Below are 91,679 nucleotides of genomic sequence, written 5' to 3' on the forward strand. Positions count from 1 at the left end.
CGTCGCTCTGGCTCCAGGTGGCGCGGCGCGCGGCCGTCACCGCCGTGGCGGTGAGCACCGTGGCCTCGGCACCGTCGGCACCGGGCTGGGTCATGGCCATGGTCCAGTGCTGGGTCGAGCGGTTGGTGCGGACTGGCACGGCAGCGAGCCGGTAGCCACCCGGCCCCAGCGCGGCAGCGTAGTTGACGGTCAGCGCGATGGGCGCGCCCAGCAGGTGGGGATGCGACAGCACGCCGTTCAGTGCGCTGGCCGCCGTGATGCCGCCGAACGGCCCGACCATGTTGGCCCAGGCCGGGTGCGCTGCACCGCTGAAGGCGTTGTCGCCGTCCGGCTGCAAGGCCACGGCCTGGTCGAAGAAGTGTTCGCTCATGTCCCTCAGATTCTCTCGAAGATGCCGGCAGCGCCCTGGCCCATGCCCACGCACATCGTGACCATGCCGTACTTCAGATTCTTGCGGCGCAGCGCATGCACGACTGTCGCAGACCGGATAGCGCCCGTGGCGCCCAGCGGGTGGCCCAGCGCGATGGCGCCGCCCATCGGGTTGACCTTGGCCGGGTCCAGGCCCAGCGTGCCGATCACGGCCAACGACTGCGCGGCAAACGCCTCGTTCAGCTCGATCCAGTCGATGTCGTCCAGCCGCAGGCCCGCGTTGCGCAGCGCGGCCGGGATGGCCTCGATCGGGCCGATGCCCATGAGGTGCGGCGGCACGCCCCGGCTCGCATAGCCGACAAAGCGCGCGAGCGGCTTGAGGTCGAACTGCTTGGCGGCGCGTTCGCTCACGAGGATCAGCGCGCCGGCGCCGTCCGAGGTCTGCGAGCTGTTGCCGGCCGTGACCGAACCGCGCGCGGCGAACACCGGGCGCAGCCTGGCCAGGCCTTCGGCGCTGGTGTCCGGGCGCGGGCCTTCGTCGAGCGACAGGGTCCTGCGCGTCTCGATGGTCTTGCCCCCTGCCAGGTCGGCCGTGCGGTCGGTGGCCTCGATGGGCGTGATCTCGGCCGCGAACTCGCCGGCCTGCTGGGCCTTCAGCGCGCGCTGGTGCGATTCCACCGCGAAGGCGTCCTGCGCGGCGCGCGAGACTTTCCACTGCTGCGCGACCTTCTCGGCCGTCAGGCCCATGCCGTAGGCAATGCCGTAGTCGTCCAGCTTGTCGGTGTCGGCGAAGATGACCGGCGAGAGCGAGGGCGAGTTCCCCATCATGGGCACCATGCTCATGCTCTCGGTGCCGGCCGCGATCATCACGTCGGCCTCGCCCACGCGGATGCGGTCGGCTGCCATCTGCACGGCCGACAGCCCGGAGGCGCAGAAGCGGTTGACCGTGATGCCGCCCACGCTGTGCGGCAGGCCGGCCAGCACGGCGCCGATGCGCGCCACGTTCAGGCCCTGCTGGGCTTCGGGGATGGCGCAGCCGCAGATCACGTCTTCCACGGCCTTGGGATCGAGCCCTGGCACCTGGGCCATGGCGGCGCGCAGCACGGCGGCCAGCATCTCGTCGGGCCGCAGGTTGCGCAGGGTGCCGCGGTGCGAGCGGCCGATGGGCGTGCGCGTGGCGGCGACGATGTAGGCGTCTTGAACCTGTTTGCTCATGTTCTTTTCCTTCAGTTGCCTCAATTGCGCAGGGGCTTGCCGGTGTTCAGCAGGCCCAGGATGCGCTCCTGCGTCTTGGGGTGCACGATCAGCGCGCAGAAGGCCTGGCGCTCCAGCGCCATCAGGTACTCCTCATCGACCAGCGTGCCGGCGTCGACATCGCCGCCCGTCACCACGCCGGCGATCAGGCCGGCAATGTGGAAGTCGTGCTGGCTGATGAAGCCGCCGTCGCGCATGTTCACGAGCTGCCCCAGGATGGTGGCCTTGCCATTGCGGCCGGCCACGGGGAACTGGCGCTTGAGCGGCGGGCGCCAGCCGGCGTTGGCCATGGCCTTGGCCTCGGCCAGCGCCACGTAGAGCAGCTCGTCCTTGTGCGGCACGACGATGTCCGCATCGAGCAGGTAGCCCAGCTTGCGGCTCTCCAGCGCGCTGGTGCCGACCTTGGCCATCGCCGCTGCCGTGAAGCCTTCGGAGACGAACTTGAGCAGGTCCTTGTCGGTCGAGGTGGCCGCGTTCTCGGCCGCGCGGCGCGCGATGTAGGTCAGGCCGCCGGCGCCCGGCACCAGGCCCACGCCGACTTCGACCAGGCCGATGTAGCTCTCCATGGCCACGACGCGGCGTGCGCTGTGGATGGCCAGCTCGCAGCCGCCGCCCAGCGCCAGGCCGCGGATGGCCGAGACCACGGGCACGCCGGCATAGCGCAGGCGCAGCATGGTCTGCTGCAGGAAGCCCTCGGCATCCTCGATGGCGGCCACGCCCACGGCCATGAAGGCCGGCAGCATCGCCTGCAGGTCGGCACCGGCCGAGAACGGCTCGTCGCCGGACCAGACCACCAGGCCCTGGTAGTCCTTCTCGGCCAGATCGACGGCCTGCATCAGGCCTTCGGCCACCTCGGGGCTGATGGCGTGCATCTTGGTCTTGATGCTGGCAATCAGCACCTCGCCGTCCAGCGTCCACAGGCGGACCGACGCATCCTCGTGCACCGTGGTGCCGGCCTTCGCGAAGCCCTGGGCTCCGTCGCCCAGCACGCCTTCGGGGAACAGCTGGCGCGCGTGCACGGGCAGCCGGCGCAGCGGCTCGAAGCGGCCCGTCGTCGGGTTGAACGATCCCGCAGGGGTGTGCACGCCGCCGGCCTCGGCCACCGGACCTTCGAACACCCACTTCGGCAGCGGCGCGGCCGACAGCGCGCGGCCGGCGTCGATGTCTTCCTGCACCCATCGGGCCACCTGCAGCCAGCCGGCCTCCTGCCAGAGCTCGAACGGGCCCTGGCGCATGCCGAAGCCCCAGCGCATGGCGAAGTCCACGTCGCGCGCGGTGTCGGCGATCGACGCGAGGTGCACGGCCGCGTAGTGGAAGCTGTTGCGCAGGATGGCCCACAGGAAGCGGCCCTCGGCGCCCTCGGCTTCGCGCAGCAGCTGCAGGCGCTGTGCGGCGGGCTTCTTCAGCATGCGCTCGTAGACGGCATCGGCCTTGCGGCCGGCCGGCACGTAGTCGCGGCTCTCGGGCTCGAAGCGCAGCACGTCGCGGCCGACCTTCTTGTAGAAGCCGGCCTTGGTCTTCTGGCCCAGGTTGCCGAGCTCCAGCAAGGCCTTGAGCGCGGGCGGCGTGGCGAAGCTGGCATAGAAGGGATCGGTCTCGGCGCTGAGCGTGTCCTGCAGCGTCTTCACCACATGGGCCATGGTGTCCAGGCCCACCACGTCGGCCGTGCGGAAGGTGCCCGAGGAGGCGCGGCCCAGCTTCTTGCCGGTGAGGTCGTCCACCACGTCGTAGGTCAGGCCGTGGTTCTCCACTTCCTTGACCGTGGCCAGCATGCCGGCCACGCCGATGCGGTTGGCGATGAAGTTGGGCGTGTCCTTGGCGCGCACCACGCCCTTGCCCAGCGTGCTCGTGACGAAGGTCTCCAGGTCGTCGAGCACCTGCGCGTCGGTGGCCGGCGTGGGGATCAGCTCGACCAGCTGCATGTAGCGCGGCGGGTTGAAGAAGTGGATGCCACAGAAGCGCGGCGCCACGGCGGCCGGCAGGGCCTCGCCCATCTTGGTGATCGACAGGCCGGAGGTGTTGGACGCCACGATGCTGTGCGCCGCCAGGTGCGGCGCGATCCTGGCGTACAGGTCCAGCTTCCAGTCCATGCGCTCGGCAATCGCCTCGATCACGAGGTCGCAGCCGGCCAGCAGGCCCAGGTGTTCCTCGTAGTTGGCCGGCTGGATCAGCGTGGCCTCGTCGGCCACGCCGAGCGGCGAGGGCTTGAGCTTCTTGAGGCCTTCGATGGCCTTGAGCGCGATGGCGCTCTTGGGGCCCGCGCCGCCGCCGGGCCGCCCCAAGGCGGCGCCGGCCCCCTCGGGGGGCAGCGAACCTCGCGAAGCGGGGAGCGTGGGGGCATCGTTTGCGGGCAGGTCGAAGAGGACGACCGGCACGCGCACGTTGACGAGGTGCGCGGCGATCTGCGCGCCCATGACGCCGGCGCCCAGCACAGCGACCTTCTTGATTCTGAATTTCGACATGTTCTTTCCTTGTTCAGGGCTGGCGCAGCCAGGTCTGGGTGCGCCAGAACGGGCCGATGGAGCCGCGCACCTCGAGCTTGGCACCGCCCTCGATGGGCGTGAGCCGCAGCGTGTAGACCTTGCCGGACTCGGGGTCGAGGATCCTGCCGCCTTCCCACACGTCCTTGCCCTCGGCCTTCTTCGCGCCGCGGATGATCTCCAGGCCGACCAGGGGCTGGTCCTTGCGGTCGTCGGTGCATTCGGTGCAGCGCGCCTGCGGATCGACCTCCTTGCGCAGCAGCTTCTCGATGCGGCCGCTGAGCTGGCCGCCCTGCTCGGCGATCTGCATCTGCGCCTTAGCCTCGCCGGTCTTGTCGTCCACGCTGTGCCAGCGGCCCACGGGCGTCATCTGCGCGTGCGCGGCCAGGCCGCACAGCAGCAATGCGAGCGGCAGCAGCCTCATGCCAGCGCCGCGTCGGTGTCCATGAGCACGCGGCTGCCGGCGCGCGCGGTGCGCATCAGCGTGGCGGTCTCGGGGAACAGCTTGGCGAAGTAGAAGCGCGCGGTCTGCAGCTTGGCGGTGTAGAACGGGTCGGCCGGCTTGCCGTCCTTCTCGGCGGCGGCGATGGCGCGCAGTGAAGCCTGCGCCATGCGCGCGAAGAAATAGCCGAACACCAGGTGGCCGGCCACGCGCAGGTAGTCCACCGCGGCGGCGCCGACCTCGTCCGGGTTCTGCAGGCCCTTGAAGCCGATCTCCATCGTGAACTTGGTGAGCTGCTCGCCCAGCACCGCGATCGGGTTGATGAACTCGGCCATCTTCTCGTTGACGCCCTCCTCCTCGACCAGCGCGCCCACCAGCTTGCCGAACTTCTTGAGCGCGGCGCCCTGGTCGCCCAGCACCTTGCGGCCCAGCAGGTCCAGCGACTGCACGGTGTTCGTGCCCTCGTAGATCATGTTGATGCGGTTGTCCCGCACGAACTGCTCCATGCCCCATTCCTTGATGAAGCCGTGGCCGCCGAAGACCTGCATGCAGGCGTTGGTGGCGGTGTGGCCGTTGTCGGTGATGAAGGCCTTGACGATGGGCGTGAGCAGTGCGACGAGCTCGTCGGCGTTCTTGCGCACCTTCTCGTCCGGATGGTGGTGGGCCTTGTCGAGCAGCACCGTGCAGTACATCTGCAGGGCGCGGCCGCCTTCGGCGTAGGCCTTGGCGGTCAGCAGCATCTTGCGCACGTCGGGGTGCACGATGATGGGATCGGCCTCCTTGTCCTTGGCCTTGGGGCCGGACAGCGAACGCATCTGGATGCGGTCCTTGGCATAGGCCAGCGCGTTCTGAAAGGCCACTTCGGTCAGGCCCAGCGACTGGTTGCCCACGCCCAGGCGGGCCGCATTCATCATCACGAACATGGCGGCCAGGCCCTTGTGGGGCGCGCCCACCAGGGTGCCAATGGCGCCGTCGATGGCGATCTGCGCCGTCGCGTTGCCGTGGATGCCCATCTTGTGCTCCAGGCCGGTGCAGAAGATGGGGTTGCGTTCACCCAGCGTGCCGTCGGCCAGCACATGGAACTTGGGCACCACGAACAGGCTGATGCCCTTGCTGCCCTTGGGCGCGTCGGGCAGGCGGGCCAGCACCAGGTGCACGATGTTCTCGGCCATGCCGTGCTCGCCGGCCGAGATGAAGATCTTGTTGCCGGTGAGCTTGTACGTGCCGTCGGGCAGCGGCTCGGCCTTGGTGCGCAGCAGGCCCAGGTCGGTGCCGCAGTGCGGCTCGGTCAGGCACATGGTGCCGGTCCATTCGCCGCTCGTGAGCTTGGGCAGGTAGGTCTTCTTCTGCTCTTCGGTGCCGTGTGCGACCAGCGCCTCGTAGGCGCCATGCGACAGGCCCGGGTACATGGTCCAGGCCTGGTTGGCGCTGTTGAGCATCTCGTACAGGCACTGGTTCAGCACGTACGGCAGGCCCTGGCCGCCGTAGGCCGGGTCGCACGACAGCGCCGGCCAGCCGCCCTGGACGAACTGGGCATAGGCCTCCTTGAAGCCCTTGGGCGTGGCGACCTCGTGCGTGGCCTGGTCCAGCGTGCAGCCCTCGGTGTCGCCGCCGATGTTGAGCGGGAAGGTCACCTCGGCGGCGAATTTTCCGGCCTCTTCGAGCACTGCGTTCATGGTGTCGGCATCCACCTCGGCGTGGCGCGGCATGGCCTTGAATTCGTCGCTGACGCGCAGCACTTCGTGCAGCAGGAACTGCATGTCGCGCAGAGGGGGTTGGTAGCTGGGCATGGTTCTTACTCCTTGGTGCGGGAAGGGCGGTTGGTGGTGGATGCGCGCTTGCGCGCGGCGGTCTTGGGTGCCGTGGCCTGGGGCGCCACGGCAGAGGGATTGCCGTAGCGCGCCAGGATGTGCTGGAAGCCGGCTTCGGCGCGGTGGATGGCGCCAGGGTTCTGCAGGAAGCGCTCTTCGTAGTGCAGGGCCAGGATCAGGCCGTGGATCTCGAAGGCGATCTGGCGCGCATCGGCATCGGCGCGCAGGTCGCCTTCGTGCTTGGCCAGGGCCACGGCCTTGTCCAGCGCGGCCAGCCATGACTTGACCGAGCCGACCAGCGCATCGCGCACCGGGCCGGGCCGGTCGTCGAACTCGGCCGCGCCGCTGATGAAGATGCAGCCCGACTGGATCTCCACGGCCACGCGCTGCATCCAGTTGGCGAACAGCGCGCGCAGCCGCGGCAGGCCGCGCTCGACCTGCAGCGCGGGATAGAAGACCTCGTCCTCGAAGCGCTGGTAGTACTCGCGGATGACGGAAATCTGCAGTTCCTCGCGCGATCCGAAGTGCGCGAACACGCCGGACTTGCTCATCTGCGTGAGCTCGGCCACAGCGCCGATGGACAGGCCTTCCAGCCCCATCTGCGAGGCCAGGCTCAGTGCGGCATCGACGATGGCGGCCTTGGTCTGGCGGCCTTTGGGCAGCAGGCGCACCTTGTCCGACGCGGGCGTGGCCTTCAGGGCAGCGGAAGATGGACGGGGCATGGCTCTGGCAATAAAACGAACGGTCGTGCGATTTTGCACGAAGAATGGCCTGGGGCAAACCCCTCTTGCCAAGGGCGTAGATCCCAAAGCCTCGCAAGGCCTTTGGAGGGATTGGCCGGCCATCACCAACAATGGGCCGCACGCTCGCCGTGCCGCCACGGCGAGAGTTCCAGAGGCACCAGGTTCGCGCGCCGAAGACTTCACGGGGCGCACGAAATTTGCTTGCTTTCGCCGCAACTCGATGGGAGCCACGATGTTCAAGCACGCCATGGGTCTTTGCGCACTCTTCCTGAGCATCGGCGCAGCGCAAGCTGCACCCGTGTTGAACGAAGGTTTCGACGACGTGAGCGCACTCGCGGCGCAAGGGTGGTCCCTGCAGAACAACAGCACGCCGGTCGGCGTCACAGGCTGGTTCCAGGGCAATCCCATCGTCTTTTCGGCCGCTGGCGGTGCACCGGACGCCTACATCGCGGCCAACTACAACAACACGGTCGAGGGCGGCCTGATCAGCAACTGGCTGCTGACGCCCGTGCTGCAGCTAGGTGCCGACGGCCTGCTGTCGTTCGCCTACCGCGGGCCCTCGGAGTTTCCGTTTTTCGACCTGCTGGAGATCTACGCGAGCACGCGGGGCGACAGCACCGATGTCGGCAATGGCGCAGGAACGACGGGCGACTTCGTGCTGCTGGCCAGCCTCACGACCGAACCACTCCCCACGAGCGCCTGGCGTACCCAGGAGGTGGATCTGTCGGTGCTGGGCAGCTTCACGGGCCGGCTGGGGTTCCGCTACACGGGCACCGACTTCCATGCAAACTACATCGGGCTGGACAACGTGGTCGTCACGGCCTCGCAGGGGACCGTGCCCGAACCGTCCAGCCTGGCACTGTGGGCCGGCGGCCTGCTCGGGCTGGCCGCCATGCGCAGGCGCGTCAGCGCGCGCGATGCCAGATTCGCACGCCCTTGATGTCCAGGTGCGCGCGCTGGAAATGCTCCGGCCGGAACGGGAAATTCAGGTTCGCGGCGAACCCCCGCTGGATGGACCCCATCGCCATGTTCATGCCGATCTGGATCGGCGCCTCGCTGGTCCAGCGGAACGCCTCGACGCGGATGAGCACGTCGTCGAGGTAGTGGTAGGTCTTCTGGGCCGTGTACACCACCGCCACCTTGTGCGCGCCAGCCATCGACGCCGGGACGAGGTTGCGGCCGTTGCCCGACAAGGAATAGCCGCCCGTGGTGCGGTTCCAGGCGGGCGTACCCCCGATATTCGCCGTGGAGAACAGCTTCATCCCGGAGTTCGGGCTCACCCATAGCTCCATGAAGTCCATTTCGGAGGTGTCGCGCAACTTGGTGCGGTCGCCATCGTCGGCGCTGTACGCCCACAGCGCCGGCCAGGCGCCGAACGGGGCATCCGGATGGCTGGCATCGGCCCGTGCGAAGCCTTCGGCGTTGCTGATGCCCATGGACTCGAACGCAGGACTCAGGCCCTCGAACAGCACGATGTCGAACTCGACCGCCAGAAACGCACTGGGCGCCGTGATGTCCCATTGCCGCTTGCTCCACACCTGGCCGGCCGTGATGCGCGGATAGAACACGAAGCGCCGCCCCGCGGCGATCGGATCCAGCGGCAACGCACGGTTCAGCTGGACGATGCCGGCCGCATGGTCGATGGCGGTCACGAACACATCGGCCGCGTTGCGCACCAAGGTGTCGGTCGTCGTCGCAGCCACGCGGTGTCCCACCCGGATCGTTGGCGACAGCGCGCCGGGCGAAAAGCGCAGCACCGTCGAACTGCGGTCGATGGGCGCAATGCTGGTGGCCGAGTCGACGGGCAGGAAGGCGATGAGGTTGTAGAGAAACTCACCCGTTGCCGGCGAGCCCTGCAAGGGCGCCAGCCGCACGCTGACGCCCGGCTGGATTTCGGCCACGTAGTAGATCCCGAAATTCTGCAACGCGACGAACTGGCCGACGCGCCATTCGGCGGCATAGGGCAGCAGCGCGGCCGGAATGCGGTTCCACGCGATCGGCGTGCCATTCAACGGCCAACCGAGCCGCGAATCGGGTTGCGATCCGACCCGGACGGTCCATGCACCACCGGGAAGATTCGCCCACAGACCCAGGCGGTCGGTGCCGAGCCGGTGGTCGGGTGCGTTGAAGGCAGCGGAGTAGACCTGCAGTTCCCCGTTGATGGTGATCGCCCCCGTGAAATCCTCCAACGGATTGAACGATGCCCGCAGATCCGCCAGGCTCCGGATCGCATACCCGTTCTCCGCCCAGGGCACGGAAGCCTGCGTGCCGAAGCTGTACGCGGTGTGCGGGATCCGCGAGCCGATGTACTGCGTGAACGTCTGGTCCATCGCCGCCGTGTAGCGCGAACGCTGGTCGATCTCGCGCGCCTGCGCCAACGCCAACTGGGCTGCGCCGGCCGTTGCCAGCAGCACGAGCGCAGTGCGCCCATGCCTGCGCACCACCCCCGCCAGAAAAGCCGATGACCGTGCCGCCGATGCGGCAATGGCCATGGCAAACGCAAATAACTGTTCCATCACGAAGCTCCCTGATTGATCCAAGAACAATGCGCGCACGGTGTTGCCGCGCGCGAGACAGACCTCCCCCGCATTGCTTCTTGTGTGGTGGCGTCGCGCGGCACCCGGGCACGTCGCGACGTCAAGCCGCAGGCTCTTTCGTCCCGCTTTCCGGCTCCGCGCGATGCCGGACATGCACCCCCCTGCCATCCATGCGCGCGCTGGAAGTTCTTGGTTTGCAGAGGAAAGCCCGGAGCGGGCGCCAGTACGTCGGCGGCGGTGGCGGTGGCCAGCAGCGCGGCGATGTCGAGGCCGGCAGGGATCGAGGCCCGGCCCCAGCCTTCGGCATCCCGACCGCCATGCAGAACCAACGCCACCGCTGCCCGATCGTCGCTTCCTGAATGTGCAGGCGAGATGCTGCATTGCCGGCGCGCAAAACGCCCGCATGCGGCGCCACTGTCCGATGAACGCGGCGCCTGGGTGGCCGAGCGGCTGCTAGGGCGGCGGCAGCGCGCGGCCGATGGCCGCCCCGACCTGCTCGAACAGCCGGCCTGCAGCGCGCTGCTCGTCCAGGCCGGCCGCACAGACCGCCAACACCACGGCATGCGCCCCCTTGTCCTGCGGCTCGACGACACCCATGTGGCAGGCCCGCTCGAACTGCGTTCCGGTCTTGTGGATGAGGCGCCGCTGCGCGGGCAGGCCGGCCTCGAGCCGGTAGTCGCCACGCTTGCCGTACTTCATGGCCTCGAACAGGCGCTCGGTGCTGGCCGGCGACAGCAGCTCGCCGCGCACCAGGCGTTCGAGCATGGCGCCATAACCGACCAGCGTGGCGCTGTTGTGGCCGTCGGCGTAGTAGCCGGCGTAGGCGGTGTCGATGTCGGCGCGCAATGCGCCGGCCGGCAAGTCCAATGCGCGGCGCACGGCCTCGGCGCGTTGCGGCATGGGGGCGGCGGCCACCTCGACCAACTGCCGGTGCGTGAGCCGGCTGGCGTCGGGGTGCAGGCGGGTGTAGACCTCACGGCGCACCTGCGTGAAGTCGGTGAGTTCGCCGACGCGGCCCGCACCGAAGGCGTCGGCCGCGCTGCGGTTGAGCACGTCCGCGCCGACCACGCGCACCAGCATGTTGGCGGCCGTGTTGTCGCTCTCGCCCAGCATGCGCGTGAGCAGCGTCTCGATGCGGTACGACGCGCCGACCTTGTTCCAGACCAGCGGCCCGGAGCCGTCGATCTTGTCGGTCTCCTGCAGGGCGACCTCGGTCTGCAGCTGGAGGCGGCCGGCGTCGACCTGCTGCAGCACGGCCACCGCGATCGGCACCTTGGCCGTGGAACCCAGGTACCAGGACTGCCCGGCGCCGTAGTCGAGCGTGCTGCCATCGCGCAGCCGCTTCACATAGACGCCCAGGCTGCCGGGGGAGTCGCGGTCCAGGCGTTCGATCTCGGCGCGCAGGCGCGCACGCCAGTCGTCGGCGCGTGCGCCGTCAAGGGGCGCCAGCGCGGCCAGCAGCAGGCAGGCGGACAGCACAGCTCGGCGCATCGGGCACTCCTTGTGTCAACACGCCGGAGCGGCACAGCGCCGCGCCGACCTCGCGCAGCGCGCGCTCGGCGCGCACCAGCGACAACTCGCCGCGCGTGCAGGCCACCACGAGCACCCGCGTGGCGCCGCCGGCCGGCTGCACGATGCCGGCGTCGCAGAAGCGGCCGCGCTGCGTGCCGGTCTTGTGGGCGAAGCGCATGCCGGCCGGCAGGCCGGCGCGGATGCGCTGCGGCCCCGTCACCACGCGCTCCATGAGTCCGAGCAGGTGCCGCGTCTGCGTGGGCGGCAACAGCCGGCCATCGGCCAGTTGCGCCAGCAGTTCGCCGTAGGCGTCGAGACGGCCGGCGTTCAGGCCGGTGGCGTAGTAGGCGTCGTAGGCCTCGCCCAGCGTGGCCAGCCGGAAATCGCTGACCGGCACCTGCACGATGCGCGCGAGGTATTGCAGCCGGGCACCGTCATCGCGCTGCTGGCGCAGGACCAGCAGTTCGCGGCCGGCCAGCCGCTGCGCCGCCGGCGCCAGCTGGCCATAGGTCGCGCGCCGCACTTCGGCCAGCCGCGTGATGGGGCCGAAGCCGGCCGGGGCCACCTCGGTCACGACGGCGTTGACCTGCTCCAGGCCGACCAGCCCAATCAGCATGTCGCTGGCCGTGTTGTCGCTGTGGATGATCATCTGCTCGAGCAGAGTGCGGATCGGCAGCGCAGTGCCCACCGCATGGCTGTTGGTGGAGCCGGCACCGTCCACGTAGTCGTCGGCGCGCAAGGTGACCGGGGTGTCCAGCGTGTAGGCGCCACGCGCGATGCCGCGCAGCACCGCGATGGCAACCGGCACCTTCACGGTCGAGGCCAGGTACCAGGATTGATCGGCCCGGAAGGACAGGCTCTCGCCGCTGGACAGCGCACGCACATACACGCCGATGCGCGGGCCGTCGGGCGCCGCGTCGATGCGCTCCAGTTCGGCGCTCAGGCGTTCGGGCCACGCCGGAGCGGCAACGGCGGCGGATACAGCTGATACGCAAAGACACAGCGCCAGCCACCACCTGCGGCCTCGGCGGACGGCGCAGGCGCGGCGCACCATCGCCTCAGTGCTGCTCAGGCTGGCGCGTCGACTGCCATTCCCGGTGCTGCTGCCACAGCAGAGCTTCGGCGGCGCGCCGCTCCCTGCGCCACCGCACGTACCAGATCAGCACCGCGGTCGCGATCCCCGACAAACCAAGCACCAACACCAGCAAAGACATCGATCCCAAATCTTTCTCGCAAAGACAGCCGGCCAGGCGCCGGCACGTTGCTCCATGATGACACCGGCTGTTGACGCATCCAAATGCCGCCGGCTTTCTCCCGTTACAAGAAAGCCTTTGTCGCAGCAAGGAAAACACCGCTGCCGCGGCGTGTCCATTCACACGGGATAGACGGCGCCGAGCACGCGCGCGCCGCGCGCGCCGGTCACGCTGGCCAGGCTGCCGGCCTGCCCGCGCACCGTGCGGCTGGCCAGCCAGGCGAACGCCGCGGCCTCGACCTGCTGCGGCGGCAGGCCCAGGGCCAGGGACGACACCACCTGCAGCTGCGGCAGGTCCGCCTGCAGGCGGCGCATGAGGTCGCCATTGAATGCACCGCCGCCACACACCGCGAGCCGCGCGGCCGTGGGCGCGCAGACGCGCACGGCATCCGCGCAGACGCCGGCCGTCAACGCTGCCAGCGTGGCCTGCACGTCGGCCGGCGCCAGGCCCGGGAACGGCGCCAGCCGCGCCGCCAGCCAGTCCGCGTGGAACAGGTCGCGCCCCGTGCTCTTGGGGGGCGGCAACGCGAAGTAGGGTTCGGCACGCAGCGCGGCGAGCAGGCCGGCGTGCACCTGGCCGCTCGCGGCCCAGGCGCCATCGGCGTCGTAGGCCTGGCCGCGGTGGCGCTGGCACCAGAGGTCGAGCAACGCATTGCCGGGCCCGCAGTCGAAGCCGAGCACCGCTGCATCGTGGCCCAGCGGCGGCAGCACGCTGAGGTTGGAAATGCCGCCCAGGTTCAGCACCGCGAGCACGGCATCCGGCTGGCCGAACTGCGCCTGGTGGAAGGCCGGCACCAGCGGCGCGCCCTGGCCGCCGGCGGCCAGGTCGCGGCTGCGCAGGTCGGCGACGACGGCGATGCCGCAGCGCTCGGCCAGCAAGGAGGGGTTGAGCAGCTGCACCGTGTAGCCCACGCCATCGAAGGCCTGGGGCTGGTGCCGCACGGTCTGTCCATGGGCGCCGATGGCGCGCACCTGGGCCGGTGCCAGGCCGGTCTGCTGCAGCAGCTGCCGGACGACGCCGGCATAGGCCAGGGCCACGCCATTGGCGGCCAAGGCCGCGCGGTGCAGTTCGTTGTCGCCAGGGGTGTTCAGGGCCAGCAGTTCGGCGCGCAGCGCGGCATCGAACGGCGCGGCCACATGGGCCAGCACGCGCAGGCCCTGGCCGGCGTCCTCGGTCAGCACGCCGTCCACGCCGTCCAGCGAGGTGCCGGACATCAGGCCGATGAAGCGCTCGGCCATGGCCATGGCGCCAGGCTTACTGCGCGCTGGCCTGCTGGACCGCGCCGGCCGTCGCCAGCTGCTGGCGCATGACGGAAGCCTGGCGTTCGAACGCAGCCTTGGCCGCGGCCGACACGGTGCCGGCTTCGGCCTGCTTGGCCATGACCATGGGGTCCTGGTGCTCGCCGTTGACGCGGAATTCGAAGTGCAGGTGCGGACCGGTGGTCCAGCCGGTCATGCCGACTGCGCCGATCTGCGCGCCCTGCTCCACCCGTTCGCCCTTCTTGACGAGGATGCGCGACAGGTGGGCGTAGACCGTCACCATGTCGTTGCGGTGCTTGACATAGATGACGTTGCCGAAGCCGTTCTGCACGCCGGCGAACTCGACCACGCCGTCGCCCACGGTGCGCACCGAGGTGCCGATCGGCGCGGCGTAGTCCACGCCCAGGTGGGCACGCCACTTCTGCAGGATGGGGTGGAAGCGGTTGGCAAAGCCACTGGTCACGCGCGAGAACTCCATCGGCGAGGCCAGGAAGGCGCGGCGCAGGCTCTGGCCGTCCAGGCCGTAGTAGCCGCCCTTCTGGCCGGGCTCCTGGAACCACATGGACTGGTAGACCTTGCCCTTGTTCTCGAACTCGGCGCTGAGCACGCGGCCGGCGCGCAGCACCTCGCCGTCGGCCTCCAGTGTCTCGTACACCACGGAGAAGCGGTCGCCCTTGCGCAGCGCGCTGCGGAAGTCGATGTCGCCGGAGAACATCTCGGCGATCTGCGAGGCCACCGATTCGGGCAGGCCGGCGTCGTCGGTCGCGGCGAACAGCGAGGAGGTGATCACGCCGCTGGCCAGCTGGCTGCCGGCCGCGAGCGGCGCACGCTCGGTGCGCGATGTGAAGCCCTGCGGCGTGCGCTCGACCACGAGGCGCTGGAACTCCGTGGCATCGGCGCTGGCGATCCAGCGCATGCTCAGGCGCTGCAGGCTGTGGTCGTCGGCCGCCTCGGCCGTGACCAGCCGGCCGGCGCGGCCCAGCAGGGTCTGGCGCACGCGCGCATCGCGGCTCAGGTAGGCCACGGCCGCCGTGTCGGCGATGCCCAGGCGGTCCAGCAGCGAGCGCGCGGTGTCGCTGGAACGCGTGGTCTCGGTGCGGTAGAGGTTGAAGCGGTGCAGGTCCAGCGCCTCGATCTGCGCATCCAGTGCCAGCGGCGTGACGCTCTGCGTGAGCTGGCGCACCGGCACGTCTGCCATGTCCGGGCCGAGCGAGGCCACGGCGAAGGCGCCGCCGCCGCCGCACAGCAGCACGGCAGCCAGCAAGGCGGTCAGGCGTTTGGGGTGGCGCTGCAGCAAAGGCACAACGGAGTCGAGAACGGTGGCCAGCCCGTTTTTCAAATGCATGTCCTCTGAACGAAGGAAGAATCGGATGCGAACCCGCCAAAGCGGATTGCAGGAAGTCGGGTTTTCGTCTTACAGCGCAACCTAGAATTGCGGCTAAAAACCGGGCGCAGTATAGCGACGTCACCCGCCCGCAACAAATGGATAACCCTAATGGACACGACTGTAGACAATTCGCGCGCGGGCTCAGAAAAGTTGAGTGATCGTGTACAACAAGCCCTGGCGGTGACCCTGCGCGGTTGCGATGAACTCATCCCCCAGGCCGACTGGGTGAAGAAACTGCAAAAGGCCGAGGCCAGCGGCCAGCCGTTGCGCATCAAGCTGGGCCTGGACCCGACCGCGCCGGACATCCACATCGGCCACACCGTGGTGCTGAACAAGATGCGCCAGCTGCAGGACCTGGGCCACACGGTGATCTTCCTGATCGGCGACTTCACCACCACCATCGGCGACCCCTCGGGCCGCAACAGCACGCGCCCGCCGCTCACGCGCGAGCAGATCGAAGCCAACGCCCAGACCTACTACCAGCAGGCCAGCCTGGTGCTGGACCCGAGCAAGACCGAGATCCGCTACAACAGCGAATGGAGCGACCCGCTGGGCACGCGCGGGCTGATCCAGCTGGCCGCCAAGTACACGGTGGCGCGCATGATGGAGCGCAACGACTTCCACGACCGCTTCCACGCCGGCACGCCGATCAGCGTGCACGAGTTCCTGTACCCGCTGATGCAGGGCTACGATTCCGTGGCGCTCAAGAGCGACCTGGAGCTCGGCGGCACCGACCAGAAGTTCAACCTGCTCATGGGCCGCCACCTGCAGCAGGAATATGGGCAGGAGCCGCAGTGCATCCTGACCATGCCGCTGCTCGAAGGGCTGGACGGCGTGGAGAAGATGTCCAAGAGCAAGAACAACTACATCGGCATCTCGGAAGCGCCCAACACCATGTTCGCCAAGGTGCTGTCGATCAGCGACGTGCTGATGTGGCGCTGGTACACGCTGCTGTCGTTCAAGAGCGAGGCCGAGATCGCCGCGCTCAAGGCCGAGGTGGAAGGCGGGCGCAACCCCAAGGACGCCAAGGTCGCGCTGGCCAAGGAGATCACGGCGCGCTTCCACAGCGCCCAGGCGGCGGATGCGGCCGAGCAGGATTTCGTCAACCGCAGCAAGGGCGGCGTGCCGGACGAGATCGCCGAGGTGCAGGTGGCCCTGGCCGAAGGCGGCGCCCCGCTGGGCATCGCCGCGCTGCTGAAGTCGGCCGGGCTGGCCGCCTCCAGCGGCGAAGGCAACCGCCTGATCGACGGCGGCGGCGTGCGGGTCGATTCCAGCGTGGTCAGCGACAAGGGCCTCAAGCTGCCTGCCGGCACCTACGTGGTGCAGGTCGGCAAGCGCAAGTTCGCGCGCGTGACCCTGGCCTGAAGCTCAACGCGCGCCGGCGCGCTCCAGCATCGACACCATCGTGGCGTAGCCGCGCGCCCGGGCCAGCGCGAGCGGGGTGAGCCCCTGGCGGTCGGCCCGCTGCAGGTCGGCCCCGGCCGCGATCAACGCGGCCAATGTGTCCTGGTGGCGCGGCCCGCCGTCGCCCAGCACCACGGCCTCGATGGCCGCCGTCCAGTGCAGGTTGTTGACGTGGTCCAGCGGCGCGCCAGCCGCGATGAGCTGGCGCACCACGCCGGCATGGCCCAGGTGCGCGGCCGCGATCAACGCCGTGCCGTCGTAGCGGCTCGTCACCTGTCTGGCACTGGCGCCCAGCGACAGCAGCAGGCGCAGCGTGTCCTCGTCATCGGCCACGGCGGCGATGGTGACCGCGTCGTAGCGGTCGTTCTCCAGCGCATCCAGGTCGGCACCCGCCGCGGCCAGGCGGCGGATCGCCGCATGCTGGCGCGCGAAGGTGGCCACGTGCAGGGCCGTGCGGCCATGGCCGTCGCGCGCCTGGAGATCGGCCGGCGCCAGCCGCTCGAGCGCGGCCAGGTCGCCGCGCTGGGCCGCGGCCAGCACACCCGTGTAGCGCGCCGCCTCGGCGGCGCTGGGCGCGGTCTGGGCCAGGGCACCGGCCGAGATGGCCAGCGCGCCAGCCGCCAGCCAGCGCCTCACTTCAACAGGTCCTGCACCTTGGCGATGGCGGCCATGGCGCATTGCTCGTCCAGATGCCCGCCCGGCGCGCCGCCGACGCCGACCGCGCCGATGGTCTCGTTGCCGACCTTGATCGGCACGCCGCCGCCCAGCAGCAGGAAGCCCGGCAGGTAGACCAGGTTGGCCGCGCCGGGGTTCTTCTGCGCGCCTTCCATCATGGCCTGGGTGGGGCTCTTGGCCGACGCCGAGGTAAAGGCCTTGCGCTCGCTGGAGGCCAGCGTGTGCGGGCCGGCGTTGTCGGCGCGCTGCACGGCGCGCACGCCGCCCGCATGGTCGACCACCGTGGCGGCCACGGCATGGCCGTTGGCGGCGCAGGCCGCCACGGCGGCCGCGGCGACCTGGTTGGCCAGCTCCAGCGAGATGTTGCGTTCGGCGCGCACGGCCTGGGCGAAGGCGCCCTGGGTGGCGAGGGCCAGCAGGCTGGCGGCGAAAAGTGTTCTGGTGGTGTGCATGCAGGAGGTCTCCAAGGAAGAGCCGCCACTGTAGGAATGCGGCCGCCGCGCCGCCATGCGCACGGCTACGCCCCCAGCCGGCCCGGACCTCCGTAGAACTACGCAGCGGCCTCGCCCTCGACCAGCGCCGCGTAGCGCCGGATCAGCAGCGCCAGCGACTCGGCCTCGAGCTTGTCGAACAGGTGGGCGCGGTGCGTCTCCACCGTGCGCGGCGACAGCGCGAGCGCGCGGCCGATCTCCTTGTTCGTGAGCCCTTCGACGATCAGGCCCAGCACCTCGCGCTCGCGCGGTGACAGCTGGGCATAGCGCTCGCGCGCCGCGCGGTCGGCCTGCAGGCGCTCGCGCGAGCGCACGTGCTGGCGCACGGCGTTCTGCAGCGCCTCGATCAGCAGGTCTTCGTCGACCGGCTTCTCCAGGAATTCGGCCGCGCCGGACTTGAACGCGCGCCGGCACAGCTCCACCGTGCCGTGGCCGGTCAGCATGATCACGGGCTGGTCCACGCCCTCGGCCACCAGGCGTTGCAGCACCGCCAGGCCGCTGGTGCCGGGCATGCGCATGTCGAGCACGATGGCGCCGATGGCCGCGCGCTCGAAGTGCGCGAGAAAGTCTTCGGGATCGGCCCAGGCCTGCACGCGCAGGCCGATGGTGCCGATCAGGAGCGACAGGGCCTCGCGCACAGCCGCGTCGTCGTCGATGAGATGGACCAGCGGCGTGCTGCGCACGGGCCGACCTTCGCCTGCGGAACGAGCGCCTTCGGGCGGCCGGGCGGCGCTCACGCCGCCGCCCCTTCGGCCAGCGGCAGGCGCAGCCGGAACACGCCGCCGCGCAAGCGCGCGTTGGCCGCGCTGAGGCTGCCGCCCATGGCCTGGGCCAGGCTCTCGCACAGACTCAGCCCCAGGCCCAGGCCACCCTGGCGCGTGCTGAAGAAAGGCTCGAACACATGCGGCAGCACCTCGGGCGCCAAGCCGGGCCCGCTGTCCTGCACGGCCAGCACGCCCTCGGCCTGCTCGCGCGCGAGCGACAGCGCCAGCCGGCGCTCCGCGAGCGGCACCTGCTCCAAGGCCTGCAGGGCGTTGAGCAGCAGGTTGTGCACGATCTGTTCCAGCGCGACCGGGTCGGCCTGCACCTGCAAGCCGCCGGCCTCACCGTCCAGCTGCAGCACCACGCCCTGCCGCTGCAGTTCGGGCTCCAGCAAATCCAGGGCCTTGCGCACGGCCGCGAGCAAGTCGACCGCCTGCACCGCCGCGCCCGGTTCGGGCCGCTCGACCGCACGCCGCAGCCGGCCCACGACCTCGGACGCGCGGCGGGCCTGTGCCACGGCCTGGTCCATGGCCGCGCGCGCCGTGTCCAGCTCGGGCGGGTCCTCGGCCACCAGGCGGCGCGCGGCCTGCGTGTTGGCCAGCAGCGCCGTGAGCGGCTGGTTCAGTTCGTGCGCCATGCCGGCCGCCAGCTCGCCCAACGCGTTGAGCCGGCCGACCTGCCCGAGCCGCAGCAGCGCCTCGGCCCGGCGCCGCGCGGCCGCCTGCCGGCGCAGCCAGCGCGCTGCGGCCAACGCGGCGCCCACGGCAGCCGACAGCGCCAGCATCCGGCCCCAGGGCAGTTCGGACCAGCCCACCGTGCGCGTGGCCACCAGCGCGAACGGCTGGCTGGGCGCGGCCAGCGGCTTGCTGAACGCATACGACCAGCCATGCGCGACCGCGCGACCGGCCTGCAAGGGCAGGCGCTGCTCGCCCAGCACCAATGCCACCGCCACCGGGCTGCTGTCGCGCGCCATCGGCCATTCGTCCCAGGGCACCATGCCGGCCACGCCGATCTGCAGCGCATAGGCGGCCGGCTCGGCCGCCAGCACCAGGCGGTAGCGGCCCTGTGCCACGTCCAGGTCGGCCAGCACGGGCTGGCGGGCCGTGCGCGAGCGCGCCTCGGCCTCGCGCAGCGCGGGCTCGGTCCAGGGCGCCTGCGCATCGCTGCGGCGAACGGCAAGGATCTGCGGGTACACGGACGGCAGTCGGGCGGGCGCCGCGTCGCCCGGCTGCAGGAGCGCCAGCATGGCCAGCACCGCGTCGTGCGCGACCACGCGCTGGCTCAGCAGCCGGTGGGCGATGCGCGCGTCGGTCTCGAACGCGGCCTGCTCGCGCTGCAGCGCCTGCTGCGCAAGCAGCAGGCCGCCGGCCAGGCTCAGCAGGGCCCAGGCCAGCCACCATCCCCAAGGGCGCAGGCGCGGCGTTCGCATGCGCCGATTGTGGAGGTTCAGCGCCGCTCGCTGACGACCTTGTCGGCCACCTCGCGCGGCGCCTGCGCGTAGTGCTTGAACTCCATGCTGTAGGTGGCACGGCCCTGGGTCAGCGAGCGCAGCGTGGTCGAGTAGCCGAACATCTCGGCCAGCGGCACCTCGGCGCGCACCAGCTTGCCGGTGCCGCCCGGGATGTCCTCCATGCCCTGCACCATGCCGCGGCGCGAGGACAGGTCGCCCATCACGTTGCCCATGAAGTCCTCGGGCGTCTCCACCTCCACGGCCATCGTGGGCTCCAGCAGCACCGGCGTGGCGCGGCGCATGCCCTCGCGGAAGGCCATGCTGCCGGCCATGCGGAACGCGTTCTCGTTCGAGTCCACGTCGTGGTAGGAGCCGAAGGTCAGCGTCACCTTGACGTCCACCACCGGGTAGCCCGCCAGCACGCCGGACTTGAGGGCTTCCTGCACGCCCTTGTTCACCGCGGGGATGAACTCGCGCGGCACCACGCCGCCCTTGATGGCGTCCACGAACTCGAAGCCCTTGCCCTCCGGCTGCGGTTCCAGCTTGAGCACCACGTGCCCGTACTGGCCCTTGCCGCCGGACTGCTTGACGAACTTGCCTTCCACGTCCTCGGCGGTCTTGCGGATCGCCTCGCGGTAGGCCACCTGCGGCTTGCCCACGTTGGCCGACACGCCGAACTCGCGCAGCATGCGGTCGACCAGGATCTCCAGGTGCAGCTCGCCCATGCCCGAGATGATGGTCTGGCCCGATTCCTCGTCGGTGCGCACGCGGAAGGACGGGTCCTCCTGCGCCAGGCGCGAGAGCGCCACGCCCATCTTCTCCTGGTCGGCCTGGGTCTTGGGCTCCACGGCCTGCGAGATCACGGGCTCGGGAAACACCATGCGTTCCAGCAGCACCACCTTGGCCGGGTCGCTCAGCGTGTCGCCCGTGGTCACGTCCTTCAGGCCCACGGCCGCGGCGATGTCGCCCGCATAGACGGACTCGATCTCCTGCCGCTCGTTGGCGTGCATCTGCACGATGCGGCCGATGCGCTCGCGCTTGCCCTTGACGGTGTTGTAGACAGAGTCGCCCGACTTCACCGTGCCCGAGTAGACGCGGAAGAACACCAACTGGCCCACGAAGGGGTCGGTCATGATCTTGAAGGCGAGCGCGGAGAACGGCTCGGCATCCGAGGGATGGCGTTCCACGGTCTTCTCATGGTCGTGCTCGTCGTGGCCCACGATCGCCGGGATGTCCAGCGGCGAAGGCAGGTAGTCGACGACCGCGTCCAGCATGGCCTGCACGCCCTTGTTCTTGAACGCGCTGCCAGCCAGCATGGGCACGATCTCGCCGGCGATGGTGCGCTGGCGCAGGGCGGCCTTGATCTCCTCCTCGGTCAGGGCCTGGCCGCCCAGGTACTTGTCGAGCAGCGTCTCGTTGGCCTCGGCCGCGGCCTCGACCATCTTCTCGCGCCAGGTGTTGGCCAGCTCGACCAGGTCGGCCGGGATGTCGGCGTAGGTGAAGCGCACGCCCTGGCTCGCATCGTCCCAGACGATGGCCTTCATCTTGACGAGGTCGACCACGCCCTGGAAGTGATCTTCCGCCCCCACGGGAATCTGGATCGGCACGGCGTTGCCCTTCAGGCGCTCGGCGATCTGCCGCTGCACGCGGAAGAAGTCCGCGCCCACGCGGTCCATCTTGTTCACGAAGGCCAGGCGCGGCACCTTGTACTTGTTGGCCTGGCGCCAGACGGTCTCGCTCTGCGGCTGCACGCCGCCCACGGCGTCGTAGACCATCACGGCGCCGTCGAGCACGCGCATGCTGCGCTCGACCTCGATCGTGAAGTCCACGTGGCCGGGCGTGTCGATGATGTTGATGCGGTGCTCGGCCTGCGTGCCGGCCATGCCCTTCCAGAAGGCGGTGGTGGCGGCCGAGGTGATGGTGATGCCGCGTTCCTGCTCCTGCTCCATCCAGTCCATGGTGGCGGCGCCGTCATGCACCTCGCCGAGCTTGTGGTTCACGCCTGTGTAGAACAGGATGCGCTCGGTGGTCGTGGTCTTGCCGGCATCGATGTGGGCACTGATGCCGATGTTGCGGACGTTCTGGATCGGTGTTTTGCGGGACATGGTGAAAGCTCACTGCTGGAGAGCCGGCCCGCATGAAAAGGAAAGCGGCCGGCCCTGAACACAAGGGCGAGCCGCGCGCGCACGGCTCAGGGGTGGGTGGATGCGAGGGTGCGGGCGATTTGGTACATCGGAATCTCCGAAAAGGAAGGCGCGACTTTAGACCAAACGAGGTGATGGCGCTTGGCGGCATTTCAAGGGCTGTGGCGTTCACGCATTCAGGCGCTGCGCGGCCTCCTGCAGCGCCTGGCGCAAGGCATCGGCGCGCGCCTGCAGGGTCTCCAGCCGCATGCCCAGCGTCACCGCCATCGGCGGCTGGCCCGGCAGCTCGGGCAGCAGCACAGCCAGCGTCGCGAAACCGGTGCGCGGATAGTCGCGCGTCTCGGCCCAGCCCTGGAGCCGGCTGCGGCGCACCTCGTCCAGCAGCGCCGGCACATCCACCCGGTGCGCGGGCTCGGCCTGCGCGTTGGCGGCGCGCGCGATGCGCTGCACGTCGCGGTCGGCCTCGCGCGTCAGCAGCATCTTGCCGACCGAGGACTGGCAGACCGGCCGCATGACGCCGACCGGAAACTTGAGCCCGTTGGCGCGCAGACTGGGCAGCGACAGGATGAAGCGCACGTGCACGCCCTGGCGCAGCCCGACCATCACGGTCTGCCCCGTGCGCAGCCGCAGCGTGTTCATGCTGGACAACAGGCTGCCCTGGCCGAACAGGTCGTCGTGCATCCAGGTGCCCAGCAGCATCACGCGCAGGGTCGGGCGGAACTCGCGCGTGGCCATGTCCTGCTGCAGGTAGCCCAGCCGCTCCAGGCTGCGCAGCAGCACCGAGGTGCTGGACAGCGGGTAGTCCAGCGCTTCCGCCACCGCGGAGACCGTTGCCGGGCCGCGGCGTTCGGCGAACAGCTCCAGCACCTCCAGCACGCGGCGGGCCGACTTGATCGTGGCAGGCGTCTTCTCGTCCATGGTGGTCAGTGTCCGTGCATGCGGGTGAACCCGGCCCCACTTTTCACATATGTGAAGCGCCGCAGCGGCTGCGAATCCTACAGTTTCCGGACCCCCACGACGGAGACGCCCGATGATTCCCCGCAACTGCTGGTACGTGGCCGCCATGGCGCACGAACTGCTGCCTGGCGCGCTGTTCCCGCGCACCCTGCTCGACACGCCGGTGCTGCTGTTCCGGCGCCAGGACGGCAGCGCCGCCGCCATCGAAGACCGCTGCAGCCACCGCCGCGTGGCGCTGCACCTGGGCCGCCTGGTCGGCGACCACGTGCAATGCGGCTACCACGGCCTGGAGTTCGACGGCAGCGGCGCCTGCGTGCGCATCCCGAACCAGGAGCGCATCCCGCCCAAGGCCTGCGTGCGTGCCTTCGCGCTGGTCGAGCGCGACGGCTTCCTGTGGATCTGGATGGGCGACCAGGCGCTGGCCGACGCGGCCCTGGTGCCCGACTACGCCGAGATCTGCAGCGACCCGGCCTACGTGGGCCGCCGCTCGGACGCCATGCACGTGGCCGCGCCCTACACCTACAACCTGGAGAACGTGCTGGACCTCTCGCACGTCTCCTACGTGCACCGCCAGACCGTGGGCACGCCGCTGGTGGCCGAGACCCGGCCCGAGACCACGGTGCGCGGCGACACCGTGGTGGTGCGGCGGGCCTGGGAGCGCATCGACGCGCCGCCGGTGTTCCGCCGCCTGTTCGGCTGGGACCAGGTCAAGCGCACCCAGACCATCCACTTCTGGCCCGGCGCCAACATCCGGCTGGACATCACCTCCGAGCCGGTCGGCAACACCGACCCGGCCCTGGTGCGCCGCATCCGCGTGGTCGGCCCCTGCACGCCGCAGACGCAAGGGTCGCACTTCAAGTTCTCCACCATGTACCGCGACTTCGCGCAGCAGGACGCGGCCATCACCGAGCAGCTGGCCGACGCCTTCGCCGTCACGCTGAACGAGGACAAGGTGCTCATGGAAGACCAGTGGCGCAACGCCTGCACCGACGGCCCGGACGCACCGATGTTCGACATCGCCGTCGACCAGGCGCCGCTGGCCACCCGCCGCATCCTCGCGCGCCTGGCCCAGGCCGAGGCGCACTGAACCACATCGCCCCACGACCACCATGACTTCCTATTCCAGACGCGGCCTGCTCAGCACCGTACTTTGTGCCGCACTCTGCGCGGCCGCCTGCGCGCACGCCGCTCCGGCCGCCACCTGGCCGACCAAGCCCGTCACCATCGTCGTGCCCTACCCGGCCGGCGGTTCGGCCGACGCCATGGTCCGCCCCATCGCCGAGAAGCTCTCCCGCCTGTGGGGCCAGCCCGTCGTGGTCGACAACCGCACCGGCGCCAACGGCATCATCGCCACCCAGCTCGTGATGCGCGCCGAGCCCGACGGCCACACCGTGCTGCTGCACCTGACGGGCTTCATCCAGAACGCAAGCCTGTACCGCAAGCTGCCCTACGACCCGTTCAGCGACCTGGCACCCGTGACCCAGCTCGGCACCCAGCCCATGGGCCTGGCCGTCGGCAACGGCAGCCCCTACACCTCGGTCAATGCGCTGCTCGCGGGCCTGAAGACCGGCACCACGCCACCGAGCTACGGCTCCTTCGGCACCGGCTCCACCGGCCACATCTTCGGCGAGCTGCTCAAGGCCAGCGCCGGCGTGGACCTGCCCCATGTGCCCTACCGCGGCGAAGGCCCGATGCTGATCGACCTGATCTCGGGCCGCGTGACCACGGGCTTCGTCTCGTCGGCCACGGCCGCCGCGCGGCACAAGGACCGCTCGCTGCGCATCCTCGCCGTGACCGGCCCGCACCGGCTGGCCTCGCTGCCCGAGGTGCCGACGCTGGCCGAAGCCGGCCTGGCCGGCTACGACCTGGTCGGCTGGTACGGACTGTTCCTGCCCAAGGGCACACCGGGCGCCATCGTGCAGAAGATCGCCACCGATGCGCGCAGCGTGCTCGGCCAACCGGACATCGCTGCCAAGCTGCGCGAGCTGGAGATCGAGCCGACCGGCACCACGCCGGCCGACTTCGCACGGCTGCTGCGCAACGACCACGCGCGCTGGGACGCGCTGATCAAGAAATTCCGCATTGAACTGGAGTGAACCGCATGCCCCCGTCCCTCGTCCTGAACGACCCGCAGCTGCTGCGCCAGCAGGCCCGCATCGGTGACACCTGGTGCGGTGCCGACGACGGCCAGCACTTCGCCGTGCACGACCCCGCCACCGGCGCACTGCTGGCCCGCGTGCCGCAGATGGGCGTGGCCGAAACAGAGCGCGCCATCACCGCCGCCGAGCAGGCCCTGCCGGCCTGGAAGCGGCTGGACGCCGGCGCGCGTGGTGCGCTGCTGCACCGCTGGCACGCACTGGTGCTGCAGCACACCGAGGACCTGGCCCGGCTGCTGACGGCAGAGCAGGGCAAGCCGCTGGCCGACGCGCGCGCCGAGGTCGGCTACGCCGCCTCCTTCATCGCCTGGTACGCCGAGGAGGCGCGCCGCACCTACGGCGACGTGATCCCGGGCCCGGCCGGCGACCGGCGCATCCTCGCGCTCAAGGAGCCGGTGGGCGTCTGCGCGGCCATCACGCCCTGGAACTTTCCCTACGCCATGGTCACGCGCAAGGCCGCGGCGGCGCTGGCGGCCGGCTGCACCCTGGTGCTCAAGCCGGCCGAGCAGACGCCGCTCTGCGCGCTGGCGCTCATGGAGCTGGCGCTGCGCGCGGGCATCCCGCCCGGCGTGCTCAACGTGGTGACCGGCGACCCGGTGGCCATCGGCGGCGCGCTGACCGCGAGCCCGCGCGTGCGCAAGATCAGCTTCACGGGCTCGACCGAGGTGGGCCGGCTGCTGATGCGCCAGTCGGCCCCCACGCTCAAGAAGCTCTCGCTGGAACTCGGCGGCAACGCGCCCTTCATCGTGTTCGAGGACGCCGACCTGGACGCCGCCGTCGAGGGCCTGCTGACCGCCAAGTTCCGCAACGCCGGCCAGGCCTGCATCGCGGCCAACCGCATCTACGTGCACGAGCGTGTCTACGACGACTTCGCGGCGCGGCTGGCGCGCGCGGCCTCTGCCCTGCAGGTCGGCCCCGGCACCGCACCGGGCGCGCAGATCGGCCCGCTGATCGACGCCGATGCGCTGGCCAAGGTCGAACGCCATGTGGCCGATGCGCGCGCCCACGGCGCCCGCGTGCTGGCCGGCGGCGAGCGCCACGCGCTGGGCGGCACCTACTACAGCCCCACCGTGCTGGCGGACGCCGACGCGCGCATGCTGCTCGCCCGCGAGGAGACCTTCGGCCCAGTTGCGCCGCTGTTCCGCTTCGCCCACGAGCACGAGGCCATCGCCGCCGCCAACAGCCTGGAGTTCGGCCTGGGCGCCTACGTCTACAGCCGCGACCACGCGCGCATCTGGCGCTGCATCGAGGCGCTGGAGGTGGGCATAGTGGGCGTCAACAGCGGGCTGATCTCCACGGCCGTGGCGCCGTTCGGCGGCATCAAGCAGTCGGGCTTTGGCCGCGAGGGTGCACGCCACGGCATCGACGAGTACCTGGTCGTGAAGTACGTGTGCCTGGGCGGGCTGGGCTGATGCAGACGATCGCGGTCCGCGTGGAGGCCGTGCGCCGCGAGGCGCAGCACGTGCACGCCTACGAGCTGCGCCGGCCCGACGGCGCGGCGCTGCCGCCGTTCGAGGCCGGCGCCCACATCGACCTGCACCTGCCAGGCGGGCTGGTACGCAGCTACTCGCTGACCAATGTGCAGACCGAGCGCCAGCGCTACGTGGTGGCCGTGGCACTGGATGCCGGCGGCCGCGGCGGCTCGCGCTGCGTGCACGAGCGCCTGCACGTGGGCGCGCTGCTGCGCATCGGCCCGCCGCGCAACCACTTCCCGCTGCACGAGGCCGCTGGCCACAGCGTGCTGATCGCGGGCGGCATCGGCATCACGCCGCTGCGCGCGATGCAGGCCCGGCTGGCGCAGCTGGGCCGGCCCTGGGAGCTGCACTACGGCAGCAGGACGCGCGCGGGCGCCGCGTTCGCCGACGAACTGCAGGCGCTGGGCGCGCAGGTGCATCTGTACTTCAGCGACGCCGCCAGCGGCCGCATGGACCTTGCGCGCACCGTGCAGGCCGCGCCGGCCGGCGCGCACTTCTACTGCTGCGGACCGCAGGCGATGCTGCAAGCCTTCGAGGCCGCCACGGCCGCGCTGCCGGCCGAGCGCGTGCACCTGGAACGCTTTGCCGCGCAGCAGGCGCCGGCATTGGACGGCGGCTTCGTGGTGGAACTCGCGCGTTCGGGCCGGCGGCTGCCGGTGGCGCCCGGCGCCACCATCCTGGACACGCTGCTGGCCCACGGCGTCGACGCCCCCTATTCCTGCATGCAGGGCATCTGCGGTGCCTGCGAGACCCGCGTGCTGGACGGCCTGCCCGAACACCGCGACAGCGTGCTCAGCGAGGCCGAGCGCGCCGGCAACCAGACCATGATGGTCTGCTGTTCGGGCGCGCGCAGCCCGGTGCTGCGGCTGGATCTGTGAGCGCAGCCATGCACCAACACAGGACGTTGGCCGACCAGCAAAGCACCAAATCCAGGCACGAATGGCATGGTCAATCCGGTATTGGTGCATTCGTGCACGAGAATGGCGCCCTTTTTTTGCCACTTTCTGCGCACCATCCATGCCGTACGCCGATTGCCACGCCTTCATGGCCCATGTCGCCCAGCGCAACCCGGGCCAGCCCGAGTACATCCAGGCCGTCACCGAGGTCATGGAAAGCCTGTGGCCCTTCATCGCCGAGCATCCGCGCTATGCCGAGCAGAGCCTGCTGGAGCGGCTGGTGGAGCCCGAGCGCACCGTGGTGTTCCGCGTGTCCTGGCAGGACGACCACGGCCAGATCCAGGTCAACCGCGGCTACCGCATCCAGCACAGCCTGGCCATCGGCCCCTACAAGGGCGGCCTGCGCTTCCACCCCTCGGTGAACCTGTCGATCCTGAAGTTCCTGGCCTTCGAGCAGACGCTCAAGAACGCGCTGACCACGCTGCCCATGGGGGGCGGCAAGGGCGGCTCGGACTTCGATCCCAAGGGCAAGAGCCCGGCCGAGGTCATGCGCTTCTGCCAGGCCTTCGCGAGCGAGCTGTTCCGCCACGTGGGCGCAGACACCGACGTGCCGGCCGGTGACATCGGCGTGGGCGGTCGCGAAGTCGGCTTCATCGCCGGCATGGTCAAGAAGCTCACCAACCGCGCCGACTGCGTGTTCACGGGCAAGGGCCTGGCCTTCGGCGGCTCGCTGATCCGGCCCGAGGCCACGGGCTACGGCACCGTGTACTTCGCGCAGGAGATGCTGGCGCACCAGGGCAAGTCGCTGGACGGCCTGCGCGTGTCGGTCTCGGGCGCGGGCAACGTGGCGCAGTACGCCATCGAGAAAGCCATGGCGCTGGGCGCCAAGGTGGTGACGGTGTCGGACTCCAGCGGCACCGTGGTCGACGAGGACGGTTTCACCACCGAGAAGTTGGCCGAGCTCATGGAAGTGAAGAACCATTTGTACGGCCGCGTGGCCGACTACGCCAAACGCACCGGTGGCCGCTTCACGGCCAGCGCCACGCCCTGGGGCGTGAAGGTCGACGTGGCCCTGCCCTGCGCCACGCAGAACGAGATCAGCGGCGACGACGCGCGCCGCCTGGCCGACAACGGCGTGCTGTGCGTGGCCGAGGGCGCCAACATGCCGTCCACGCTGGAGGCGGTCAAGGTGTTCGAGGAACGCGGCGTGCTGTTCGCGCCGGGCAAGGCCAGCAACGCGGGCGGCGTGGCCACCTCGGGCCTGGAGATGAGCCAGAACGCCATGCGCATCGGCTGGCCGCGCGAAGAGGTGGACGCGCGCCTGCTGGAGATCATGCGCAGCATCCACGCCGCCTGCGTGCGCCATGGCACGCGCAAGGACGGCAGCGTGAGCTACGTGGACGGCGCCAACATCGCCGGCTTCAAGAAGGTGGCGGACGCGATGATCGCGCAGGGCGTGCTGTAGGCCACAACAGGCTTCAGGCCGGCGACTTCGCCGTCACCGGCCTGTACTTGAACGCCGCGCGGATGATGCCGTGGTCGTTCGTGCCCAGCGCCTTGTGGTCCTCGAAGTTCAGGTGGTCGTTGTTGATCACCAGGCCGTCGAACATCCACAGCCGCTTCTTGCTGTTGTCGTAGAACTCCTGGCTCACGAGGATGTGGTCCAGCGATTCGCGGATGTCCTGGTGCACATGGGTGTAGTAGACGTCGCGCGTGTCGCGGTACTCCTGCAGCGTCTGCGCCGTGTAGAGCGCCAGGTCGCCGCCGCCCTCGGAGTCGCCGACCAGGTAGCGCGGCTGCTCGGTCAGGATGTTGGCGGTGTTGCTGTGCTGGCCGTCGTTGATGTCGCCCAGCACGATGACGGGCGTGTCGTTGCCCTGCATCGATTCGCTGAGCAGGAAGCGCAGCGCCGCCGCCTCGGCCGTGCGGCGGATGGTGGACAGCGCCGCGCCCAGCGCCTTGGCGTGGCGGCCGTAGAGGGCCTTGTCGTACCAGCCCTCCTTGAAGACCTGCGTCGGCGCCTTCGACTTGAAGTGGCAGACGTAGACGTGCACGGCCGGCTGCCCCTCGCGCGGCAGCATCGTGAAGTGCAGCACCGGGCGCGAGAAGCCCTGGATGTTCACGTCGATCTGCGGCGTTTGCGGGTCGTCGCCCTTGGAGCGCAGCACGAAGTGGTCGGGGAACGCGTCGATCCAGTCCGGCGCGCCCACCAGCAGCCCCTTGCGCACGAGGGCCGCGCAGACGATGCGTGTGCCGTCGGCATCCGCGGGCACCAGCATGTCGTACTGGTCGGCCAGCCCCGAGGCCTGCAGTGCCGCGGCCAGCGCGTCGGCATGCCAGAGCTCCTGCACGCCCAGCACATCGGGCGCGAGCAGCTTGAGCTGGTGCGCGGTCCAGGCGATCTTGCTGTCGTACTGCGCCTGGGTCCAGCCCTGGCCGGTGTAGATCCTGCGGCCTGGCAGGTTCAGGTTGTAGAGGTTGAAGGTGGCGATGGTCAGGCGGGACAGCTTCATGGGGATGCTCCGGCAACGGGGGCGCGACGCCCCGATCACACACCTTGGGGCGCATGCCCGCAAGATGCCGCGGGTCACGCGGGACGGGCTGGCGTGCCCCGGCCTGCGGCACCGGCCGGTCGATGCGCTGGTCGGGTTGCGTCCGGACCATTGTTCCGCCCGCCGTGACAGCGGCATGACAGCCCCGGTGCGCGGCGCGGCTTGGGGCGCGGCGACGTCACGCCGCCTGGCACGGCAGCGTGATCTCCACACGCAGCCCGCCACCGGCGCGGTTGGCCAGCCGGATCTCGCCCGCGTGGCGCCGCGCCACCAACTGCGCGATGGCCAGGCCGAGGCCGGCGCCGTTGTGGCCGCCGCTGCGCGCCGGGTCGGACTGGAAGAACGGTGCGAACACCTGGTCCAGGTGCTCGGGTGCGATGCCAGGGCCACGGTCGCGCACCGAGAGGCCGACCGTGCCGCCCCGCAGGTCCAGTGCCACGTCGACACACTCGCCGCGCGGCGTGAAGCGCAGCGCATTGCGCAGCACGTTCTCCAGCATGCTGGCCAGTTCGGCCGCGGCACCGTGCAGCAGCACGGGCGCGCGCGGCGCCTGCCAGGCGACGGACTTGCCGGCGGCCTCGGCCTCGTAGGCCACGTCGGCCACCGTGTCGCCCACCAGCGCCGCCAGGTCCAGCAGCGCCCTGGCCTGCGCGCGCGGCTCGCGCAGGCGCGCCAGCCGCAGCACCTGGCCCGTCAGCACGTCCAGCCGGCCGCACTCGCGTTCGATGCGGTCCAGCTGCGCCGGCATGGCCTGGCCGCCTCGGCGCGCCAGTTCCAGCGCCAGGCGCAGCCGCGTGAGCGGCGAGCGCAGCTCGTGCGAGACATCGCGCAGCAGCATCTCCTGGGCCGAGACGAGCTCCTGCAGGCGCTGCGCGGTGGCGTCGAAGTCGGCCGCCAGCGCGCCGAGTTCGTCCGTGCGGCCGGCCAGGCCGGGGCCCATGCGCGCGCCGAGTTCGCCACGCGCCAGGCTGCGCAGCCCCTGCTGCACGCCCAGCACCGGGCGCATGATGTGGCGCGCCACCACCCAGCAGGCCAGGCCGCTGACGAACACGGCGCACAGGAACAGCAGCACCAGCACATGGGGCACGCCCAGCACCTCGTAGGCCGAGGAGTCGAAGGGCAGGAACAGCGCGAAGTGCACGCCGCCGCCGGGGCTCTCGATGGCGGGCACGTTCCACCAGGAATCGGGCACCGGCACGTGGGCGCGGTGCACGGCTGGGCCGGCGCCGGCCGGCGTGCCTTCCCACAGCGCCACGGTCTGCGGCAGGTTCAGCTGGACCCAGTCATGCAGCCGGACGGGCAGCGGGCGGCCCAGCAGTTCGCGCCCGCTGCGGTCCACCAGGAACACGCGCAGCGTCGGGTTGTCGGCCTCGGTGCGGCGCACCCATCGTCCGAGCGCGGCGTCGCCCGTGCGGGCCGCATGGCGCGCGGCCTGCGTGAGCTGCGCAGAGCTCACGCCGTCCAGCGCGCGCAGCCGCGCCGAGGTCACGGCCAGCGTGAGGCCGATGCCGATCAGCAGGATCAGCACCAGCGCCGCCCAGAACGACAGGAAGATACGGCGGAACAGGCGCGTGTTCAGGCCGGCACCTCCGCCGTGCCGCCCGCCGGCGCTGCCGCGTTCAGCACATAGCCGACGCCACGCGCGCTGCGCAGCACCGGAACATCGGCGCGCGCGCCGTCCAGGCGCAGCTTGCGGCGCAGGTTGCTCACGTGCGTGTCCAGGCTGCGGTCGGATGGCAGCAGCGCGCGGCCCAGGCCCCAGCGCGTGAGCTGGGCGCGCGAGACCGGCCGGTCGGGCGCGCGCATGAGCGCCTCCAGGATCCGCGCCTCGGCCGAGGTCAGCGCCACCGTCATCTCGCCGATGGCCGCCAGCGCCTTGCGCGGCAGCAGCTTCAAGGCATCCAGCCGCAGTGCCGGCTCGGCCCCCACCGCCTCGGCCGCGGGCCGCCGGCCGCGCCGCAGCATGGCGAACAGGCGGGCGCGCAGCTCGCGCGGGTTGAAGGGCTTGGGCAGGTAGTCGTCGGCCCCGGCCTCCAGGCCCATGATGCGGTCGTCCTCGGCGCCACGCGCGCTCAGCATCAGCACAGGGGTCGGCCCGTGCTGCGCACGCAGGGCGCGCAGCACGGCGTAGCCGTCCAGCGTGGGCAGCATCACGTCGAGCAGCACCACGTCGAAGCGCTCGCGCGCCAGCCGCTCGGCGGCTTCGCCACCGTCGTGCACGCAGTCCAGCTGCACCGGCTCGGCCTCCAGGAACTCCTGCAGCATGCGGCACAGCTCCACGTCGTCGTCCACGAGCAGCACGCGCGCCACGGCAGCGCCCTCGTGCCCCGGGGTGACGCCCGGCAACGGCCGCCAGGAGGTTTGCAAAGAATTCATAAGAAAGGTCAAGGAGCGGTTACCGCTTTCTATTATCCCCGTTGCGAATATTTCTCATTTGCCGCGCAGCCGCGCTGGCAGGAAAACCATCCAACGAGGTCCCGTGAACGCACGCAACAGCACCCGCAGCCTGGCCTTCGCGCCGTGTCTGCTGACCCTTCTCCTGGCCCAGGCCCACGCGCAAGGCCAGCCGGCGGCGGCCGGCACCGCCCAGGCCCTGCAGACCGTGGTGGTCACCGCATCGGGCCAGGCGGTGGACATCAAGGAGGCGCCGGCCAGCATCAGCGTGATCACGCGCGAGGACATCGAGAAGAAACCCGTCACCAGCATCGGCGAGCTGCTGTCGTCCATTCCCGGCGTGACGGGCGGCACCGCTGCCACCGGCCCGCAGTCGAAGATCAAGCTGCGCGGCCTGCCCGACAAGTACACGCTGATCCTGATCGACGGCAAGCGCCAGGGCAGCTCGGCCGGCGTGAACTACCGCGACGACCTGGGCCAGCAGGACCTGGACTGGATCACGCCCGAGATGATCGAGCGCATCGAGGTGGTGCGCGGGCCGATGTCCTCGCTCTACGGCTCGGACGCCATGGGCGGCGTGATCAACATCATCACGCGCAAGATCGGCACGCGCTGGGGCGGCTCGGTCACGGCCAACTATTCCCGGCCGGATGATTCGGAGCGCGGCGACCGCAAGCAGACCGGCTTCAACATCAGCGGCCCGCTGTCCGACCGCATCGGCCTGCGCATCGGCGGCAACTACACCCAGCGCGACGCGGACGAGGCCACCGGCGGCTTCACGGGCGGCTACCAGTCCACGGGCGGCGCCCGCAACCAGAGCCTCCAGGCGCTGCTGAACTGGCAGCTCACGCCCGACCAGGTGCTGGGCTTCGAAGCCGGCCAGGGCACGCAGCGCGCGCTCGACTCCAAGACGGTCGATGCCGACGGCGACCCGCTGGTCTCCGGCTGGGGCCTGTCCAAGCTGGAGCACACCAACCTGGGCCTGAGCCACGACGGCCGGTGGGGTGACATGCGCTCCAGGCTCAACCTGGTGCACCACCAGTACGAGGACAAGGGAGACACCATCGGCAACAGCTCGCGCGAGACCACGCTGGACGGCCGCGTCGACATGCCGCTCAAGCTGCTGGGCTTCGACCAGGCGCTGACCGTGGGCATGCAGTGGCGCCGCGAGGAGCTGGACAACCGCGACACCATCGGCTTGGCGCCCATCGACTACGCCGGCCAGCCGGTGACGGGCTCGGCGCTGCGCAACAGCACCTGGGCGCTGTTCGGCGAAGACAGCATCTTCCTGCGCGAAGACCTGTCGCTGACGCTGGGCCTGCGCATGGACCGCCACAAGAAGTACGGCACCAACTGGAGCCCGCGCGCCTATGTGGTCTACCACCCGGCGCAGGCCTGGACGGTGCGCGGCGGGGTGTCGCGCGGCTTCCGTGCGCCGGGCCTCAAGGAGAACTCCGCGAGCGCGGCCACCCAGTCCGGCGGCAACGGCTGCCGCAGCCTGGCCGGCCTGGGCTGGACCAGCACCAGCGTGAATGCCGACGGCACGCGCGGCTGCTACATGGCCGGCAACCCGAACCTGCAACCGGAGACCAGCATCAACCACGAGCTGGGCCTGGGCTATGACGAGGCGGGCTGGTCGGCCGGCGCGACCTACTTCCACACCAACTTCCGCAACAAGATCGACTACCAGCCGCTGGGCCTGTTCAACGGCTTCTGGTGGACGCGCATGGAGAACGCCCAGCGCGCCCGCACGCGCGGCCTGGAGGCCTACCTCAACGTGCCGCTGGCCAGGGGCCTGGAGTGGAAGAACAACTTCACGCGCATGTTCGAGTCCAAGAACCTGACGACCGGCGCCGCGCTGCTGGCCGTGCCCAAGCTCGTCGCCTACTCGGCGCTGAGCTGGCAGATCCAGCCGGCCTGGACCGCCGACGTGAGTGCGCGCTACACCGGCAAGGAGGTGGTGGTGACGGGCACGGCCACGACCTTCGCCAAGGCCTACACCACGGTGGACCTGGCGACCAACTACCGCGTCAACGAGACGCTGACGCTGCGCGCCGGGGTGCTCAACGTGGCCGACAAGCAGACGCGCGAGACCGGCGCCAACTACGACAACGGCGGGCGCACCTGGTTCGTCGGCGCCACGGCGCGGTTCTAGTGCCGTGCCGCGGCCTGCTCCGCACGCGCCAGCAGTAGCTCCCGCTCGGCCTTGTTGCCGGCCAGTCCGGCAGCGCGCAGCCACTCGGTGCGCGCCTCGGCATGGCGGCCCAGCCTGGCGAGCAGGTCGGCGCGCACGCTGGGCAGCCACTGGTAGTTGCGCAGCGCCTTGTCGCCCTGCAGGCGGTCGACCAGCACCAGCGCCGCGGCCGGGCCTTCGGCCATCCCGACGGCCACCGCGCGGTTGAGCTCGACCACCGGTGACGGCGCCACCTGCGCCAGCCGGCCGTACAACGCGGCGATGCCGGCCCAGTCGGTCTGCCCGGCCGTGGCCGCGCGCGCGTGGCAGGCGGCAATGGCCGCCTGCAGCGCATAGAAACCGTCGGCACCGCCGAGCGCGGCCACGCGCTCCAGCGCCACCAGGCCGCGGCGGATCAGCAGCCGGTCCCAGCGGCTGCGGTCCTGCGCGGCCAGCAGCACGGGCTGGCCGCTGTCGTCCACGCGCGCAGCCGCACGCGAGGCCTGCAGCTCCATCAGCGCGGCCAGGCCCCAGGCCTCCGGTTCGTGCGGCGCCAGCCCGGTCAGCATGCGGCCCAGGCGCAGTGCCTCCTGCACCAGCTCGGGCCGCATCCAGTCGTCGCCGGCCGTGGCCGTGTAGCCCTCGTTGAAGACCAGGTAGACGACCTCCAGCACCGAGGCCAGCCGCTCGGCCAGCGCCTCGCCCTGCGGCAGTTCGAAGGCCACGCCGGCCTCGCCCAGCTGGCGCTTGGCGCGCACGATGCGCTGCGCAATCGTCGGCTCGGGCACCAGGAAGGCGCGGGCGATCTCCTGCGTCGACAGGCCGCCCAGCAGCTTGAGCGTGAGCGCCACCCGCGCGTCGGCAGACAGCACCGGGTGGCAGGCCGTGAACATGAGCCGCAGCAGGTCGTCGCCGATCTGGTCGGCGCGCGCGGCGTCCAGCGCATCCACGAAGTCGGGCACGATCAAGGCCTCCTGCGCCTGCAGGTCATGGCCGACCTGCTCGAACTTCTCGGCCTGCAGCTTGTCGCGCCGCAGGTGGTCCAGCGCACGGCGCTTGGCCACGGTGGTCAGCCAGGCGCCCGGGTTGTCGGGCACGCCGTCCTGCGGCCAGTGCTCCAGCGCGGCGATCAGCGCATCCTGCGCGAGTTCTTCGGCCACGCCGATGTCGCGCACCATGCGCGCGACCACGGCCACGATCTTCGCGGACTCGATGCGCCACACCGCGGCGATCGCCTGGTGGGTCGCGGCGTGCGTGGCCTGGTGCGTGCCCTCGTGCATCAGGCCTGTGGCGGTTGGCCCGACATGTGCACCAGTTCCCAGACATGCCCGTCCAGGTCGGTGAAGCCGTGGGAGTACATGAAGCCGTAGTCCTGCGGTTCGTTGGGCACGGTGGCGCCGGCCGCGCGGGCCTTGCGTACCAGTTCGTCGACCTCCTCGCGGCCGGTGCACGACAGGCAGACCAGCACCTCGACGCTCTGGTGCGCATCGACGATGGTTTTCTTGGTGAAGCTCTGGAAGAAGGGCTCGACCAGCAGCATGGCGAACAGGTTCTCGCCCAGCACCAGCGCGGCGCCCTGCTCGTTGGTGAACTGCGGGTTGAACTCGTAGCCCAGGCTGCGGAAGAAAGCCTGGCTGCGCGCCATGTCCTTGATGGGCAGGTTGATGAAGATCTGGGCGTGTTGCGGCATGGGAAGTCTCCTGTTCAGAATGTGCCGATGGTCTTGAGGCGTTCGGTGGTGGCGCCCGGGGGGAAGTCGTCCATCTCGTACAGCTGGCGCACCTCGATCTCGGCCGGCTGGCCGGCGCCGACCGGGTTGGGGAAACGGCGCGCCCACTCCAGCGCCTCCTCGCGCGAGCGCACCTGGATCAGCGTGTAGCCGGCCACCAGCTCCTTGGCTTCGGCAAAGGGGCCGTCGATGACGGTGCGCTTGTCTCCGGCGCCATAGCGGATGCGCCAGCCCGCGGACGTGGGCTTCAGGCCGGCGGCGTCCAGCAGCACGCCGGCGCGGGCCAGTTCCTCGTGGTAGGCGGCCATGCCCGCGAACATGTCGGCGTGCGTGGCAAGGTCGGGGACCGGCTGTGTCTCGGCCTCGAAGGCCGGCACGGACCGGACCAGAATCATGAATCGCATGGTGTTCTCCTGTGGACCATGCCTGCACGACGAAGCGGCAGGTGCAGATTCGACAAGCGCGGCGAAAAGATTCAGGCCGCCCGGCCGTCGTCCCAGCACGGCGCCAGGCCGCGCACCTCCACCGTGCACCACTCGGCGGCCGGGCATTGGGCGGCGATGTCCAGCGCCTGCTCGCGCGTCTGGCAGTCGAGCAGGAAGAAGCCGCCGACCATCTCCTTGGCCTCGGCGAAGGGGCCATCCAGCAACTGGGTCTTGCCGGCGCGGCGCTGCACGCGCGTGGCCGCATGTTCGGACGCCAGCGACTCGGCCGCCACCAGCAGGCCGCGTGCCTTCAGGTCGGCGCCGAAGCGCAGCATGGCGTCGTAGGCGGCGCGGCCTTCGGCTTCGCTGCGCGTGGCGCGCTGGCCGACGGGTTCATGGATCAACAGCATGTAGGGCATGGGCGATGACCTCAAAAAATCAATGGTCCGCTGTGCCGTCAACGTCCGGCACGGCGCGCAGAGTGCGACCGAAAGCCGCGCGCTGGCCTTGCGCTGCTCCGTCGCGCAGGTACTGCATGTCCTGCAACGTCACCAACGGGATCGTACGTATTCTCAGCGCAGCCCCTCCCACCACAGCTTGTTCTGCCGCGGCGCGCCCACCGTCAGCACCTCGCCGATCTCGGGCGTGGCCAACACGATGCCCCTGGCCTGGGCCAGCGCCGCCAGGTCGCGCATCGGCGCCTGCCAGCGGTGGAAGGCCAGGTCGAAGGTGCTGTTGTGCACGCTGTACAAGGCCTTGGCGCGCAGGTCCTCGAACGCGCGGACGGTCTCGGCGGGCGTCATGTGCACCGAGGGCCACCAGTCGTCGTAGGCGCCGTTCTCCATCAGCGCGATGTCGAAGCCGCCGAAGCGCTCGCCGATCTGTGCAAAGCCGCCGAAGTAACCCGAATCGCCGCTGTAGTAGATGCGCTGGCCGCCGGCTTCGAGCACCCAGGAGGCCCACAGCGTGCTGTTGCGGTCCCACAGGCCGCGGCCCGAGAAATGCTGGGCCGGCGTGGCCGTGAGCTGCACGCCGGCGTGCGTGCCCGCCTGCCACCAGTCGAACTCGGTGATGCGCTCGGCCGCCACGCCCATCCCGACGAGCCGCGCGCCCACGCCCAGCGGCACGAAGTAGCGCTGCACGCGGTCCTTGAGGTACTCGATGGTCGGCACGTCCAGGTGGTCGTAGTGGTCGTGCGAGAGGATGAGGCCCGCGATCGGCGGCAGCTCGGCCAGCGCCAGCGGCGGCGCGTGGAAGCGCTTGGGCCCCAGGAAGCTGAACGGCGAGACGCGCTCGCCGAAGACCGGGTCGATCAGCCAGTAGCGGCCCTGCAGCTTGAGCAGGTGCGAGGAATGGCCCAGGCGCACGATGTGGTTGGCGTCCGCGGGCAGTGCATCGAGCCCGGCCTGCGTGAGCGCGCGCACCGGGACCGGGTCCACCGGCACCGTGCCCTCCTTCTTGCCGAAGAAAAAGCGGCTCCAGATGCGCCAGCCGTCCTGCGTGGGCCTGGCATCGGCATTGGGCGGGTTGCGGAAGCTGCAGGTCTCGGCCTGGTACTGCGGCGAGGCCGCCAGGCCGCTCTCGCAGGCCCGGGTGCTGGCGCAGCCGGCCAACAGCAGCAGCACGGCGGCCAGGCCGGCGGCGCGGGCCAGGCAGCGCCCGGCGAATGGAAAGGCAGGCATGGCAGAAGCAAGGGCAGCGCGAAGCAGCGCGGGCGCCAGCTTACCCAAAGCAGGCGGCCGGGCCCGGACCAGGCCGCGCGCCATGCCCCGGCCCGACGGCCTCCTATGATCCGCGGATGACCTGGATCCGCCGCATGGCCGCACTGGCCGCCGTCTTCTTCCCGCTTGTGCTGGCCCTCGGCAACGTCCCGGCACACGGCCAGACCCAGCCAGCGGCGGCCACGCCCGCGCCCTCGCCCACATCCTCGCGGGCGCCCGCCGCGGCACCTGCGCCCGCGCCAGCCGCGTCTGCGCCGGTCGAGACCCTGCCCGATGTGGCCCAGCTGCGCAGCGAGTTCGACCGGCTGCCCGAAACCGCCGTCGGCGCCGATGCCGTGCGCGCGCTGCAGGGCCGCTACGGCGGCCTGATCGCCAGCGCCAACAAGGTCATCGCGGCCCGCACCGGCCAGCTCAACGACCTCAACGCGCGGCTGGGCGAACTCGGCCCGGCGCCGGCGGCCGGCGCCAGCGAAGACCCCGACATCACGCGCCAGCGCCAGACCCTCACGCGCGAGCGCAACGGCGTGGACGCCGACATCCGCCTGGCACGCCTGGTGGTGGTCGATGCCCAGCAGCGCAGCGACGACCTGCGCAACCGCCAGCGCGACCTGTTCGAGGCCCAGTTGACCGGCCGTGCGCCCTCGCCGCTGGGCAGCGTGTTCTGGCAGCAGCTGGCCGATGCCTGGCCCGACGACCAGGCCCGCCTGTGGCCGCTGCTGGACGAACTCAAGGCCGCCGCGGTGCGCATGGGCGAGCCCGGCCACATCGGCCCCGTGCTGCTGGCGCTGGTGCTGGCGGTGCTGGCCATGACCGTGGGCGACCTCGCCGCCGAGCACGGCCTGGCGCGCCTGGCGCAGCGCCTGCTGCCCGGCGGGCGGCTGCGCCGCTCGCTGCTGGTGATCGCCATCGTGAGCGTGAACCTGGTGGTGGTCGCGCTGGCCATGCGCGGCCTGCTGCACACCTTGCGCGCGCACGCCGCGTTCGGCCCGCTCAGCAGCAAGCTGGTGGCGCTGGCCGACGACTCGGTGCTGTTCATCGCCTTCGTGACCAGCCTGGGCCGCGCGCTGCTGGCCAACCGGCGGCCGTCCTGGCGGCTGCCGCGCATGCCGGACACCCTGGCGCTGCGGCTCAACCCCTACCCCTGGCTGTTCGCGCTGGTCGGCGTGCTGGTGTGGCTGCCCACGCAGATCAGCGAGATCGTTGGCGCCAGCCTGGCCGCCGCCCACCTGGTGCAGACCGTGACCGCCCTGGCGCTGGCGCTGCTGGTCATGGGCGTGCTGCGGCGGCTGCACGGCCCGCAGGCTGCTGCTGCGGCGGCCACGCCCGAGGGCGATGCGGCGGCGGCCGAGCCCGAACGCCCGCTGTGGGTCGGCCTGGTGCTGGGCGCCGTGGCGCTGTCGGTGCTGGGCGTGGTGGTGCTCACGCTGTCCGGCTACATGGCCATTGGCAGCCTCTTGGCCGCGCAACTGGCGTGGACGGGCCTCGTCGCCATCACCTTCTACGTGCTGTTCAAGTTCGCCGACGACCTGTGCATGGCGGTGGTGGCGTCCAAGAGCGACTTCGGCCAGCGGCTGCAGCGCGGTTTCGGCTTCGCGCCGGCCACGCTCGACCAGGCCGCCGTGGTGCTGTCGGCGCTGGCGCGGCTGGTGCTGTTCTTCTACATGGTCATCGCGCTGCTGGCGCCGCTGGGCACGCGGCCCGACGAGGTGCTGGAGCAGACCGGCCGCATCGGCAGCGGCCTGAAGATCGGCGAATTCCAGCTGGTGCCCGCGGCCCTGTTCAGCGCGCTGGCGGTGCTGGTGGGGGGCTTCGTGGCGCTGCGCGTGGTCCAGCGCTGGCTGCGCGAGCGCTACCTGCCCACCACGACGATGGAGCCGGGCATGCAGAGCTCGCTGGCCACGCTGCTCAATTACGTGGGCGTGGTGCTGGTGGTGGCCGCGGGGCTGTCGGCGCTGGGCATCGGCGTGAACCGCATCGCCTGGATCGCCAGCGCCCTGTCGGTGGGCATCGGTTTCGGCCTGCAGGCCATCGTGCAGAACTTCATCTCCGGCCTGATCCTCTTGGCCGAGCGGCCGGTGAAGGTCGGCGACTGGGTGGTGCTGGGCACGACCGAGGGCGACATCAAGCGCATCAACGTGCGCGCCACCGAGATCCAGCTGGGCGACCGCTCCACCGTGATCGTGCCGAACTCCGAGTTCATCACCAAGACCGTGCGCAACATGACGCTCAGCAACGCCGAGGGCCGCGTGCTGATCCGCCTGCCGATGCCGCTGGCCACCGACGCGCCCAAGGTGCGCGAGATCATGCTGGCCGCCTGCGCCGCGCACCCCAAGGTGCTGCCGGTGCCTGCACCCTCGCTCTCGCTGGAGGGCGTGGAGACCGGCATGCTGGTGTTCCAGGCGATCTGCTACGTGGACGGGCCGCGCAATGCCGGCGGCGTGCGCAGCGACCTGCTGTTCGCCGTGCTCGACGCCTTCCGCCAAGCCGGCGTGGAGATGGCCGCGCCGCCCACCGTGGTGATGCCGCCACCGCCGCCCGCACCGGCCTGAGAACGTGCTCACGGTCTGAAGTCCGCAGAAACCCTGGGGGCGTCCTTCATCCGCCGCAGCAGCCCCGCACAATGCCCCCGCCCAGCCGCGCTGCATGGGGCACCGCGGCCTGCTCCACCAGAACGAAGGATCCAACAGTGACGACCCTTGCCCTGGCTTCCCTGTCCCGCCGGCTCGCCGTGCTTTCGCTGGCCTGCCTCACCACCTCCGCCGCCCTGGCCCAGAACAGCAGCTACGAGCCGCAGCGCGGCCAGGCTGGCAAGGACGTGATCTGGATCCCCACGCCGGACGAGACCGTCACGCGCATGCTGCAGATGGTGGAGGTCAAGCCGAACGACCGCGTGTTCGACCTGGGTTCGGGCGACGGCAAGATCGCCATCGCCGCCGCGCGCGAGTTCGGTGCGCGCGCCACCGGGCTCGAATACAACCCCGACATGGTGGGCCTGTCGAACCGGCGCGCGCAGGAGGCCGGCGTGGCCGACAAGGTGCAGTTCCGCCAGGCCGACATCTTCCAGGCCGACTTCTCCAGCGCCACCGTGGTCACCATGTACCTGCTGCCCGAGCTGAACCTGCGGCTGCGCCCGCTGCTGTTCAAGATGACGCCGGGCACGCGCGTGGTCTCGCACTCGTTCACGATGGGCGACTGGGCGCCCGACGAGACCGCCCGTGCCGGGTATGGCGACGTGTACATGTGGCACATCCCGGCCAACGCCTCGGGCAGCTGGAAGCTCAGCGGCGCCGGCCTGCCCGACACCTCGCTCACGCTGGCGCAGCGCTACCAGGTCGTCAGCGGCGATGCCATCTTCGGCGAGCTGCGCGCGAGCCTGGTGCGCCCGCGCATCTCCGGCGCGCAGATCAGCTTCGGGCTGCGCGACCCCAAGGGCCAGCTCTGGCAGTTCGAGGGCCAGGTGGCCGGCGCCCGCATCACCGGCACCGCCACGCGGCCCGGGCAGGCCGGCGTGCCGTTCGAGGCGCGCCGCAACGGCGAGGCCTCGCCCATCGCCGCCACCACGGCCGCGGCGGAACAGGAAGCCAGCCAGATCGCCGCGAGCCTGACCCGATGACGTCGCCGGCGGCGGCGGCGGCCGCGCCGCTGACGATGCGCCACGCCATCGCCATCACGGTGGGCGTGGTCATCGGCGCGGGCATCTTCAAGGCCCCCTCCCTGGTCGCCGGCAGCGTGCCCACCGCGGGCTGGATGTTTGCGCTGTGGGTGGCGGGTGGGCTCGTCGCGCTGGTGGGCGCGCTCTGCTATGCCGAGCTGGCCACCACCTACCCGAGCGCGGGCGGCGAATACCACTTCCTGTCGCGCGCTTTCGGCCGCGGCACGGCGCTGCTGTACGCGTGGGCGCGCTTCGCGGTCATCACCACCGGTTCCATCGCGTTGCTGGGCTTCGTGTTCGGCGACTACATGACGCAGCTGGTGCCGCTGGGGCCCTACAGCAGCGCGCTGTGGGCTGCCATCGCCACGGTGGTGCTCACCGCCATCAACCTGCGCGGCATCCGCAGCGGCGCCGAGACGCAGTCCTGGCTCACGGCCGTGGAGGTCGGCGGGCTGGTGCTGATCGTCGGCGCCGCGCTGTGGTTCGCCATGGGCGGCGGCAGCACACCACCGCCAGCAGCGACCGCGCCGGGCCCGGTCTCGCTGGCCGGCGTGGGCTTCGGCATGGTGTTCGTGCTGCTGACCTTCGGCGGCTGGAACGATGCGGCCTACATCAGCGCCGACCTGAAGGACCGCCGCGCCATCGCGCGCGCGCTGCTGGTCTCCGTGGTGTTCCTGACGGCGCTGTACCTGCTCGTGAACTGGGCCTACTGGTCGGTGCTGGGCCTCGCGGGCATGGCGAAGTCGCAGGCCGTGGCCACCGACGTGCTGACGGCCGCCTTCGGCCCCGGCGCGGGCAAGCTGATCGCGGCCATGGTGGCGGCGGCCGCGCTGACCTCGATCAACGCCACCATGATCGTGGGCGCACGCACCGCCAGCGCCCTGGGCCAGGACTGGCCGGCGCTCAAGGTGCTGGCCGCGTGGGACGAGCAGCGCCGCGTGCCGCGCAACGCGTTGCCGATCCAGTGCGTGCTGGCGCTCGTGCTGATCGTGCTGGGCGTGGCCTTCAAGGGGGGCTTCCAGGCCATGGTGGAGTACACGGCGCCGGTGTTCTGGCTGTTCTTCCTGCTCGTGGGCCTTGCGCTGTTCCGGCTGCGCGCCATCGACGGCGCGCGCGAGAGGCCCTTCCGCGTGCCCCTGTACCCGGTGCTGCCCGCGCTGTTCTGCGCCAGCAGCGCCTACATGCTGTGGTCCAGCCTGGGCTACGTGTATTCGCAGCAGCTGGGCGGCTTCAACGCGGCCTGGGTCGGCGTGGGCGTGCTGGCCAGCGGGCTGGTGGTGCTGGCCGCCATGCGCAGCACCGGGCGCTGATCAGGCCTCGGTGGCCACCGCCACGCGGTCGCGCCCCAGCCGCTTGGCCTGGTAGAGCGCGGCATCGGCGCGGGCCAGCACGGCCGCCAGACTGGTGTCGCCGTGCCGCACGCAGGCCACGCCCACGCTGACGGTACAGGCCGGCACCTTGTCCGTGGCCGGCAGGGCGGCCACGGCCTGGCGCATGCGCTCGGCCACCATGCGGGCCTCGCCCGCGCCGGTCTCGGGCAGCAGCACCAGGAACTCCTCGCCACCGTAGCGGCCCAGGCGGTCGATGTTGCGCAGCGCCTGGCCCAGCGCGTCGACCACGCGCGCCAGCACGCGGTCGCCCGCGGCATGGCCATGCCCGTCGTTGATGCGCTTGAAATGGTCCACGTCCACCATCAGCAGCGCAAAGCCATGTTCGAAGCGCTGCCAGCGGCCGAACTCGAGCGTGCTGTCCTGCAGCACCACGCGCCGCGCCAGTGCGCCGGTCAGGCTGTCGTGGTTGGCCAGGTGCTCGAACTCCGAGCGCAGCCGCTCGCTGGCCATCAGCAGCACGCCCACGCTGACCAGCAGCACCGAGAAGCTGTAGGTCGCCACGTAGACCGACTGCACGGGCGAAGGCGTGAAGCGGTACGAGGTGGGCGTGTCCAGCCAGAACGTGGACACCGCACGCACCAGCAGCACCAGCGCCTGCACCGTGAGCACGCCGGCCGTGAAGCGCGCCGCGAAGCCGCAGCCGCGGTGCTGCAGCAGCAGGCGGATGTGCACCAGCAGCACCACGGCCAAAGTGCCGGCGAATGCCGACAGGCGCAGCCGGTAGTCCGGATGCACGACAAAGAAGAACACCTGCCAGAGCAGCAGCAGCACGCCGACCGCCGCCCAGGGCCGCCAGCCGCTGCGCAGGCCGTGGAAGCGCCGGGTGCCGAAGTAGAACAGCGCGCAGCCGCTCATCAGCAGGCCATTGCCGAAGACCAGGATCACGAGCGGATGGAACACCTGCTCGAGCCCGTAGAAGATGGTCGAGGACGCCGCCACGAGCGGCGCCAGCCCCCACAGCCACATGCCGCGGATCGAGCCCGGGTAGTGCCGCCGGAGCATGAGCAGCACGAAGCCCATGGCCACGCTGGTCATGAACGCCATCAGGGTCAGGGAGCGCAGATCCAGGGCGATCATGGAGCGGCAGACACGGGCGAAGGATGAAAAAACGCGCGAGCGTACCGCATGCAACGCCGCCAGGCCGGCAGGCCGGGGTGGGCAGCGGGCGCTCAGCGCACCTTGCCGCTCAGCCAGGGATCGACGGGCTCGCCGCCGTAGTTCTCGACCAGGAACTCGATGAAGGCGCGCGTGCGCCGCGGCAGGTGGCTGCGGCTGGGCACCGCCGCGTAGACACGGTAGTTGGCCGCCGCCCAGTCGGGCAGCACGCGCTGCAGCGTGCCCGCCTGCAGGTCGTCGGCCACGTTCAGCGACAGCGAGCCGGCGATGCCGAAGTGGCCACGCGCGGCCGCGATCAGCACGGCCGCGTTGTGCGAGGTGATGGCCGAGCGCTGCGGCTGCAGCGTGGCGGTCTCGTTGCGGCCGTCCGCGCCATCGGAATGGAACAGCCAGACCTTGCGCTCGAACGCCGACTCGGGCACCAGGATGGTGTGCTGCAGCAGGTCCTCGGGCTTGTGGATGGGTGCATGCTGGCGCAGGTATTCGGGCGTGGCGCACAGCACCACCTCGGCGTGCGCGAGCAGCCGCGCGACGAAGTTGCCGTCCAGCGGGTCGGGGCCGTGGACCAGGATGGTCACGTCGGCGCTGTCGTCGGGCACCGCAGCCTCGGCGCTGGACAGCATGAGCTGGATGTTCAGCCCCGGATGCCGCTGCGCGAAGCGCGGCACCAGCCGGGCCAGGCTGGCCGTCAGCAGCTCCTGCGGCGCGGCCACGCGCAGCTGGCCGCGGATGTTGCCGGTGGTCTCGGTGGCCTGGTTGTTGGCGTCGTCGATGTCCTCGAGGATGCTGCGCACGCGCTCCAGGTACTGCGTGCCCACATCGGTCAGGGACAGGGCCCGCGTGGTGCGGTTCAGCAGCCGGCAGTTGAGCGACTGCTCCAGCTCGGCCACCGCGCGCGTGACCACCGAGTTGGCCACGTTGAGCGCGCGCGCCGCGCCGGCAAAACTGCCTTCGTCCACCACCTTGACGAAGGTGCGCATGGTCTTGAGTTCGTCCATGCGCGCATTGTCTCCGGCGTGCTACCTGGCCAGGCCCAGCTTCTCGATGATCGCCTTCTCGGTCTTCATGGTGTCCACCGCGTACTTGCGGTAGGCGGCGCTGTCCATGTAGTAGGTTTCCATGTCGAACTTGGCCAGCGACTCCTTGTAGTTGGGCATCTCCATGGCCTTCTTGAAGGCGTCGTGCAGCACCTGGGCGACCTTGGGGTCCGTGCCCTTGGGCACCACCAGGCCGAAGGGCGAGGTCTGCACGAGGTTGATGCCCACCTCCTTCAGCGTGGGCGCGTCCGGGAACTTGCTGGAGCGCTTGTCACCCCAGGTCGACAGCAGGCGCAGCCGGCCCTGCTCGACATAGGGGCCCCAGCCCGGCGTGTCGGCCACCGACATCACGTGGTTGCCGATCACCGCCTGCAGCGATTCGGAGTTGCCCTTGTACGGGATGTGGTTCAGCGTGATGCCGGACTGCATGGCGATGTTCTCCATCGTCAGGTGCAGCGTGGTCAGCGCGCCCGGCGTGCCGTAGGTGAGCTGGCCGGGGTGCGCCTTGGCGTAGGCGATGTACTCCTGCATCGTCTTGATCGGCGAATCCGCCGGCACCACCAAGCCGAAGGAATAGCCAGCCAGGCCGATCACGTACTGCAGGTCGGCCACTGGGTCCCAGTTGATCTTCTGCGTGTAGGGCAGCCGGAACACCGGCAGCGGCACCTGGGCCAGCGTGTAGCCGTCGGCCGGTGCGCTCTGCATCATCTGCGCGGGCAGCACGCCGCCGGCGCCGGGCTTGTTCTCGATGATCACGGGCTGGCCGAGGATCTTCGAGGCGTTCTCGGCCAGCACGCGGAACGGCACGTCCGTGGAGCCACCGGCCGTGAAGCCGATCAGGATCTTGATCGCCTTGCTGGGAAAACGGTCGCCCTGCGCCAGGGCGGGGCCGGCCGCCAGGCCGGCGGCCAGCAGCAGCAGGGACAGGGTGCGGCGCTTGAAGGATCGTGCGTTCATGGTCTCGATTTCCAGGGGAAGCATGGCCGGCTGGCGCCGGCCGTTTGGGGGATGGGTCAGCTGGCCGGGCAGCTGTTGGGCGTGCGCGAGGACGAGGAGAACCTGCAGCCGTAGGCGGGGTCGGCCACGGTGGCCCGGTCCAGCACCTCGTCGCCTGCGGGCTTGACGCCGTTCTGCGCCCAGTCGGCCATCGCGTCGAAGGCGGCGGCCTGCTCGTCCAGCGTGAAGTCGCAATGGCTCACGCCGCGGATGGCCCGTTGCACCAGCCACTTGTCGGTGCCCAGCGCCACGGCGCGGCGCTTGTAGATCTGCTCCATGCTGAACGGCACATACACGTCGCCCAGCGTGTGGATGGTCACCACGGGCACCTCGATGCGCGCATTGGCCTTGGGGAACCAGCGCAGGCCGTCGCGGCGCAGGCGGTTGGCCTCTGGGTCGGCGCGCAGGCGGTAGGCGGCCTGGTTGAAGGCCTGCTCGGCCGCCGTGAGCGCGGGGTCGTTGTCGAACTGGTAGCCGATGCCGGTGGTGTCGTAGCCGTCCTTGTTCAGGATGCCGTTGACGGTGCCGTCACGGCCGAAGGTGGCCCAGACGGTGGCGTTCATGCTGCCGGCAAAGCCCTCGTTGAACATGGGCCGCTCGCCGCCGGTGAGCTGCTTGACGATTTCCCTGTACTGGTCGCCCAGCGGCGTGGTGGCGCCCGGAAAGGCGGTGAACAGCGCCGAGCGGACCTGCGGCAGCAGCGCCTGCCAGTTGGCCACCGGCCAGGCCGTGACCGGCACGCCGGCCAGCTGCTGCGCCGCGATCTGCGAGGCGCCGAAGTAGTTGTAGAGCTCGGTGTCGCCCAGCACGCCGCACATGGGCACGGCACCGTCGTAGCGCACCTTGTGGTTGGCGGTCTCCAGTGCTTCCGCGTCGACGGCGGCGGCGGCGACGTGCCCGCCCATGGACCGGCCGATGATGTAGGTCTTGGTCGGCGCGGCCAGCGTGCGGCCGTTCTGCGCGCCGATCGCCCTGAACGCCAGCGCCAGGGCGTTGGTGTCCTCCACGCCGGCACGCACGTCGTAGTAGTTCTTGGAAAAGCTCGAAGCCGCCCAGGCATAGCCCTTGGCCACCAGGTGGGCGCGGATGGGCGCGTCGCTCACCGTGACCGTGGGACCGGTGCCCCCGTAGCCATGGGCATACATGACCAGCATGCCGTTCCAGTTCTTCGGCACCTCGACGCGGTAACCGGCGCCGCCCAGCACGCCCCACCAGCGGTCGGTCTCCGGCGCGCCGGCCAGCGCGGCGAACGGCAGGGTGGTCGTGTCGACGGAGAACTGACGGCTGTCCTGCTCGCGCACTTCCTCGGGCGCGGACGGCCCGCCGTCACCGCCGCCGCAGGCCGGCAAGGCCATGGCAGCGGCGAGCACGAACGTCAACGCAAGGCAGGGGCGGGAAGCGTGCAATGGCATGGCGGAGTCTCCTGGTGGGGTGTGGCGGCACACTGGAACCGCTCTAATTTCTCTTGGCGGAATTCAACGGATGCGTCGGTCTGAAGAATTTTCAGTATCGCCCTTGCACAAAAACATAGCTCTACGGGTTATCCATGACGACGCCACGCCGCCGACCGATCAAATAATTCCGCTTAGCAAAATTAAGAAGGGGTGCGATGGGACGCACGCGGCAGATCGATTTCGAGGAGGGCGCCGACAGCCGGCGCTTCGTGACCGCGCTGGCCCGCGGGCTGGACGTGCTGGCCTGCTTCAGCATGGACGAGAAGTGGCTGACCAACACCGAGATCGCAGCGCGCACCGGCCTGCCCAAGCCCACCGTGGTGCGGCTGGCCTACACGCTGTGCGTGCAGGGCTACCTGCGCCACTCGCGCGAGAGCGGCAAGTACGCGCTGGGCGACAGCGTGGCGGCGCTGGGCATCACCATGGTCTCCAACCTCAAGCTGCGGCGCATCGCCCGGCCCTACATGCAGGACCTGGCCGACCGCTACGACATCTCGGTCTCGCTGGGCATCCGCAACGGCCTGTCGGTGCTGTACGTGGAGAACTGCCGCTCGGGTGCGCCGCTCTCGCTGGGGCTGGACATCGGCTCGCGCATCCCGATCGCCGAAACGGCCATGGGCCACGCCATGCTGGCCGTGCTGGACGCACGCGAGCGCGAGCGCCTGCTGGCCGAGATCCGCCAGGCCGAGGGCGAGCGCTGGCCGCCGCTGCGCGAAGCCGTCGCAGCCGGCTGCGCGCACTGGCAGGCACGCGGCTTCACCGTGGTGGTGCGCGACTGGCAGACCGACATCAGCGCCGTGGGCGCGGCCATCCGCCAGCCCGATGGCCGCGTCATCGCGTTCAACGCGGGCGGCCAGGCCAGCAAGTTCCCGCGCGCGCTGCTGGAGCAGGAGATCGGCCCGCAGCTCGTGCGCATGGTCAAGGGGCTGGAGTCGTTCGTGCGCAGCGAGGACGTGTAGCCTGCGGCGTCAATGCGGCGTGGCCGCCATGTCCACGCCCCGCAGCATGCGCGCGACCAGCCAGGCCGCGCCCGCGACCAGCACGGCACCGGTCAGCGCGATGGCCTGCAGCGCGCCGGTGAAGCCGGCCTGGGCCGACTGCAGCAGCGCCGCCCCCTGCCCGGCCGGCAGCGACTGCGCCAGGTGCACCGCACCGCCCAGCGATGCACCGGCCGCCACCAGCGCGTCGGCGCCCAGCCCCGGCGGCCATGCGGCACCCAGCCCGTGGCGGTAGACCACCATGCCGGCACTGCCCAGCAGCGCGATGCCCAGCGCGCCGCTGAATTCCGAGGCCGTCTCCGACAGCGCGGAGGCCGCGCCGGCCCGCTCGGGCGGCGCGGTGGTGATGATGATCTCGTTGCCGATGGTGAACACCGGCGCCATCCCCAGGCTCATGACCACCGTGGCCGGCACCAGCAGCCACAGCCCGTGCCCGGCCGCCAGCATGCCGAAGCCCAGCGCCGCGGCCGACAGGCCGACGACGAGCACGCGCGCCCTGGGCCAGCGTGCCGAAAGCGTGGGCGCCAGCAACGAGCCCGCGACGAACGACAGCGCCCACGGCAACGTGGCCAGACCGGCCTGCAGCGGCGTCAGCCCCAGCACCAGCTGCAGGTACTGGGTGATGAAGATGTAGACGCCGAACATCGCCAGGCAGGTCAGCGCATAGGCCGCCAGCGCGGCACAGAACGGCGCATGGGCGAACAGCCGCACGTCCAGCAGCGGATAGGCGATCCGGCCCTGGCGGCGCAGGAACAACGCCCCCACCGCCAGGCCCAGCAGCGTGACCGCCGCGGCGGCTGCGCCCAGGCCGTGCTCGGCCAGTTGCTTGAGCCCGTAGATCGTCAGCAGCACGGCCGCCAGCGACAGCGCCACGCTGGCCAGGTCGAGCCGGCCCGCCTGCGGGTCGCGGTACTCGGGCAGTAGCCGCGGGCCGAGCACCAGCGTCAAGGCCATCACGGGCACGTTGAGCCAGAACACCGAGCCCCAGTGGAAATACTCCAGCAGCACGCCGCCCACCAGCGGCCCGATGGCGCTGCCCAGCGAGAACGCCGCGATCCATATGCCGATGGCGAACTGGCGCTGGCCCGCGTCGTGGAACATGTTGCGGATCAAGGCCATGGTGGACGGCGCAATCGTCGCGCCGGCCAGGCCCAGCAAGGCGCGTGCGGCGATCAGCAGTTCGGCCGTGTGGGCCAGCGCGGCCAGCGCCGACGCACAGGCGAAGAAGGCGGCGCCGATCAGCAGCAGCCGGCGCCGGCCGATGCGGTCGCCCAGCGTGCCCATGGTGATCAGGAAGCCCGCGACGAAGAAGCCGTAGATGTCCAGGATCCAGAGCAGCTGCGCGCTGGAGGGCTGCAGCTCGCGGCTCAGCACCGGCAGCGCCAGGTTGAGCACGGTGAGGTCCATGGCGTAGACCAGGCAGGGCAAGGCCAGCACGGCCAGGCCGGTCCATTCGCGCGCGGTGGCGCGGGCGGGCAAGACGGAAGAAGAAGCAGACATCGGCGCAATCTACCTGGGGCGGATGTCTGCACGACGAACGGGCCGCACCGCCATCGACCCGCCTGCGACGGCGCGGCCGCCGCGCCGCCAGCCTGGCCGAGGGACAGGCTTGCGGCGCGGGGCGCCCAGGCCTCAGGCGGCGGCGACCACGCGGACGGGCGCGGAGCGCCGGCCGAGGAAGCCGGCACCGGCGGAGACCGCCAGGCCCAGCAGCAGCACGAGCACGCCGGACCAGGCCGCACGGCTCACGCCCTTGGCGGTGGCGTCGGCCGCCTCGCGGGCCTTCTGCTCGGCCTGCACCTTCAGTTCCTGGTACTTCGCGACTGCCTGGTTGTAGGTCTTCTCGTAGTTCGTGGCGATCTGCTCGGCCTCGGCGCGGCTCTTGCCCGTGCGCGCCACGATCACGTTCACCAGGGCTTCCTTGTCGGCGGCGTCCAGGGCGGGTTCGGCCTTCTTGCGCAGCCGGTCGAAGAACGCGGAGATCTCGCTGCCGGCATCCTGCGGTGTTGCGGCGGCGTCTGCGGCGCTGGCCTTGCCGTCCTGCACGGCGCCTTCGGCCTGCGACTTGACCGTGTCGGGGTTGAGCTCGGGCTTGCCGGTCTGGCGCATCAGGATTTCAAGCTGGTTGCGGGCGTCGGAGAAGTCGAAGTCGATGCCGCTCTTTTGCAGCTGCTGCTTGACTTCGGAGGCCACGCCCGGCGCAGCCGCGGCAACGCCCTGGCCGGCCAGGGCCAGGCCGCTGCCGGCCACGCGCGATGCGGTGCCGATCACGCCGGTGGCCAGCGAGGACAGTGCGTAGACCGTGACCAGCGTCGTCACGGCCCAGCACAGCACGCCATGCAGCATGCCCTTGGCAGGCGCGTTGCGGCCGGCGAAGTAGGCGCCGATGGCCAGCGCGACCAGCGTGGACACGCCGACCCAGATGCCGGCGCCGGTGCCGAAGCCGGCCAGCGGATTGCCGGCCTGCATCGCATCGATCGAGCCCGATCCGATGGCGGTGCCCAGCGTGCCGAGGAAGAGGTAGGTGGCCAGCGCGAGCAGCAGGCCCGCGAAGACCGAGCCCCAGGAGATGGGGGGCGTGGCGACCAGTGGCACGCCAGGGGTGAGCACGGTGGTGTTGTTCATGGTGTTGTGCGGTGTGGGTTGCGGGCGATGCGGCGGGTGGAGCGTGTACGGCGCAGATGGCGCTCAGCGCCGGGCCAGCGCGGCGCCGATCAGGAACGCAGCACCCGCCACGACGGCGGCGGCCAGCACAGGGTTGCGGCCGGCCGAATCGCGCAGCGCGGCCATCGCCTCGCCGGCGGTCTGCTCGACGCTGCCGGCGGCCTGGCGCGCCTTGCCTTCGAGCTGCAGCGAGCGGTCGCCCGTGGCGCCGCCGACAGCGTCCTGTACGCGGCCCGCGATCTTGTGGAGTGTTCCTTCGGCTTGTTCGAACATAGTTATCTTTCGCATGGTTGTCGTGGTCCCCGTGCCGGGCCGCCAGCGTGTGGCCGGACCATCGGGCGCCCGCACGATTGCAGGCAACTGCATGCTAGGCAGGCGGGCCCGCGGGCCGCCGCGAAAAGCACGCCACTGCGCGTAGGCCGGCAGCCTGTGGCATTGCGAGCGCGCGCAACCCGTGGCCGCCGGGCGTCAGGCTCATTCACCGCCTGGCGCGTACCACCGGTCCTTGCCCAGCATCACGCGGTGGTGGCCGGCGCCCGCCGGCATCATCGGGAAGCAGTTCTCCTGCGCGGCCACCTGCACGTCGAGGAAGAACGGGCCTTCGTGCGCCAGGCATTCGGCCAGCGCGGCGTCGAGCTCTTCCGGGTCGGCCACGCGCCGCGCGCCCCAGCCGAAGGCCTTGGCCAGCGCCACGAAATCGGGCAGCGCGGCATTCCAGCTGTGCGAGAGGCGGTTGCCATGGTTGAGCTCCTGCCACTGCCGCACCATGCCCATGTAGCCGTTGTTGGACAGCACGAGCTTGACGGGCGCCCGGTGCTGCACGGCCGTCGACAGCTCCTGGATGTTCATGAGCACCGAGGCATCGCCGCTCACGCAGATGCACAGCGCTTCAGGATGGGCGATCTGCGCGCCGATGGCAGCCGGCAGGCCGTAGCCCATGGTGCCGGCGCCGCCCGAGGTCAGCCAGCGCCGCGGGCGCTCGAAGCGCAGGTATTGCGCGGCCCACATCTGGTGCTGGCCCACGTCGGTCGAGACGATGGCGTCGACCCCGGCGATGTGCGCCTGCAGCGTGGCCATGAGCTGCTGCGGCAGGATCGCCTCGCCGCCGGGCGCGAAGTCCAGGCAGCGCTCGGCGCGCCAGCGGTCGACGCGCTGCCACCACGGGCCGAGCCGCGCGGGGTCGAGGCCGCGCAGCTGGGGCAGGGCCAGCAGCGCGTCGAGCACGGCGCCGCAGTCGCCGACGATGGGCACGTCGACCTGCACGGTGCGGTGGATGGCGCTGGGGTCGATGTCGATGTGGATCTTGCGCGCATGCGGGCAGAACTCGTCGAGCTTGCCGGTCACGCGGTCGTCGAAGCGCGCGCCCACGTTGACGACGAGGTCGGCCCCGTGCATGGCGAGGTTGGCCTCCAGCGTGCCGTGCATGCCCAGCATGCCGACGAACTGCGGGTCGGACGCGGGGAACGCGCCCAGGCCCATGAGCGTGAGCGTGCAGGGGCCGCCGACCTGGCGTACCAGCTGCGTGAAGGCCGCGCAGGCCGCGGGCCCGGCGTTGACGAGGCCGCCGCCGCCGTAGAACACGGGCCGGCGCGCCGTGGAGATGAGGTCGGCCGCGCGCTGCAGGCCGCCGCGCGGCAGGGCCGCCGCCGACGCGCCGCGCAGCGGGCGCGCGGCAACGGGCCGGCCGACGGGCGCCAGCTGCACGTCCTTGGGCACGTCGAGCAGCACCGGGCCCGGCCGCCCGCCGGCGGCGATGGCCAGCGCGCGCCGCACAGCGTCGCCCACCTCGTCCGCGCGGCGCGGCTGGAAGTTCCACTTGGTCACGGGCCGCGACATGCCCAGCGCATCGCTTTCCTGGAAGGCCTGGGTGCCGATCACGGCCGTGGCCACCTGGCCGCTGATGCACAGCACAGGCACGGAGTCGCTCAGCGCGTCGAGCAGGCCCGTGATGGTGTTGCCCACGCCGGGGCCGGAGGTGACCAGCACAACCCCCACCCTGCCCGTGCTGCGCGCATAGCCTTCGGCCGCGTGCACCGCAGCCTGCTCGTGGCGCACGAGGATGTGGCGCAGCCGCGGCTCGCCATGCAGCGCGTCGTACAGCGGCAGCGCGGCGCCCCCGGGATAGCCGAACAGCGTGTCGACGCCGCCCGCGATCAAGGCGTCCAGCAGCGCCTGCGCGCCATTGCGCGGGGCGGCGGGCGGTACCGGCAGGGCGGCGGCGGGAAGGGGGGCGAGGACGTCGGAGGTGTTCATGCCTTCATTTTTTCGGCGCAGGCGCAGAATGGGCTTCTGATTTTTCGACGCGATTGCTGCTAAACCAGAATTTCAAACGGCTCAACCCATGTCCGACGGAAGAATTTTCGACAAGACCGATCTCGCCATCCTGCGCATCCTGCTGCAGGACGCGCGCCGCACGCTGCAGGAGATCGGCGCCGAGGTGGGCCTGTCGCCCACCAGCTGCTGGAGCCGCATCAAGCGCCTGCAGGACGAGGGCGTGATCCAGCGCTACACCGTGGCGGTGAACCCGGCCAGCCTGGGCTACCACGACACCGTGATCGTGCAGCTCACCCTGGAGAGCCACACCGAGGACACGCTCTACGCCTTCGGCCAGGTGCTGGCCACCATCCCCGAGATCCTGGAGGCCTACCTGGTCTCGGGCGACTACGACTACTACATCCGCATCGCCGTGCGCGACACGCGCGACTACGAGCGGCTGCTGCGCGAGAAGCTCTACAAGATCCCGGGCATCCGGCACAGCAAGTCGCACTTCGTGCTGCGCGTGCTCAAGCAGTCCACCGTGCCGGTGTAGGCCGGGGCCTACGCCGCGGCACGGCCTTGGCTGACGTGCAAAACCGCCAGTGCGCAGCGACGCTGCCACATTTGCGCTCGATCATGCGCAAATGCGCCGCCATTGGCGTTCAACCCACGAGCAGAAAGGCCTCCCCATGCGCAGCAGCCGGCAGTTTTCCACCCATGGTCTTCTGACGGCGGCGCTGGCCTGCGGTGCCAGCGGTGCCATGGCCCAGGCCCAGGGCCTGACATTCCAGCAGGACCCGCGCGTCTGGCTCCAGCTGTCGGCGTTCCGCCCCAGCGTGGACACCAACCTGCGCGTGGACGACACCGACAGCGTGCTGCGCGGCACGCCGCTCAATGGCGAGGACGACTTTGGCCTGGCCGGCCACAAGACGGTGCCGGCGGCGCTGCTCGGCGTGCGGATGGGCGAGCGCTGGCGCGCCGAGTTCGAGTATTTCTCGCTGAACCGCAGCGCCAACGCCACCACCAGCGGGCTGCGCTTCGGCGATGCCCAGTTCAGCGCCAACATCGACACGCGCATGCGCACGCGCACCTACCGGCTCAGCGCGGGCTACTCGTTCCTGAAGGACGCCGACCGCGAGGCCGGCCTGCTGGTGGGCGCGCATGTCACCGACGCGCTGATCAGCGTGCGCGGCGCGGCCATCGTCAACGGCCAGTTCGTGGGGGCGTTCACCGAGCGGCGCTCGGAAACCGTGCCGGCACCCACCATCGGCGTGTATGGCAACTACCGCATCGCCCCGCGCTGGGAGCTCAATGGCCGCATCGACCTGTTCAAGCTGAACGTGGGCGACTACGACGGCCGGCTCGTGAACCTGCAGGCCAATGCGCTCTACCGGGTCACGCCCAACGTCGGTGTCGGCCTGGGCTGGCGCTACCACGACCTGCGCGTGGACGCCGATGCGCGCAACTTCTCGGGTGAACTGAACTACCGCATGAGCGGGCCGCAGCTGTTCCTGCAGGCCGGCTTCTGAGCGCCAGCGCCGCGCGGGCGCCAGGCGCAGCGGCGCCAGGGAACGGTCAGCCGCGCACGACCGCGTTCTCGAGCTGGCCCATGGCCTGGCGCACGGCGCCCAGCCGGGCATCCTGCGTGCGCGCGGCCTGGACGATGCCGTCCATGATGTCGCTGGCGCGGCCGGCGGCCTGCTGCATCTGCTGGATGGCGCGGCCGGTGTCGTGCACGCGTGCGTTGCCGGTCAGCACGCTTTGCGCCGAGGCGCCGATCACCGTCTTGATCTCGCGGGCCGCGTCGGCGCTGCGCCGTGCCAGGTTGCGCACCTCGCCAGCGACCACGGCGAAGCCGCGGCCCTGCTCGCCCGCGCGCGCAGCCTCCACGGCAGCGTTCAGCGCCAGCAGGTTGGTCTGGAACGCGATGCCGTCGATCAGGCCCACCATCTCGCCGATGCGGCGCGAATCGGCGCTGATCTGCTCCATGCTCTGCACGGCGCTGCCAATGGCCTGGTCGCCGGCCAGCGCCGCCGCCGCCACATCGCGCGTGTGGGCGTGGGCGCCGTGCGCGCGCTCGGCGCCGTCGCGCACCAGTTGCTGCAGCTGCTCGAACGCCTGTTGCACCAGGCGCGTGGCCTCGAACCGCGCCGTGATGTCGGTGGCGTACTTGACGACCTTGAACGGCTGGCCGGACTGGTTCACCACGGGGCTGTAGTTGGCCTCGATCCACACGTCGTTGCCCTGGCGGCCGATGCGGCGGAACTGGCCGCGGTGGTGTTCGCCCGCGGCCAGCCGGTTCCAGAACGCGGCGTACTCGCGCGAGGCACGCTCCTGCGGCGCCACGAACATGCTGTGGTGGCGCCCGACCAGTTCGTCCTCCGACGCATAGCCCATGGCATCGAGGAAGTTGCGGTTGCAGCGCAGGATGTGGCCGTCCAGCGTGAACTCGATGACGGCCTGGGCCCGGCCCACGGCGGCGAGCTGGCTGGTCGCCTCGGCATCGCGCAGCACCTCGGCCGAGATGTCCATCGCGTACTTGACGACCCGCACCACGCGGCCCGACCGGTCCAGCACCGGGCTGTAGTTGGCCTGCAGCCAGACCTCCTGGCCGGCGCCGGTCAGGCGCTTGCAGCGGCCGACGAAGGCCTCGCCACGGCGCAGCCGCTCCCAGAACTGGCCGTAGGCCCGTTCGTCGTGCTCCGCCATGTCCAGGAAGATGCGGTGGTGCTGGCCGCGCAGCGCGTCCAGGCTGTAGCCCATCAAGGCCAGGAACTGGGCATTGGCCTTGCGCACCCGCCCGTCCGGATCGAACTCGACCACCGCCTGGTTGCCGTACAGCGCCTGCAGCTGCCGCCGCGCACGGGCGCCGCGGCCGGGAAGGATCGAGGACAGTGCACGCAACGGATTCATGGGGAGTTCCTTGGAACAGGCGGGCCGACGGTTCGGCGAAACGGAATCCCTGGATTGTGGCTGTCATGCACGGAAAACAAGCCAATCTTTTCTCAGATTGGCATTGCAATAGATGCGAATGGACGCAGAAGCAACACCGTTTCCGGACGCTGCCGCTCCTGCGCCGCGGTCAGGCCGCCTTCCAGAAGATGTAGTCGGCCTGGTAGGGCACGGTCACGCGCTGGCCCTTGCCGGACGCCGTGCACGCCATGGTGGTGGGCGCCACGCCGCCTTGCAGGGCCACGCGCTGGATGTAGGTCACGCCGGTCATGGCGCCGGTGCCCATCGCGGGATTGGCCTTGACCAGCTGGTACGGCAGGCTGGTGGGGCCCGAAGGTGCCACGGCCAGCTGCGTGGCCGTGAGCTTGGAGCCGTCGCTGGACTCCCAGGTGGCCGGCGGGCCGTAGTAGCGGCCGACCTGCTTGCCGGCGCGGTCCATCAGCCTGGCCTCCGGACCGACGAAGGTCCACTCGACCTGGCCCGGCATGCCGGCCTTGTCGCGGCATTCGTACAGGATCTCGCCCTTGCCGACGGTCTCCAGCGCCACCCGGTTGCCGGCCGGCACCTGGATGCTGGCCGGCAGGCCGGCCTGCGAGAACGCCATGCCTGCGGGACCGGACATGGAGCCGCAGGCCGCGAGCAGCGCGGCGGCGGAAACGGCCAGGCCGGCGGTGGCGAAACGGGTCGTGGGGTGGATGCGCATGGGGACTCTCTCCTGTGGGTTGAACGTGCAAGCCACTACTGGCGGGCGGGCGCCCTGGATGCAGCGCAATTGCAACAATTTGTCAGGGCATCGCGGGCTCCGGCGATGGGTCCGCCACTGAACTTCGCCTGCCGAACCGCATCGCACCCGGGACCATGCCGCGCTCCCCGCACCACCTCCCCGACCCGCCGCCAGGCCCACCGTCCACCGCCCGCCGCGCGCTGCTGCGCGCGGCCGCGGCCTGCCTGTCGCTGTCCCTGGTGCGGCCCGCCGGCGCCCAGGCCACGCCGGCCGCGTTGCTGACGCGGCCTGTGCCCTCCAGCGGCGATGCGCTGCCCGTGGTCGGCCTGGGCAGCTGGATCACCTTCAACGTGGGCGACGACCCGCAGGGCCGCGCGGCGGCCGCGGCCGTGGTGCAGGCGTTCTTCGCCGCGGGCGGCCGGCTGATCGATTCCTCGCCCATGTACGGTTCGGCCCAGCAGGTGATCGGCCATGCCCTGGCCGGGTTGCAGCAGCCGCCGCTGTACGCGGCCGACAAGGTATGGACCCGTGGCGCGGCGCGCGGCGCCGACCAGATCGCGGCTTCGCAGGCCCACTGGCGGCTGGCGCGGCCGTTCGACCTGCTGCAGGTGCACAACCTGCTGGACTGGGAGACGCAGCTGCCGCGCCTGTTCGAGATGAAGGCCGCCGGCCGGCTGCGGCACGTGGGCATCACCACCTCCGAGGGGCGCCGCCACCGGGAGTTCGAAGCCATCATGGACCGCCACCCGCTGGACTTCGTGCAGTTCAGCTACAACCTGCTCGACCGCGAGGCCGAGCAGCGCCTGCTGCCGCTGGCGGCCGAGCGCGGCATCGCCGTGCTGGTCAACAGGCCGTTCCGCCAGGGTGCGTTGCTGCAGCAGCTGCAGCGCCACCCGCTGCCCGGCTGGGCCGCCGAGATCGGCTGCCGCCACTGGGCCCAGGTGGCGCTCAAGTTCGTGGTGTCGCACCCGGCCGTGACCTGCGCCATTCCCGCGACCAGCCAAGTCGCGCACCTGCGCCAGAACATGGATGCCGCGCGCGGCCCGCTGCCCGACGCGGCCCTGCGCCGGCGCATGGCCGGGCACGTGGCGGCGCTGTAGGCCGCGCATGTCAGAGTGGTGGACCTACCGGCTCGAGGACTTCCTCATGTTCGCGCCGGCGACCTACGAGCGCCTGTTCGCGCTCTACAACGCGCAGGTGTGGCCGGCGCAGCTGGTGGCGTTGCCGCTGGGCATCCTGGTGCTGTGGCTGCTGGCGCGCCGGCCGGCCCGCTGGCGCCTGGCCTGCGCGATCGTCGCCGCGGGCTGGCTGTGGACGGCCTGGGCCTTCCACTGGCGGCGCTATGCCGGCATCCACAGCGCGGCGCCCTGGTTCGCCGCGGGCTTTGCGCTGCAGGCGCTGGCGCTGGCCTGGATCGCGCGGCCCGCCAGCCGCTGGCGCGTGCAGGCCGCGGCCGGCTGGCCGCGCGCCCTTGGGCTCGGCCTGCTGGCCTGCGCCGTGCTGCTGCAGCCGGTGGCCGAACTGCTGCCGCAGCGCCCCTGGCAGCAGGCGGCGCTGTTCGGCCTCACACCCGACGCCACGGCCGTCGGCACGCTGGGCCTGCTGGTGCTGCTGCAGCGCCCGGGCCCGGCGCCCTGGCAGGCCGCGGCCTGGCTGGGGCCGCTGCTGTGGTGCGCCGCCAGCGCAGCCACGCTGTGGACGCTGGCCATGCCGGCCTGGTGGTGGCTGGCCGGCGCGCCGGTGCTGGCCCTGGTGGCTGCGGCCGGCAGGAACACGGCCGGCCTGCGGTAGATTGCCCCGCCTGCGGCCTGCCGGCCGCGCCCTCTCCTGCAAGGAACCCATGCTCGGCTCCCAACTCGTCGTCCGCGCGCTCGCGCGCCAGGGCGTCACCACCGTCTTCAGCCTGTCGGGCAACCAGATCATGCCGGTCTACGATGCCTGCATCGACGCCGGCATCCGCATCGTCCACGTGCGCCACGAGGCCGCGGCCGTCTTCATGGCCGATGCCTGGGCCCAGGTCACGGGCGGTGTCGGCGTGGCCCTGCTGACGGCCGGCCCCGGCCTGGCCAATGGCGTCGCGCCGCTGATGTCGGCGCTGCACGCCGAAAGCCCGGTGCTGCTGCTGTCCGGCGACGCGCCGCTGGCCGAGGACGGCCTGGGCGCGTTCCAGGCGCTCGACCAGCCCGGCATGACGCGCCCCGTGACCAAGGCCGCGCGCCGCGTGGGCACGCTGGACGAACTGGCCGGCGCCGTCGACGGCGCCATCGCCCTGGCGCTGGCCCCGCGCCGCGGGCCGGTGCACCTGGCGCTGCCGTTCGACCTGCTGACGGCCGACAGCGGGCTGGCCGACCTGCCGCCCCTGCCCGCGGCCGCACCGCCCCCCAACGCCGACGCCGCCACCGTCGGCACGCTGGCCACGCTGCTGGCCCAGGCACGCAGCCCGCTCGTGCTGGCCGGCCCGGACGCCGCGCGCGCGCACCGGCATGCGGCCTGGCTCGCGCGTGGCGAACGCCTGGCCGCGCCGGTGCTCTGCCTGGAAAGCCCGCGCGGCCTGCGCGACCCCTCGCTGGGCGCCGCCGCCCAATGCCTGGCCGGCGCCGACCTGCTGGTGCTGGCCGGCAAGCCGCTGGACTTCACGCTGGGGTTCGGGCGCACCAGCGTGTTCGGGCCGCAGGCCCGCGTGGCCGTGCTCGACCCGGACCCGGCCCTGGTCGAGCGCGCCCGCCACCTGCTCGGCGAACGGCTGGCGCTGGCCTGCGTGTGCGAGCCCGGTGCCGCGCTCGACGCGGCGGCCGACCGTGCCGAACGCACCGCCCCCGCGCCCGAACGCAGCGCCTGGCTGCGCCAGGTGGCGGCCGCGCGGGCCACGCGCGTGCAGGCCGGGCACCCCACCGCCGCCGACGCGCGCATCGGCTCGCGCGCGCTGTGCGAAGAAGTGCAGCGCTTCCTCGCCACCGCGCACGAACCCATCGTGGTCTGCGACGGCGGCGAGTTCGGCCAGTGGGCCCAGGCCTTCTGCACGGCCGGCGTGCGCATCGTCAACGGCGTGGCAGGCGCGATCGGCGGCGGGCTGTGCCAGGCCATCGCCGCCAAGATCGCGCGGCCCGAGGCAACGGTGGTGGTGCTGATGGGCGACGGCACGGCCGGCTTTCATCTCATGGAGCTGGACACGGCCGTGCGCGCGTCCGCCCCGGTCATCGCGGTGATCGGCAACGACCTGCGCTGGAACGCCGAGCACCAGATCCAGCTGCGCAGCTACGGGCCCGGGCGCCTGGTCGGCTGCCAGCTGGCCGACAGCGCGCGCTACCACGCGGTGGCGCAGGCGCTGGGCGGCTTCGGGCTGGCGGTGCGGGAGGCCGGCGAGATCGCAGGCGCCCTGCGCCAGGCCCTGGCCAGCGGGCTTCCCGCCTGCATCGACGTGGCCATCGACGGCCAGCCGGCGCCGGTGTTCGGCGCGCTGGCCGGCCAAGCCACGGGCCATTGAGATGGGCATGCACATCCGCCCCTATCGCGAAGCCGACGAAGCCGCCGTCGTCTCGCTCTGGCAGGCCTGCGGCCTGACCCGCCCCTGGAACGACCCGCACAAGGACATCGCGCGCAAGCTCACGGTGCAGCGCGAGCTGTTCCTCGTGGGCGAACTGGAAGGTTGCATCGTCGCCAGCGTGATGGCCGGCTTCGACGGCCACCGCGGCTGGGTCAACTACCTGGCCGTGGCGCCGCAGCTGCAAGGCCAGGGGCACGGCGCGGCGCTGATGCAGCGGATCGAGGAGCGCTTCCTCGCGCTGGGCTGCCCCAAGGTGAGCCTGCTCGTGCGCTCGACCAACAGCGCCGTGCTGGCGTTCTACCGCCGGCTGGGCTATGCGGTGGACGACGCCGTGCCGCTGGGCAAGCGGCTGATCCCCGACGCGCCTGCGCCCTGAGCCCCGCCATGGCCCGGGGCACAATCCGCGCCCCATGCCCGCGCCCGCCCTGCTGCCCCGCCCCACCGCCCTGCTGCTGCTGTCGGCCATTGCCTGCTGCTTCGCCGGCAACCACGTGGCCGCGCGGCTCGCGTTCGACGACGGCGCCGGCGTGCTGACGGCCGTGTTGTGCCGCGCGGGCACCGCGCTCGTGGTGCTGGGGGCCTTGGTCGCCTGGCGGCGCGAACGCCTGGCGCTGCCGGCGGGCACGCGCGGCTGGCAGCTGCTGCTGGGCCTGCTGATCGCGGTGCAGAGCCTGTGCCTCTACTCGGCCGTGGCCCGCATCCCGGTGGCGCTGGCGCTGCTGCTGGGCAACACCTTCCCGGTGCTGCTGGCGCTGCTCACCTGGGCCTGCGGCGGCCCGGCACCGACGCGCCGCGCCAGCCTGGTCATGGGCGTGGTGCTGGCCGGCCTGCTGCTGGCCCTGAACGTGCCGGCGCGGCTGCAAGAGGCCCGTGCGGGCACCGGCGGCATCGCCTGGGGGGCCGGCGTGGCCTTCGCGCTGACGGCGGCCTCGGTGTTCGCCTGCGCGCTGTGGGTCACCGACCGCAAGCTCGCCGCGCTGCCGGGCACGGTGCGCAGCTTCTACACCATGCTCACGGTCTGCAGCAGCCTGGCCATCGCCGGCGCGGGGGGCGCCGTGCCGGGCGGCATGGCCTGGCCGCAGCACGGCCAGGGCTGGGCCGGCCTGGCCGTGCTGATGCTGCTGTACACCGCCGGTTTCACGCTGTTGTTCGTGACCGTGCCGCGGCTGGACATGGCACGCAACGCGCCCATGATGAACGTGGAGCCCATCGCCACGCTGTTCATCGGCTGGGCCGTGCTGGGCCAGTGGCTGGCGCCGATCCAGCTCGCCGGCACGGCGGTGGTGCTGGCCGGCATCGTGCTGCTCTCGCGCGGTCGGCGTTGACCGACAGCGCGCGGCGGCCGGACAGGGCAAGATCGGCGCGTCCATGCAGCAAGCACCGCCATCCGCCAGCGGCATCCACACCGAGCCCGCCAGCCGCCATGCCGCGGCCGAACGCCACCCGCCGCCGGACACGCATTCGCCGGCCGACCGCTACGAAGAACTGTTCGTGGCGGTGCAGCGCGAGGCCGTGTTCGCCGACAGCAAGACCTTTCCCGACTGCGCACCGCGGGGCGCGCCGCAGCAGATCCTCGCGGCCTACCGGCAGGCCTGCGCCGCGCCGGGCTTCGACCTGCGCGCCTTCGTCGCCGCGCATTTCACGCCGCAACGGCCGGCACTGGCTGGCCCGGACCATGCGCCGGCACGGGCCGGCGAGGCCCAGGCGCCGACGGAGGACCTGCGCGGCCACATCGACGGGCTGTGGGACGCGCTCACGCGCCACCCCGACCAGCACCCGCACCGCGGCTCGCTGCTGGCCCTGCCGCACCCTTATGTGGTGCCGGGCGGGCGCTTCGTCGAGATGTACTACTGGGATTCGTACTTCACCATGCTGGGCCTGGCGGCCAGCGGCCACACGCAGCTGCTGCATGCGATGACCGACAACTTCGCCTACCTGATCGACCGCTTCGGCCACGTGCCCAACGGCACGCGCACCTACTACCTGAGCCGCTCGCAGCCGCCGCTGTTCGCCTGCATGGCAGAACTCTGCGAGGGCTGCGGCGGCCAGGGCGCGCTGCGCTACCTGCCCCAGCTGCTGCGCGAGCATGCCTTCTGGATGGACGGCGCCGCGGCGCTGGCGCCGGGCCAGGCGCACCGGCGCGTGGTGCGCCTGTCCGATGGCGCGCTGCTCAACCGCTACTGGGACGACCGCGACCAGCCGCGCGAGGAGGCCTGGCGCGAGGACGTGGCCACCGCCGCGGCCGCGCCGCAGCGCCCGGCGGGCGAGGTGTTCCGCGACCTGCGCGCCGCCGCCGAATCGGGCTGGGACTTCAGCAGCCGCTGGCTGGGCGCGCCGCCGCCAGGCAGCGACCGGCTGCAGGCCCTGGCCACCATCCGCACCACGCGGATCCTGCCGGTGGACCTCAACGCGCTGCTGCACAAGCTGGAGAGCCGCATCGCGCAGCTGGCGGCGCAGGCCGGCGACGCCGCCACCGCGCGCCGCCACCAGGCGCTGGCCGATGCGCGCCACGCGGCCATGGACCGCTGGCTCTGGAACGAGCAGGCCGGTGCCTGGCTCGACCTGGACTGGCCCGAAGAAACACCGCGCACCGCATTGCACGCGGCCACCGCCACGCCGCTGTTCACGCACACCGCCAGCCCCGCGCAGGCACGGCGCCTGGCCGACACGCTGGCGCACAGCCTGCTCGTGGCCGGCGGCCTGGCCACCACCGAGCGGCAAAGCGCCGAGCAGTGGGACCGGCCGAACGGCTGGGCGCCGCTGCAGTGGATGGCGGTGCAGGGGCTGGCCGCCTACGGCTGCGAGCGACTGGCCGGCGAGATCCGCGCGCGCTGGCTGCGCACCGTGGAGGCGGTCTACCGGCGCGAGCACCGGCTCGTGGAGAAGTACGCACTGCACGCGCATCCGCAGGCCCGCGGCGGCAGCGGCGGCGAGTACCCGCTGCAGGACGGCTTCGGCTGGACCAACGGCGTCACGCGCCAGTGGCTCTGAGCGGTTGCCGGGCCGGCTACGATCGCCCCCCATGCCGCACGACCAAGACACGCCCCGCGTCGCCCTGTACTGGGATTTCGAGAATCTGCACGCGGGCCTGGTGGAGGCGCGCTCCGGCGAAGGCCACTATGCCAGGCCCGATGTGCGCTTCAGGCTGCAGGAGCCGCTGGTGGATGTGGCGGCGGTCACCGCGGCCGCGGCCGCGCAGGGCCCGCTGGCGATCCACCGCGCCTACTGCAACTGGCAGTTCTTCAGCCGCTACCGCGACGCGCTGATGCAGGCCGGCATCGACCTCGTGCAGATGTTCCCGCCCGGCGGCGCGGCCAAGAACGGCGCCGACATCCGGCTGAGCCTGGACGCGATGGAAGACCTCGCGCGCTTTCCCCACATCCGCACCGTGGTGGTGGTGGGCGGCGACAGCGACTTCCTGCCGCTGGCACAGAAGATCCACGCCGCCGGCCGCCGGCTGGTCGGCGTGGGCACGCGGCCCAACACCAACCGGCACTGGGCCAGCAGCTGCGACGCCTTCCTCTGGTACGAAGACCTGGCCGGCGACGGCACGCCCGCGGCGCCGGAAGCCCCGGCCTGCTGAGGGCCGCGCCCACCAGCGGCGAGAACGCCACTCCTATACTGGAATCGATGCACCAGCCTGCCCCCATGGCCCCCACCGACGTGCGCATGCGCGGCTTCACGCAGCGCACCGAGGTGCAGGCGGCCATCGCGTGGATCGACGCGCACACGCCCTGCCTGCCCGCTGAATCCGTGGCGCTCGAAGACGCCACCGGGCGGGTGCTCGTGCAGGACGTCGTCGCCCCCATCGACGTGCCCGAGTTCGACCGCGCAGCCATGGACGGCTATGCGCTGCGCGGCGGCGAGACCACGGGCGCCGGCGCGTACAACCCGCTGGAGTTCGCCGTGGTGGGCCAGGCCTCGCCCGGCCGGCCGTTCGACGGGCCGGTGCCGGTGGGCTGCGCCATCCGCATCATGACCGGCGCGCCGGTGCCCGCGGGGCTGGACGCCGTGCTGCCCGCCGAGTACGCGAGCGAGACCGCCGGGCGCGTGGCCATCGCGCAGCCGGTGGCGCCAGGGCAGCACGTGGGCCGCATGGGCGAGGACATCGCCCGCGGCAGCACGGTGCTCGCCGCGGGCCGGCGGCTGCGGCCGCAGGACACGGGCCTCGCCGCCTCGCTGGGCTTGGCGCAGGTGCAGGCGGTGCGCCAGCCGCGCGTGCGGCTGCTCGTCACGGGCAACGAGGTGCGCGCGCCCGGCCAGGCCAAGGGCCCGCACGAGATCTACGACGCGAACTCCATGACGCTGCGGGGCCTGGTGGCGCGCGATGGCGGCCTGCTCGAGTCGCACCAGCGGCTGGGCGACGACGCGCAGCAGATCGCGCAGGCCATGGCCGCGCCCGGCGCCGATGTGGTGCTGGTCTCGGGCGGCTCCAGCGTCGGCGCCGAAGACCATGCGCCGCGCCTGCTCGCCAGCCTGGGCGAGCTGGCGATCCACGGCATCGCGATGCGCCCCTCCAGCCCGGCCGGCATGGGCCGCATCGGCGGGGCGCTGTCGTTCCTGCTGCCGGGCAACCCGGTGTCCTGCCTGTGCGCCTACGACTTCTTCGCCGGACGTGCGATCCGCCGCATCGGCGGCCGGCCGGGCGACTGGCCCTACCGCGCCGTGCAGGCCCTGCTCGCGCGCAAGATCGTCTCGCAGGTCGGCCGCGTCGACTACGTGCGCGTGCGCATCGGCAGCGACGGCGTGGAGCCCATCGCGCTGTCGGGCGCCTCGGTGCTGAGCTCGACGACGCGGGCCGACGGCTTCGTCGTCGTGCCCGCCGAGAGCGAAGGCCAGGCCCCTGGCACCGAAGTGACGGTGCACCTCTACGCATGACCTTGAAAGCCCAATCGCAATTCCTGCAGGTCGTCACGCGCGACGAAGCCGAGCGCCGCTTCCGCGCGCACCTGACGCTGGTGCCGCTGGGCAGCGAGTCCGTCGCGCTGCATGGCGCGCTGGGCCGGGTGCTGGCCGAGGACGTGGTGGCCGCCGTCGACGTGCCGGGCTTCGACCGCTCCAACGTGGACGGCTTCGCGCTGCGCGCCGCCGACACCTGGGGCGCGATGGAAGAGGAGCCGCGCCCGCTGTCGCCCACGGCCGAGACCCTGGCGCCGGGCATGGTGCCGCGGTTCGAAGTGGCGGCCGGCACGGCCACACCCATCGCCACGGGCGGCATGCTGCCGCGCGGCGCCGATGCGGTGGTGATGGTCGAGCACACCGACATGGAAGGCGGCAGCGTGCTGGTGCGCCGCGCGGCCACGGCCGGCGAGAACGTGAGCTACGCCGGCACCGACATCGCGCGCGGCGAGACCGTGCTGCGCGCGGGCCAGCCGCTGAGTTCGCGCGAGATCGGCGTGCTCGCGGCGCTGGGCCTGGCCCAGGTGCAGGTGTGCCGCCAGCCGCGCGTGGCGATCTTCTCCACCGGCAACGAGATCGTGGCGCCCGGCTCGCCGCTGCCCGTGGGCGCGGTGTACGACTCCAACGCCGCCATCCTCGCGGCCGCGGTCGAGGAGCTCGGCGGCGTGCCGGTGCGCCTGGGCGTGGTCCCGGACGACGAGGCGCAGCTGTCGGCCGCGCTGCGCCAGGGCCTGGCGTGCGACGCCGTGGTCTTCTCCGGCGGCACGTCCAAGGGCGAGGGCGATCTGTCCTACCGCGTCGTGGCCGCCTTGCAGGACCCCGGCGTGGTCGCGCATGGGGTGGCGCTCAAGCCCGGCAAGCCGGTGTGCCTGGCCGTGACGCAGGGCAAGCCGGTGGTGATCCTGCCGGGCTTTCCGACCTCGGCGGTGTTCACCTTCCACGAGTTCCTGGCGCCCGTGGTCCGCGCCTTCGCGGGCCGCCCGCCCGAGCAGCGCCAGCTGGTCGATGCGACGCTGCCCATGCGCGTGAACTCCGAGCGTGGCCGCACCGAATACCTGCTCGTGGGCCTGGTGCCCTCCGCGCACGGGCTGGCCGCCTACCCCATGGGCAAGGGCTCCGGCTCGGTCACCACCTTCAGCAGCGCCGACGGCTTCATCACCATCGGCCAGCACACCGAGATCGTCGACGCGGGCGCGCCCGTGCAGGTGCAGCTGCTCGGCCAGGGGCTTCAGGCCGCGGACCTGATCCTGGTGGGCAGCCACTGCGTCGGCCTGGACTGGCTGACCGGCGAACTGGTACGCCAGGGCCTGCGCGTGAAGGCCATGAGCGTGGGCAGCACGGGCGGACTGATGGCGGCCAGGCGCGGCGAGTGCGACCTGGGCGGCATCCACCTCATGGACCCGGCCACGGGCACCTACAACACCCATCTGCTCACGCCGGCGCTGGAGCTGGTCGCGGGCTACGGCCGCATGCAGGGCATCGTGTACCGCCGCGGGGATGCGCGTTTCGAGGGCCGCGACGCGGCCACGGCCATCGCCACCGCCCGCACCGATGCCGGCTGCGCGATGGTCAACCGCAACGCCGGCAGCGGCACGCGCATCCTGGTCGACCGGCTGCTCGGCGGCGCGCAGCCCGCGGGCTATGGGGTGCAGACCAAGTCGCACAACGCCGTGGCGGTGGCCGTGGCGCAACAGCGCGCCGACTGGGGCGTGGCCATCGACACGGTGGCGCGGCAGTACGGGCTGGGCTTCATCCCGGTGCAGGAGGAGCGCTACGACTTCGTGCTGCCCCGGGACCGGCTGGCGCGGGCGCCGGTGCAGGCCTTCCTCGCACTGCTGCGCTCGGACGCAGCGCGCACCGCGCTGCGCGGGCTGGGCTTTCGCGTCGATCCGGGCGGCTGACACAGTGGCGCCTATGCAGCGCCGTTCATATCGCGCAGAGGAAGGCAGGCCACCAGAATCGGCCCTCCTCTTGCTTCCCAAGGCACCGCCCCGATGCTGCTGCGCAAACGACTCCTGCTGATCGCCCTGCCCGCCACCTTGCTCGCCTGCGCCGTGCAGGCACAGGACAGGTTCATCGTGCTGGCCTCGACCACCTCGACCGAGCAGTCCGGCCTGTTCAAGCACCTGCTGCCGCAGTTCACGCAGTCCACCGGCACCGCCGTGCGCGTGGTGGCCGTCGGCACGGGCCAGGCGCTGGACATGGCGCGCCGCGGTGATGCCGACGCGCTGTTCGTGCACGACCAGCCGGCCGAGGAGAAGTTCGTGGCCGAGGGCTTCGGCCTGGAGCGCCGCCCGGTCATGTACAACGACTTCGTGCTGATCGGCCCCAAGTCCGATCCGGCCGGCGTGCGCGGCAACGACATCGCCGCCGCGCTCAAGCGGCTGGGCGAGAAGGGCGCCAGCTTCGTCTCGCGCGGCGACAAGAGCGGCACCCACTCGGCCGAGCTGCGCCAGTGGAAGCTGGCCGGCATCGACCTGGCCAGCGCCAAGCCCGCCGGCTACAAGGAGTGCGGCTGCGGCATGGGGCCGGCGCTCAACATCGCCGCCTCGACCAACGCCTACGTGCTGTCCGACCGCGGCACCTGGCTCAACTTCAAAAACCGGGCCGACCTGGGCATCGTGGTCGAAGGCGACAGGCAGCTGTTCAACCAGTACGGCGTGATCGTGGTGAACCCCGCCAGGCACCCGCATGCGAAGAAGGACCTGGCGCAGGGCTTCGCCGACTGGGTGGTCTCGGCCGCGGGCCAGGCCGCCATCGCCTCCTACACCATCGGCGGCGAGCAGCTGTTCTTCCCGAACGCGGGCCCGTGACGGCGGGCGGCCGCGGCGGCCATGGGACACTGGGTGCATCCAGCACCACCTGCCCATGCCTTCCTCCCGCCGCGGCATCCACCTGCGCTACACCTTCGAGACCGCCGATGCCGGCAGCCAGCAGCGCGCCGAGATCGAGAACCCCTTGTTCGACCTGCTCTCGGCCCTGCAGGCCCAGGGCTCCATCAGCGCCGCCGCCCGCGCGCAGAACACCTCCTACCGCCATGCCTGGGGCTCGCTCAAGCACTGGGAAGAGGTGCTGGGCGCGCCGCTGGTGCTCTGGGGCCAGGGCCGGCATGCGCGGCTGACACCGTTCGCGCAGCGCCTGCTGTGGGCCGAGCGCCAGGCACGCGTGCGCATGACCCCGCATGTGGAAGCGCTGCGTGCCGAACTCGCGCGCGTGTTCGCGCTGGCCGACGACGCCACGTTGCAGGTGCTGGAGATCTTCGCCAGCCACGACCTCGGCCTGCCGCGCCTGCAGGCCCTGGCCGAGGCGCACGACGGGCTGCACATCGGCCTGCGCTTCGCCGGCAGCCAGGAGGCACTGCGCGCGCTGAACGAGGGCCGCTGCCGCGTCGCCGGCTTCCATGTGGCGCGGGACGCGGCGCCGGACAGCGTGATGGCCCGCGCGCTGCGGCCGCTGCTGCAGCCTGGCGAGCACAAGCTGATCGGCAGCCATTGGCGGCGCCAGGGCTGGATCTGGCGCCCCGGCGAGGAGCGGCCCGCCAGCATCGCCGCGTTGCGCACGGGCCGCTGGCGCTTCGTCTCGCGCCAGCCGTCCTCGGGCACGCGGCTGCTGACGGACCACCTGCTCGCGCAGGGCGGCGTGGCGCCCGACGAAGTGCCGGGCTACACCAGCTGCATGGAAGACACCCATGTGGCGGTGGCCGCGGCCATCGGCAGCGGCGCGGCGGACGTGGGCATCGGCATCGAGGCCGCCGCGGCCGAGGCGGGCCTGTCCTTCGCGCCCCTGGTCGACGAGAACTACCACCTGCTGTGCCGCAAGGAAGACCTGGAAACGCCGCCGCTGCGCGCGCTGCGCCAGCGCCTGGCCTCGCCGGCCTGGGCCGAGGCGCTGGCCCGGCTGCCGGGCTACGGCGTGGAGCGGCCGGGCGAGGTGCTGGCGCTGACCAGGGCGCTGCCGTGGTGGCGCTACGCGCGGCCGAAGACGTGAGGCTCAGCGCTGCAGCTGCTGCAGCTCCTGCACCGTGTTGGCGTTGAAGAAGGCGGCCGCATCGTCGAACGGCACCTCGACCTTGCGGTGCCGGCTGGCCCACTTGTCGAACTTGCGCTCGCCCGCGTGCAGGAAGGCCACCAGGCTCTCGACCAGGTCGGTGCGCAGCAGGCAAAACACCGGCTGGGCCCGCAGCTGGCCCTCCTCCTGCGTGGCCACCATGGCGATCTCGGCGTCCTGCGACGCGGCGGCCGCGGCCAGGCGTTCGACGAAGTCGGTGGGGAACTGCGGCGTGTCGCAGGGCACCGTGACCAGCCACGGCGTCTCGGCATGCTCCAGGCCCGTCAGCAGGCCGGCCAGCGGGCCGGCATAGCCTTCCACCGAATCGGGCCAGACCGGCGCGCCCATGGCCTCGTAGGCCGACAGGTTGCGGTTGGCGCTGAGCATGCTCATGCCGACCTGGGGTTGCAGCCGCAGCAAGGCGTGCAGCGCCAGCGGCAGGCCGCGGTGGTTCTGCAGCCCCTTGTCGACGCCGCCCATGCGGCTGCCGCGGCCGCCGGCCAGCACCAGGCCGGTGATGTCTTCGCGTGCGATGGTGTTCATGTCTCGATGAGGTCGAAGGCCTGCGTCTCGACCTGGACGAAGGCCAGTGTCATGGCCGCGATGGCGCGCCACAGCCGGGCCGCGGACTGGGCATCCACGGCCTGGCACAGCGGTTCGATCCAGGGCTGCACGTGGGCGCGGAAGAAGCGGCGCTGCCGTGCCAGATCGCCTGCCGCGACGCCCTCGCCCGCGATCAGGTAGCGCATGACTTCCAGCACGTAGGACACATGGTCCTCGGTCTCGAACTGCGCGGCATCGCGCGTGAGGCCCAGCGCCGCGAGATCCTCGCGCAGCCGGGCCAGCGGCTTCTCGTTGACGAAGCCCGCGAGGTAGAACGAGGCATAGGCGAACACCTCGGGCTTGCCGACGCCCTGGAACAGCGCGGCGAACTCCTCCTGGCCGGACGCAGGCGTGGTGGCGCGCATCTGCGCGACCAAGTCCTGCCAGGGGCCTTCGAGGAAGCTGCCGGGCTCCGGTGCCTCGGTCACGGCGTGCTGGAACTGGGCCAGCAGACCCTCGTCCGGCGGCGCGAGCCACAGGCGGGCCAACAGGCCGTAGAGCTCGGCGCGCGCGATTTCTTCGCTGAAGGTCTCGGTGGTCACAGGTCGGTGATGCGTTGTTCGTTGGGATTGGAATACATGTCGACGACGCGGCAGTCGCTGCACATCTTGAGCCGCTCGGCCGCCGCACCCTGGAACGCCGCATGGCCGGCCAGCTTGGCAAGCATGGTCTCGATGGCGCGCAGCGTGCCGAACGGCTTGGCGCAGCGCACGCAGTGGAAGGGCTGGGCCTCGTGCAGCACCCGTGCCTGGGCACGCGCGCGGCCGCCATCGGCGGTGAGCAAGCGCGGCTCGAGGCGGATCGCATCCTCCGGGCAGGTGGTCTGGCACAGGCCGCACTGCACGCAGCTCTTCTCGGTGAACCGGATCTGCGGCTGCTCGGGGTTGTCGGACAGTGCCTGCGACGGGCAGGCCCCCACGCAGGCCAGGCACAGCGTGCACTTGGCCGCATCGATGCGCAGGCTGCCGTACAGCGCGCCGCGCGTGGGCAGCGCGATGGCCTCGGGCATGGCCGCGGCCTGCGGCCGGTGCGCCTGCAGGTGGGCCAGCGCCAGCTCGAGCGTGTTGCGCTTGTCGGGCTGGACCACGAAGCTGGCGGCCTGGGCCACGCCCTGGGCCGGGGGCGCACGCAGGGCCTCGTCCAGCGCGGCCATGTCGCCGGCCTGCACCAGGCGGAAGTGCGTGCCCGCGTAGCCCAGGCCATGCACGATGGCCTGGGCCTGCGCCATCTGGTCGGCCAGCGCCTGCAGGTACTGCGGCGCCTCGGTCGTGCCGGTCAGCACCCAGACCTGGTTGGCGCCCTGGGCGAAGGCGGCCAGCCAGACATCCAGACCCACGCTGGCGCTGTGCCACAGCGCCAGCGGCAGCACGCGCGCCGGCACGCCACGCGCCCGGCCCGTGCTGGCCGCGCGGCCCAGCGCGCCGATGCGGGCGCTGCCCTCTTCCTGGCTGTGCAGCAGCAGCGCGGCGTCGCGCCCCCCGGCCGCGGCATAGGTGCGCAGCAGCGTGCGCACGCGCTTGCCCAGGTCGGCCGGCGATGGGTAGGCAAAGCCCAGTGCGCCGCTGGGGCAGACGGTGCTGCAGGCGCCGCAGCCCACGCACAGGTGCGGCTCGACCACGATGCCCGCGGTGGGGTGGCCAACGCTGCCGCGCCCGCGCGCCGCGGTCTTGCCCTTGAGCGAGGCGTCGGAACGGATGGCCTGGGCCGAGCACACGTCGATGCAGGCCGAGCAGCCGATCTGCTGGTTGCGGGTATGGGCGCACAGCCGCTGCTCGTAGCGGAAGAACTTGGGTTTCTCGAACTCGCCGACCAGCGCGCGCAGCTGCAGCACGGCCTGCGCGAGCGGCATGGCCGGCGGCACGTGGAAGTAGCCCTGCGGCGGCTGGTGCATGGCCAGGGCCGGCGTGTCGCCGAGGTCCAGCACGAGGTCGAAGCGGCCCTCTTCGCTGCGCGCGCCGCGTTCGAAGTCGATCGCGCCGGCGGCATGGCAGGCGGCCACGCAGTCGCGGTGCGCCGTGCAGCGCGCCAGGTCGACCTGGTAGCCGAAGTCGATGGCGCCCTCGGGGCAGGCCGCGATGCAGGAATTGCAGCGCGTGCACAGGTCCAGGTCGATCGGGTTGGCGCTGTCCCAGCCCGCCTCGAAGGCGCCCAGCCAACCCGCCAGGCGCGTGAGGCGGCCCCGCAGCACGACGCGCTCGTGCGCCTGGGCCAGCTCGCCGCGGTCGACCAGCAAGGTGAGGTCCAGCGCGTCGCCGAGCAGCGCGGCCGCGGCCTCGGCGCGCTCGCCCGGCCCCACCACGAGGCAGCGCCCGGCCGAGCGGTAGCCCACCGTCGCGACCGGTTCGGGCGGCGGCAGCTGGGCCGCGGCGATCAGCGCGGCCAGCTTGGGGGTGGCCTGCGCGCCATCGCGCGACCAGCCGCCGGTCTCGCGCAGGTTGAAGAAGCGGATGGGGCGCTCGTCCACCGAGGGTGCGCCCTCGGTCTGGCCGGCCAGCTCCAGGAACAGGCGGCTTTCCTGGGTGCAGCCGACCAGCAGGTCTTCGCCGGATTTCGCGGCGCGCTGGAAGGCCGGCGCCTCGCGCCGGCACAACACCGAATGGGCTTCGTGGATGCCGTCAGCACTGGCCCCTGGCGTCGCCGCCAGCGCCCGGCTCAGCGCCGGGCGGTCCAGGGTCATGGTGCGATTGCAATCGCAGATCAGGGTCTTCATCGTGGGGTTCCGTCGCGGCCGCCGGGGTGCCGGCCTGTTCGGCTTGGGGCTCGGGCTGGACCAGGCCGAGGTAGGCGGCCTGCGCCATCTGGCGCAGCATGGCTGCGGGCAGGGGGTCGGGCTTGTTGTAGTCGTCGATGTAGGTGTCCAGCCCATCCATCACGTTGAAGTGCGGATCGCTGAACAGCTTCTTGAGCGCGGCGTTGCGCACCTCGCCGCTGACCTCGGGCGCGACGAAGCGCGAGAAGTCGGAGTCGCGCGTCAGCTGCGTCACGTCGTCCAGCGTGGGGAGCGGCGGCGCGGCGCGTTCTGCCGGCGCCTCGGCGGGCGCCGGCTGCGCACCGGCGGACACCACGGGCACGGCGGCGGGCACGGGCACCGGTGCATCGGCCGGCACCGCATCCTGCCGCGCCTGCACCTTGCGGCGCGACCAGCGCGAGAGAAAGCCGCTGTCCTGCGCCATGGCTCAGCGCCGCGCTTCGGGCGCCACGAACGAGGCCGGGCGCTTGCGCCGCTTGGGTTCGGGGCGGTAGTGGGCGTTGACGAAATCCTGCAGCGCCGCGCGCACGCTTTCATCGAGCGGGCAGTTGTCGACCCGCTCCTGCGCGTCGAGCCAGCGGCCCGCCTCGTTGTAGGAGAGCGTCACGATCTCGGGCCATGCCCGCGAAGGGTCGGCGTGGTCGGTGCGCCACATCACGAACCACACCGGCGTGCCCGAACTGAGGTTGAGGTAGTAGCCCTCGGCCTCGTCGCGGAACAGCGTCACGGGCAGGTCGGGGAACAGCCATTGGGCGCACTGGCCGTCGTCGCGCAGCAGCCGGGGGGCGTTGCCGAAGCCCCCGTCGTCGAGCACGACCTCGGCGATGCGAAAGCGCCAATCCTCCCAGCGGCTGGGCTCGCGCAGGCGGTCGATGCGCACGGCAACGCGCAGGCTGGGGGGGCTATCGCTCGAGAACACCGTGGGGCAACTCCGCGCCGCTGGGCGGCTTGTTCGGGGCAGTTTAGCCCTCGCTCCCCGGGCACCACAGATGGGGGCAATCCCGAGCATGGGGGAATAGCGGCCCCGCTTATGCTTGCTCGGTAATATGTATGCCGCGCCGGCGACCGTGCCGGAAAGAGGTTAGCCAGATGTCCAAGCCAAACCCTTCGCGCGATACGCGCCAGCATGCCCTGTCGCGCCGCACCGTGTTCGCCGGTGCCGGCGTCGCGGGCGCAGCCGCCACGGCCGCCGCAGTCCTGCCGGGCGTGGCTCGCCAGGCGAGCCCGGCACCTTCCGTCCCGTCCACCACGCCGCCGGCCACCAGCGGCTACCAGCTGACGGAGCACGTCAAGCGCTACTACCAGACCGCCAGGGTCTGAGCACGCGAGGACCCAGCCATGTTGCTCACCCGCAAGTCCCATCCCGGTCCCGCGGCCCCGGTGTCCTCCGGCCTGGTGACGCACCTGGCGCGCGGACTCGCGCATGCCGTGCCCACCATCGACCGCCGGGCCTTCCTGCGCCGCTCCGGCCTGGGTGTCGGCGCCGGCATCGCGGCATCGCAGCTGACCCTGGTCAAGAAGGTCGAGGCCGCGGCGGAAGCCCCGGCCACGGGCAAGGGCAAGGTCGAGGTCAAGCGCACCGTCTGCGGCCACTGCTCGGTGGGCTGCGCCGTCGATGCCGTGGTCGAGAACGGCGTGTGGGTGCGCCAGGAGCCGGTGTTCGACTCGCCCATCAACATGGGCGCACATTGCGCCAAGGGCGCGGCGCTGCGCGAGCACGGGCATGGCGAGTTCCGCTTGAAGTACCCGATGAAGCTCGTCAACGGCAAGTACGAGCGCATCGGCTGGGACCAGGCGCTGAGCGAGGTCAGCGCCAAGCTGCTGGAGCTCAAGAAGGCCAGCGGCCCCGATTCCATCTTCATCGTCGGCTCGTCCAAGCACAACAACGAGCAGGCCTACCTGCTGCGCAAGTGGCTGTCGTTCTGGGGCAGCAACAACACCGACCACCAGGCGCGCATCTGCCACAGCACCACGGTGGCGGGCGTCGCCAACACCTGGGGGTATGGCGCGATGACCAACTCCTACAACGACATGCAGAACGCCAAGGCGGCGCTGTACATCGGCTCCAACGCGGCCGAGGCGCACCCGGTGTCGATGCTGCACCTGCTGCACGCCAAGGAGACGGGCTGCAAGGTGATCGTGGTCGATCCGCGATTCACGCGCACGGCGGCCAAGGCCGACGAGTACGTGCGCATCCGCTCGGGCACCGACATCGCCTTCGTGTTCGGCGTGCTGTACCAGGTGTTCAAGAACGGCTGGGAAGACAAGAAGTACCTCGAGGACCGCGTCTACGGCATGCAGCAGGTGCGCGACGAGGTGCTCGCCAAGTGGACGCCGGACAAGGTGCAGGAGGTCTGCGGCGTCGACGAGGCCACCACGCTCAAGGTCGCCAGGATCATGGCCGAGAACCGGCCCAGCACGCTGGTGTGGTGCATGGGGCAGACGCAGCACACCATCGGCAACGCCATGGTGCGCGCCTCGTGCATCCTGCAACTGGCGCTGGGCAACATCGGCAAGTCGGGCGGCGGCGCCAACATCTTCCGCGGCCACGACAACGTGCAGGGCGCCACCGACGTCGGCCCCAACCCCGATTCGCTGCCCGGCTACTACGGCCTGGCCGAGGGTTCGTTCAAGCACTTCGCCGCCACCTGGGGCGTGGACTTCGAGTGGATCAAGCAGCAGTACGCGCCCGGCATGATGACCAAGCCCGGCATGACGGTGTCGCGCTGGATCGACGGCGTGCTCGAGAAGAACGAACTGATCGACCAGGACAGCAACCTGCGCGGCCTGGTGTTCTGGGGCCATGCGCCCAACTCGCAGACGCGCGGCCTGGAGATGAAGACGGCGCTGGACAAGCTCGACCTGCTGGTCGTGGTCGACCCGTTCCCGAGCGCCACGGCCGCGATGGCGGCCATGCCCGGCAAGGCCGGCGACCTGAACCCCAACCGCGCCGTCTACCTGCTGCCGGCGACCACGCAGTTCGAGACCAGCGGCTCGTGCACGGCCTCGAACCGCTCGGTGCAGTGGCGCGAGAAGGTCATCGAGCCGCTGTGGGAGAGCCGCAGCGACCACATGATCATGTACCAGCTGGCCGAGAAGCTGAGCTTCGGCAAGGAACTGGTCAAGAACTACAAGCTGCAGAAGGTCAAGGGCATGGACGAGCCCGTGCCCGAGGACATCCTGCGCGAGATCAACAAGTGCGTCTGGACCATCGGCTACACCGGCCAGAGCCCCGAGCGGCTGAAGGCGCACATGCGCAACATGAACGTCTTCGACGTGAAGACCTTGCGCGCCAAGGGCGGCATCGACAAGGAGACCGGCTACGTGCTGGACGGCGACTACTTCGGCCTGCCCTGGCCCTGCTGGGGCACGCCCGAGATGAAGCACCCCGGCACGGCCAACCTGTACGACACCAGCCAGCACGTGATGGACGGCGGGGGCAACTTCCGCGCGAACTTCGGCGTGGAGCGCGAGGGCGTCTCGCTGCTGGCCGCCGACGGTTCGCACAGCAAGGGCGCGGACCTCACCACCGGCTACCCCGAGTTCGACCACCTGCTGCTCAAGAAGCTGGGCTGGTGGGGCGAGCTCAGCGAGGCCGAGCAGAAGGCCGCCGAGGGCAAGAACTGGAAGACCGACCCCACCGGTGCCATCATCCGCGTGACCATGAAGAACCATGGCTGCCACCCGTTCGGCAACGCCAAGGCGCGCGCCGTGGTCTGGAACTTTCCCGACCCGATTCCGCAGCACCGCGAACCGCTGTACAGCACGCGCGCCGACCTCGTCGCCAAGTACCCGACCCACGACGACAAGAAGACCTTCTGGCGCCTGCCCACGCTCTACAAGACCGTGCAGGAGCAGAACAAGGACATCGGCAAGACCTTCCCGCTGGTCATGACCTCGGGCCGGCTGGTCGAGTACGAGGGCGGCGGCGAGGAGACCCGCTCCAACCCCTGGCTGGCCGAGCTGCAGCAGGAGATGTTCGTCGAGATCAACCCGCGCGCCGCCAACGACCGCGGCATCCGCAACGGCGACCACGTCTGGGTCAAGACCCCGCCGATGGCCGCGCTGCCCGACTTCAAGGGCCTGAAGGTGCGCGCCATGGTCACCGAGCGCGTGGACGCGGGCACCGTGTTCCTGCCCTTCCACTTCTCGGGCCGTTGGGGCGGCATCGACCTGGCCAAGTACTACCCCGAGGGCGCGATGCCCATCGTGCGGGGCGAGGCGATCAACACCGCCACCACCTACGGCTACGACAGCGTCACGATGATGCAGGAAACCAAGACCACCGTGTGCCAGATCGAGAAGGCCGCATAAGGAGACCCCAGCATGGCACGCATGAAATTCATCTGCGATTCGGAACGCTGCATCGAATGCAACGGCTGCGTCACCGCCTGCAAGGCCGAGAACGATGTCCCCTGGGGCGTGAACCGCCGCCGCGTGGTGACGCTGGGCGACGGCCAGCCGGGCGAGAAGAGCATCTCGGTGGCCTGCATGCACTGCAGCGACGCACCTTGCATGGCGGTGTGCCCGGTCGACTGCTTCTACCGCACCGACGAGGGCGTGGTGCTGCACGACAAGGACGTGTGCATCGGCTGCGGCTACTGCAGCTATGCCTGCCCGTTCGGTGCGCCGCAGTTCCCGAGCAACGGCGCCTTCGGCCTGCGCGGCAAGATGGACAAGTGCACCTTCTGCGCCGGCGGCCCCGAGGAGCACGGCAGCGCGGCCGAGAACGAGAAGTACGGCCGCAACCGGCTGTCCGAAGGCAAGCTGCCGGCCTGCGCCGAGATGTGCTCGACCAAGGCCCTGCTGGGCGGCGACGGCGATGTGGTGGCCGACATCTTCCGCACCCGCGTGCTGCACCGTGGCAAGGGCAGCGAGGTCTGGGGCTGGGGCACCGCCTACGGAAAGCCAGGCAAGTGATGGCACGCGCACCCATCTCCTGCGCGGCGCTGGCCGCAGCCGCCTTGCTGCTGACCGCCTGCGGCGAGAAGCCGCAGCACGCGGGCACCAGCCATGGCAACAGCACGCCGGCATGGAACGGCCCGCAGACGGGCTTCACCGCGCCTGGCTGGAAGCCGGGCGACCAGGCCAGCTGGGACGAGCAGATCAAGCAGCGCAACCGCGGCCAGAACGAGTACACGCGGCTGCCCTGACCACCCATGCGGAGGCCCCGACCATGAAACTGGTGTTCTCTCGCTGGATCGCCATCGGCCTGCTGGGCGCCGCCGGCGCCTGGGCACAGGCCCCGGCTCCGGAGCCGGCCACCGCGCCGGCCCCGAATGGCCCGCCGGCCGGCTTCGTGGCGCCGGCCGAGCCGAAGCCCGACGACAGCAATGCGGCGCGCGCCAAGTCCCAGCCGGGCAACAACGCGCCCTTCTGGCGCGGGGTGCGCAACTCGGGCGAGGTCGAGGGCGTGACCAACATCCCCGGCATCGAGAAGGGCGTGCTGATCCAGCGCTTCGAGCGCTACCCCGGCGCCGACTACGCCACGGCCGGCGAGTCCTGGCGGCAGGTGCGCAACCGCCTGATCATTCCCTATGGCGGTTCGCTGATGCTGATCGCGCTGGTGGCCATCGCGCTGTTCTATTTCGGCCGCGGCACCATCGGGCACGCCCATGCGGAAGGTGGGCTGCGGCGCATCGAGCGCTTCACGCCCTTCGAGCGCTCGGCCCACTGGCTCAACGCCATCGCGTTCGTGTTGCTGGGCATCTCCGGCGTGGTCATGGCCTTCGGCAAGTTCCTGCTGCTGCCGTGGATGGGGCACACGGTCTTCGGCCTCGTCACGTATGGGCTCAAGACGCTGCACAACTTCGTCGGCCCGCTGTTCGCCGTGTCGCTGCTGGTCATCATCTTCACCTTCCTGAAGGACAACCTGCCGCGCGCGGAGGACTGGACCTGGGTCAAGAAGGCGGGCGGCATGTTCTCTGGCCACGAGGTGCCATCGCACCGCTTCAACGCTGGCGAGAAGGGCATCTTCTGGGGCGGCGTGTTCGTGCTGGGCCTGACCGTCGTGGCGTCCGGCCTGGTGCTGGACCAGTTGGTGCCCAGCCTGGCCTACACGCGCGGCACCATGCAGGTCGCCCACATGTTCCACGCCACCGGCGCGGTGCTGATGATGTGCGCCTTCTTCGGCCACATCTACCTGGGCACCATCGGCATGCGCGGCGCCTACAAGGCCATGCGCAACGGCTACGTCAGCGAAGACTGGGCCCAGGAACACCACGCGCTGTGGTACGAGGACATCCGGGCCGGCAAGATCCCCGCGCAGCGCTCGGGCACCTCGGCGCCGCAGGAGCCCATGCGCCAGGCCCGCGAGGCGTGAACGGCGCAGCCACAGCATCCGGAGATTCCCCATGAAAGCCCACACCGCCCTGCTGGCCCTTGCCCTCGTGGCCGGCAGCGCCGCTGCCAAGCTGCCTGCGCTGTCGGACGAGGCCAAGGCCAAGGCGGCCGAAGCCGCCGCCAAGACGGCCTGGTCCGACAAGGTGGCCGCCTACCAGCTGTGCCAGTCGATGGACCGCGTGGCCGCCGGCTACCTCCAACGTGTACGCGCCGAGGGCAAGGCGGTGCAGGCGACGCCGACGCCGCCCTGCAGCGACCCGGGCCAGTTCAACTACATCCCGCCCGAGCCCAAGCCCATCGAGGCCGCTGGCGCACATTCGCCGCCGCAGACGGCGGCCACGCCACACAACACCACGCAGCCTGCGGCGCCGGGATCCAAGCCCTGAACGCCGCGGATCTCCCGCCAGGCGCGGCCGGGTTCGAAGCCAGCCCGGACCACACCCCGCTCGCGGGCGCCCCACGCATGACGCATGCGGGTGCGCCGTTGCTGCGCAGCATCGAGATCGTGGACCAGCATGGCGTGCGCCGCGGCATCGAGATCCCCGCCGAGCGCCCGCTGACCGTGTTCGTCGACAAGCGCGAACTCGTGACCCTGATGACGCTGGGCGCGAAGCCCGAGCTGCTGGTGCTGGGCTACCTGCTCAACCAGCGCCTGGTCGGCCGCCTCGACGATGTGGCGTCCATCAGCGTCGATTGGGAGGTCGACGCCGCCGCCGTCCGCACGCGCGCGGGGCTGGCCGACCTGGAAGCCCGCACGGCGCACCGCATCGTCACCACCGGCTGCGGCCAGGGCACGGTGTTCGGCGAGGCCATGGGCGCGCTCGACGGCATGCAGTTGCCCGACGCACAGGCCGCCCGCATCACGCAGCGCCAGCTGTACGCGCTGATGGACAGCCTGAAGCAGCGCGACACGGTCCACCGCCGCGCCGGCTCGGTACATGGCTGCGCGCTCTTCGACGGCGCGCGCATGCTGGTGTTTGCCGAGGATGTCGGTCGGCACAACGCCATTGACACCATCGCGGGCTGGATGCTGGTGCACGGGGTCGGCGGTGCCGACAAGGTCTTCTTCACCACCGGCAGGCTCACCAGCGAGATGGTGATCAAGGCCGCGCAGATGGGCGTGCCCATCGTGGTCTCGCGCAACGGCGTCACCGCCATGGGCCACGACCTGGCCACGCGCCTGGGCATGTGCCTGTTCGGCCGCGCGGCCAACCGCCACTTCCTGTGCTACACGGGCTTCGAGCGCTTCGACGCCGAGCCACAGGCGGCGCCGCCCACGTCCGCCTGAGCGCAGCCGGGCACTGCGCGGCTGCGCCGACAATGCGGCCCCGCGATGCACACCATGACCGACAGCTGGGCGCTGGCCTGGCAACTTGTCGCCCAGGCCGATCCCGAACTCCTGGGCATCACGGCGCTCTCGCTCCGCGTCAGCGCCACGGCGACGGCCGTCGGTGCCGTGGCCGGCCTGCTGCTGGGAACGTGGCTCGCGGTGGCGCGCGTGCCCGGCCATGCGCTGCTGGTCTGGCTGGTCAACACGCTGCTGGCGCTGCCGGCCGTGGTGGTGGGCCTGCTGGTGTACCTGCTGCTGTCGCGCTCCGGCCCGCTTGGGGAGCTGGGCATCCTCTTCACGCCCACCGCCATGGTCGTGGCCCAGAGCGTGCTGGTCACGCCGCTGATCGCGGCCCTCTCGCGCCGGCTGGTCCTCGCCGCGCTGGCCGAAGGGGGCGAGCAGTTGCGCTCGCTGGGCGCGCGGCCGTTCACCGCCGCCCTGCTGATGCTGGTGCACGACCGCGTCGGCGTGGCCACCGTGCTGCTGACGGCGTTTGCCCGGGCCATCGCCGAGGTCGGCGCGGTGATGATCGTGGGCGGCAACATCGCCGGCGTCACGCGCGTGATGACCACCACCATTGCGCTGGAGACCAGCAAGGGCGACCTGGGCCTGGCATTGGCGCTGGGCTGCGTGCTGCTGGCCGTGGTGGGGGCCGTCAACGGCGCCATCGGCTTGCTGCAGTGGCTGGGCAGCCGCGCGGCACCGGGCATTGCACCAGCACCCACGCCAACCCCGCCACCGCCTGCGGTCGACGGGCCGGCAGCGCCCGCGGCACAGGCCACGCCCGTGCTCGTGGCCGAGCACATCTCCGTCCGGTACGGCCAGGTCGTGGCGCTGCGCGAGGCCTCGCTGACGCTGCGGCGCGGTGACTGCCTGGTGCTGGTCGGCGCCAACGCCTCGGGCAAGACCACGCTGCTGCAGGCGCTGCACGGCGTGCTGCCTTGCGCTGGCCGCTGCGAGCGCCTGGCGCTGCAGCCCGAGGGCCGCCTGCCGCGCGCCGCCATGGTGTTCCAGCGCCCGTTCCTCCTGCGCCTTTCGGTCTGGCGCAATGTGTGGATCGGCCTGTGGCTGGCCGGCGTGCCTGCGGCCGAGCGCCACGCACGCTGCCATGGTGCACTGGCGCGCGTCGGGCTGCTGGCCGAGGCCCACCGGCCGGCCCGCGCCTTGTCGGGCGGCCAGCAGCAGCGCCTGGGGCTGGCAAGGGCATGGAGCCTGCAGCCGGACATCCTGTTCCTGGACGAGCCCACCGCCAGCCTCGATCCGGGCGCGCAGCGCGAGATCGAGACACTGGTGCAGGCGCTTGCCGCGGGTGGCGTCACGCTCGTCATGAGCACCCACAACCTCGGCCAGGCCAGGCGGCTGGCCACGCGCGTGGCCTATCTGCAGGGCGGGCGGCTGGTGGTGGAGCGCCCTGTGGCGCAGTTCTTCGACGGCGAGCCTCTGCCGCCCGACGCGGCCCGGTTCCTGCTGGGCGAACTGGGCTGGCGCTGAGGCGTGCCGCCGCGGACCGGCCCCGCCCGGATGCGCGAGCGCCACGGGCTGCAAGAGGTAGACGACATGCCGGACAAGCACCGCGACGGGCCGCCCCTCGCAAGCATGGACAAGCGCTGGCTCGGTGCCGCTATGCGGCGGCGCCGCCGGACACCTTGCCACCGGCACGCATCGCCCAGTTGAACGCCGGCGTGGCCAGCAGCGTCGATGCGATGGCCATCAGCACCAGGATGGCGAACAGCCCCGGCAGGATGACGCCGGCCTGCAGGCCGATGTTGATGATGATCAACTCCATGAGGCCGCGCGCGTTCATGAGCGCCCCGATCGCCAGCGCATCGCGTGGCGGCTCTCCGGCCAGCCGTGCGGCCGCCCAGCAGGCCACGCCCTTGCCGCCGAACGATGCCGCCAGGATGGCCAGGGCGGCGACGCCGATCGCGGGATCGAACAGCACGTCCAGGCGCGTGTTGAGCCCCGAGTAGGTGAAGAACATCGGCAGCAGGAACACCACGACGAAGGGCTGCAGCTGCTCGCGCAGCTTGTGCACGAACACGCCGCGCGGCATGCAGGCGCCGAGCAGGAAGCCGCCGAACACGGCATGGATGCCGATGGCGTCCATGGCGAACGCGCTGAGCGCAAACAACACCAGCACGATGGCCAGCGAGGCGCTGCCCACCGGCATGCCGGCCTGCAGCCCGCTGCCGAGCCGGCGCAGCAGCCGCGAGCCCACGAACACCATGAACAGCGCGTAGGCGGCCCCGCCGCCGATGGCCAGCCAGGCGCCACCCCAGGAACCGCCGAAGCTGGCCAGCACCACGGCCAGGATGCACCAGGCCAGCGCATCGTCCACCGCGCCCGCCGTCAAGGCCAGCGTGCCGAGCGAAGTGCCGGTCAGGCCGCGCTCGTGGATGATGCGGGCCAGCATCGGGAAGGCCGTGATCGCAATGGCCGCACCGAGGAACAGGGAGGCCTCCAGCGGCTGCACGCGCGCGGCGAACAGGCCGGGAACGTCGTGCAACGCCGGCACCAGGGCGAAGGCCAGCAGGAAGGGCACCAGCACGCCGGCCAGCGACACCGAGGCCGCGCTGCGCAGCCGCCCGCGGAAATGCCCGGCCTGGAACTCCGTGCCCACGAGGAACATGTACAGCCCCACGCCAAGCTGTGCGCCCACGTAGAGCATGCCCAGCGTCTCCTTGGGAAACAGCGCCTGCTGTGCCTGTGGCCAGAGCCAGCCGAACAGCGAAGGCCCCAGCAGCACACCGGCGACCATCTCGCCGACCACCTGGGGCTGGCCCAAACGCCTTGCAAGGCCGCCTACCAGCTGGGCGCTGGCGATGATGACGGCGATCTGGAGGAAGAAGTAGACGGAGAGTTGGCTGGTCGGCACGCGAAATCCTTGGCTGGCCATGCGGGGCTCAGCCATTGTGCCGGGGGCTGCTGCCTTGGATGTTCTGCCGGACTGCGGGCAGCACTTGCTGTTCCGTGCCATTGATGTCGGAGACGCCCCGCGCTCGTGGGCCGCGCTGCTACCACCATCCACGGACCCGGCGAAGTCTGAGACAAGTAGTGCCTCGGCCATTTCGGGCAACTGCGTTGCGCATCGAAGTTTGAGGCTGCAGCGCGCGGCGGGAGTTGTTCAGCGCAGCGGATCCGATGTCCCGCTCGACCCTACTGGCCCTGCCATGCCCGCCATTGCGGAGACAAAGGCTGCCTGCGGGTTCGATGCTTGAGTGATGGAGCGGCCAATGACAACGTGTGTTGCCCCAGCCTGGCATGCAAACTCCGGTGTGGCTACGCGCTCCTGATCGTTAGAGCGGGCTCCTTCGAGCTGAATACCGGGCGTGATGATCAACATGCCAGGCGGCAGGAGGGTCTTGAGATAGCTGGCTTCATGGGCCGAAGCCACGACGCCATGACAGCCGCAATCCGCAGCGAGTTGCGCCAAGCGCTCCACCTGCAGGCGTACCGAAGGGGCGAGGCCGATCTCGGGAAGCTCGCTGTCGGTGAGGCTGGTGATGACAGTGAGCGCCAAAACCTTGAGGTTTGGATATTCAGCCGCTGCTGCAGTCGCTGCTCGCATGACCGCCGAGCCCCCGCTTGCGTGGACGGTGACCATGCCAACGCCGAGCTTCCCGGCGGCGCGCACCGCGCCGGCGACCGAAATGGGGATCTCGTGGAGCTTGAGGTCAAGAAACACGCTTTTCCCGCGCTCAACGAGTTCGCGAACAACAGCAGGCCCGGCTTCCGTGAGCAACTGAAGACCGACCTTGTATGAAGAGCACGCGGGCCCCAGCTTGTCGCTGAGCTCCATGGCCTCGGAACTACTGGAAAAATCCAGGGCAACGATTACAGGTGAGAACACGATGCAGTGGTGGTTGTGCCGGCCGCCGAGTCTGTCTCGGACTTTATTGCCATGACTCCGACTTTAATGCGTTGTCTCAGACATTAATGGCACGGAACACTTGTGTTCACGGCCAAGAATGTTCGAGACGACTTTAGGCGGGACAACCCAAGCAAGGGGACGCTGGAAGTTCGTCAAAGCATGAGACGAGCCCCGGCCGGATACAAGAACGAAGCCGGCGAGTGGAATAAAGTCCGGGACACCAAAGCCGGGAGTTGTTTAGCGCGCAGCCCATCCACCCGATGGGGCGACAGCCGGCCATCTAGGGGACATATTGGACCGTTTGATTTTGGAACGCCTGCTCGCGCCGGCACTGTTGACCGAGAGCATTTCACGGCGCATGCAACTGCAAGGCGTGTCCCTGCTGTCAGCGGCGCCTAGAGACATCGATGCGCCCGGCTATCTTTCCGACTTGGTTGGCGTGACGCTGACATGGGACCGCCAGACCTGTGCTCCGACCCATGCTGTGTTGAAGGCATCTCATCCCGGATTCGGCCAGCCGGAGCTGCCCTTCTACGAGAGCATCGCGGGACGCCTGAGTTGCCCTGTCGTTCCAGCGTTCTATGGCGGCGGCGTGGATGCGGCCACTGGTCGAACTTGGTTGCTGATGGAGGATCTTTCCAGCTCGCATCAGCGCCCCAGCGCTGCCCCCCTGCCACCAACGTTCGCGCGGAGCGCCGGCATCGTAGAAGCCTTGGCGCAGTTTCATGCGGCCGGCTGGAACGAGGCATGGCCTGACCTTGGCCCGACTCTATGGGCGCGGCTGCGGACGTCGGAATGGCTGGATGCGGCATGCGCCCGCTTGTTTTCGCAGGCCGGCGATGCCTTGAACGAAGGCACGCGAGATGCCTATGCACGATTCCTGAACGGCTTCCCGGCGCTCGTGGAGCGGGCCGATCGGCTCCAGGGCAAGACACTCATTCATGGGGATGCGCACGTCTGGAACTGGATGCTGCCAGTGGACGGTGGCACCGGCACGCCAAAACTCATCGACTGGGACGGTTGGCATGTGGGCGTCGGCGTCTGGGACCTCGCGTACATGATGGCCGTGCAATGGGACCGCGACGTGCGTCAGCGCTTCGAGGCGCCGTTGCTGGACCGCTACCACGCAGCGCTCTGCTCCTGCGGGGTAACAGGCTACCCGCGCGAGCAGCTTCATGACGACTACAGGCTCGCGGTGCTCCTGCACATGCGAACGCCAATCGCGCGATATGCCAGGAACATGTCGGCCTACGTCTGGTGGCCGCAGCTCACGCGCGTTCAGCAGGCTGTGGAAGACCTTCGCTGCTTCGATCTGTTGGGGTAAGTCGGCGAGTTGTCTCAGACTGTTTTGCGTTGTCTCGGACTTTAATGCGTTGTCTCAGACATTAATGGCAAAGAACAACTCGCCCGCCGTGACTGGAGCAAATAAAGTTCGTCGAGGTTGAGGAGCCCAAGTCCTTGATTTTTCTATGCGTCGCGTGCAGTGCAAAGTCCGTCGGAGAGGTGCTCCCACCGGCAGTCATCTTAAGCTCAGAAATATAGATCGTCGAAGTCGGGCCACGGCCCTCGCGAACGCTGCTCAAACCTTTGACGAAGCTGTGCTGGCAAGCTGGAGCGAACTGCTTTGCGCCCGTTGCGGCTGGCCGTGATTACGAATTGGCCACCTCAAAGCAGTCAGCGGACGGCGCGTTTGCAGCGTTGTTAGACATCAATTCCTACGCATTGAACGTTCGGCATTCCATTAAGACATCAATCAGAGTTCGCACCAGTAGGCGGGAATTTTGCCGACTCACAGCTGTTCAAGGGTCGATCAGGGGAGTATTGGAGTCAATCAGACTGCGACCCTTCGTTACCGGGCTGTCACGCGGGAGAGTGCCTGCTCTGCCCGCGACCGCTGATGGGTGGGTAGAACGCCAAGATCGAGGCAACGCATCAGGTGTTCACGGGCCCACTCAGTGCGCTGTCGGTCCCTGCGACGTGCCGACAAGGCGGCCTTGGCGCAGAGGTACATCGTCATGGCCTTGGTTATCGACGGTGCCGATGACGCAGAATGTACGAGCTCGAAAAGGTCATCCATTTGGCCGGTCCGGTAGAACAGCGTCCGCGCATGGACCGGCGAGCCGATCTCAGCCCACTTCGGTGTCTTTCGAAACGGTGGAAGGACGTCGACCTCGCACACGTTCGATCGCAGCACCCTGCGGCCCGTCACGCCGAACTCAGCCCATACCTGATGAACGCCAGCAGAATTGAAGGTATAGCCACCAGCCTGTCCGAACAGGGGCAGGTCTCGCACGAATGGATTGTTGGCGGAGACCTCGATAACTGACGCCTGAGAGCAGAACCGAAGCGGGGACCGATACAGGCGTACGCTGCCATCTGGATCACGAATTAGAACCCGAAAGCGTTTGTACCCGGGGTCGATCTCCGCCGGGATCGCTGCTGCGGCCGGCCCGGTAACACTCAACTTGATGTTGAGCATGACGGGTTCCATAGGCCGGAACTCGTTGCTGCTCGTGCTAACGGTTAGAGCCAATCTGCCGCCCGCGGCAGGCCGTTTGTCGTCCAAGTCCTGAAATCCGAAGTCCCGAAAAATCGACCCCCCTGGAGTCACGTTGGCATCGGTGGCGCACCGCTTCAGCCAGCTGATTTGGTTCTGACCGAAGAGATAAGCCCCGTTGTCATAGGTGACGTCGCTCTTGCTGCTCGCCATGAACGTCAATGGATAAGTCTGGTGGATCAGGTTGAACACATGTCCGACCTCATGCACGCAGGTGAATGCGACCTGCCTGTCGTACTCGTTGCCTGATCGGGCCGCAGCGATCGCCCCAAGGAAAACGACGCACCCTTGTCGCGGCACCTTGGTGAACATCTCGACCGCCGGGTCTTCCTTTGTGCGGAAGCCCAGATCGAACATGAGCCCGAAGATGCTCGGTTCTGGCTGGTAGGTGTGCGCAAACAGCAGGCCGATGTTCGCGACCGGAACCTGCGTGGTGCTGCCGAGCACCTGGGCCAGAGCCTGATGCAGCCGAAGCGGGCTTACGGACTGCGCTTGCGCGACGGGCTGCTGCACCGTGACAAGCCCCGAAGGCTGCAACTGGATGACATCGGCTGACCCTCGCCTGATGTGCCCCGCGACATAGCCACCCAGCGCGTCCAATCCTGAAAGCCCCGCGTTGACGGCCCCCAGTCGTAGACCGAAGGAGATCATTTGACTGTGAAACTTAGCTGCGCCGACTGGGTCTTGTCATACGCGACCACCAGCGTGTAGTCGCCGGCGGGCAGAGGGGGGGAGAACGTGGCTTTGTACTGCTTGTCCGCTCCGTTCGAATACACGACCTTGGACTTGTCATAGGTTTCGATTCCCCGGTTCAAGGTCAGCACAGCATCCTTGACGATGGCGATGGTCGAAGATGACGAGAAGTCGACGACCGTTGTTGCCCCAACCTTGGCGACATTCTTCGAAGTGAGGGTGACTGCCGCAGCGCCAGTAGGAGCAGCCTGGTTGGCTCGCGCACCAGCAGTCTCAAAGAGGCCTTGAGTACCGACCTGCACCAGCGAAACGGAGTTCGCGGTCTGGACGAGTTTGAACAACGCTGGTCCCATGGCCATCTTGATGCCTGACTTAGAACCCCCGTCGTCTTTTGCGCCGCTGCTGCTGGCCAACACGTCCTGCAATCGCGTCTTCATCAGGTCGAGGGTTGCGTCCGCTTTCAGCTTGGCGAGCAGGGCAGCCTGCTTCACCTTCGCCTCCGCATCTTTGCCGGCACCGAACTCGTAGAACGCGTGCTCGGTATTGGCACTCGTTTGCGCGAGCTCAGCGTCAGCCACGGCCTTCTGTGCAGCCGCCAGTTTGGTGTTGAAGGCCGTCTCGTCAGCCGCGGCCTTAGTCTTCGCCGCTGTATCGGCGGCCTTCTGTGCGGTCGACTCGGCAGTCGTCTCTGCGGCCTTCACATCCCCGACGACGCCAGCGAGCTTGCCGGCCACCTCATTCGCCGTGCCGTCAAAGCCCGCAGATGTCAAAAAGCCATTCTCAATCTCGATCGTCATCTTGTAGGTCGCGAAGATCGACTTGGGCGACACCACGTACTCGTTGTTTCGATCAGGAAGGTAGATCCATTCGTATGTCGCGGTTCCGTCGGACTTCGGCTTGACCAGCAGATACGGCTCTGTCATGGTGTATCGAAAGCCCTGCTGCTGCGACGCCGGCACCTGGTCAGGCTTCGTGAGGTCAACCGGGTACTTGAACTTCTCCACATCGACCCAGGTCGCACACCCCTGGATGACCACCACCGCTACGGCGCAGGCGACATGCCGCGAGATCGTTGAGAGCAGTTTCATTTCTGTTCTCCTGCGCCGGGGACCGCGAGGACAGTTGCAGGGGCCGTGTTGGCTTGGTCCATCGCTGGGCCTCCTAGCAAGCTCAACTTGCCCCCTTCGATGACGATCTTGTAGATATAGGGAACCGGCACTCGGCCAGGAGCCGCCGATGCAGAACCGTCTGCGGCGGCCGCCACGAGGGCTTTGCCAAGGGCAGTCAGAGATGCACTGATGACTTCCGTCTCGTTGGCCTTGATCGTGGCTTTGGTGAGCATCCCGTTGCTGAAGTCAAGCTTCGACTCGTTGCTAGCCAGAACGGCAAAAGGCCGCGCGGACATTTTTTGCGTTGTGTCTGGCAGCCACTTGATCTCAGCAGAGAGAGCGCCCTGCCCATCTGATCGAACAAAGAGGAATGGGGCCTGATGCCAGTATCGGAAACCTCGCGCTTTGCGATCAGCGTCGTCCGACGTCCCCAGCGACTGCACTGAAATACCAGCGCACCCGGTGCATAGGAAGGCCGCGGCCACGACCATTGCTATGTTTCGCATGAAGCCATTCTCCCAAGTTGTTGTATTCATTGACTCGCTGTCAGACAGCTGTCGAGTGTTGCCAAACCCGAGTCGTCTGACCAACGATTGGCGACAGTGGACAAGGTAGCCAGCCGCCACACATCCTCACATTTGAGGAGGCCCATAAGTGATGGGCACGAAGCAACTGAATGCAAAAACTTGCAATCGACTGCACCCCTGTGGTAAAATCTAGACTGGTACACGGTGATTACCGTTTCCGCCCTACAGCCGGGGTTTTCGGCGGTGGCGTCAAGCCAAGCAGCGTATCTTGGTGACGTACTTGGCTCTCACTACGCGGGAGAATGACTATGAATAGTTCCAGTCGCTCGAGTTTGGGTTCAGACCTGCAGCGTATGTGCTCTTAAGCCCCTACATTTCTTAAGGCTCGCATTAACCAGAGGCGCTCCATGGAGCGCCTTTTTGCTGCAGAGAAGGCATGATGAGTGCAAAACCTCCGCGTCCACCACCCCGTTCGAAGCTTCCGCAGCAAGACACGGCTTCACCAGCAGCGCCATCTGATGCTACTGCGGCGCGGCCCCCCACCACAAAAGCTCGTTCTACAAAGGCGAAGGCTGCAAAGTTTTTCAGCTTGACCACCATCAGCGGCCTGGCCATCGTGGGGTGCAACGAGGTCATCAAATGGGCTGTTCCCGAGTACGGCCCGTCAGTAGTGGAGCGAGTAGGAAGGATGTTCGGCGATGCTGACTTCGGCCCCGACCTTCAGGGAAAGTGGAGCGTTCGCTACATAAGCCCAAAGTTCGAAGGCCGTGATCCGGACAAGCCTTCGGATCAAGTCCCGAATGAGCAGCGGGCGCAGACTTGGACCTTTAAGAACAAGGCTGATGCTTTCCAGGTCACCTTCGTGGAAGTTGTTGACTCAAAGGACGAACCCGTGGACTGGCAGTCGACGGGCTTTCTGAAAGACGGAACTATCGTCGGTAGTTTTCGAGGTCGAAATATCAACAAGGGTTTGTATCGACTGCAGCATGATGATGCGAAAGACTACTATGCAGGCTACTTGTTGATGTGTGACTGCGGCGCAAAAAATAAGCCCGTGATGTTGTGTCCGATGATCCTTTTCAAGCCGGGTGGAGCCGCACGGGGAAAGGAGATTGAGCGCGACCCTTTCCTCAGCGATGACAAGACCTGCGTTGTCCCAAAAGTTCTCAATTGAAAGACCGCACCTTGGGCTCCGCGAAACTGATCGTACCGCGAGGCGAGGCCACGATGTGCCGATGACGGTGTAATAGTAAAGTCGCATCCGACAAATTTCTACGGCCTCGCTACTCGTGCCTCTTGCAATTGTTGGCGTAGCTCGGCGTCATGCGCTCCTGCCGCTTGCGCCATGCCTGGCGCTCATCTACCTGGATGCTGATCGCGTCGTGTCCTTGCCACACCGTCAGTAGATCGCATCCATGGCCCGTATCAGCCGCAGCGGCCGGCATCTGGCAGTCACCTCGCGCTGTTCTCGGCCCTGCCGGCGTCAGGTCCAGCACAGCATGACACTTGCCTTGATCAGGTCGTGACCGACCATCTTCGAGCATCTGCTGCAGACCCGCCACGGCGGCGCGTACCAGTTGACACGCATGCGCGGCTCAATTGCATCTGTAGTCCGTTCGTAATAGTCCGCCCAGTGCCATCCTTGGCGACGGCGATGAACGTCAGGCAGTCACGTCGACGACGTGCTGGAGCAGCGCGAAGGAGATGCGCCATGCCC

At 70.3% G+C, this 91,679-nt stretch carries 81 protein-coding genes (1 of these 81 running past the window's edge); 35 read left to right on the plus strand and 46 right to left on the minus strand.

Annotated elements, in window-relative coordinates:
* The 6 genes in view from ASF44_RS10795 to ASF44_RS10820 are tightly spaced (at most 20 nt apart) and all read right to left on the minus strand, a layout consistent with a single transcriptional unit that may run on beyond the window.
* Positions 1-370: the start of an acyl-CoA thioesterase II gene (locus ASF44_RS10795; RefSeq protein ID WP_056899226.1), read on the minus strand. Its footprint begins 449 nt before the window's first position; the window shows 370 of its 819 coding nt (coding positions 1-370); it begins with the start codon at positions 368-370; the stop codon falls past the left edge of the window.
* Between the two features lie 5 nt (positions 371-375).
* Entirely contained in the window at positions 376-1,584 is a 1,209-nt protein-coding gene (locus tag ASF44_RS10800; RefSeq protein WP_056899227.1) for an acetyl-CoA C-acyltransferase, read from the minus strand.
* Positions 1,585-1,604: 20 nt separating this feature from the next.
* Positions 1,605-4,085 (minus strand): 3-hydroxyacyl-CoA dehydrogenase/enoyl-CoA hydratase family protein, encoded by a 2,481-nt coding sequence (locus ASF44_RS10805; RefSeq protein ID WP_056899228.1) that lies wholly within the window; start codon positions 4,083-4,085, stop codon positions 1,605-1,607.
* A 13-nt stretch (positions 4,086-4,098) separates the two neighbouring features.
* On the minus strand, positions 4,099-4,527 hold the full coding sequence (locus tag ASF44_RS10810) for a DUF2147 domain-containing protein (RefSeq protein WP_056899229.1): 429 nt from the start codon (positions 4,525-4,527) through the stop codon (positions 4,099-4,101).
* Entirely contained in the window at positions 4,524-6,335 is a 1,812-nt protein-coding gene (locus ASF44_RS10815; protein WP_056899230.1) for an acyl-CoA dehydrogenase C-terminal domain-containing protein, read from the minus strand. The genes ASF44_RS10810 and ASF44_RS10815 overlap by 4 nt, the downstream gene beginning before the upstream one ends.
* 5 nt (positions 6,336-6,340) lie before the next feature.
* Positions 6,341-7,078: a TetR/AcrR family transcriptional regulator gene (locus tag ASF44_RS10820; RefSeq protein WP_056899231.1), complete on the minus strand. Its 738-nt coding sequence runs from the start codon at positions 7,076-7,078 to the stop codon at positions 6,341-6,343.
* A 319-nt stretch (positions 7,079-7,397) separates the two neighbouring features.
* On the opposite strand from ASF44_RS10820, the gene ASF44_RS10825 reads away from it, so the two are divergent.
* A complete protein-coding gene (locus tag ASF44_RS10825; RefSeq protein ID WP_162243799.1) occupies positions 7,398-8,039 on the plus strand; it encodes a choice-of-anchor J family PEP-CTERM protein in 642 nt (213 codons plus the stop codon).
* Here the strand turns inward: ASF44_RS10825 and ASF44_RS10830 are convergent.
* From ASF44_RS10830 to ASF44_RS10850, 6 genes are all read right to left on the minus strand, one after another.
* Positions 8,005-9,789: a hypothetical protein gene (locus tag ASF44_RS10830; protein ID WP_156374444.1), complete on the minus strand. Its 1,785-nt coding sequence runs from the start codon at positions 9,787-9,789 to the stop codon at positions 8,005-8,007. The genes ASF44_RS10825 and ASF44_RS10830 overlap by 35 nt on opposite strands.
* A gap of 300 nt (positions 9,790-10,089) precedes the next feature.
* Complete coding sequence (locus ASF44_RS10835) at positions 10,090-11,127, minus strand: serine hydrolase (protein ID WP_056899234.1); 1,038 nt, start codon at positions 11,125-11,127, stop codon at positions 10,090-10,092.
* Positions 11,072-12,031: a serine hydrolase gene (locus tag ASF44_RS10840; protein WP_235579186.1), complete on the minus strand. Its 960-nt coding sequence runs from the start codon at positions 12,029-12,031 to the stop codon at positions 11,072-11,074. Before ASF44_RS10840 ends, ASF44_RS10835 begins: the two co-directional genes overlap by 56 nt.
* A gap of 175 nt (positions 12,032-12,206) precedes the next feature.
* On the minus strand, positions 12,207-12,362 hold the full coding sequence (locus tag ASF44_RS31675; RefSeq protein ID WP_156374445.1) for a hypothetical protein: 156 nt from the start codon (positions 12,360-12,362) through the stop codon (positions 12,207-12,209).
* A gap of 158 nt (positions 12,363-12,520) precedes the next feature.
* The gene (locus ASF44_RS10845; protein ID WP_056899301.1) at positions 12,521-13,639 is read right to left on the minus strand and encodes an anhydro-N-acetylmuramic acid kinase; all 1,119 of its coding nucleotides are present in this window, start codon (positions 13,637-13,639) and stop codon (positions 12,521-12,523) included.
* Positions 13,640-13,655: 16 nt separating this feature from the next.
* Positions 13,656-14,999, minus strand: a complete 1,344-nt coding sequence (locus tag ASF44_RS10850) for a peptidoglycan DD-metalloendopeptidase family protein (RefSeq protein WP_369820917.1) — start codon at positions 14,997-14,999, stop codon at positions 13,656-13,658.
* 156 nt (positions 15,000-15,155) lie between these two features.
* On the opposite strand from ASF44_RS10850, the gene tyrS reads away from it, so the two are divergent.
* The gene (tyrS, locus tag ASF44_RS10855; RefSeq protein WP_056899236.1) at positions 15,156-16,412 is read left to right on the plus strand and encodes a tyrosine--tRNA ligase; all 1,257 of its coding nucleotides are present in this window, start codon (positions 15,156-15,158) and stop codon (positions 16,410-16,412) included.
* Positions 16,413-16,415: 3 nt separating this feature from the next.
* On the opposite strand, the gene ASF44_RS10860 is transcribed toward tyrS, so the two are convergent.
* The 6 genes from ASF44_RS10860 to ASF44_RS10885 all read right to left on the minus strand — a co-directional run bounded on the left by ASF44_RS10860 (position 16,416) and on the right by ASF44_RS10885 (position 22,891).
* Complete coding sequence (locus ASF44_RS10860) at positions 16,416-17,129, minus strand: ankyrin repeat domain-containing protein (protein WP_056899237.1); 714 nt, start codon at positions 17,127-17,129, stop codon at positions 16,416-16,418.
* Positions 17,084-17,578, minus strand: a complete 495-nt coding sequence (locus tag ASF44_RS10865; protein WP_056899302.1) for a heme-binding protein — start codon at positions 17,576-17,578, stop codon at positions 17,084-17,086. The genes ASF44_RS10860 and ASF44_RS10865 overlap by 46 nt, the downstream gene beginning before the upstream one ends.
* A gap of 98 nt (positions 17,579-17,676) precedes the next feature.
* Complete coding sequence (locus ASF44_RS10870; protein ID WP_056899238.1) at positions 17,677-18,300, minus strand: response regulator transcription factor; 624 nt, start codon at positions 18,298-18,300, stop codon at positions 17,677-17,679.
* A 50-nt stretch (positions 18,301-18,350) separates the two neighbouring features.
* A complete protein-coding gene (locus tag ASF44_RS10875) occupies positions 18,351-19,808 on the minus strand; it encodes an ATP-binding protein (protein ID WP_056899239.1) in 1,458 nt (485 codons plus the stop codon).
* 17 nt (positions 19,809-19,825) lie between these two features.
* A complete protein-coding gene (gene fusA, locus ASF44_RS10880; RefSeq protein ID WP_056899240.1) occupies positions 19,826-21,934 on the minus strand; it encodes an elongation factor G in 2,109 nt (702 codons plus the stop codon).
* 207 nt (positions 21,935-22,141) lie between these two features.
* Entirely contained in the window at positions 22,142-22,891 is a 750-nt protein-coding gene (locus tag ASF44_RS10885) for an IclR family transcriptional regulator (protein ID WP_056899241.1), read from the minus strand.
* Between the two features lie 112 nt (positions 22,892-23,003).
* On the opposite strand from ASF44_RS10885, the gene ASF44_RS10890 reads away from it, so the two are divergent.
* The 5 genes from ASF44_RS10890 (at position 23,004) to gdhA (ending at position 28,922) form a co-directional block, all read left to right on the plus strand.
* Positions 23,004-24,017 carry an aromatic ring-hydroxylating dioxygenase subunit alpha gene (locus ASF44_RS10890; protein ID WP_056899242.1) on the plus strand — a complete coding sequence of 338 codons (1,014 nt, stop codon included), beginning with the start codon at positions 23,004-23,006 and terminating at the stop codon, positions 24,015-24,017.
* A 22-nt stretch (positions 24,018-24,039) separates the two neighbouring features.
* Positions 24,040-25,026: a tripartite tricarboxylate transporter substrate binding protein gene (locus ASF44_RS10895; RefSeq protein WP_056899243.1), complete on the plus strand. Its 987-nt coding sequence runs from the start codon at positions 24,040-24,042 to the stop codon at positions 25,024-25,026.
* A gap of 5 nt (positions 25,027-25,031) precedes the next feature.
* Positions 25,032-26,498: an NAD-dependent succinate-semialdehyde dehydrogenase gene (locus ASF44_RS10900; protein ID WP_056899303.1), complete on the plus strand. Its 1,467-nt coding sequence runs from the start codon at positions 25,032-25,034 to the stop codon at positions 26,496-26,498.
* On the plus strand, positions 26,498-27,439 hold the full coding sequence (locus tag ASF44_RS10905) for a PDR/VanB family oxidoreductase (protein ID WP_056899244.1): 942 nt from the start codon (positions 26,498-26,500) through the stop codon (positions 27,437-27,439). The genes ASF44_RS10900 and ASF44_RS10905 overlap by 1 nt, the downstream gene beginning before the upstream one ends.
* Positions 27,440-27,578: 139 nt before the next feature.
* Positions 27,579-28,922, plus strand: a complete 1,344-nt coding sequence (gdhA, locus tag ASF44_RS10910; RefSeq protein WP_056899245.1) for an NADP-specific glutamate dehydrogenase — start codon at positions 27,579-27,581, stop codon at positions 28,920-28,922.
* 13 nt (positions 28,923-28,935) lie between these two features.
* On the opposite strand, the gene ASF44_RS10915 is transcribed toward gdhA, so the two are convergent.
* From ASF44_RS10915 to ASF44_RS31690, 3 genes are all read right to left on the minus strand, one after another.
* A complete protein-coding gene (locus tag ASF44_RS10915; protein WP_056899246.1) occupies positions 28,936-29,970 on the minus strand; it encodes an endonuclease/exonuclease/phosphatase family protein in 1,035 nt (344 codons plus the stop codon).
* A 217-nt stretch (positions 29,971-30,187) separates the two neighbouring features.
* Entirely contained in the window at positions 30,188-31,537 is a 1,350-nt protein-coding gene (locus ASF44_RS32320; protein WP_056899247.1) for an ATP-binding protein, read from the minus strand.
* 47 nt (positions 31,538-31,584) lie between these two features.
* Positions 31,585-32,385, minus strand: a complete 801-nt coding sequence (locus ASF44_RS31690) for a response regulator transcription factor (protein WP_156374446.1) — start codon at positions 32,383-32,385, stop codon at positions 31,585-31,587.
* 103 nt (positions 32,386-32,488) lie between these two features.
* Here ASF44_RS31690 and ASF44_RS10930 point away from each other — a divergent pair, with 103 nt between their 5' ends.
* Complete coding sequence (locus ASF44_RS10930; RefSeq protein ID WP_235579188.1) at positions 32,489-34,558, plus strand: TonB-dependent receptor domain-containing protein; 2,070 nt, start codon at positions 32,489-32,491, stop codon at positions 34,556-34,558.
* Here ASF44_RS10930 and ASF44_RS10935 read toward each other — a convergent pair.
* The 5 genes from ASF44_RS10935 to ASF44_RS10955 form a co-directional block, all read right to left on the minus strand.
* A complete protein-coding gene (locus tag ASF44_RS10935; RefSeq protein WP_056899248.1) occupies positions 34,555-35,856 on the minus strand; it encodes an RNA polymerase sigma factor in 1,302 nt (433 codons plus the stop codon). The two genes, ASF44_RS10930 and ASF44_RS10935, sit on opposite strands and share 4 nt — an antisense overlap.
* Complete coding sequence (locus tag ASF44_RS10940; RefSeq protein WP_056899249.1) at positions 35,856-36,266, minus strand: VOC family protein; 411 nt, start codon at positions 36,264-36,266, stop codon at positions 35,856-35,858. The genes ASF44_RS10935 and ASF44_RS10940 overlap by 1 nt, the downstream gene beginning before the upstream one ends.
* 14 nt (positions 36,267-36,280) lie before the next feature.
* On the minus strand, positions 36,281-36,709 hold the full coding sequence (locus tag ASF44_RS10945; RefSeq protein WP_056899250.1) for a YciI family protein: 429 nt from the start codon (positions 36,707-36,709) through the stop codon (positions 36,281-36,283).
* 71 nt (positions 36,710-36,780) lie between these two features.
* A complete protein-coding gene (locus ASF44_RS10950; RefSeq protein ID WP_056899251.1) occupies positions 36,781-37,149 on the minus strand; it encodes a YciI family protein in 369 nt (122 codons plus the stop codon).
* Between the two features lie 153 nt (positions 37,150-37,302).
* Complete coding sequence (locus tag ASF44_RS10955) at positions 37,303-38,412, minus strand: MBL fold metallo-hydrolase (protein ID WP_056899252.1); 1,110 nt, start codon at positions 38,410-38,412, stop codon at positions 37,303-37,305.
* A gap of 116 nt (positions 38,413-38,528) precedes the next feature.
* On the opposite strand from ASF44_RS10955, the gene ASF44_RS10960 reads away from it, so the two are divergent.
* The 3 genes from ASF44_RS10960 to ASF44_RS10970 all read left to right on the plus strand — a co-directional run bounded on the left by ASF44_RS10960 (position 38,529) and on the right by ASF44_RS10970 (position 43,413).
* Positions 38,529-41,000 (plus strand): DUF3772 domain-containing protein, encoded by a 2,472-nt coding sequence (locus ASF44_RS10960; RefSeq protein WP_056899253.1) that lies wholly within the window; start codon positions 38,529-38,531, stop codon positions 40,998-41,000.
* A 137-nt stretch (positions 41,001-41,137) separates the two neighbouring features.
* Positions 41,138-42,064, plus strand: a complete 927-nt coding sequence (locus ASF44_RS10965; RefSeq protein ID WP_162243800.1) for a cyclopropane-fatty-acyl-phospholipid synthase family protein — start codon at positions 41,138-41,140, stop codon at positions 42,062-42,064.
* Entirely contained in the window at positions 42,061-43,413 is a 1,353-nt protein-coding gene (locus ASF44_RS10970) for an APC family permease (protein WP_235579189.1), read from the plus strand. Before ASF44_RS10965 ends, ASF44_RS10970 begins: the two co-directional genes overlap by 4 nt.
* Here the strand turns inward: ASF44_RS10970 and ASF44_RS10975 are convergent, their stop codons facing one another.
* The 4 genes from ASF44_RS10975 to ASF44_RS10990 form a co-directional block, all read right to left on the minus strand.
* Positions 43,414-44,571 (minus strand): diguanylate cyclase, encoded by a 1,158-nt coding sequence (locus tag ASF44_RS10975; protein ID WP_056899255.1) that lies wholly within the window; start codon positions 44,569-44,571, stop codon positions 43,414-43,416.
* Positions 44,572-44,663: 92 nt separating this feature from the next.
* Complete coding sequence (locus ASF44_RS10980) at positions 44,664-45,608, minus strand: LysR family transcriptional regulator (RefSeq protein ID WP_056899256.1); 945 nt, start codon at positions 45,606-45,608, stop codon at positions 44,664-44,666.
* A 21-nt stretch (positions 45,609-45,629) separates the two neighbouring features.
* Positions 45,630-46,604, minus strand: coding sequence for a tripartite tricarboxylate transporter substrate-binding protein (locus ASF44_RS10985; RefSeq protein WP_056899257.1), 975 nt, complete (start codon positions 46,602-46,604; stop codon positions 45,630-45,632).
* Positions 46,605-46,660: 56 nt separating this feature from the next.
* Positions 46,661-48,055: an alpha/beta hydrolase gene (locus ASF44_RS10990; protein WP_082524678.1), complete on the minus strand. Its 1,395-nt coding sequence runs from the start codon at positions 48,053-48,055 to the stop codon at positions 46,661-46,663.
* A gap of 197 nt (positions 48,056-48,252) precedes the next feature.
* Here ASF44_RS10990 and ASF44_RS10995 point away from each other — a divergent pair, with 197 nt between their 5' ends.
* Positions 48,253-49,056, plus strand: coding sequence for an IclR family transcriptional regulator (locus ASF44_RS10995; protein WP_056899258.1), 804 nt, complete (start codon positions 48,253-48,255; stop codon positions 49,054-49,056).
* A 9-nt stretch (positions 49,057-49,065) separates the two neighbouring features.
* On the opposite strand, the gene ASF44_RS11000 is transcribed toward ASF44_RS10995, so the two are convergent.
* The 4 genes from ASF44_RS11000 to ilvB all read right to left on the minus strand — a co-directional run bounded on the left by ASF44_RS11000 (position 49,066) and on the right by ilvB (position 54,012).
* Entirely contained in the window at positions 49,066-50,595 is a 1,530-nt protein-coding gene (locus tag ASF44_RS11000; protein WP_082524679.1) for an MFS transporter, read from the minus strand.
* Between the two features lie 132 nt (positions 50,596-50,727).
* Positions 50,728-51,720, minus strand: a complete 993-nt coding sequence (locus tag ASF44_RS11005; protein WP_056899259.1) for a hypothetical protein — start codon at positions 51,718-51,720, stop codon at positions 50,728-50,730.
* 63 nt (positions 51,721-51,783) lie between these two features.
* Positions 51,784-52,032 carry a CsbD family protein gene (locus ASF44_RS11010; RefSeq protein ID WP_056899260.1) on the minus strand — a complete coding sequence of 83 codons (249 nt, stop codon included), beginning with the start codon at positions 52,030-52,032 and terminating at the stop codon, positions 51,784-51,786.
* 201 nt (positions 52,033-52,233) lie between these two features.
* Positions 52,234-54,012 carry a biosynthetic-type acetolactate synthase large subunit gene (ilvB, locus tag ASF44_RS11015; protein ID WP_056899261.1) on the minus strand — a complete coding sequence of 593 codons (1,779 nt, stop codon included), beginning with the start codon at positions 54,010-54,012 and terminating at the stop codon, positions 52,234-52,236.
* Positions 54,013-54,100: 88 nt separating this feature from the next.
* On the opposite strand from ilvB, the gene ASF44_RS11020 reads away from it, so the two are divergent.
* Positions 54,101-54,568 (plus strand): Lrp/AsnC family transcriptional regulator, encoded by a 468-nt coding sequence (locus ASF44_RS11020; RefSeq protein WP_056899262.1) that lies wholly within the window; start codon positions 54,101-54,103, stop codon positions 54,566-54,568.
* A gap of 136 nt (positions 54,569-54,704) precedes the next feature.
* Complete coding sequence (locus ASF44_RS11025) at positions 54,705-55,544, plus strand: outer membrane beta-barrel protein (RefSeq protein ID WP_056899263.1); 840 nt, start codon at positions 54,705-54,707, stop codon at positions 55,542-55,544.
* A 46-nt stretch (positions 55,545-55,590) separates the two neighbouring features.
* On the opposite strand, the gene ASF44_RS33155 is transcribed toward ASF44_RS11025, so the two are convergent.
* Both ASF44_RS33155 and ASF44_RS11035 read right to left on the minus strand, forming a co-directional pair.
* The gene (locus ASF44_RS33155) at positions 55,591-56,919 is read right to left on the minus strand and encodes a PAS domain-containing methyl-accepting chemotaxis protein (protein WP_056899309.1); all 1,329 of its coding nucleotides are present in this window, start codon (positions 56,917-56,919) and stop codon (positions 55,591-55,593) included.
* A gap of 178 nt (positions 56,920-57,097) precedes the next feature.
* Positions 57,098-57,670 (minus strand): DUF3455 domain-containing protein, encoded by a 573-nt coding sequence (locus tag ASF44_RS11035; protein ID WP_056899264.1) that lies wholly within the window; start codon positions 57,668-57,670, stop codon positions 57,098-57,100.
* 155 nt (positions 57,671-57,825) lie between these two features.
* On the opposite strand from ASF44_RS11035, the gene ASF44_RS11040 reads away from it, so the two are divergent.
* The 11 genes from ASF44_RS11040 to ASF44_RS11090 all read left to right on the plus strand — a co-directional run bounded on the left by ASF44_RS11040 (position 57,826) and on the right by ASF44_RS11090 (position 70,121).
* The gene (locus ASF44_RS11040; protein WP_056899265.1) at positions 57,826-58,791 is read left to right on the plus strand and encodes an aldo/keto reductase; all 966 of its coding nucleotides are present in this window, start codon (positions 57,826-57,828) and stop codon (positions 58,789-58,791) included.
* A gap of 7 nt (positions 58,792-58,798) precedes the next feature.
* The gene (locus tag ASF44_RS11045; RefSeq protein WP_156374449.1) at positions 58,799-59,482 is read left to right on the plus strand and encodes a DUF6064 family protein; all 684 of its coding nucleotides are present in this window, start codon (positions 58,799-58,801) and stop codon (positions 59,480-59,482) included.
* Between the two features lie 49 nt (positions 59,483-59,531).
* On the plus strand, positions 59,532-61,175 hold the full coding sequence (locus tag ASF44_RS11050; protein WP_056899267.1) for a thiamine pyrophosphate-binding protein: 1,644 nt from the start codon (positions 59,532-59,534) through the stop codon (positions 61,173-61,175).
* Positions 61,176-61,182: 7 nt separating this feature from the next.
* Positions 61,183-61,611 (plus strand): GNAT family acetyltransferase, encoded by a 429-nt coding sequence (locus ASF44_RS11055; RefSeq protein WP_082524689.1) that lies wholly within the window; start codon positions 61,183-61,185, stop codon positions 61,609-61,611.
* 34 nt (positions 61,612-61,645) lie between these two features.
* A complete protein-coding gene (locus ASF44_RS11060; RefSeq protein WP_056899269.1) occupies positions 61,646-62,560 on the plus strand; it encodes a DMT family transporter in 915 nt (304 codons plus the stop codon).
* Between the two features lie 43 nt (positions 62,561-62,603).
* Positions 62,604-64,226, plus strand: coding sequence for an alpha,alpha-trehalase TreF (gene treF, locus ASF44_RS11065; protein ID WP_082524681.1), 1,623 nt, complete (start codon positions 62,604-62,606; stop codon positions 64,224-64,226).
* 31 nt (positions 64,227-64,257) lie between these two features.
* Complete coding sequence (locus ASF44_RS11070; protein WP_056899270.1) at positions 64,258-64,818, plus strand: NYN domain-containing protein; 561 nt, start codon at positions 64,258-64,260, stop codon at positions 64,816-64,818.
* A gap of 65 nt (positions 64,819-64,883) precedes the next feature.
* Positions 64,884-66,113: a gephyrin-like molybdotransferase Glp gene (glp, locus tag ASF44_RS11075; RefSeq protein WP_235579190.1), complete on the plus strand. Its 1,230-nt coding sequence runs from the start codon at positions 64,884-64,886 to the stop codon at positions 66,111-66,113.
* Positions 66,110-68,035, plus strand: a complete 1,926-nt coding sequence (locus ASF44_RS11080; protein ID WP_056899272.1) for a molybdopterin biosynthesis protein — start codon at positions 66,110-66,112, stop codon at positions 68,033-68,035. The genes glp and ASF44_RS11080 overlap by 4 nt, the downstream gene beginning before the upstream one ends.
* A gap of 93 nt (positions 68,036-68,128) precedes the next feature.
* Positions 68,129-68,947, plus strand: a complete 819-nt coding sequence (locus ASF44_RS11085; protein WP_056899273.1) for a substrate-binding domain-containing protein — start codon at positions 68,129-68,131, stop codon at positions 68,945-68,947.
* Positions 68,948-69,002: 55 nt separating this feature from the next.
* On the plus strand, positions 69,003-70,121 hold the full coding sequence (locus ASF44_RS11090; RefSeq protein ID WP_056899274.1) for a substrate-binding domain-containing protein: 1,119 nt from the start codon (positions 69,003-69,005) through the stop codon (positions 70,119-70,121).
* A 3-nt stretch (positions 70,122-70,124) separates the two neighbouring features.
* Here ASF44_RS11090 and mobA read toward each other — a convergent pair whose 3' ends face one another.
* Genes mobA through ASF44_RS11115 form a run of 5 tightly spaced genes read right to left on the minus strand, consistent with a single transcriptional unit; the run spans position 70,125 to position 74,452 of the window.
* Positions 70,125-70,724: a molybdenum cofactor guanylyltransferase MobA gene (mobA, locus tag ASF44_RS11095; protein ID WP_056899275.1), complete on the minus strand. Its 600-nt coding sequence runs from the start codon at positions 70,722-70,724 to the stop codon at positions 70,125-70,127.
* The gene (locus ASF44_RS11100; RefSeq protein WP_056899276.1) at positions 70,721-71,326 is read right to left on the minus strand and encodes a molecular chaperone; all 606 of its coding nucleotides are present in this window, start codon (positions 71,324-71,326) and stop codon (positions 70,721-70,723) included. The genes mobA and ASF44_RS11100 overlap by 4 nt, the downstream gene beginning before the upstream one ends.
* The gene (locus tag ASF44_RS11105) at positions 71,323-73,494 is read right to left on the minus strand and encodes a 4Fe-4S binding protein (protein WP_082524682.1); all 2,172 of its coding nucleotides are present in this window, start codon (positions 73,492-73,494) and stop codon (positions 71,323-71,325) included. The genes ASF44_RS11100 and ASF44_RS11105 overlap by 4 nt, the downstream gene beginning before the upstream one ends.
* Entirely contained in the window at positions 73,400-73,957 is a 558-nt protein-coding gene (locus ASF44_RS11110; RefSeq protein WP_056899278.1) for a DUF3306 domain-containing protein, read from the minus strand. Before ASF44_RS11110 ends, ASF44_RS11105 begins: the two co-directional genes overlap by 95 nt.
* A gap of 3 nt (positions 73,958-73,960) precedes the next feature.
* A complete protein-coding gene (locus ASF44_RS11115; protein ID WP_056899279.1) occupies positions 73,961-74,452 on the minus strand; it encodes a DUF3305 domain-containing protein in 492 nt (163 codons plus the stop codon).
* Between the two features lie 170 nt (positions 74,453-74,622).
* On the opposite strand from ASF44_RS11115, the gene ASF44_RS11120 reads away from it, so the two are divergent.
* From ASF44_RS11120 to ASF44_RS33260, 8 genes are all read left to right on the plus strand, one after another.
* Positions 74,623-74,853: a hypothetical protein gene (locus ASF44_RS11120; protein WP_056899280.1), complete on the plus strand. Its 231-nt coding sequence runs from the start codon at positions 74,623-74,625 to the stop codon at positions 74,851-74,853.
* A gap of 18 nt (positions 74,854-74,871) precedes the next feature.
* Complete coding sequence (locus ASF44_RS11125) at positions 74,872-77,847, plus strand: formate dehydrogenase subunit alpha (RefSeq protein WP_056899281.1); 2,976 nt, start codon at positions 74,872-74,874, stop codon at positions 77,845-77,847.
* Positions 77,848-77,859: 12 nt separating this feature from the next.
* The gene (gene fdh3B / locus ASF44_RS11130; protein WP_056899282.1) at positions 77,860-78,453 is read left to right on the plus strand and encodes a formate dehydrogenase FDH3 subunit beta; all 594 of its coding nucleotides are present in this window, start codon (positions 77,860-77,862) and stop codon (positions 78,451-78,453) included.
* Positions 78,453-78,686 carry a hypothetical protein gene (locus ASF44_RS11135; protein WP_056899283.1) on the plus strand — a complete coding sequence of 78 codons (234 nt, stop codon included), beginning with the start codon at positions 78,453-78,455 and terminating at the stop codon, positions 78,684-78,686. The genes fdh3B and ASF44_RS11135 overlap by 1 nt, the downstream gene beginning before the upstream one ends.
* Before the next feature lie 23 nt (positions 78,687-78,709).
* Positions 78,710-79,855 carry a formate dehydrogenase subunit gamma gene (locus ASF44_RS11140; RefSeq protein WP_056899284.1) on the plus strand — a complete coding sequence of 382 codons (1,146 nt, stop codon included), beginning with the start codon at positions 78,710-78,712 and terminating at the stop codon, positions 79,853-79,855.
* A gap of 31 nt (positions 79,856-79,886) precedes the next feature.
* Positions 79,887-80,261 carry a hypothetical protein gene (locus ASF44_RS11145; protein WP_056899285.1) on the plus strand — a complete coding sequence of 125 codons (375 nt, stop codon included), beginning with the start codon at positions 79,887-79,889 and terminating at the stop codon, positions 80,259-80,261.
* 77 nt (positions 80,262-80,338) lie between these two features.
* Positions 80,339-81,163: a formate dehydrogenase accessory sulfurtransferase FdhD gene (locus ASF44_RS11150; RefSeq protein WP_056899286.1), complete on the plus strand. Its 825-nt coding sequence runs from the start codon at positions 80,339-80,341 to the stop codon at positions 81,161-81,163.
* 54 nt (positions 81,164-81,217) lie between these two features.
* A complete protein-coding gene (locus ASF44_RS33260; protein WP_369820916.1) occupies positions 81,218-82,696 on the plus strand; it encodes an ABC transporter permease in 1,479 nt (492 codons plus the stop codon).
* A gap of 130 nt (positions 82,697-82,826) precedes the next feature.
* Here ASF44_RS33260 and ASF44_RS11160 read toward each other — a convergent pair whose 3' ends face one another.
* Both ASF44_RS11160 and pyrF read right to left on the minus strand, forming a co-directional pair.
* A complete protein-coding gene (locus ASF44_RS11160; protein ID WP_056899311.1) occupies positions 82,827-84,080 on the minus strand; it encodes a cation:proton antiporter in 1,254 nt (417 codons plus the stop codon).
* A gap of 249 nt (positions 84,081-84,329) precedes the next feature.
* On the minus strand, positions 84,330-85,055 hold the full coding sequence (gene pyrF, locus ASF44_RS30940) for an orotidine-5'-phosphate decarboxylase (protein WP_082524684.1): 726 nt from the start codon (positions 85,053-85,055) through the stop codon (positions 84,330-84,332).
* A 328-nt stretch (positions 85,056-85,383) separates the two neighbouring features.
* Here pyrF and ASF44_RS30945 point away from each other — a divergent pair, with 328 nt between their 5' ends.
* Positions 85,384-86,400: an aminoglycoside phosphotransferase family protein gene (locus ASF44_RS30945; RefSeq protein ID WP_156374450.1), complete on the plus strand. Its 1,017-nt coding sequence runs from the start codon at positions 85,384-85,386 to the stop codon at positions 86,398-86,400.
* Between the two features lie 525 nt (positions 86,401-86,925).
* Here the strand turns inward: ASF44_RS30945 and ASF44_RS11175 are convergent.
* Genes ASF44_RS11175 through ASF44_RS31695 form a run of 3 tightly spaced genes read right to left on the minus strand, consistent with a single transcriptional unit; the run spans position 86,926 to position 89,941 of the window.
* Positions 86,926-88,284, minus strand: coding sequence for a hypothetical protein (locus tag ASF44_RS11175; protein ID WP_056899290.1), 1,359 nt, complete (start codon positions 88,282-88,284; stop codon positions 86,926-86,928).
* Positions 88,281-89,414 (minus strand): hypothetical protein, encoded by a 1,134-nt coding sequence (locus ASF44_RS11180; RefSeq protein ID WP_056899291.1) that lies wholly within the window; start codon positions 89,412-89,414, stop codon positions 88,281-88,283. The genes ASF44_RS11175 and ASF44_RS11180 overlap by 4 nt, the downstream gene beginning before the upstream one ends.
* Complete coding sequence (locus ASF44_RS31695) at positions 89,411-89,941, minus strand: hypothetical protein (protein ID WP_156374451.1); 531 nt, start codon at positions 89,939-89,941, stop codon at positions 89,411-89,413. The genes ASF44_RS11180 and ASF44_RS31695 overlap by 4 nt, the downstream gene beginning before the upstream one ends.
* Before the next feature lie 610 nt (positions 89,942-90,551).
* Here ASF44_RS31695 and ASF44_RS31700 point away from each other — a divergent pair.
* Positions 90,552-91,136 (plus strand): hypothetical protein, encoded by a 585-nt coding sequence (locus tag ASF44_RS31700; protein ID WP_156374452.1) that lies wholly within the window; start codon positions 90,552-90,554, stop codon positions 91,134-91,136.
* Positions 91,137-91,679: the final 543 nt, after the last annotated feature.

The organism is Pseudorhodoferax sp. Leaf274, from assembly GCF_001422445.1.
In the GTDB taxonomy this organism is placed as follows: domain Bacteria; phylum Pseudomonadota; class Gammaproteobacteria; order Burkholderiales; family Burkholderiaceae_C; genus Pseudorhodoferax.

Coding starts and splice junctions, on each gene's coding strand:
- ASF44_RS10800 (WP_056899227.1), bottom strand. CDS start 1,584: ATGAGCAAACAGGTTCAAGACGCCTACATCGTCGCCGCCACGCGCACG.
- ASF44_RS10805 (WP_056899228.1), bottom strand. CDS start 4,085: ATGTCGAAATTCAGAATCAAGAAGGTCGCTGTGCTGGGCGCCGGCGTC.
- ASF44_RS10810 (WP_056899229.1), bottom strand. CDS start 4,527: ATGAGGCTGCTGCCGCTCGCATTGCTGCTGTGCGGCCTGGCCGCGCAC.
- ASF44_RS10815 (WP_056899230.1), bottom strand. CDS start 6,335: ATGCCCAGCTACCAACCCCCTCTGCGCGACATGCAGTTCCTGCTGCAC.
- ASF44_RS10820 (WP_056899231.1), bottom strand. CDS start 7,078: ATGCCCCGTCCATCTTCCGCTGCCCTGAAGGCCACGCCCGCGTCGGAC.
- ASF44_RS10830 (WP_156374444.1), bottom strand. CDS start 9,789: ATGTCCGGCATCGCGCGGAGCCGGAAAGCGGGACGAAAGAGCCTGCGG.
- ASF44_RS10835 (WP_056899234.1), bottom strand. CDS start 11,127: ATGCGCCGAGCTGTGCTGTCCGCCTGCCTGCTGCTGGCCGCGCTGGCG.
- ASF44_RS31675 (WP_156374445.1), bottom strand. CDS start 12,362: ATGTCTTTGCTGGTGTTGGTGCTTGGTTTGTCGGGGATCGCGACCGCG.
- ASF44_RS10845 (WP_056899301.1), bottom strand. CDS start 13,639: ATGGCCGAGCGCTTCATCGGCCTGATGTCCGGCACCTCGCTGGACGGC.
- tyrS (WP_056899236.1), top strand. CDS start 15,156: ATGGACACGACTGTAGACAATTCGCGCGCGGGCTCAGAAAAGTTGAGT.
- ASF44_RS10860 (WP_056899237.1), bottom strand. CDS start 17,129: ATGCGCCATGGCCGCCATCGCCAAGGTGCAGGACCTGTTGAAGTGAGG.
- ASF44_RS10865 (WP_056899302.1), bottom strand. CDS start 17,578: ATGCACACCACCAGAACACTTTTCGCCGCCAGCCTGCTGGCCCTCGCC.
- ASF44_RS10875 (WP_056899239.1), bottom strand. CDS start 19,808: ATGCGAACGCCGCGCCTGCGCCCTTGGGGATGGTGGCTGGCCTGGGCC.
- fusA (WP_056899240.1), bottom strand. CDS start 21,934: ATGTCCCGCAAAACACCGATCCAGAACGTCCGCAACATCGGCATCAGT.
- ASF44_RS10885 (WP_056899241.1), bottom strand. CDS start 22,891: ATGGACGAGAAGACGCCTGCCACGATCAAGTCGGCCCGCCGCGTGCTG.
- ASF44_RS10890 (WP_056899242.1), top strand. CDS start 23,004: ATGATTCCCCGCAACTGCTGGTACGTGGCCGCCATGGCGCACGAACTG.
- ASF44_RS10895 (WP_056899243.1), top strand. CDS start 24,040: ATGACTTCCTATTCCAGACGCGGCCTGCTCAGCACCGTACTTTGTGCC.
- ASF44_RS10900 (WP_056899303.1), top strand. CDS start 25,032: ATGCCCCCGTCCCTCGTCCTGAACGACCCGCAGCTGCTGCGCCAGCAG.
- ASF44_RS10905 (WP_056899244.1), top strand. CDS start 26,498: ATGCAGACGATCGCGGTCCGCGTGGAGGCCGTGCGCCGCGAGGCGCAG.
- gdhA (WP_056899245.1), top strand. CDS start 27,579: ATGCCGTACGCCGATTGCCACGCCTTCATGGCCCATGTCGCCCAGCGC.
- ASF44_RS10915 (WP_056899246.1), bottom strand. CDS start 29,970: ATGAAGCTGTCCCGCCTGACCATCGCCACCTTCAACCTCTACAACCTG.
- ASF44_RS31690 (WP_156374446.1), bottom strand. CDS start 32,385: ATGAATTCTTTGCAAACCTCCTGGCGGCCGTTGCCGGGCGTCACCCCG.
- ASF44_RS10935 (WP_056899248.1), bottom strand. CDS start 35,856: ATGCACGAGGGCACGCACCAGGCCACGCACGCCGCGACCCACCAGGCG.
- ASF44_RS10940 (WP_056899249.1), bottom strand. CDS start 36,266: ATGCCGCAACACGCCCAGATCTTCATCAACCTGCCCATCAAGGACATG.
- ASF44_RS10945 (WP_056899250.1), bottom strand. CDS start 36,709: ATGCGATTCATGATTCTGGTCCGGTCCGTGCCGGCCTTCGAGGCCGAG.
- ASF44_RS10950 (WP_056899251.1), bottom strand. CDS start 37,149: ATGCCCTACATGCTGTTGATCCATGAACCCGTCGGCCAGCGCGCCACG.
- ASF44_RS10955 (WP_056899252.1), bottom strand. CDS start 38,412: ATGCCTGCCTTTCCATTCGCCGGGCGCTGCCTGGCCCGCGCCGCCGGC.
- ASF44_RS10960 (WP_056899253.1), top strand. CDS start 38,529: ATGACCTGGATCCGCCGCATGGCCGCACTGGCCGCCGTCTTCTTCCCG.
- ASF44_RS10970 (WP_235579189.1), top strand. CDS start 42,061: ATGACGTCGCCGGCGGCGGCGGCGGCCGCGCCGCTGACGATGCGCCAC.
- ASF44_RS10975 (WP_056899255.1), bottom strand. CDS start 44,571: ATGATCGCCCTGGATCTGCGCTCCCTGACCCTGATGGCGTTCATGACC.
- ASF44_RS10980 (WP_056899256.1), bottom strand. CDS start 45,608: ATGGACGAACTCAAGACCATGCGCACCTTCGTCAAGGTGGTGGACGAA.
- ASF44_RS10985 (WP_056899257.1), bottom strand. CDS start 46,604: ATGAACGCACGATCCTTCAAGCGCCGCACCCTGTCCCTGCTGCTGCTG.
- ASF44_RS10990 (WP_082524678.1), bottom strand. CDS start 48,055: ATGCCATTGCACGCTTCCCGCCCCTGCCTTGCGTTGACGTTCGTGCTC.
- ASF44_RS10995 (WP_056899258.1), top strand. CDS start 48,253: ATGGGACGCACGCGGCAGATCGATTTCGAGGAGGGCGCCGACAGCCGG.
- ASF44_RS11000 (WP_082524679.1), bottom strand. CDS start 50,595: ATGTCTGCTTCTTCTTCCGTCTTGCCCGCCCGCGCCACCGCGCGCGAA.
- ASF44_RS11005 (WP_056899259.1), bottom strand. CDS start 51,720: ATGAACAACACCACCGTGCTCACCCCTGGCGTGCCACTGGTCGCCACG.
- ASF44_RS11010 (WP_056899260.1), bottom strand. CDS start 52,032: ATGTTCGAACAAGCCGAAGGAACACTCCACAAGATCGCGGGCCGCGTA.
- ilvB (WP_056899261.1), bottom strand. CDS start 54,012: ATGAACACCTCCGACGTCCTCGCCCCCCTTCCCGCCGCCGCCCTGCCG.
- ASF44_RS11020 (WP_056899262.1), top strand. CDS start 54,101: ATGTCCGACGGAAGAATTTTCGACAAGACCGATCTCGCCATCCTGCGC.
- ASF44_RS11025 (WP_056899263.1), top strand. CDS start 54,705: ATGCGCAGCAGCCGGCAGTTTTCCACCCATGGTCTTCTGACGGCGGCG.
- ASF44_RS11035 (WP_056899264.1), bottom strand. CDS start 57,670: ATGCGCATCCACCCCACGACCCGTTTCGCCACCGCCGGCCTGGCCGTT.
- ASF44_RS11040 (WP_056899265.1), top strand. CDS start 57,826: ATGCCGCGCTCCCCGCACCACCTCCCCGACCCGCCGCCAGGCCCACCG.
- ASF44_RS11045 (WP_156374449.1), top strand. CDS start 58,799: ATGTCAGAGTGGTGGACCTACCGGCTCGAGGACTTCCTCATGTTCGCG.
- ASF44_RS11050 (WP_056899267.1), top strand. CDS start 59,532: ATGCTCGGCTCCCAACTCGTCGTCCGCGCGCTCGCGCGCCAGGGCGTC.
- ASF44_RS11055 (WP_082524689.1), top strand. CDS start 61,183: ATGCACATCCGCCCCTATCGCGAAGCCGACGAAGCCGCCGTCGTCTCG.
- ASF44_RS11060 (WP_056899269.1), top strand. CDS start 61,646: ATGCCCGCGCCCGCCCTGCTGCCCCGCCCCACCGCCCTGCTGCTGCTG.
- treF (WP_082524681.1), top strand. CDS start 62,604: ATGCAGCAAGCACCGCCATCCGCCAGCGGCATCCACACCGAGCCCGCC.
- ASF44_RS11070 (WP_056899270.1), top strand. CDS start 64,258: ATGCCGCACGACCAAGACACGCCCCGCGTCGCCCTGTACTGGGATTTC.
- glp (WP_235579190.1), top strand. CDS start 64,884: ATGGCCCCCACCGACGTGCGCATGCGCGGCTTCACGCAGCGCACCGAG.
- ASF44_RS11080 (WP_056899272.1), top strand. CDS start 66,110: ATGACCTTGAAAGCCCAATCGCAATTCCTGCAGGTCGTCACGCGCGAC.
- ASF44_RS11085 (WP_056899273.1), top strand. CDS start 68,129: ATGCTGCTGCGCAAACGACTCCTGCTGATCGCCCTGCCCGCCACCTTG.
- ASF44_RS11090 (WP_056899274.1), top strand. CDS start 69,003: ATGCCTTCCTCCCGCCGCGGCATCCACCTGCGCTACACCTTCGAGACC.
- mobA (WP_056899275.1), bottom strand. CDS start 70,724: ATGAACACCATCGCACGCGAAGACATCACCGGCCTGGTGCTGGCCGGC.
- ASF44_RS11105 (WP_082524682.1), bottom strand. CDS start 73,494: ATGAAGACCCTGATCTGCGATTGCAATCGCACCATGACCCTGGACCGC.
- ASF44_RS11110 (WP_056899278.1), bottom strand. CDS start 73,957: ATGGCGCAGGACAGCGGCTTTCTCTCGCGCTGGTCGCGCCGCAAGGTG.
- ASF44_RS11120 (WP_056899280.1), top strand. CDS start 74,623: ATGTCCAAGCCAAACCCTTCGCGCGATACGCGCCAGCATGCCCTGTCG.
- ASF44_RS11125 (WP_056899281.1), top strand. CDS start 74,872: ATGTTGCTCACCCGCAAGTCCCATCCCGGTCCCGCGGCCCCGGTGTCC.
- fdh3B (WP_056899282.1), top strand. CDS start 77,860: ATGGCACGCATGAAATTCATCTGCGATTCGGAACGCTGCATCGAATGC.
- ASF44_RS11135 (WP_056899283.1), top strand. CDS start 78,453: ATGGCACGCGCACCCATCTCCTGCGCGGCGCTGGCCGCAGCCGCCTTG.
- ASF44_RS11140 (WP_056899284.1), top strand. CDS start 78,710: ATGAAACTGGTGTTCTCTCGCTGGATCGCCATCGGCCTGCTGGGCGCC.
- ASF44_RS11145 (WP_056899285.1), top strand. CDS start 79,887: ATGAAAGCCCACACCGCCCTGCTGGCCCTTGCCCTCGTGGCCGGCAGC.
- ASF44_RS11150 (WP_056899286.1), top strand. CDS start 80,339: ATGACGCATGCGGGTGCGCCGTTGCTGCGCAGCATCGAGATCGTGGAC.
- ASF44_RS33260 (WP_369820916.1), top strand. CDS start 81,218: ATGACCGACAGCTGGGCGCTGGCCTGGCAACTTGTCGCCCAGGCCGAT.
- ASF44_RS11175 (WP_056899290.1), bottom strand. CDS start 88,284: ATGATCTCCTTCGGTCTACGACTGGGGGCCGTCAACGCGGGGCTTTCA.
- ASF44_RS11180 (WP_056899291.1), bottom strand. CDS start 89,414: ATGAAACTGCTCTCAACGATCTCGCGGCATGTCGCCTGCGCCGTAGCG.
- ASF44_RS31695 (WP_156374451.1), bottom strand. CDS start 89,941: ATGCGAAACATAGCAATGGTCGTGGCCGCGGCCTTCCTATGCACCGGG.